At 65.1% G+C, this 110,961-nt stretch carries 110 protein-coding genes, 1 tRNA gene and 1 pseudogene (2 of these 112 running past the window's edge); 62 read left to right on the top strand and 50 right to left on the bottom strand.

The annotated features are described in order from the left end of the window. The 12 genes in view from ACZLZY_RS12115 to ACZLZY_RS12060 are tightly spaced (at most 17 nt apart) and all read left to right on the top strand, a layout consistent with a single transcriptional unit that may run on beyond the window. Positions 1–162 carry the end of a major capsid protein gene (locus tag ACZLZY_RS12115; RefSeq protein ID WP_472934161.1) on the top strand. It extends 921 nt beyond the left edge of the window, so only the last 162 of its 1,083 coding nucleotides appear in the window; its start codon lies off the left edge, out of view; it ends in the stop codon at positions 160–162. Positions 163–179: 17 nt separating this feature from the next. Next, positions 180–497, top strand: coding sequence for a head-tail joining protein (locus tag ACZLZY_RS12110; protein WP_472934160.1), 318 nt, complete (start codon positions 180–182; stop codon positions 495–497). Next, complete coding sequence (locus tag ACZLZY_RS12105; RefSeq protein WP_472934159.1) at positions 497–1,099, top strand: hypothetical protein; 603 nt, start codon at positions 497–499, stop codon at positions 1,097–1,099. Before ACZLZY_RS12110 ends, ACZLZY_RS12105 begins: the two co-directional genes overlap by 1 nt. After that, positions 1,096–1,572 (top strand): phage baseplate assembly protein V, encoded by a 477-nt coding sequence (locus tag ACZLZY_RS12100; RefSeq protein ID WP_472934158.1) that lies wholly within the window; start codon positions 1,096–1,098, stop codon positions 1,570–1,572. Before ACZLZY_RS12105 ends, ACZLZY_RS12100 begins: the two co-directional genes overlap by 4 nt. Next, a complete protein-coding gene (locus tag ACZLZY_RS12095) occupies positions 1,569–1,841 on the top strand; it encodes a PAAR domain-containing protein (protein WP_472934157.1) in 273 nt (90 codons plus the stop codon). Before ACZLZY_RS12100 ends, ACZLZY_RS12095 begins: the two co-directional genes overlap by 4 nt. A 16-nt stretch (positions 1,842–1,857) precedes the next feature. Next, a complete protein-coding gene (locus tag ACZLZY_RS12090) occupies positions 1,858–2,199 on the top strand; it encodes a GPW/gp25 family protein (protein ID WP_472934156.1) in 342 nt (113 codons plus the stop codon). Next, a complete protein-coding gene (locus tag ACZLZY_RS12085; RefSeq protein ID WP_472934155.1) occupies positions 2,196–3,080 on the top strand; it encodes a baseplate assembly protein in 885 nt (294 codons plus the stop codon). The genes ACZLZY_RS12090 and ACZLZY_RS12085 overlap by 4 nt, the downstream gene beginning before the upstream one ends. Continuing rightward, positions 3,077–3,712 (top strand): phage tail protein I, encoded by a 636-nt coding sequence (locus ACZLZY_RS12080; protein WP_472934154.1) that lies wholly within the window; start codon positions 3,077–3,079, stop codon positions 3,710–3,712. The genes ACZLZY_RS12085 and ACZLZY_RS12080 overlap by 4 nt, the downstream gene beginning before the upstream one ends. Continuing rightward, on the top strand, positions 3,709–6,024 hold the full coding sequence (locus tag ACZLZY_RS12075; RefSeq protein ID WP_472934153.1) for a hypothetical protein: 2,316 nt from the start codon (positions 3,709–3,711) through the stop codon (positions 6,022–6,024). The genes ACZLZY_RS12080 and ACZLZY_RS12075 overlap by 4 nt, the downstream gene beginning before the upstream one ends. A 12-nt stretch (positions 6,025–6,036) precedes the next feature. Further along, positions 6,037–6,222, top strand: coding sequence for a hypothetical protein (locus tag ACZLZY_RS12070; RefSeq protein WP_472934152.1), 186 nt, complete (start codon positions 6,037–6,039; stop codon positions 6,220–6,222). Further along, positions 6,194–8,020: a hypothetical protein gene (locus tag ACZLZY_RS12065; protein ID WP_472934151.1), complete on the top strand. Its 1,827-nt coding sequence runs from the start codon at positions 6,194–6,196 to the stop codon at positions 8,018–8,020. Before ACZLZY_RS12070 ends, ACZLZY_RS12065 begins: the two co-directional genes overlap by 29 nt. After that, positions 8,020–8,631, top strand: a complete 612-nt coding sequence (locus ACZLZY_RS12060; protein ID WP_472934150.1) for a DUF4376 domain-containing protein — start codon at positions 8,020–8,022, stop codon at positions 8,629–8,631. Before ACZLZY_RS12065 ends, ACZLZY_RS12060 begins: the two co-directional genes overlap by 1 nt. A 30-nt stretch (positions 8,632–8,661) precedes the next feature. On the opposite strand, the gene ACZLZY_RS12055 is transcribed toward ACZLZY_RS12060, so the two are convergent. Continuing rightward, entirely contained in the window at positions 8,662–9,135 is a 474-nt protein-coding gene (locus tag ACZLZY_RS12055; RefSeq protein WP_472934149.1) for a MarR family winged helix-turn-helix transcriptional regulator, read from the bottom strand. 368 nt (positions 9,136–9,503) lie between these two features. On the opposite strand from ACZLZY_RS12055, the gene ACZLZY_RS12050 reads away from it, so the two are divergent. The 13 genes from ACZLZY_RS12050 to ACZLZY_RS11990 all read left to right on the top strand — a co-directional run bounded on the left by ACZLZY_RS12050 (position 9,504) and on the right by ACZLZY_RS11990 (position 18,156). Beyond that, positions 9,504–10,724: a phage tail sheath C-terminal domain-containing protein gene (locus ACZLZY_RS12050; RefSeq protein ID WP_472934148.1), complete on the top strand. Its 1,221-nt coding sequence runs from the start codon at positions 9,504–9,506 to the stop codon at positions 10,722–10,724. Continuing rightward, positions 10,724–11,227 (top strand): phage major tail tube protein, encoded by a 504-nt coding sequence (locus ACZLZY_RS12045; protein WP_472934147.1) that lies wholly within the window; start codon positions 10,724–10,726, stop codon positions 11,225–11,227. The genes ACZLZY_RS12050 and ACZLZY_RS12045 overlap by 1 nt, the downstream gene beginning before the upstream one ends. Positions 11,228–11,251: 24 nt before the next feature. Next, positions 11,252–11,515 carry a phage tail assembly protein gene (locus ACZLZY_RS12040; RefSeq protein ID WP_472934146.1) on the top strand — a complete coding sequence of 88 codons (264 nt, stop codon included), beginning with the start codon at positions 11,252–11,254 and terminating at the stop codon, positions 11,513–11,515. Between the two features lie 14 nt (positions 11,516–11,529). Next, positions 11,530–11,658 carry a GpE family phage tail protein gene (locus ACZLZY_RS12035; RefSeq protein ID WP_472934145.1) on the top strand — a complete coding sequence of 43 codons (129 nt, stop codon included), beginning with the start codon at positions 11,530–11,532 and terminating at the stop codon, positions 11,656–11,658. Continuing rightward, positions 11,659–13,569 carry a tape measure protein gene (locus ACZLZY_RS12030; protein WP_472934144.1) on the top strand — a complete coding sequence of 637 codons (1,911 nt, stop codon included), beginning with the start codon at positions 11,659–11,661 and terminating at the stop codon, positions 13,567–13,569. Beyond that, on the top strand, positions 13,470–13,889 hold the full coding sequence (locus ACZLZY_RS12025) for a hypothetical protein (protein ID WP_472934143.1): 420 nt from the start codon (positions 13,470–13,472) through the stop codon (positions 13,887–13,889). The genes ACZLZY_RS12030 and ACZLZY_RS12025 overlap by 100 nt, the downstream gene beginning before the upstream one ends. 9 nt (positions 13,890–13,898) lie before the next feature. Next, positions 13,899–14,294 (top strand): phage tail protein, encoded by a 396-nt coding sequence (locus ACZLZY_RS12020; RefSeq protein WP_472934142.1) that lies wholly within the window; start codon positions 13,899–13,901, stop codon positions 14,292–14,294. Then, positions 14,294–14,509: a tail protein X gene (locus ACZLZY_RS12015; protein WP_472934141.1), complete on the top strand. Its 216-nt coding sequence runs from the start codon at positions 14,294–14,296 to the stop codon at positions 14,507–14,509. Before ACZLZY_RS12020 ends, ACZLZY_RS12015 begins: the two co-directional genes overlap by 1 nt. After that, positions 14,506–15,783, top strand: coding sequence for a contractile injection system protein, VgrG/Pvc8 family (locus ACZLZY_RS12010; protein ID WP_472934140.1), 1,278 nt, complete (start codon positions 14,506–14,508; stop codon positions 15,781–15,783). The genes ACZLZY_RS12015 and ACZLZY_RS12010 overlap by 4 nt, the downstream gene beginning before the upstream one ends. Before the next feature lie 94 nt (positions 15,784–15,877). Then, the gene (locus ACZLZY_RS12005; protein ID WP_472934139.1) at positions 15,878–16,954 is read left to right on the top strand and encodes an N-acetylmuramidase domain-containing protein; all 1,077 of its coding nucleotides are present in this window, start codon (positions 15,878–15,880) and stop codon (positions 16,952–16,954) included. Beyond that, the gene (locus tag ACZLZY_RS12000) at positions 16,954–17,232 is read left to right on the top strand and encodes a hypothetical protein (protein WP_472934138.1); all 279 of its coding nucleotides are present in this window, start codon (positions 16,954–16,956) and stop codon (positions 17,230–17,232) included. The genes ACZLZY_RS12005 and ACZLZY_RS12000 overlap by 1 nt, the downstream gene beginning before the upstream one ends. Positions 17,233–17,404: 172 nt before the next feature. Continuing rightward, positions 17,405–17,722: a hypothetical protein gene (locus tag ACZLZY_RS11995; protein ID WP_472934137.1), complete on the top strand. Its 318-nt coding sequence runs from the start codon at positions 17,405–17,407 to the stop codon at positions 17,720–17,722. Next, positions 17,719–18,156: a hypothetical protein gene (locus ACZLZY_RS11990; RefSeq protein ID WP_472934136.1), complete on the top strand. Its 438-nt coding sequence runs from the start codon at positions 17,719–17,721 to the stop codon at positions 18,154–18,156. The genes ACZLZY_RS11995 and ACZLZY_RS11990 overlap by 4 nt, the downstream gene beginning before the upstream one ends. 5 nt (positions 18,157–18,161) lie before the next feature. Here the strand turns inward: ACZLZY_RS11990 and ACZLZY_RS11985 are convergent, their stop codons facing one another. The 4 genes from ACZLZY_RS11985 to ACZLZY_RS11970 form a co-directional block, all read right to left on the bottom strand. Then, entirely contained in the window at positions 18,162–18,731 is a 570-nt protein-coding gene (locus ACZLZY_RS11985; RefSeq protein WP_472934134.1) for a hypothetical protein, read from the bottom strand. A 98-nt stretch (positions 18,732–18,829) separates the two neighbouring features. After that, positions 18,830–19,228 carry an LbetaH domain-containing protein gene (locus tag ACZLZY_RS11980; RefSeq protein ID WP_472934133.1) on the bottom strand — a complete coding sequence of 133 codons (399 nt, stop codon included), beginning with the start codon at positions 19,226–19,228 and terminating at the stop codon, positions 18,830–18,832. A 69-nt stretch (positions 19,229–19,297) separates the two neighbouring features. Further along, complete coding sequence (locus ACZLZY_RS11975) at positions 19,298–19,858, bottom strand: class I SAM-dependent methyltransferase (protein WP_472934132.1); 561 nt, start codon at positions 19,856–19,858, stop codon at positions 19,298–19,300. Between the two features lie 117 nt (positions 19,859–19,975). Beyond that, complete coding sequence (locus ACZLZY_RS11970) at positions 19,976–22,162, bottom strand: beta strand repeat-containing protein (protein WP_472934131.1); 2,187 nt, start codon at positions 22,160–22,162, stop codon at positions 19,976–19,978. Between the two features lie 288 nt (positions 22,163–22,450). Between ACZLZY_RS11970 and ACZLZY_RS11965 the strand changes: the two genes are divergently transcribed. Then, positions 22,451–22,642, top strand: a complete 192-nt coding sequence (locus ACZLZY_RS11965) for a hypothetical protein (RefSeq protein ID WP_472934130.1) — start codon at positions 22,451–22,453, stop codon at positions 22,640–22,642. 707 nt (positions 22,643–23,349) lie between these two features. Here ACZLZY_RS11965 and ACZLZY_RS11960 read toward each other — a convergent pair. The 3 genes from ACZLZY_RS11960 to ACZLZY_RS11950 form a co-directional block, all read right to left on the bottom strand. Continuing rightward, positions 23,350–23,643: a hypothetical protein gene (locus tag ACZLZY_RS11960; RefSeq protein ID WP_472934129.1), complete on the bottom strand. Its 294-nt coding sequence runs from the start codon at positions 23,641–23,643 to the stop codon at positions 23,350–23,352. Positions 23,644–23,708: 65 nt separating this feature from the next. Further along, positions 23,709–24,968: a tyrosine-type recombinase/integrase gene (locus tag ACZLZY_RS11955; protein WP_472934128.1), complete on the bottom strand. Its 1,260-nt coding sequence runs from the start codon at positions 24,966–24,968 to the stop codon at positions 23,709–23,711. Positions 24,969–25,054: 86 nt separating this feature from the next. Further along, a tRNA-Lys gene (locus tag ACZLZY_RS11950) sits at positions 25,055–25,130 on the bottom strand. 228 nt (positions 25,131–25,358) lie between these two features. Here ACZLZY_RS11950 and ACZLZY_RS11945 point away from each other — a divergent pair. The 6 genes from ACZLZY_RS11945 to ACZLZY_RS11920 all read left to right on the top strand — a co-directional run bounded on the left by ACZLZY_RS11945 (position 25,359) and on the right by ACZLZY_RS11920 (position 32,745). Further along, positions 25,359–26,603, top strand: coding sequence for a CaiB/BaiF CoA transferase family protein (locus tag ACZLZY_RS11945; RefSeq protein ID WP_472934127.1), 1,245 nt, complete (start codon positions 25,359–25,361; stop codon positions 26,601–26,603). A gap of 232 nt (positions 26,604–26,835) precedes the next feature. After that, the gene (locus ACZLZY_RS11940) at positions 26,836–28,272 is read left to right on the top strand and encodes a UbiA family prenyltransferase (protein WP_472934125.1); all 1,437 of its coding nucleotides are present in this window, start codon (positions 26,836–26,838) and stop codon (positions 28,270–28,272) included. Next, the gene (locus tag ACZLZY_RS11935) at positions 28,265–29,581 is read left to right on the top strand and encodes an FAD-binding oxidoreductase (protein WP_472934124.1); all 1,317 of its coding nucleotides are present in this window, start codon (positions 28,265–28,267) and stop codon (positions 29,579–29,581) included. The genes ACZLZY_RS11940 and ACZLZY_RS11935 overlap by 8 nt, the downstream gene beginning before the upstream one ends. A 238-nt stretch (positions 29,582–29,819) precedes the next feature. Next, positions 29,820–30,248 carry a DMT family transporter gene (locus ACZLZY_RS11930; RefSeq protein ID WP_472934122.1) on the top strand — a complete coding sequence of 143 codons (429 nt, stop codon included), beginning with the start codon at positions 29,820–29,822 and terminating at the stop codon, positions 30,246–30,248. After that, positions 30,245–31,252 (top strand): NAD-dependent epimerase/dehydratase family protein, encoded by a 1,008-nt coding sequence (locus ACZLZY_RS11925; RefSeq protein WP_472934121.1) that lies wholly within the window; start codon positions 30,245–30,247, stop codon positions 31,250–31,252. Before ACZLZY_RS11930 ends, ACZLZY_RS11925 begins: the two co-directional genes overlap by 4 nt. Positions 31,253–31,299: 47 nt before the next feature. Next, positions 31,300–32,745 carry an aspartate aminotransferase family protein gene (locus ACZLZY_RS11920; RefSeq protein ID WP_472934213.1) on the top strand — a complete coding sequence of 482 codons (1,446 nt, stop codon included), beginning with the start codon at positions 31,300–31,302 and terminating at the stop codon, positions 32,743–32,745. 76 nt (positions 32,746–32,821) lie between these two features. On the opposite strand, the gene ACZLZY_RS11915 is transcribed toward ACZLZY_RS11920, so the two are convergent. Further along, positions 32,822–34,546: a hypothetical protein gene (locus tag ACZLZY_RS11915; RefSeq protein WP_472934120.1), complete on the bottom strand. Its 1,725-nt coding sequence runs from the start codon at positions 34,544–34,546 to the stop codon at positions 32,822–32,824. Positions 34,547–34,857: 311 nt separating this feature from the next. Between ACZLZY_RS11915 and ACZLZY_RS11910 the strand changes: the two genes are divergently transcribed. Next, a complete protein-coding gene (locus tag ACZLZY_RS11910; protein WP_472934119.1) occupies positions 34,858–35,646 on the top strand; it encodes a DUF1194 domain-containing protein in 789 nt (262 codons plus the stop codon). Between the two features lie 56 nt (positions 35,647–35,702). Here ACZLZY_RS11910 and ACZLZY_RS11905 read toward each other — a convergent pair whose 3' ends face one another. Both ACZLZY_RS11905 and ACZLZY_RS11900 read right to left on the bottom strand, forming a co-directional pair. Then, positions 35,703–36,737 (bottom strand): GlxA family transcriptional regulator, encoded by a 1,035-nt coding sequence (locus ACZLZY_RS11905; RefSeq protein WP_472934118.1) that lies wholly within the window; start codon positions 36,735–36,737, stop codon positions 35,703–35,705. Positions 36,738–36,898: 161 nt separating this feature from the next. Further along, entirely contained in the window at positions 36,899–37,255 is a 357-nt protein-coding gene (locus tag ACZLZY_RS11900) for a hypothetical protein (protein WP_472934117.1), read from the bottom strand. A 192-nt stretch (positions 37,256–37,447) separates the two neighbouring features. Between ACZLZY_RS11900 and ACZLZY_RS11895 the strand changes: the two genes are divergently transcribed. Further along, complete coding sequence (locus tag ACZLZY_RS11895; RefSeq protein WP_472934116.1) at positions 37,448–37,594, top strand: entericidin domain-containing protein; 147 nt, start codon at positions 37,448–37,450, stop codon at positions 37,592–37,594. 170 nt (positions 37,595–37,764) lie between these two features. On the opposite strand, the gene ACZLZY_RS11890 is transcribed toward ACZLZY_RS11895, so the two are convergent. From ACZLZY_RS11890 to ACZLZY_RS11875, 4 genes are all read right to left on the bottom strand, one after another. After that, positions 37,765–38,814 carry a quaternary amine ABC transporter ATP-binding protein gene (locus tag ACZLZY_RS11890; RefSeq protein ID WP_472934115.1) on the bottom strand — a complete coding sequence of 350 codons (1,050 nt, stop codon included), beginning with the start codon at positions 38,812–38,814 and terminating at the stop codon, positions 37,765–37,767. Continuing rightward, the gene (locus ACZLZY_RS11885; protein ID WP_472934114.1) at positions 38,807–39,709 is read right to left on the bottom strand and encodes an ABC transporter permease; all 903 of its coding nucleotides are present in this window, start codon (positions 39,707–39,709) and stop codon (positions 38,807–38,809) included. The genes ACZLZY_RS11890 and ACZLZY_RS11885 overlap by 8 nt, the downstream gene beginning before the upstream one ends. A gap of 370 nt (positions 39,710–40,079) precedes the next feature. Continuing rightward, a complete protein-coding gene (locus ACZLZY_RS11880; RefSeq protein WP_472934113.1) occupies positions 40,080–41,081 on the bottom strand; it encodes an ABC transporter substrate-binding protein in 1,002 nt (333 codons plus the stop codon). A gap of 651 nt (positions 41,082–41,732) precedes the next feature. Beyond that, complete coding sequence (locus ACZLZY_RS11875) at positions 41,733–43,736, bottom strand: putative bifunctional diguanylate cyclase/phosphodiesterase (protein ID WP_472934112.1); 2,004 nt, start codon at positions 43,734–43,736, stop codon at positions 41,733–41,735. A gap of 320 nt (positions 43,737–44,056) precedes the next feature. On the opposite strand from ACZLZY_RS11875, the gene ACZLZY_RS11870 reads away from it, so the two are divergent. Continuing rightward, positions 44,057–44,431 (top strand): L,D-transpeptidase, encoded by a 375-nt coding sequence (locus tag ACZLZY_RS11870; RefSeq protein WP_472934111.1) that lies wholly within the window; start codon positions 44,057–44,059, stop codon positions 44,429–44,431. Between the two features lie 186 nt (positions 44,432–44,617). Here ACZLZY_RS11870 and ACZLZY_RS11865 read toward each other — a convergent pair whose 3' ends face one another. The 5 genes from ACZLZY_RS11865 to ACZLZY_RS11845 form a co-directional block, all read right to left on the bottom strand. Next, positions 44,618–45,535 (bottom strand): lipid A biosynthesis lauroyl acyltransferase, encoded by a 918-nt coding sequence (locus ACZLZY_RS11865; RefSeq protein WP_472934110.1) that lies wholly within the window; start codon positions 45,533–45,535, stop codon positions 44,618–44,620. Then, positions 45,532–46,575, bottom strand: coding sequence for a zinc-binding dehydrogenase (locus ACZLZY_RS11860; protein ID WP_472934109.1), 1,044 nt, complete (start codon positions 46,573–46,575; stop codon positions 45,532–45,534). Before ACZLZY_RS11860 ends, ACZLZY_RS11865 begins: the two co-directional genes overlap by 4 nt. Positions 46,576–46,655: 80 nt before the next feature. Beyond that, complete coding sequence (locus tag ACZLZY_RS11855; RefSeq protein ID WP_472934108.1) at positions 46,656–47,936, bottom strand: beta-ketoacyl-ACP synthase; 1,281 nt, start codon at positions 47,934–47,936, stop codon at positions 46,656–46,658. Between the two features lie 13 nt (positions 47,937–47,949). Next, a complete protein-coding gene (locus ACZLZY_RS11850) occupies positions 47,950–49,149 on the bottom strand; it encodes a beta-ketoacyl-ACP synthase (RefSeq protein ID WP_472934107.1) in 1,200 nt (399 codons plus the stop codon). Between the two features lie 209 nt (positions 49,150–49,358). After that, positions 49,359–49,640 carry an acyl carrier protein gene (locus ACZLZY_RS11845; protein ID WP_472934212.1) on the bottom strand — a complete coding sequence of 94 codons (282 nt, stop codon included), beginning with the start codon at positions 49,638–49,640 and terminating at the stop codon, positions 49,359–49,361. 230 nt (positions 49,641–49,870) lie between these two features. Between ACZLZY_RS11845 and ACZLZY_RS11840 the strand changes: the two genes are divergently transcribed. Then, positions 49,871–50,197 carry a hypothetical protein gene (locus ACZLZY_RS11840; RefSeq protein ID WP_472934106.1) on the top strand — a complete coding sequence of 109 codons (327 nt, stop codon included), beginning with the start codon at positions 49,871–49,873 and terminating at the stop codon, positions 50,195–50,197. Positions 50,198–50,378: 181 nt separating this feature from the next. On the opposite strand, the gene ACZLZY_RS11835 is transcribed toward ACZLZY_RS11840, so the two are convergent. Beyond that, positions 50,379–52,940 carry a GcvT family protein gene (locus ACZLZY_RS11835; RefSeq protein ID WP_472934105.1) on the bottom strand — a complete coding sequence of 854 codons (2,562 nt, stop codon included), beginning with the start codon at positions 52,938–52,940 and terminating at the stop codon, positions 50,379–50,381. Positions 52,941–53,331: 391 nt separating this feature from the next. Between ACZLZY_RS11835 and ACZLZY_RS11830 the strand changes: the two genes are divergently transcribed. Together ACZLZY_RS11830 and dusA are read left to right on the top strand one after the other, a co-directional pair. Next, entirely contained in the window at positions 53,332–55,746 is a 2,415-nt protein-coding gene (locus ACZLZY_RS11830) for a bifunctional diguanylate cyclase/phosphodiesterase (protein ID WP_472934104.1), read from the top strand. A gap of 20 nt (positions 55,747–55,766) precedes the next feature. Then, positions 55,767–56,810, top strand: a complete 1,044-nt coding sequence (gene dusA, locus ACZLZY_RS11825) for a tRNA dihydrouridine(20/20a) synthase DusA (protein ID WP_472934103.1) — start codon at positions 55,767–55,769, stop codon at positions 56,808–56,810. A 35-nt stretch (positions 56,811–56,845) separates the two neighbouring features. On the opposite strand, the gene ACZLZY_RS11820 is transcribed toward dusA, so the two are convergent. The 3 genes from ACZLZY_RS11820 to ACZLZY_RS11810 all read right to left on the bottom strand — a co-directional run bounded on the left by ACZLZY_RS11820 (position 56,846) and on the right by ACZLZY_RS11810 (position 59,345). After that, positions 56,846–57,550: a retropepsin-like aspartic protease family protein gene (locus ACZLZY_RS11820; protein WP_472934102.1), complete on the bottom strand. Its 705-nt coding sequence runs from the start codon at positions 57,548–57,550 to the stop codon at positions 56,846–56,848. 3 nt (positions 57,551–57,553) lie between these two features. Next, positions 57,554–57,769: a DUF1289 domain-containing protein gene (locus ACZLZY_RS11815; protein ID WP_472934101.1), complete on the bottom strand. Its 216-nt coding sequence runs from the start codon at positions 57,767–57,769 to the stop codon at positions 57,554–57,556. A 76-nt stretch (positions 57,770–57,845) separates the two neighbouring features. Then, positions 57,846–59,345: a sensor histidine kinase gene (locus ACZLZY_RS11810; protein WP_472934100.1), complete on the bottom strand. Its 1,500-nt coding sequence runs from the start codon at positions 59,343–59,345 to the stop codon at positions 57,846–57,848. A 213-nt stretch (positions 59,346–59,558) separates the two neighbouring features. Here ACZLZY_RS11810 and ACZLZY_RS11805 point away from each other — a divergent pair, with 213 nt between their 5' ends. After that, the gene (locus ACZLZY_RS11805; protein WP_472934099.1) at positions 59,559–60,044 is read left to right on the top strand and encodes an Lrp/AsnC family transcriptional regulator; all 486 of its coding nucleotides are present in this window, start codon (positions 59,559–59,561) and stop codon (positions 60,042–60,044) included. A 487-nt stretch (positions 60,045–60,531) separates the two neighbouring features. Here ACZLZY_RS11805 and ACZLZY_RS11800 read toward each other — a convergent pair whose 3' ends face one another. The 8 genes from ACZLZY_RS11800 to ACZLZY_RS11765 all read right to left on the bottom strand — a co-directional run bounded on the left by ACZLZY_RS11800 (position 60,532) and on the right by ACZLZY_RS11765 (position 66,255). Then, positions 60,532–61,401, bottom strand: coding sequence for an NAD(P)-dependent oxidoreductase (locus ACZLZY_RS11800; RefSeq protein ID WP_472934098.1), 870 nt, complete (start codon positions 61,399–61,401; stop codon positions 60,532–60,534). 57 nt (positions 61,402–61,458) lie between these two features. Next, positions 61,459–61,782, bottom strand: coding sequence for a type II toxin-antitoxin system RelB family anti-toxin (locus ACZLZY_RS11795; protein ID WP_472934097.1), 324 nt, complete (start codon positions 61,780–61,782; stop codon positions 61,459–61,461). Continuing rightward, positions 61,779–62,006 (bottom strand): type II toxin-antitoxin system RelE/ParE family toxin, encoded by a 228-nt coding sequence (locus ACZLZY_RS11790; protein ID WP_472934096.1) that lies wholly within the window; start codon positions 62,004–62,006, stop codon positions 61,779–61,781. The genes ACZLZY_RS11795 and ACZLZY_RS11790 overlap by 4 nt, the downstream gene beginning before the upstream one ends. A gap of 144 nt (positions 62,007–62,150) precedes the next feature. Next, positions 62,151–62,948, bottom strand: a complete 798-nt coding sequence (locus tag ACZLZY_RS11785) for an ABC transporter permease (protein WP_472934095.1) — start codon at positions 62,946–62,948, stop codon at positions 62,151–62,153. Continuing rightward, positions 62,945–63,655: an ABC transporter permease gene (locus ACZLZY_RS11780; RefSeq protein ID WP_472934094.1), complete on the bottom strand. Its 711-nt coding sequence runs from the start codon at positions 63,653–63,655 to the stop codon at positions 62,945–62,947. The genes ACZLZY_RS11785 and ACZLZY_RS11780 overlap by 4 nt, the downstream gene beginning before the upstream one ends. Positions 63,656–63,780: 125 nt before the next feature. After that, on the bottom strand, positions 63,781–64,587 hold the full coding sequence (locus ACZLZY_RS11775; RefSeq protein ID WP_472934093.1) for an ABC transporter substrate-binding protein: 807 nt from the start codon (positions 64,585–64,587) through the stop codon (positions 63,781–63,783). A gap of 121 nt (positions 64,588–64,708) precedes the next feature. Further along, the gene (gene mobA / locus ACZLZY_RS11770) at positions 64,709–65,347 is read right to left on the bottom strand and encodes a molybdenum cofactor guanylyltransferase (protein WP_472934092.1); all 639 of its coding nucleotides are present in this window, start codon (positions 65,345–65,347) and stop codon (positions 64,709–64,711) included. Continuing rightward, positions 65,344–66,255, bottom strand: coding sequence for a DMT family transporter (locus ACZLZY_RS11765; RefSeq protein ID WP_472934091.1), 912 nt, complete (start codon positions 66,253–66,255; stop codon positions 65,344–65,346). The genes mobA and ACZLZY_RS11765 overlap by 4 nt, the downstream gene beginning before the upstream one ends. A gap of 289 nt (positions 66,256–66,544) precedes the next feature. Here ACZLZY_RS11765 and ACZLZY_RS11760 point away from each other — a divergent pair, with 289 nt between their 5' ends. Then, a complete protein-coding gene (locus ACZLZY_RS11760; protein ID WP_472934089.1) occupies positions 66,545–68,335 on the top strand; it encodes a putative bifunctional diguanylate cyclase/phosphodiesterase in 1,791 nt (596 codons plus the stop codon). A gap of 142 nt (positions 68,336–68,477) precedes the next feature. Beyond that, complete coding sequence (locus ACZLZY_RS11755; RefSeq protein ID WP_472934088.1) at positions 68,478–69,050, top strand: hypothetical protein; 573 nt, start codon at positions 68,478–68,480, stop codon at positions 69,048–69,050. Between the two features lie 40 nt (positions 69,051–69,090). Here the strand turns inward: ACZLZY_RS11755 and moaA are convergent, their stop codons facing one another. After that, positions 69,091–70,080: a GTP 3',8-cyclase MoaA gene (gene moaA, locus ACZLZY_RS11750; protein WP_472934211.1), complete on the bottom strand. Its 990-nt coding sequence runs from the start codon at positions 70,078–70,080 to the stop codon at positions 69,091–69,093. Between the two features lie 197 nt (positions 70,081–70,277). Between moaA and ACZLZY_RS11745 the strand changes: the two genes are divergently transcribed. Further along, complete coding sequence (locus ACZLZY_RS11745) at positions 70,278–70,643, top strand: gamma-butyrobetaine hydroxylase family protein (RefSeq protein WP_472934087.1); 366 nt, start codon at positions 70,278–70,280, stop codon at positions 70,641–70,643. Between the two features lie 15 nt (positions 70,644–70,658). Here ACZLZY_RS11745 and ACZLZY_RS11740 read toward each other — a convergent pair whose 3' ends face one another. The 4 genes from ACZLZY_RS11740 to ACZLZY_RS11725 form a co-directional block, all read right to left on the bottom strand. Further along, positions 70,659–71,438: a GGDEF domain-containing protein gene (locus tag ACZLZY_RS11740; RefSeq protein ID WP_472934085.1), complete on the bottom strand. Its 780-nt coding sequence runs from the start codon at positions 71,436–71,438 to the stop codon at positions 70,659–70,661. Between the two features lie 127 nt (positions 71,439–71,565). Continuing rightward, positions 71,566–72,315, bottom strand: coding sequence for a proteasome-type protease (locus tag ACZLZY_RS11735; RefSeq protein WP_472934084.1), 750 nt, complete (start codon positions 72,313–72,315; stop codon positions 71,566–71,568). Between the two features lie 416 nt (positions 72,316–72,731). After that, a complete protein-coding gene (locus tag ACZLZY_RS11730) occupies positions 72,732–73,679 on the bottom strand; it encodes an alpha-E domain-containing protein (RefSeq protein WP_472934083.1) in 948 nt (315 codons plus the stop codon). Positions 73,680–73,685: 6 nt separating this feature from the next. Further along, on the bottom strand, positions 73,686–75,080 hold the full coding sequence (locus ACZLZY_RS11725; protein WP_472934210.1) for a circularly permuted type 2 ATP-grasp protein: 1,395 nt from the start codon (positions 75,078–75,080) through the stop codon (positions 73,686–73,688). A 346-nt stretch (positions 75,081–75,426) separates the two neighbouring features. Here ACZLZY_RS11725 and ACZLZY_RS11720 point away from each other — a divergent pair, with 346 nt between their 5' ends. The 8 genes from ACZLZY_RS11720 (at position 75,427) to ACZLZY_RS11685 (ending at position 85,048) form a co-directional block, all read left to right on the top strand. Then, entirely contained in the window at positions 75,427–76,383 is a 957-nt protein-coding gene (locus ACZLZY_RS11720; protein WP_472934081.1) for a sugar-binding transcriptional regulator, read from the top strand. Positions 76,384–76,575: 192 nt separating this feature from the next. Continuing rightward, complete coding sequence (locus ACZLZY_RS11715) at positions 76,576–77,883, top strand: ABC transporter substrate-binding protein (RefSeq protein ID WP_472934209.1); 1,308 nt, start codon at positions 76,576–76,578, stop codon at positions 77,881–77,883. A 208-nt stretch (positions 77,884–78,091) separates the two neighbouring features. Beyond that, the gene (locus tag ACZLZY_RS11710) at positions 78,092–78,955 is read left to right on the top strand and encodes a carbohydrate ABC transporter permease (protein ID WP_472934080.1); all 864 of its coding nucleotides are present in this window, start codon (positions 78,092–78,094) and stop codon (positions 78,953–78,955) included. A 3-nt stretch (positions 78,956–78,958) separates the two neighbouring features. Further along, positions 78,959–79,789 (top strand): carbohydrate ABC transporter permease, encoded by an 831-nt coding sequence (locus tag ACZLZY_RS11705; RefSeq protein ID WP_472934078.1) that lies wholly within the window; start codon positions 78,959–78,961, stop codon positions 79,787–79,789. Positions 79,790–79,803: 14 nt separating this feature from the next. Continuing rightward, positions 79,804–80,811, top strand: a complete 1,008-nt coding sequence (locus ACZLZY_RS11700) for an ABC transporter ATP-binding protein (RefSeq protein WP_472934076.1) — start codon at positions 79,804–79,806, stop codon at positions 80,809–80,811. Between the two features lie 153 nt (positions 80,812–80,964). Then, the gene (locus ACZLZY_RS11695) at positions 80,965–82,431 is read left to right on the top strand and encodes a mannitol dehydrogenase family protein (RefSeq protein ID WP_472934075.1); all 1,467 of its coding nucleotides are present in this window, start codon (positions 80,965–80,967) and stop codon (positions 82,429–82,431) included. Positions 82,432–82,637: 206 nt separating this feature from the next. Then, on the top strand, positions 82,638–83,228 hold the full coding sequence (locus tag ACZLZY_RS11690; RefSeq protein ID WP_472934074.1) for a MarR family winged helix-turn-helix transcriptional regulator: 591 nt from the start codon (positions 82,638–82,640) through the stop codon (positions 83,226–83,228). A gap of 170 nt (positions 83,229–83,398) precedes the next feature. Beyond that, positions 83,399–85,048 carry an FGGY-family carbohydrate kinase gene (locus ACZLZY_RS11685; RefSeq protein ID WP_472934073.1) on the top strand — a complete coding sequence of 550 codons (1,650 nt, stop codon included), beginning with the start codon at positions 83,399–83,401 and terminating at the stop codon, positions 85,046–85,048. A gap of 111 nt (positions 85,049–85,159) precedes the next feature. On the opposite strand, the gene ACZLZY_RS11680 is transcribed toward ACZLZY_RS11685, so the two are convergent. Then, positions 85,160–85,717, bottom strand: coding sequence for a hypothetical protein (locus ACZLZY_RS11680; RefSeq protein ID WP_472934072.1), 558 nt, complete (start codon positions 85,715–85,717; stop codon positions 85,160–85,162). 348 nt (positions 85,718–86,065) lie between these two features. On the opposite strand from ACZLZY_RS11680, the gene ACZLZY_RS11675 reads away from it, so the two are divergent. Beyond that, a complete protein-coding gene (locus ACZLZY_RS11675; protein WP_472934071.1) occupies positions 86,066–87,793 on the top strand; it encodes a peptidoglycan D,D-transpeptidase FtsI family protein in 1,728 nt (575 codons plus the stop codon). A gap of 149 nt (positions 87,794–87,942) precedes the next feature. Here ACZLZY_RS11675 and ACZLZY_RS11670 read toward each other — a convergent pair whose 3' ends face one another. Continuing rightward, positions 87,943–89,082, bottom strand: a complete 1,140-nt coding sequence (locus ACZLZY_RS11670; RefSeq protein WP_472934070.1) for a glycosyltransferase family 4 protein — start codon at positions 89,080–89,082, stop codon at positions 87,943–87,945. Positions 89,083–89,358: 276 nt separating this feature from the next. On the opposite strand from ACZLZY_RS11670, the gene ACZLZY_RS11665 reads away from it, so the two are divergent. Then, positions 89,359–90,120: an SDR family NAD(P)-dependent oxidoreductase gene (locus ACZLZY_RS11665; protein WP_472934069.1), complete on the top strand. Its 762-nt coding sequence runs from the start codon at positions 89,359–89,361 to the stop codon at positions 90,118–90,120. A gap of 37 nt (positions 90,121–90,157) precedes the next feature. Here the strand turns inward: ACZLZY_RS11665 and ACZLZY_RS11660 are convergent, their stop codons facing one another. Continuing rightward, a complete protein-coding gene (locus ACZLZY_RS11660) occupies positions 90,158–90,655 on the bottom strand; it encodes a GNAT family N-acetyltransferase (RefSeq protein WP_472934068.1) in 498 nt (165 codons plus the stop codon). 172 nt (positions 90,656–90,827) lie between these two features. Here ACZLZY_RS11660 and ACZLZY_RS11655 point away from each other — a divergent pair, with 172 nt between their 5' ends. Genes ACZLZY_RS11655 through ACZLZY_RS11645 form a run of 3 tightly spaced genes read left to right on the top strand, consistent with a single transcriptional unit; the run spans position 90,828 to position 93,183 of the window. Then, positions 90,828–91,184 (top strand): S-adenosylmethionine decarboxylase family protein, encoded by a 357-nt coding sequence (locus tag ACZLZY_RS11655; protein ID WP_472934067.1) that lies wholly within the window; start codon positions 90,828–90,830, stop codon positions 91,182–91,184. Continuing rightward, entirely contained in the window at positions 91,184–92,941 is a 1,758-nt protein-coding gene (locus ACZLZY_RS11650) for an HAD-IIIC family phosphatase (RefSeq protein WP_472934066.1), read from the top strand. Before ACZLZY_RS11655 ends, ACZLZY_RS11650 begins: the two co-directional genes overlap by 1 nt. Next, positions 92,938–93,183, top strand: a complete 246-nt coding sequence (locus tag ACZLZY_RS11645) for an acyl carrier protein (protein WP_472934065.1) — start codon at positions 92,938–92,940, stop codon at positions 93,181–93,183. Before ACZLZY_RS11650 ends, ACZLZY_RS11645 begins: the two co-directional genes overlap by 4 nt. 144 nt (positions 93,184–93,327) lie before the next feature. Here the strand turns inward: ACZLZY_RS11645 and ACZLZY_RS11640 are convergent, their stop codons facing one another. Then, positions 93,328–94,497: a bis-aminopropyl spermidine synthase family protein gene (locus ACZLZY_RS11640; protein ID WP_472934064.1), complete on the bottom strand. Its 1,170-nt coding sequence runs from the start codon at positions 94,495–94,497 to the stop codon at positions 93,328–93,330. Positions 94,498–94,551: 54 nt separating this feature from the next. Continuing rightward, positions 94,552–95,304, bottom strand: a complete 753-nt coding sequence (locus tag ACZLZY_RS11635; protein ID WP_472934063.1) for a Crp/Fnr family transcriptional regulator — start codon at positions 95,302–95,304, stop codon at positions 94,552–94,554. A 445-nt stretch (positions 95,305–95,749) separates the two neighbouring features. Here ACZLZY_RS11635 and ACZLZY_RS11630 point away from each other — a divergent pair, with 445 nt between their 5' ends. Beyond that, complete coding sequence (locus ACZLZY_RS11630) at positions 95,750–95,992, top strand: DUF6894 family protein (protein ID WP_472934062.1); 243 nt, start codon at positions 95,750–95,752, stop codon at positions 95,990–95,992. A gap of 202 nt (positions 95,993–96,194) precedes the next feature. Here ACZLZY_RS11630 and ACZLZY_RS11625 read toward each other — a convergent pair whose 3' ends face one another. Then, the gene (locus tag ACZLZY_RS11625; protein ID WP_472934061.1) at positions 96,195–98,528 is read right to left on the bottom strand and encodes a DUF3772 domain-containing protein; all 2,334 of its coding nucleotides are present in this window, start codon (positions 98,526–98,528) and stop codon (positions 96,195–96,197) included. Positions 98,529–98,902: 374 nt separating this feature from the next. Between ACZLZY_RS11625 and speB the strand changes: the two genes are divergently transcribed. The 3 genes from speB to ACZLZY_RS11610 all read left to right on the top strand — a co-directional run bounded on the left by speB (position 98,903) and on the right by ACZLZY_RS11610 (position 101,751). Next, a complete protein-coding gene (gene speB / locus ACZLZY_RS11620) occupies positions 98,903–99,793 on the top strand; it encodes an agmatinase (RefSeq protein ID WP_472934208.1) in 891 nt (296 codons plus the stop codon). 134 nt (positions 99,794–99,927) lie between these two features. Next, positions 99,928–101,307, top strand: coding sequence for a sensor histidine kinase (locus ACZLZY_RS11615; RefSeq protein ID WP_472934060.1), 1,380 nt, complete (start codon positions 99,928–99,930; stop codon positions 101,305–101,307). Positions 101,308–101,361: 54 nt separating this feature from the next. Then, the gene (locus ACZLZY_RS11610; RefSeq protein ID WP_472934059.1) at positions 101,362–101,751 is read left to right on the top strand and encodes a response regulator; all 390 of its coding nucleotides are present in this window, start codon (positions 101,362–101,364) and stop codon (positions 101,749–101,751) included. 138 nt (positions 101,752–101,889) lie between these two features. Here ACZLZY_RS11610 and ACZLZY_RS11605 read toward each other — a convergent pair whose 3' ends face one another. The 3 genes and pseudogenes from ACZLZY_RS11605 to ACZLZY_RS11595 all read right to left on the bottom strand — a co-directional run bounded on the left by ACZLZY_RS11605 (position 101,890) and on the right by ACZLZY_RS11595 (position 104,086). Next, a complete protein-coding gene (locus ACZLZY_RS11605; protein WP_472934058.1) occupies positions 101,890–102,543 on the bottom strand; it encodes an amino acid ABC transporter permease in 654 nt (217 codons plus the stop codon). A gap of 74 nt (positions 102,544–102,617) precedes the next feature. Next, positions 102,618–103,277, bottom strand: a pseudogene (locus ACZLZY_RS11600) (amino acid ABC transporter permease); the annotation flags it as partial. Between the two features lie 5 nt (positions 103,278–103,282). Next, positions 103,283–104,086 carry a transporter substrate-binding domain-containing protein gene (locus tag ACZLZY_RS11595; RefSeq protein ID WP_472934057.1) on the bottom strand — a complete coding sequence of 268 codons (804 nt, stop codon included), beginning with the start codon at positions 104,084–104,086 and terminating at the stop codon, positions 103,283–103,285. 679 nt (positions 104,087–104,765) lie between these two features. On the opposite strand from ACZLZY_RS11595, the gene ACZLZY_RS11590 reads away from it, so the two are divergent. Then, positions 104,766–105,899 (top strand): GGDEF domain-containing protein, encoded by a 1,134-nt coding sequence (locus ACZLZY_RS11590; protein ID WP_472934056.1) that lies wholly within the window; start codon positions 104,766–104,768, stop codon positions 105,897–105,899. Between the two features lie 133 nt (positions 105,900–106,032). On the opposite strand, the gene ACZLZY_RS11585 is transcribed toward ACZLZY_RS11590, so the two are convergent. The 3 genes from ACZLZY_RS11585 to ACZLZY_RS11575 all read right to left on the bottom strand — a co-directional run bounded on the left by ACZLZY_RS11585 (position 106,033) and on the right by ACZLZY_RS11575 (position 108,168). Continuing rightward, a complete protein-coding gene (locus ACZLZY_RS11585) occupies positions 106,033–106,752 on the bottom strand; it encodes a Bax inhibitor-1/YccA family protein (protein ID WP_472934055.1) in 720 nt (239 codons plus the stop codon). Between the two features lie 62 nt (positions 106,753–106,814). Further along, positions 106,815–107,585: an anti-sigma factor family protein gene (locus ACZLZY_RS11580; protein ID WP_472934054.1), complete on the bottom strand. Its 771-nt coding sequence runs from the start codon at positions 107,583–107,585 to the stop codon at positions 106,815–106,817. Next, positions 107,572–108,168: a sigma-70 family RNA polymerase sigma factor gene (locus ACZLZY_RS11575; protein WP_472934207.1), complete on the bottom strand. Its 597-nt coding sequence runs from the start codon at positions 108,166–108,168 to the stop codon at positions 107,572–107,574. Before ACZLZY_RS11575 ends, ACZLZY_RS11580 begins: the two co-directional genes overlap by 14 nt. Before the next feature lie 221 nt (positions 108,169–108,389). On the opposite strand from ACZLZY_RS11575, the gene ACZLZY_RS11570 reads away from it, so the two are divergent. Further along, positions 108,390–109,814 carry an MFS transporter gene (locus tag ACZLZY_RS11570; protein WP_472934053.1) on the top strand — a complete coding sequence of 475 codons (1,425 nt, stop codon included), beginning with the start codon at positions 108,390–108,392 and terminating at the stop codon, positions 109,812–109,814. Next, positions 109,811–110,566 carry an IclR family transcriptional regulator gene (locus ACZLZY_RS11565; protein ID WP_472934052.1) on the top strand — a complete coding sequence of 252 codons (756 nt, stop codon included), beginning with the start codon at positions 109,811–109,813 and terminating at the stop codon, positions 110,564–110,566. Before ACZLZY_RS11570 ends, ACZLZY_RS11565 begins: the two co-directional genes overlap by 4 nt. 4 nt (positions 110,567–110,570) lie before the next feature. On the opposite strand, the gene ACZLZY_RS11560 is transcribed toward ACZLZY_RS11565, so the two are convergent. Next, positions 110,571–110,961 carry the 3' end of a site-2 protease family protein gene (locus tag ACZLZY_RS11560; RefSeq protein ID WP_472934051.1) on the bottom strand. It continues 1,778 nt past the right edge of the window, so 391 of the gene's 2,169 nt are visible here — the last part of the coding sequence; the start codon falls outside the window, past its right edge; the stop codon is at positions 110,571–110,573.

Raw genomic sequence — 110,961 nt, 5'->3', positions numbered from 1 at the left:
CCGGGCGAAGCCTGGGATTACGTCAACACCATTGGCAAGCCGCTCTACTCGCTGATGATCCGCGACGAGAAGCGGAACTTCTGGGTCCGACCCGAGGTGTACAGCTACCCGCTCTACATTTGCAGCCGTCCCGAGATCCTCTACACGGCGCGCGCCGCCTAACCGCAAGGCCTCATCTGATGGACTGGAACGGGCTTCTCGACGGTATGACCGCAATCGTGGGGGATACCTTCGGGGAGCCCGTTTCCTATTGGATCGAGGCCACTGGCGAGACGCGCGACATCACCGGCATCTTCGATCCCGACTTCAAGGAAGTCGCGGCCGGCGGGACGATGCCGACCTTGTCGAAGGTGCCGATGCTGGAAGTCCGTGTCGATGACATTGGGGTCGACCCGGTGCAAGGCGACAAGGTCACCGTGCAGGGCAAGCGTTACCTCGTCTCGGCGCCATGGCCGTCGTCGTCCGGCATGGTCAAGCTGCAGCTCCGGAAAATCTGATGCGACATCCTCGAGAGATCATCCGCGACCGGTTCGCGGCGCTTTTGTCGACGCCCACCGACAGCCCGACGCCTGTTTACCCGACTGCCGCGAAACGGCGCGTCTACAACAGCCGCGATCTTCCGCTCGATGCCGCTTCAGCGACGCCGGCGATTCTCATCTACACCCTTAGCGAGACGCTCGACCCGGTTGAGGCGATGGACGGCGGCATCCGCCGGCGAACAATGGATCTGGCCGTCCAGATTTATGAGACGGGCCTTTCACGCGATGGCGACCCGGCGGAGATGGACCTCGGCGCGCTCCGGGTCGATGAGATCGCATGGACGGTCGAGAACCTCGTCTACGCCGATCCCACTTTTGGCGGACTGGTCGAGCGGTGCACGCTGAAGGAGACAAGCATTCAGGTCGCCGGTGACGCCGAGGAAACCGCCTTGTGGGTGGCCGGCATGGCGTTTGAGGTCGTCTACGTGACCCACATGCGCGAGATCGAAGGCAAGACGCCGACGCAGATCCTTCTCGGCTTCGACCCCGAGGTCGGCCTTGGCAACGAGGGGGCTTACGTCGAGGTCTACAATGCGCCCACCATCGGCGACCTTCCATGACCGCCAGGCGTGACCCGGAACTTACCGAATTGAACCGCCGGGTTGCCGGCATGGTGACAGTCGGCACCGTCTCGCAAGTTGATCCCAAGCTCGCGCGCTACCGCGTGAAGGCAGGCGCTCTTGAAAGCGACTGGATCCCAATGTCGCAGCGGCGGAGCGGCAACACCAAGACCTATGAGTCCCTCGATGTCGGCGAGCAGGTCGTCATTGCGGCGCCTTCTGGCGACCTCTCGCAGGGAGTTATCATCGGCAGCATCCCGACCGAAGAGCGGGAGATTGGTGAGGACGCCAAGGAGCATCGAACCAAGTTCGCCGATGGCGCAATCGTCGAGTACGACGACAAGTCGCACACCTACAACATCGCAATTCCAGCCGGCGGTAAGCTGATCATTTCGGTCGGCAGCACGAAGCTCGAGATGTCGTCGGACGGGGTGAAGCTCTACACGCCTGATTTCGAGGCGATCAAGGTATGAGCTACGGGGCAGCAGCCCGGCCCATCGATACCGCCGGGGCGCCGCATATGTCCGGCGCCATGGATTGGTTCAAGATCGAAGGCAATGAGGTCGTCGTCCTTGGTGATCTGGTCACGCCGCACCTGACCGCCGTGCACGCGAAACCGCCGGCGATGGCGCAGGCCAGCCCGTGGTTCCGCGTCGGAGGGATACCGGTCTGCCGCGCCGGCCACCTTGCGGAATGCGGCCATGCCACGACGGGCCGGATGTGGTTTAAACTCAGTGAGTGAGGGAAGGAGGGGAACGATGGCGCTTGGCATAAATCGAGAGACCGGGCGCCCCCTCGACGGCTTCCCCCATCTCCTTCAGTCCGTCCGCGATATCCTTACGACCCGCAAGGGATCGCGAGTGATGCGTCGTGACTACGGGTCGAACATTCCGAACCTTGTTGATCGTCCGATCGACGACGAGCTACGCGTCGACCTCTACATCGAAACGGCGCAGGCCCTATTCGACTACGAGCCGCGCTTGCGTGTTCTAGGCGTTGACGTTTTGTCACGATCTTCAGGCAGAATTGAGCTTTCGATGACGGCGGAATACCTGCCGGACGGCAAGGTCGTGTCGTTGGAAGGGATCATCATCCGATGAGCCTGACGACGACCATTGATCTGTCGCAGCTTCCTCCGCCGGACGCCGTCGAGGCGCTCGACGTCGAGATCATCTACGCCGAGACACTCGCGGATTTCCGTCTTCGCTACCCCGCATTCACGGCGGTGCTTGAAAGCGACATGGTCCTGAAGCTGATCGAGGCTGTGGACTATCGCGAGTTTCTGATGCGCGGCCGCGTGAACGATGCCGTGCGCGCGGTCCTGGCGCCGCTCGCCAGCGGCCTCGATCTCGACAACGTCGCGGTTCGCCAAGGCGTCACACGCCTTACTCTGGTGCCTGCCACCGAAACTGCGCCCGCAGTGATGGAGAGCGATGCGAACTTGCTGCGTCGCTACCTCCTATCCTTCGACAAGGCTGCTGCAGGCTCGGTTGGCCGTTACCTTTTCGAGGTATACAGCGCATTTCCGGAAGCCGGCCACGCCGCGGTTGTTGGACGGGCAGTTCACGGGCGGCGAGGGGACACCGACATCGTCGTTTCGGGTCCTGCGGGCCGAAATCCTACCTCTGAAGAGATGGCGGCGGTCCGGGCAGCCGTTTTGGCGCCAGATGTGCAGCCGGAAGCTGTCAGCGTGAGCGTCCTGGCCGCAGTCCGCCGTGAATACACGGTTGATCTCGTCATTGAGGTCCCGCCCGGGCCTGACGCGGCGCTCGTTCGCGTCGATAGCGGTAATCGGGTGCGGGCTGCGGCGAATGCCAGGACGAAAATCGGTGCTGAGGTGCCGGTTGGGTTTCTCGCCGGGGCTGCGTACGGCCCGAACGTCATAAAGGTTCGCGATGTTGCTCCCGTCGACATTCCCGCTGACCCTTATGCGGTGCCGGTATGCATCGCCATCGTCGTAACGGTCGAGGTGCGGCAATGATCTCTGCTGACAAGCTTTTGCCGTCGAACTCGACGCCTACCGAGTTCGCACTTGCCGATGTTATGAGCGCCGACGTCGGTTTGCCGCTTCGCCAGATCGTCGATCCGGTTGCCTCGCCTGCCGTCTGGCTCCCATTCCTGGCGGCTCATGAAAGCGTCGACCTTTGGTACGAAGACTGGTCGGAGGCGCGAAAGCGCCTGATGATCTCAATGGCGGCGCGCCTCGCCTCTATTAAGGGGACGCGAGCCGCGGCGACCTCATTTTTGCAGTTCGTCGACACCGTTGTCGTTCACAAGCGCAGCTATCCGGCCCGCTTCCCGGTGGGGAAAATCGCGGCCGGCATTACGCCGATCCAGCACCCCAACTTTACGGCGCGCTTGCTGCTGAAGGCGGGTCTTCGTCGTTCGTCGCGTGCGCTTCTAGTTGGGCACTCGATCGCAGGCCGGTCGGCCATCCGCACCTTCAATCGCGAGCCGATCCGTCGCGCGAAGCACGCTCTCGTCGTCTCCAAAGCGCCCGAGACCGCTTACACCGTGACGTTCGCGCATCGCATCCCGATCACGCTGGACGATGGCATCGACCTCGATGCCGGGCACCCCCTCGGCGCCTTCCGAGACAGGATCAGAATATGAGCAAGCGACTTCTCGTCGGCGAAGCAGAGTACCTCGAGCCGATTGACTACGAGCGCGCTGGCCTTTTTCCTCAGGCCGCGCTCGACGCCGTCGTTGGCGACGTCATCGCTTATCCCGCTCATTGGGCAGGGTTCACGGTCGCTCGCAAAAGCGCGCAGGAGATCACGGTCTCGCCTGGCCGGTACTTCGCCGGGTCGATGGTCTTCGACTCCGAACTCGAAAAGACGATCAACCTCACGATCTATCTGCCCTTGGCGGCGAGCGACGAGAAGTGGGTGGCGCTTATTGCGCGCGACATCCTGCGCACCGTGCAGGAAGACCGCGCCTTTGAGACAAGTGAGGATCCGGAACTCAGCATCCCGGTCTCCATCCCGACGCCGACCATCGAGGTTCGCGCCGTCGAGATGACCGTGCAGCAGGGCGTTGCGGCGCCGGGTCCCACGTTCCGCCCGACGATCGCCGCCACCGACGCCTGCATTGCCTTCGTCCGGCTGACGACGCAGGGCGTACAGGAGATCGAGCCGGGCGAGCAATGGCGGGCGAAGAGCCTCTTCGAGGTTGAGGGCCGGGTGACGGCGCTCGAGCTTAGTTTCTCGGGTATCGTCGTCCGGACGGAAGTCCTCGAGACGGGCATGACCAACGTCAACGGGGCTATTGCCGAACTACGAAACGGCATGATCCGCCCGGAAATCTTCCGGCAGGTCCGGCGCGATGTGGCAGCGATCCGCCGGCAGGTAAACGTGCCCGAAGGCGCACGTTCCGACTGGTACGATCCCGGCCTCCTCCTCGACCAGTGGGACACCACACACGCGAGCTGGCTGGCCCGGATCGACGAGGGCATCCAGATGCCCTTCTCGACCATTCGGGAAGCACGGCTGGAAATCCAGAATGAAGACGACCCGCGGATCATGCTCGCCGGTCGCCGGATGGTTCCGGCTTGGGACAAGGTAAAGCGGATCGCCAACGAAGGCGGCCGCGCGACGCGGTTGATCTCGCAGCTCGTGCACAGCGACGTCATCGCCACAAAGCGCCAAGTCAGCCGGACCAAGACGACCTACGGCCCGACCGTCAACATCTGCGAAAATGCGGCTGAGTGGTCGAAATACGCTGCGCAACTGAATGCGAACGCTTCGTTCTCCAAGGACGGGGAAACGCTTCAGTCTCTCGGTGCCATCGCCGACAACGGCAACACGGCTAACGGCTACGTGCCGGGTCACAAAATCTATGCCGTGCGCTCGGTTAAGACCGAGAGCTTCACCGAGACCTACTGGGACTACAGCACCATCACGGTGGGCCTCAACGGCTCGGTCTACGGCCAGACGTTCCTCGTCGACCAGCCGCTCATCTGCCCTTCCGTCGAGCTTGAGTTCGCCAAGATCGGCACTGACGGCGACGTCCACGTCCTGTTCTGTGGGACCGATCCCACTGGCGCGCCGATCATCACAGACGTCATCGCGCAGGCGACGCTGACCCGGACGCAGCTGAAGGTAGGTTGGAATGAGTTTGTCGCCGATGTGACGTTCTTTGCGCCCGGCAAACGGTATGCCTGGTTCGTGGTGACGACCGGCAACCACACCCTCTATGGATCCGACGCCAACGCCTTCAGCGGCGGCACGTCGTTCCGTTTCACGGACGGCGCCTGGGCGCAGGGCGACCTGACGTTCGACTTCAACTTCCGGGTCAACGGCTGCCGGTTCCGCAACGCTCGGACCGTGATCGACTTCAAGTCGATGACGCTCGCTGAGGGCATGACGCAGTTCCATCTGCTCTACCCGAATTGGGAGCCAGACGGCACGGTCATCTCGTGGGAGTTCCAGCCTGTCTACGGCGGGCAGAGCGTCCCTTGGTACAAGATCGAGGCGACCGCCGGCGCAAGTCCGCTGGTCGGCTTGCCAGGCATGGTCAATCTGCGTTGCACGCTCCTGACCACGCCCGACCTTGCGCCGATGATCGAGCTGTCGGCCGATGCGGTTTACAAGACGGCGCGAGTGCGCAACGCCTTCCTGGCCGTTTCAAAGGCGATCAACCTTGGCCTCACGACGACGATCATCGAGACGCTGACGGTTATCGACGACTTCGACCCCGCGGTGCACACGTTCACGCCGCGGATCATGGTCGGCAACGGCCCCGCGCTCATAGTGCCGGACAGCTCCACCACCGTCGTCGATGCCGACAAGCCGTCGCGGCGCGCCATCCTGTCCCGGTACACCGTGCCGGCAGGCACCTCGATCGTGCGCAACGCTCCGGGCGGTAGCACGACGAACATCGTGAACGTCTTCTTCGTCCAGAACAGCGCGTTGTTCGCCCTCTAGGGAGCCTGACCTATGCCAGCACAGATGACCCCCGACTACGCGGATGATGAAGCCTACGAGGTGAAGTTCGTCCGCCCGCTCGAGTTTCGGCGCTCGAAGTTCCTGCCGCTGCCGGTGCACGAGATGAGCGGCCGCACCCTCAAGGCCATCATCGAACAGGAGGGCGCAGATGTCGTCGACAGTGCCGAGCCGCGATAACGACTACAAGTTCCCGCCGGCGCCCGCCAAGGCGGTCCTGACGCGCGAGGTATGGGACGGCGTAATGGCCGACCTGTCTGCGCGGCTGGCCGCCGTAGAAGCGCAGCGGACGGAGCTGGTTGACCTCATCAACGACCTGTCGTTCAACGGCCAGGCCCGCATCGACGAGGCCATCACGCCTCTCATCGAGCAGACGCAAGCGCAGCTCGCAACGCTTCAAGCCGACGCGGAAGCGCTGCGTGACCAGATCGACCTTATCCTGGCGGGCGGCATCCCGGCGGCTGATGTGGCCGAAAGCTCGACGCGGGTGTTCGTCTCGGCAGCACAGAAGGCCGCCCTGGTCGACGCGCTGCAGGACATCGTCGAGCTGCAGCTCGCTACGGCAGAGTTGAGTATCGCCGTTGCTGGCGTAACAGATGTCAATCTAACGCAGGGCAACCGGCTGACGGCGCTGGAGAATGCGGCTCCTCCTATAATCTACCCCATCAGCCTCATCAGCCCGGTGGCGGGCGAGACAAACGTCGGGTTCGGTTCGACCTACACTTTTGCCGCCACCGAATACGCGTCGGATTACGGCTTCCCGCAGGTTAGCCGCACCGTCAATATTTACGCGGCCTCTGCGCCTACCGTAGTGGTGAAAGCCTACGTCGAGGCGGGAGCGGGAACGACAGTCACGCGGGACCTTTCGCTAGATCTCACCATCTCGACCAACTACCTCGCGGAGATGGTCTACGCAGACGGCAAGGGGAACATCACAAAGTCCCCGAAGGTGGCCTTCAGGACGACCACTCGGTTTGCCTATGGGAAGTACTTGGCGGTTGCGCATTCAACCTCGCCAAGCCTTACGATCTACGGGCGAGATGTGGACACATCGATAAAGCTTCCCACTCCGGCGTCGACCCCTCCGGGATTTGGACAAGACGCGGCCTTCTCGGCTGATGGCAACTATCTCGCCGTTCCCGCCTCTCCCGGCTCCGGAACGCCGACCCTCTATATTTACAAGCGAAACGGCGACACGTTCGAGAAGCTGCCCGATCCCGCGACATTGCCCAGCGGCGTAGGGCAGTGCGCTGCGTTCTCTGCGGATGGCACTTACCTAGCCGTTGGCTGTTCCGTGTCCCCTTACCTCCTCATCTACAAACGAAGCGGCGACGTTTTCACGAAGCTGTCTGACCCGGCAACTCTGCCCGGCGGCGGTATAGTCGGAGTCGCCATCTCGCCGGATGGGACCTATCTTGCGTGCACCAACGCGAATTCGTCCCCGTTCATCTACATCTACAAGCGTTCGGGTGACACGCTCACGAGGCTGGGAAACCCTTCGACGCTGCCGCCCTCTGCAACTGGCGCAGCCTTCTCGCCGGATGGTCTTTACCTGACGGTCACTCACAGCGGTTCCCCGTTCGTGACGATCTACAAGCGTTCGGGCGACACGTTCACGAAGCTTACCAACCCTTCGACGCTACCCGGCGTTGACACGAACGGTGCCGCGTTCTCGCCAGACGGAACTTACCTTGCGCTGGCGCTCACATCCTCCCCGTTCATCGCGATCTACAAGCGATCCGGGGACGTGTTTACGAAGCTCACGGACCCGTCAGTTTTGCCAACGGGGAAGGGGAACCGGCTGGCTTTCTCGTCGGATGGTCTTTACTTGGCGGTCGCTCATGCGAACTCCCCGTTCGTGACGATCTACAAGCGATCCGGCGATGTGTTTACAAAGCTTGCCGATCCCGCCGTTTTGCCAACCGGCGTAGGTAACGGAGTGGCGTTCTACCCCCGTGCATTTGAAGGTGTGATCTGATGATCGCGAACTATGCTGTCATCAACCCGGACGGGGCGTTCGAAGGTCCGCTGACGATGCGGTCGAACTGGCGCGGTCAGTCGGGCTGGCATCTCCGTACTGACGAGGAGCGACGCGAGTTCGGGTGGTATCCGTGCGCCGTTGTCGGGGAGGGGTTTGACCCCAATACAGAGGCGCGAGCCGGCCCTGTCCTTACCCTTGGTGAAGAGGGGATCGTGACGGCCAGCTACACCGTGACGCCGCTCCCCGCGCCCGGCTCAGTCGATGTCAATGCCGAGCGTGACCGTCGCATCCGCTCGGGTTTCATCTTCAACGGCACGCCCTTCGATTACGACGACGCCTCGCAGAAGCGGATCACAGGCGCTGCGACTCTTGCCGGCTTCGCTGCCGCCGCAGGTGCCCAGCTTGGGGACCTCCGCTGGCACGGTGGAGCCGAGGACTTCGTCTGGATCGCGCAGGACAACACCCTTGTGCCGATGGACGCACCGACGTGCTTCGCCTTCGGCCAGGCCGCCGCAGCCTGGGAGAGCGCCAACGTCTTCGCTGCGAAGGCGATCAAAAACGCTGGCATTCTAGGGAACTATACGGATGATAAACTGTGGCCGGTTTAGCGATTCAAGCTTAATATATTCAGAATTATACTAATTTCTTATTCTATGCCTCAGAGATGTTAAAACTCTGTCAATAGAATCAATTTTTTCATCTATAGATGCCTTTTCGGACATTGTTATCTTGCTGAAAACCTCGCGCTCAACTTCTACCTGAATTCTGGATACCTTACTTCTGGCGAGAGCTCCTGAGGGCGTTATTTCAATCAAAGATTTTCGCGAGTCGAGCGGATCTGCGAATCTTCGGATGAAACCTTTTTCGACCAAACGGTCAATTAATTTTGACGCACTAGAGGGACGAATGTTTAAGCGTTTTGCTGACTCGGAAACAGCTATTATTTCTCCTTCTGCGAGGGACGTCAGTAAATCACCCTGCCCAATATGAAGCCCAATCTCTGCGAGTTTAATGGACATAAGCCACCTAACAGAGCGAGATATAGATAGAATACTCTGTAATAGCGGGTATTTATATTTTTTACTGTAAACGAAACCGAATGGAGAATGCACTGAAGTCTCCTTCGCCTATCATTTTACAATTATAGCCGGCCTAAACTAATCTTTTTTGGATGAATATTATAGGTTTTTGCCGATACAGATTGCCTTCCATGGAATTAATCAGGATAGCATGCAAAATTTTATCGTCGTCTTAAAATCACCGAGGTGTTCAAGGCGCTCTACGAAGCTTACGAAGCATTAAATTAGCATCAGAATCAAGAGGAAGCTATTTCCGCAAAGATGCTCGTTATTTAGGCCGCCATATGGGTAAGGGAGAGGGTGGTTGCGCCACACGTCAACGATCATAACCCGACATCCGGCAATGACGATTTGCAAACCCGCAGTTATACCGTGTCAACGCGAGTAAACCGGGGGCCGACATGGCGGGCACTGACTTTCTGCATGGCGTCGAGGTCATCGAGATTGATGACGGTCCGCGCCCCATCCGAACGGTTCGCTCGGCCATCATCGGCATCGTCGGAACCGCTCCCGATGCTGACCCTGTTGCCTTCCCGCTGAATACCCCGGTGCTGATCGCCGGCTCCCGCCTCGAGGCGTCGAAGCTCGACGTGTCGGTTGGCGCCACGCGCGCTGGCACGCTTCCGAACGCTGTCGACCTCATTCTCGATCAGATCGGCGCAGCCATCGTCGTCGTCCGTGTTGCAGAAGGCGCGGCTGGCGTAGGGCAGGCGGCTGGCACGCTATCCAACATCCTCGGCGGCGCTGTGAACGGGACCTACCAGGGTGTCCATGCGCTGCTCGGTGCTCAGTCGAAGCTCGGCGTAGCGCCTCGTATTCTGCTGGTTCCCGGCTTTACCGGCGACCGCCCCGTCGACCCCGACAATGCCAGCACCTACCTCGCCAACCCGGTCGTGTCCGAACTCGTCGGCATCGCCGAGCGGCTTCGCGCCATCATCGTGGCGGACGGCCCGAACTCCAATGACGCCGCGGCCATCGCATATACCGGCGATTGGGGATCCAAGCGGGTCTATGTCGTGGACCCGTTCGTCAAGGTTCAGCGCGGCCCCGCCATCGTCAACGAACCGGCCTCGTCCGCGGTCGCCGGCCTCATCGCCAAGATTGACAACGACCGCGGCTTCTGGTGGAGCCCGTCGAACCAGAACATCAACGGCATCCTCGGCACCGCGCGTCCGATCGACTTCGCACTCGGCGACATCAACAGCCGGGCGAACTTCCTGAACGAGGCCAACGTCACCACGATCATCCGTGAGGACGGGTATCGGCTTTGGGGCAATCACACCTGTTCGTCCGATGAGAAATACACGTTCCTGAACGTCGTCCGGACGGCTGATATCATCAACGACAGCATCCTGCGGGCGCACCTGTGGGCCGTCGATCGCCACATCACCAAGACGTACATCGACGACGTCGAGGAGTCGGTTAACGCCTACATCCGCACGCTGGTCGCCATGGGCGCGATTGCTGGCGGCCGCTGCTACGCCGACCCGGATCTGAACAGCCCGGCCAGCATCGCCGAGGGCAAGGTTTGGTTCAACGTCGAGTTCACGCCGTACTACCCGGCGGAGCACGTCATTTTCCGTTCGCGCATCACAAACGACTACCTTGAGGACATCGTCTGATGGCTCGTCTTCCCCGTCTTCTCAAGCACTTCAACCTCTACGCCGATGGCGAGGACTATGCGGGGCGTGTCGACGCCCTGACGCTGCCCGCGCTGGCATTCACCATGGAGGACCATCGCGCGGGCGGCATGGACGGCGTCATGGCGCTGGAAATGGGCATGGAGAAGATGACGATGACGTTCATCGTCTCCGACGCCACCCCCGCACTGATTGCGATGATGGGTCGGTCGTCTGTCCCCCTCGTCGCTCGCGGCTCCGTCCAGGCGCAGGGTGTGCTCAAGCCCGAGCCCGTCGTCATCAACACGCGCGGGTTTTTCTCCGGGCTCGAGTTCGGCGAATGGCGCGGCGCGAACAAGACGGTTCAGACGATGACGGCCGAGCTGGAATACTTCCGCTACCGCCAGTCGGACGTCGAGCACTGCGAAATCGATGTGGTCAACATGATCCGAAAGTTCGGCGGCATCGACCAGCTCGCCGAGCATCGCGCCAACATCGGCGTCTAAGCGCCTCTCACAAGGAATTCCGACGTGTCGACAAAGACCCCGTACACCCTGAAAGAGCCTGTCATCGTAGAAGGCGTCGAGCGCAAGACGATCGAAATCCGCCGTCTTAAGGGCAAGGATTTGCGAGCGGTCGGCGACGACAGCGGCAGCGGCATCGAGAAGACGCTGAACATCATCCAGCGCCTTTCCGGCTGGCCGCCCGAGGCCATGGACGATCTCGACGCCGCCGACATCGAAGCTATCGGGGGCATCATCGAGGGTTTTATGGGTCGGAAGCGGCGAGCCTAGAAGTCGCCGAAGAGATGATGGCGAACATCGCCGTCATCTTTCACTGGCCGCCTTCCGAGATGTACGAAATGGACATCGCCGACCTCAAGCGATGGCATGAACGGGCGAAGGCGAGGGCGCCGCAGGCCCGCAAGAGGTCCTAGATGGCGAGCACGACCGTTGACGTCATCCTCAGCGCTGTTGATCGCATCACGGCGCCTATCAACGCTATCCAGCGTCGCATTGACCGCCTTACCGCCCCGTTCCGCCGGGTGTCGAAGGCTATGGGCGACATCGGCCGCGCCGCCGGCATCGAGAAGCTGGCAAGCCGCCTTTCCAATCTTGGATCATCGGTCGCCAGTGTCGGCCGACACGTCTCGTCGGTTGCCCTCGGTTTCGGCGGCCTCTTCGCGCTAGGTGCGGGGGCAGGGCTGTCCCAATTCATCAGCGTCAATTCCGAGTTTCAGAAGTTCGGCACGGTGCTCGAGACAGTGCTCGGCAGCGCGGAGAAGGCAGAGGCCTCCCTCGCATGGATCTCGGACTTCGCCGCCAAGACGCCCTATGACCTGGCGGGCGTCACCGACTCTTTCGTCAAGCTGACGTCCTACGGGATCAAGCCTATCGACGGTGCTCTGTTGTCTGCGGGTAACGCCGCGGCGGCCATGGGCAAACCGCTTAACCAGGCCGTCGAAGCGCTCGCCGATGCCATGACAGGCGAGAACGAGCGGCTGAAAGAGTTCGGCATCACGACCGAAAAGACCGGCAAAAAGATCAAGTACAACTGGGTCGAGAACGGCAAGCAGATGACTGCCTTCGCGGAAAAGAACTCCCGCAAGCAGATCGAGGCCGTCATCACCGGCATCTGGAACCGTCAGTATTCTGGCGCAATGGATAAGCTGTCGCGGACTTGGGAGGGCATGACGTCCAACCTCGGCGATCAGTGGGCGCGGTTCATGCTGAAGATCGGCGATGCCGGCGCTTTCGAGAACCTGTCCGGCATCCTCGAGGATGTCCTCAAGTGGTTTGATCGCATGGCGCAAACCGGCGACCTCGACGTGTGGGCGAAGAGCATCTCCGATAGCATCTCTGGCGTGGCGGATGAGTTGCGGAAGTTCCTGCTCGGCTATGACGTCGTTGGCGACAGCTTGAAGGACAGCTTCCATGTGCCGGGCTTCCTCGACGAGTTCCCGACCCATCTCAAAGACCTGACGACGAAACTCGGCGAGGTCGCAACAGGGTTCGGGAATTTCTACACGGCCATGAAGCCGGTCATCGACTTCGTCGGCGGGCCGGGCAACGCCGCCTTGCTAACCCTTGGCGCCATCACCTTCGGCCCTCTCATCGCGTCGCTCGCATCTGTCGGCATTGCCTTCGCGGGACTGCTGGTGGCCATCAGCGTCCCCGTATGGGCGGTGCTCGGCGTCATCGCTCTTCTCGGCGGCGCCGTTTACGCGCTCTACCAGAAATGGGACGAGTTCTCGGCCTACTGGACTGGGCTATGGGGCCGCGTCGGCGACGCGTTTAATCAGTCGTGGTCGAGCGGCGTTCTGGCAGTGCTGCAGGAGTTTAACCCGCTCAAGCATGTCATGGTCGGCATGAATGCTCTCATCGAGTACTTCACCGGCATCGACCTTCTCGCGGCCGGTGACAGGATCATCGGCAGCTTCATCGACGGCCTGGCGCAGGGTCTATCCGATGGGATCGATAAGCTGACGGCGGCAATGCCCGACTGGCTGAAGGATAGCCTCGGCATTGAGGTCAAGGCGCCGGCGACCGTCAACTATGGCGACAGCCTGCTGGGGTCCGCAGGCGTGGCGCCAAGCCAGTATGGCGCATCGGGATCGTGGGACGAGCCGCGCGAACCGCAGCGCGTTTCGCTGCCGGCAACGCCAGACATGCCCGCATTCGATCAGACGCAGATGTTCATCGACGCGCGCAGGTGGCATACCCGCCGGCGCCGTCGCTCGATCTGCGGATGCCTGACGTCAACCCGGCAAGCATTTCGGCACCGGGGCGCGACACGCCGACAATCGTCATCTACGAGATCAAAATTCCGCCTATCGAGGCGCCGGTAGTCCAGCCGGCAGCATCCAACTACAGCGGCAGCCTGCTCGGCAGCCAGGGCGTTCCCATGTCCGGTCTCCCGGCGCAGGGCGGGGGCGATATGCAGACAGGCCAGATAGCGGCCTCGACGGTCACGATTGGCACTGCGGCCTTCCCCGAGCCGATCATCGCCAACCAGCCGCAGAATGTCAGCGCGCCGTTCAATGTCGGCGGCGTGAGCATCACCGGCACCGGCCTCAGTGCTCCCGAGGTGCAGGCCGCCATCAGCAATGCCATGGCGAGTGCGTCCGCACGGCACGCCGCCGAGGTTCGCGCGGCTCTTAATGACTAGGGGCCATCCATGCTTGTGATGATGGGGCTCGGCCCTTTCCGGTTTGGCCTCAACTCCGCGGCCTATCAGACGCTCACCCGGCAGACGGAATATCGCTGGGAAAGCCAGGAGCGCATTGGCCGGCATCCGGCCATGCAGTTCATCGGCGAGGGGCATACGACGATCGATTTCGACGGTGTCATCCTGCCTCTCTTTCGTGGCGGGCTCTCGCAGGTTGATCGGATGAGAACGATTGCAGGCACAGGGACGCCGCAGTTTCTGGCGTCCGGGCGCGGGAAGATTTTCGGGCAGTTCGTCATCATGAGCGTCACCGAGACGCAAACGATCTTCCTCCCGAACGGTGACGCTCGGAAGCTGGAGTTTTCAATGCAGCTGAAGTCCTACGGGCCGGACCGGGGGTTCTGATGGCCGACGTTTACATCGCGAGCGACGGCGACATGGTCGACGCCATTTGCTGGAAGCACTATGCGAAAGGGCAGCAGCCTCTGGCCGTCGAGCGCGTCTATGAGGCCAACCGCGGGCTCGCTGACCTCGGGCCAATCCTAGCGGCGGGCACCGTCATCATCCTTCCGGATCTGCCGGCGCCGGCGACCACCCCCATCGTGAGGATTTGGGGATGACGCCATTCTGTCGCATCACGGCCGGCGGCGTCGACATCACCGGCTCTCTCACTGACAGATTAATGGCGATCGAGGTTCACGACGAGGCAGAGGACAAATCCGACCGCGTGACCATTACCCTCGACGATCGCCCGCGGTTCGCGGACAACGCGGTCGTTGCCATGCCCGCCTTCGGGCTGACTGTCTCCATTGTGATGGGCTACCGCGAGGGTGCCAGCAGGGACATGGGATCATACCTCATCGACAGCATCGACGTGGCGTCGCCGCCAAGGACGCTGACCATTGAGGGCAAGCCTGCGAACATGCCGTCGTCCTATCGCACGCAGCGCAGCGAGTCCTACCATCAGCAGACGGTCAAAGAGATCATCGACAAGGTTGCGGGTCGAAACGGATTTTCTGCGACGGTTGATCCTGATCTCGCAGATATCGTTGTTCGACACGTCGACCAGATCGGCGAGTCCGACTTGAATTTTGCGGCTCGGATTGCAGCCGACCATGATGCCGTCGCGAAGCCCGTCGCGGGCCTCCTCGTCGTCGCCAAGCGCGGCACAGGCAAAGCTATCACTGGCGCCTCGCTGCCCGTCATCACCCTGGCTGAGGCAGATTGCTCGCAGTGGAAGTTCAGCTATTCCGCTCGCGACGAGGCTGGCGAGAGCGGCAAAGATATGGGCGCGTCGGAGTCGGTCGGGCAGCAGGCGGCCGGCGATAGCCGTTTGCCAGAAGTCGTCCAGTTCGATGCCGGAGGATTGAAGCCGCCGTCCAGCCCGGAGAGCGCCAGCGGTAAGAAGGGTGGCGTGCGCGCTTACTGGACGGATATCCGGACGGGCGAACGGAAGGAGGTCACAGTCGGCGCCGAGCCGTATCAGGACCTCCGCCACACCTACCACAACGAGGCCGAGGCCAAGGCCGCGGCGTCCGCGACCAAGAACAAAGCAGCGCGGGGCAAAGCGTCGTTCTCCTGCACGATCGGCGGACGGGTGGATGTGCAGGCCGAGGCCGTGCTCATGGTGCCGTTCCGGGCGTACATGCCGAGTAAATGGCGGATCAAGTCCGTTTCTCACCGGTTCGAACCCGGCGGCGGCTACACCACAGGAATCGACGCAGAGCTATTCGACGATGCCGCGGACGACACGTCATCGAGCGTCGGCAAGACGAAGCCGACCAAAGACGACACCGTCGACAAGGATGCCCCGAAGGCGGCGAAGAAGAGCAAGGCGAAGGCAAGCGGCACGTTCGGCGGGGCGGCGCCAGGCGAGACCGTCGTCGAGTTCTAGGCGTTGACATACGGCAATCTCTCTTGTCTGGACGTATGCTAAACGTCAACAATGATGCTGATTTCTAAGGGCTGCGGCTCTTGCGGAGACGTACATGTTCACAAACGCGCAGCGGTTTGAGGTAGGCGAGGCGGCTCGGGCTTTCGGTCTTCCCGAGGCTCACGTCCTCGCCATCACCAAGGTCGAAAGCAACGGCGTCATCTTCGCGACCGTGAGCGGCGAACAGAAACCGGTCATCCGTTTCGAAGGGCACATTTTCTATCGGCGCCTGGCGGGGAAAGAGCGCGACGTCGCCGTTGCCAAGAAGCTCGCTTCCCCGAAGGTCGGCGGGATTCCGAACCCCTCCGAGCAAGCCGATCGCTGGCGCCTATTGGCGAAGGCCATGAACATCAACCCGGCTGCCGCGCTGGAAAGCTGCTCCTACGGCGTTGGGCAGGTGATGGGCTTCCACTGGAAGGCTCTTGGTTACGCCAGCGTGCAGGCGCTCGTTGCTCGGGGGTGCGAGGGACTTGGCGGCCGAGTCGAGCTGATGCTCCGCTTCATCCGCGAGAACGGCCTTACCGATGAGCTGCAGAAAGGCCAATGGGCGCCGTTCGCCCGCGGCTACAACGGCGACGGCTACAGGGCCAACAAGTACGATATGAAGATGGCAGCTGCTGCGGCCGAGTTCGGCGGCCTTATTTCCGACAGCCCCGGCATGCTTCGCATGGGTTCGACCGGCCGCAGAGTCCGCGAGCTGCAGGCGTTGCTCATCCGCGCTGGCTACGCCGTCAAGGAGGACGGCGACTTCGGCCCGACGACGAAGAAGGCGCTGGCGGCATTCCAGACGGTGCGCGGCCTTACGCCGGACGGCATCTATGGGCCGCAAACCGAAACGGCGCTGGCGGACCTGCGCCAGGCGGCCGACGACAGTCCCGGCCACCAGTCGATTGCCAAGGTGCTCGACGTTCAGAAGGGCCTCGGCGCGGGGCTCGGCGCTGCAGTGACGCTCGCCGGCGCCAAATCCACGCTGCAGGAGGCGGCCTTGCAGGTTGCCGGCATCGGCATCCAGTCCGCCATCGTCGATTACCTGCAGACGGCGCTGACAGTCGGCCTCACGGCGTGCACCGTCGCGGGCCTTGGCTATGCCGCCTATGGCTGGCTGATGAGCAAGCGGACGGTGGAAGCCTGATGCTCGCGCTGCTGACACTTGCTGGCGGCCCTGCAGGCTTCCTTCGCATGGCCGTTTCCGCGGGCATCGCGGCAATCCTGGCCTATAGCACCGGGCACTGGGTCGGCGTATCGGCCGGTCGCGCAGCCATCCAATCCGAAATCACGTCCAAGGCTCTCGCGGCCGAGAAGGAAAGGGTGTCCGACGATGCGGCCCTATCGAAGCTGTCTGACCATGACCTTTGCGTTCGCAGCCTTCGCGCTGGCGGGATGCCAATCGACCTCTGCGCCGACATGTAGTGGCTTCCGGCTCAATGATCTTTCGCCGGCAGGAACCGTCGCGCTCATCCAGGCTGACCGGCCGGGCGCCGAGCGGGTCATTGGCAATGATGCCAACTATCGCCGGCGAGCTTGCTGACGTGCAGCAAAACCACGGCGAGAGCTGACGATGTCGAACAGCAGGATAGGTGCCATGGATAGCCAGCGCCGCCATGAGGACGCCGGCCTTCCGACTCCTCAGGCAATGACTCAGTTGCCGGAAAAGACGAAGGCGTTCCTCGGGCAGCTGAGAGAGGAGGAGGTTGAGACGCTTCAGCGTTTCTCTCGCCTCAGCAAGGAGGAACAGGAAAAGTTCTTTGCTGGCGTAAAGTTTATCACCTCGGCGATCGGCGTTGGGAAGGTGATGAAGTGGGCAATTCTGGCCCTCGTCAGCACGTTCTTCGGCTTCATGCTGCTGTGGGACCAGATCGTGAAATTTCTCGATTTTATCGGAAAGGCGAGCGGAAAATGATGAAGATTATCGCTGCTGTCGTATTCGCGGTGCCTGGCGCCATGCTCGGCATTTGGGCCTCGGACCGGGCGCCGACCACCGACACGATCCGGGTTGAGGTCATGCCGGCCATCATCGCCGCAGGCGGGGAGGGCGAGGTCGTCTACACCTACCAGCGTTTCCGACAGTGCCCTCGGCGGTCAATTCAGGAGATCATTGACGCGACGGGTCGAGTCTATCCGGTAGGCATTCAAGAGAGTCCGCCATTTGCGAACCGACTGAAGGAGCGGCCGGACACTTTCGCGCAGCCGATCAAGATACCGTTGACCGCCCGGCCGGGACCAGCACTCTACCACGTCATGATCAGGGATTTTTGCAACCCGCTGCACTACGTCTGGCCGATTTCAAAAGAGATCAATGTGCCTTTCGACATCGGGCCGCAACCGGGTCACTAAGCGGCTCATCTGACGAAGGTGATGCTCTCACCCTTAAGGGCCGCAGCTATATCGATCAAAGGTGCCTTTGAATTCAGCTTGAACCGCCTGTCCTCAGGGAGCAAATAGAAAGCCCGCATGAAGTTTATAGCGTGAAAAGGTGCAACCTTTGTGTCTTCTCGCCCTGACCGGACCCAACGATTGATGGTCACACTGTGTATTCCAAGTAGGCGGGATAGATGGCTTTGGTTGACCCGGCATACTGCCATCATTGCAACCATTTCGCGACTTTCTGCCGAAAGAAGCGCAATACCTTCTTTCGAGAAATTCGGGTCCTCTGACAAGTTAAAAAGTATAGAGTTTACGTCGATCAATGGAGACATTGTTTCGAGGCTAGTGTACGCGGCAGCAGAGAGGAGGGCGAGCGATCGAATAAAATTGATGGCGTAAAATGGAGGCTCGACAGCGGTTTTTCGTTCTGGCCTTACCCAATTATTAACGCTGTCCGGCGTCATTCCGAGCAACATCGATAGCTTTATCTGCGAGATTTGAAGGCCGGACATTATTGCGATCAGCTCGCGACGATTGTCCGACATTGTCTCATATCGCAAGTCACCGGCATTTATCCGCATTTATTGAACCTAGATTTCACGACGACTCGCGCGCTTCGACCGCTCTCGGGGAGCATTTAAAACTAAAATAGAAGCCTGTCGAAGCGGACCGGCATCTTTACTATTAGGTTAGGCGTTCGCTGCCGCGGTGCTGTTCGATCGAAAATGAACTGTTGACCGTTTTGGCGGGTGATGCGGTGAAGAGTGTCAGGGAGGAGGTTGGCCTCGCCGGCCGCGGCCTTTTCCGCGATTTGGCGGAGGGCGATGGCGGGCCGTCGCCAGTCGATCGGCGCTCCCCGCGTCCGCGCGAGGTCGTAGCGCCACCAGGGCGCGCGCTGCAGGGCGGCGATGGTCGATGCGTCGAACCGCCCGCGGATCAGCTTGGCCGGAACCCCGCCGACGATGCTGTAGGGCGCGACGTCCTTCGTCACGACGCTGCCATAGCCGACGATCGCCCCGTCGCCGATGGTCACGCCGCCCATCACCGCCACCCGCGAGCCTGACGTCGTTGCCGATGGTGAACCCGTAGCGCCTGCGCCCAGCCGTGCCGCTTAGGCGGCCGGCTTGTCGGCACGAGCCCAGAGGTCGAAGCACTGGCCCTTCGAGACACGCACCGGGCCGAAGCCGGCCTGGACCAGTTTTTGGCCGAGCGTCTGGTTGGTGTAGCCGGTCTTGTGCGCCATGAAATGATTGCCGCGGGCGATCGACGGACGGAAGCCGTAGAGGATGTCGAGCGGAGTGATCGGGCCGGCCGGCGAGACATAGGCTTCGTCCTCGAGCTTGCCGTCGGCGAGCAGTTGCCCGAGCGATTGCAGGTCGGGGCAGGTGACCACGGCAAAACCGCCGGGCTTCAGCACGCGGAAGAATTCGGCGAAGGCGAGCGGCACCTCGTGGGCGTAGAGATGCTCGACATTGTGCGAGGAATAGAGGGCGTCCATCGACGCCGTGGCGACGTCGGTCATGTCCGTCATCGTGCCGAGAATGTCGGGTGCAACGGCAGGATCAATGTCCAGCCGGATCTCCTGCCAGTCGGCGGAGCGGAAGTGTTGCGGGAGCTTTTCCGGGTTGGCGGGACCGCAGCCGACGTGGAGGACTTTGAGAGAGGTTGTCATGCTTACTTTCCTCACGCCGTGTTGGAATTAAAGATATGAGCTCCGGTTGCATCTCCTAACCTGAGCTCAAAAAAAAGGGGCGGCATCAGCCGCCCCTCTCAGAGATCTTGTAGTTTATTAGGCTACGACGAAGTCGCTTGCGTCGAGCGTACCGGTGACGCCCGTCACCTTCAGAACCAAATCATCACCAGCGGTATAGGTGGTGCTGTTTGCGCCGTTGCCATCAAACACCAAGAAAGTATCGGTGCCGATCGTAAACAGGCCAGCCTGGTTTGCCGTGAGGGCTACGAAGGCTGCATCGAGTGACGCCGCTGCTACAGCAGCACCTGCGTTTGCGACGCTGATACCCGTAACGGACGTCAGTGCGATTGTATCTGCTTGTCCGCCAACAACCGATGTTCCGAAGTTCAGATCGGTAATGACATCGGCGGTAGTTACAAGACCGGAAGAGTCATTGACCGTGCTGTAGACGAAGCTGTCGTTGCCATCGCCGCCAGAGAGAACGTCCTGACCAGCACCACCAGTAATGACGTCGTTGCCGATACCACCGTAGATGGTGTCCGCGCCAGCGCCGCCACCGATCGTGTCATTGCCGCCGTTGCCGTAAATAACATCAGCACCGTTACCGCCGGTGATCTGATCAGCGCCGTCAAGAGCGTCGGTCGCTCCGTTTCCGCCGTAGATCGTCGTGTTTCCAACGGTGCCTGTGGCGTCGATGATGTCGTTGCCCGAGTTGCCGTAGAGGACGGCGGTGGAAACGCTATCAGCACCTGACAGGTTGATGGTGTCATTGTCCTCGCCACCGAAGACGGTCAGCGAAGCGCCGCCATCGATCGAAGCATTGACGACGTCGTTGCCGGCGTTCGAGTAGATCGAGTGCACGCCGCCGGAGACGTCGAGGGTGACGTTGGTCACGAGGTCCGTGGTGTCCGTCTCGCCATTGCCGCCGTAGATCGTGGTGTTGCCACCCGTTCCCGATACGGTGATGTCGTTGTTGCCGGAGCCGCCCTGGATCAGGTTGTCACCGAGCGCATCGCCAACCGCGGCGTTGACCGTGATCGAGTCGTCGCCGACGCCGCCGTAGACGCTGTTGTCGCCTGAGCCGATGACGGAGATCGTGTCGTCACCGCCGTTGCCGAAAATCAGGTTGTTGCCATCACCGTTGATGGTGATGGTGTCAGCCAGATCGTTTGTCGCAGCGAAGGCCGAACCACCGTAGATGGTGTTGTTGCCGTTGCCGTTGATCTCGATGGTGTCGGTATCGTCGACGCCGCCAACAATCAGATTGTTACCGTCTGAGCCGGTGTCCAGCAGGATGTTATCGTTGCCGAGACCGCCGTAGACGCTGTTGGCCCCCGTGCCGGTGATGGTGATGGTGTCGTCGCCAGCATTGCCGTAGACAGCGTTGGCGCCGTCGCCCGTGATGGTGATCCCGTCGTCGCCGTCGACAGTCGAGGTGACGCCGGTTCCGCCGTAAACGGTATTGTTGCCGTTGCCAATGATTACGATCGTATCGTCATCGTCAGAACCGCCGACGACCAGGTTGTCGCCGTTTGCAGGAGCACCGGTAGCGCCGAGGGTGATCTGGTCGTCGCCGAGGCCACCGTAAACGGTGCTCGAAGCATTGGCATAGATGTTGATGGTGTCGCCACCGGCATTGCCGTAAGCGAGCACGCCGCCAGCCACAGCTGCAGTCGAGAGACCAGCGGTGATGGTGTCCGCACCGTCGACCGTGTCGTTCAGCGAGCCGCCGCCATACACGGTGGCAACCTGGCCAGCGGTCGGGGCAACCGTGATTTCGTCTTCGCCAAGGCCACCATAGACCAGGTCAGCACCAACGCCCGAGGTGATCGTGTCGTCGCCGGCATTGCCGTAGATGGTGTCGTTGCCGTTGGCGGTCGTGATCGAGTCGCCGCCGTCAGCCGTGTCGGTCAGACCGCTACCGCCGAAGACGAGGTTGTCGCCGCCGTTGCCAACGATCGTGTCAGCGCCGCCAAGGCCCATCAATACGTCGCCGAATGCGCTGCCGGTAACGGTGTTGGTGTTAGCATCGGCAGTGGCAGCGGTATCGCCGTCACCGAAGGTGACCGAACCGCCGCCCTGGAGGACGAAGTTCTCGGTCGCCAGGGCGGCAAGAGTGACGCCCGTGATCGTGAAGAAAGTCGAACCGGTCGCAATGACGACGTCGGCGCCCTGCTGGGTGATGTTCGTGATCGAGGAAGGCGCGATGTTCAGCGTGTAAACGTCATCGGCGGCATAGGCCGTCGTTACGCTCTCAGCGCCGGAATAGGTGGTGCTAGCCATGTGTCGTCTCTCCTGCAGTCGTTTTTGGACTGGTGCCGGTGTGCACGCCGCGCACCGCCCCTCTCAGATCTCTGCTAACCACTGGCATCCAGTGGTTACGCAAGGGCAGGTATGCACGTGAGCCGGCTTCTAATCAAGCAGTCCATAAGCCATTTTATTCCACTAGGTTAGGATGATGCTATTAGATCACACGGCTTAAGTTTGTGAGCCGATACCTAACTCAACGTAACCGAAGATTAATGCATTTATTGCGCTGCAAAATAGCCGAAGCTGCCTGAGGAGGTCGCTATGACGATGGGCGAGTTATATGCCGTGCTGCAAAACGAAGGCTGCACCTTCGACCCCAAGTTGCCGCAGAACGATCACATCGTAATTCGGCGTGGCGGTCGGAAAACCGTCTGGCCAGGGCATGACCAAAACGTGGAAGTGGGTAAGCTCTTCGCTGAGAAGGTGCGGGCGGACCTCGCACTTACATTATGATGCGATATTACGATGTAGTTGGCCGTCGCGACTCCAACGGGACTTGGCTGCTCACCCTGCCGGCATTCCCAGAGGCCGCCTCGTTCGGCGGTTTTCGGAAACGCGCATTTAAGCATTTGGAGAGAGCGCTCCTGACCACGTTTGCAGCGCGGATACAGGATAACGAGACCCTACCTGAGCCGATCGACGGTAGTCCTACGGACAACTTTGTCGAGGTTCCGCCCCTGCTCTACCTCAAAGGTGCTCTTTATATGGGTATGAGAGAGAAGGGTATTTCTCGGCTTGATTTGGCAGCAAAGCTGCAGTCCCCTGCGGATCGGGTCGACAGACTTTTGGCCGTAGAACGCAACTCTCAACTGGATCTGTTGCAAGATGCCTTAAGACAGGTTGACGTCCAGTTGGAGGTCGTCGTGTCAGGAAGTCGTTGGCTATCTAGTTAGCCGAATCCGCGCGCCCTCTGGCAGCTGGATATAGGCACGCATGAAATTTACGGCATAGAATGGCGGCACAATTGCATCTTTCCGCTCGTCGCGGACCCAGCGATTTACCGTCGTCGGCGCTGTACCCAAGAGATCGGCGAGCCGCCTCTGCGAAGTTCTGGTAGCCTCCATCAATAGGATCAGTTCGCGGCGCGCTTCCGACATCGTGCTCCCTCTCGATGTCATTGTATGCGCGACGCGTAGGAGCGGCAATGCAACATCCCGCCTTCAGTTGAACTCGACGGGCTTACCTGCAGGCTTGGGGCAGATCGCCTGGCCGAGGACTTTCCAGTCGCCACGGGCGCTGGCGGCAACGTCCATTACCCTGACAACGCGAGGGCGGTCGGGGAAGTCGATGGTGGCCAGGCAGACGTACTCGGCGAAACCGTCACGGCGACTCCCATCATCGATGATGCCGACCAGCATCGCGTCCGAGGGACCGGTGTTCCCACCGACGTTTTTAACGGTCTTCGGGCTATCCGCCTTTATGAACTCGGCCGCCGTCTCCGCATGCGCGGGCATTGAGGCGCCAAGAACGGCAGCGGCAGTTATGATCTTCCACATGCGGGCACCTGCAACCGTAACGACTAATGCGCGGCCTTACTCACCGGATCAAGATGCGCGACCTTGCCGCCGCCGGTCATGATGTTTCGCACGCTGGCGGACGCTGTTTCGGCGGCGAGCTGCGCCGCGCCGGTCAGGAGGAACGCGTACCGCTTCGTCGTTGACGCCTCCATATGGCCGAGCAACTCACCGACCTGCGACAGACTGATGCCGCTGGACAGGCCCGCGCTTGCGAAGAACCGCCGGAGATCATGGCGGCGCAGGTTTTCTGTGATGCTGGCCGACTCCATCAGCCGGGCCCAAGGCTTCGACACGTTGACAAGCGGCCGGCCAATGCGGCGGCCGGCGATGATGTACGGGTTGTTTTCGAGCCTCGGGATGCCGGCAAGAACCTCGCGCGCCAGAGACGACAGAGCTATGATCTTTTCGCCGGTCTTTGAGTCAGGCAGGTGCAGTCCGTCGTCGCGGACCCATTCCCATTTGGCAGATGCGATTTCGTCCAGGCGAGCGCCGGTGAAGCACAGCAGCTCGACCAACCCGACAAAGAACGGTTGCTCGGGACGCATTTTGTTCAAAGCGACCAGCAGCCGGACGGCCTCGTCGGCATGCGGCTTCCGCTTCCTCTTTTTCTCAGTGAAACGCTGAACCGTGACGGGGTTGCTGTTCTTCGGCCGCATCGCCCACATCTCGGCGAGCGCGAACGCCTTATGAAGCATCGCCAAAGTTCGGTTGGCTGCATACGGCGTCGACCGCCGGGAGTGATGAAGGCGGGCAATGTCGGCGTCGGTAATATCGGCGACGGCTGTCTCGGCCTTGAGGAAGGGCAGGACGACCTTGTCCCACATCGCCTCTTGATCCTTTCGCCACTTGGCCTTGTTCTTTTCGTTGGCGTGCTCGTCGAGGTGGCGGTCGCGCAGCATTTGCAGATTGGCGCGGGCGGCCAGTTCGGCTCGGTCATTGGCGGGATCTTCGCCACGGTTCACGCGCTCTAGGATGGACCGGGCGCGATCGCGTGCGGCAGTGAGCGCGAGGAAGCGCTCGTCGGCCAGCTTCATGTTGCGCTGAACGCCAGCCTTGGTGCGGTAGAACAGATACCAGACGGACTTTGTCGCCAGGCGGCGCAGTCGAAGGCCGGGCGTCTTCGGGTCGTTCCAGACGGTGCCCGGCTCGCCGCGCGTTGTCGGGCGTTCTTTTGCTGCTGCGGCCATTTTGTCTCGCTGTTCGTTGCCAGCCTTAGCCAGCGCCTGGCATCTAATATCGAACAGAATGCGGGACAGATCCACTACCAGGCCTGCTTTGCAGTGCTACCAGTGTGCTACCAGGGATCAGCGGTAGGGAAATCGTTCGGCCCGTAAGCCTTTGATTTTGATGGTGGGTGTGCACAGGTTCGAACTGTGGACCCGCTGATTAAGAGTCAGCTGCTCTACCAACTGAGCTACACACCCATCAACGCGCGAGGCGCTGCCGGCATCTCGATGCCGACGAGGGGCTCTATAGCCAAGCTGTTTGCCTCTGTCCACCCGCATGGCAGAGATAAGCGGATGTTTTTCGCCTGGCGTCGGTTTTTGCCGGCGGATGCTCTGCGTGGCCGTCCTGGCGTTGACGCTGGCGGTGACGGCAGATAGCCGTCGACGGACGGGTGGCATCCGGCAAGGCAGCAGGGGAGACGGGGCATGGCGACCAGCGAGACGGGGCCCGTCGGGGCGTTGGCGGGCTTGCGGGTCCTCGACATGTCGCGGATTCTCGCCGGCCCTTGGGTCGGCCAGACGCTCGGCGATCTCGGCGCCGAGGTGATCAAGATCGAGCGGCCGGGCGTCGGCGACGATACCCGCAGCTGGGGCCCGCCTTATGTTCGCAACGCCGCGGGCGAGGAGACCGGGGTCGCCGCCTATTATCTCTGCGCCAACCGCAACAAGAAATCCGTCACCGTCGACATCGCCGCCCCCGAGGGCCAGGCGCTGATTCGACGGCTCGCGGCCGAGGCGGACATCCTGATCGAGAACTTCAAGGTCGGCGGCCTCCGGCAGTACGGGCTCGACTATGCGGCTCTGCGCGCCCTCAATCCACGGCTGATCTACTGTTCGATCACCGGTTTCGGCCAGACCGGCCCCTATGCCGAGCGTGCGGGCTACGATTTCCTGATCCAGGCGATGGGCGGGCTGATGAGCATTACCGGCGCGCCGGACGGCAGCCCCGGCGGCGAGCCGCAGAAGGTCGGCGTCGCCATCACCGACATCGTCACCGGCCTCTACGCTTCGATCGGGATTCTGGCCGCCGTCAACGCCCGGCACCGGACGGGCGAGGGCCAGCACCTCGACATCTCGCTGCTCGACGCGCAGGTCGCGAGCCTTGCCAACCAGACGATGAACTATCTCGCCACCGGCGTCTCGCCGGTCCGGCTCGGCAATGCCCATCCCAACATTGTGCCCTATCAGAGCTTTCCGACCGAGGACGGGGCGATGATCGTCGCTGTCGGCAATGACGGCCAGTTCGCAAGGCTTGCCGCTGTCCTCGGCCATCCCGAGTGGGCGAGCGACTCGCGTTTTGTCAGCAACCGCGAGCGGGTGGGGCACCGCGCCGTGCTGGTGCCGATGATCGCCGCGGTGACGGCGACCGGCCCGACCCGCCGCTGGGTCGCCGCCTGCGAAGCGGTCGGCGTGCCTTGCGGCCCGGTCAACGCGATCGGCGACGTCTTCGCCGACCCGCACGTCGTCGAGCGGGGATTGCGGGTGGACATGCCGCACGCCGAGGCCGGCAGCGTGTCGCTGGTCGCGAGCCCGCTGCGCCTGTCAAAAACGCCGGTGCGCTACGACACGGCGCCGCCGGCGCTGGGCGCCGATACGCAAGCCGTCCTATCGGACTGGCTGGGGCTCGACGCCGGAGAGCTGGCCGATCTAGCCGCCCGCGGCGTGATTTGAGCCAAGCGGCGGCGCTTTGCTGCTGCTTCTGGCCGGCAATACCTCGGGCGGCGGGGCGCCGTGCCCTCAGCGTGCAGTCCGCCGTTCGTCCGAGGGACTTATGACTTCCTTCACCATCCCTCTGTATTAACGAGGCTTTCGGCCGGCCTTCATCTCGGTTCAACCGGTGCGGGTGCAGGCTGCGCGGCGTCGATCCGGGTTCGCCCGCCGGCCTGTTGGGGGAAGCACTGGGATGGACGCGCGCCTGATGACACGTCGGTCGATCTACGTCGATCTCGATGGCACGCTGATCAAAAGCGACCTGTTGTGGGAGACCCTCTTCACGCTGGCGCGCCAGCAGCCGGCAGCGCTGCTGCAGCTGCCGTTCTGGCTCCTGAAGGGCAAGGCCTTCCTGAAAGCCGAGATCGCCCGGCGCATCGACTTCGACGCCAGCCAGCTGCCCTATCGTCCCGAAGTTCTCGCCGCGATCACGGAGGCCCGGGATGCCGGCCACCGGGTGGTGCTGGCGACCGCCGCCAATGAGCGGCTGGCCGAGGCGGTGGCGGCGCACCTCGGGATCTTCGACGCGGTGCTGTCGAGCGACGCGACGGTCAACCTGTCCGCCGAGCGCAAGCTCGCGCGCATCCGCGCCGAGAATGACACCGACGGTTTCGGCTATATCGGCAATTCGCGCGACGACATCTGCCTGCTCGAAGCCGCCGACGAGCCGGTGGTGGTGGCGCCCGACCGGGCGGCGGCGGCCTGGCAGAAGAACACCGGCGCAAGGCTCATCGCCGGCGACGGAGCAAGCCTTGCCGGCCACTGCCTGAAGGCGATGCGCCCGCACCAGTGGACCAAGAACCTCCTCGTCTTCGTGCCGCTGGTGCTGACGCACGAATACTTCGACCTCACGATGATGATCGAGGGCATCACCGCCTTCTTCAGCTTCTCGTTTGCCGCGTCCGCCGTCTACATCCTCAACGACCTTCTCGATCTCGCCTCAGACCGGCGGCACAAGACCAAGCGGAACCGGCCCTTCGCTGCCGGCGTGGTGCCGATTCCGGCCGGACTGCTGCTGGGGCTCGGCCTGATGGCGGCGTCGGTGCTGCTTGCCCTGACGCTCAATCCCCTGTTCCAGCTGGTGCTGTTCGCCTACGTCGTCCTCACCACGCTCTACTCTTTCGCCCTGAAGCGCATGCTCCTGATCGACGTGATCACGCTCGCCTCGCTCTATACCGTGCGGATCGTCGCTGGCTCGACGGCGGCCAATGTCGACGGCTCGTTCTGGCTGATGGCGTTCTCGGTGTTCTTCTTCCTGTCGCTGGCCCTGGTGAAGAGGTTTACGGAATTGCTGGCTTTCGGGGCGGGCGCCGACCGGGCCACCACCGGCCGCGGCTATCGCGACGTCGATCTCGACACGCTGGCGCAGGCCGGCATGGCCTCGGGCTTCGCCTCGGTCATGGTGCTCGCGCTCTACATCGACTCGGTCGAGATCCGCGAGCTCTACGCGCTGCCCTGGATGCTCTGGCCGCTCTGCCCGCTGGTGCTCTACATCATCGTCCGGATCTGGATTCTGGCGCGGCGCAACGAGATGCACGAGGATCCCGTCGTCTTTATCCTGCGCGACTGGCGCAGCCAGATCATGATTGCCGCAGGTGCAGTGATGTTCGTCGTCGCCGCCTATGTCTGACTACGCGAGCTGGGGCAGAGTCTTCGCCGATCGTGGCCGCGCCGCCGTCTCGGCGGAGGAGGGCGCCGTGCTGCGCGGCGGGGCCGGCAGCCTTCTGCCCTACGGCAATGGCCGGTCCTATGGCGACAGCTGCTTCAACGATGCCGGCACGCTGATCGACAGCCGCCGGCGCCACGCGGTGCTGGCCTTCGATCCAGAGAGCGGGCTGATCGAGGCCGAGGCCGGCATTCTCCTGGCGGAGATCACGCGTCATGCCGCGCCGCACGGCTGGTTCCTGCCGGTAACGCCCGGCACCCAGTTCGTGACCCTCGGCGGCGCCATCGCCAACGACGTGCACGGCAAGAACCACCATCGCCGCGGCGCTTTCGGGCGCTGGGTGCGGCGGCTGGAGTTGCAGCGCTCGGACCGCGGACGGCTCGGCTGTAGCGCAGAGAACGAGCCCGCTCTGTTCGCTGCGACGATCGGCGGCATGGGGCTGACCGGGCTGATCAGCACCGCGACGATCCAGTTGATGCGGGTGCCGTCGCTGACCATCGCGCAGACGACCACGCGGTTCGGCGGCCTCAGCGATTATTTCGAAATCGCCGAGGCCGCGGACGAGCGGCACGAATATGCCGTCGCCTGGATCGACACGATGAGCCGCGGCGCAGATTTCGGCCGCGGCCATCTTCTCGCCGGCGACCATGCGGCGACGGGCGACCGGGAGGGCGTTGCGCGCCCGCCGGTTGCCACTGTGCCGCTGACGCCGCCGGTCAGTCCCTTGCGCGGTCTGGCGCTGAAGGCTTTTAACGAACTCGTCTATCGCAAGGCGCCGGCCGGGACGAGCCGAAGCGAAGTCCGGTTCGACAGCTTCTTCTACCCGCTCGACCGGGTCGGCCGCTGGAACCGGCTCTACGGTCCGAAAGGGCTCTTCCAGCACCAGAGCGTCGTCCCCTATGGCGATGCCGAGGCGATAGTCCGCTCCTTGCTCTCCTGCGCCCGTGCGCACGGCCAGGGCTCGTTTCTGACGGTGCTGAAGCGTTTCGGGGATCTGCCGAGTCCGGGTCTCCTGTCTTTCCCGATGCCCGGCTACACGCTGACGCTCGATTTCCCCCACCTCGGCGACAGGACGCTGAGACTGATGGCCGACCTCGACCGGCTGACCATCGCGGCCGGCGGGCGCGTCAATCCCTACAAGGATGCCCGCATGTCGGCGGAAACCTTCGCCGCCTCCTTTCCGGACTGGCGCGCCCTCGAAGCGCAGCGCGATCCGGCGATCATGTCGGACTTCTGGCGGCGGACGGCGGGACGTCTCGGCGCCTCGGGGTAGTCGGTACGACATGCTGGCGTCGGTAGGAGTTTCTTCACCGTGCCGAGGGATTGCCGTTCTTCCGCGGGCAGGGGAGGCAGCGGGTTTAACCTCCCGGACTCCCGGGCCTGCTAAGCCGAAGGGAGCAAATAGTCCCGACGGAGGCATTGATATTCCGATGGGACGTCACCGGTCCTCCCGGAAGGGGCCGACACCGCCGGCGCGACCGCCAGGATGCGACCGCCAAGACGAGGGCCGAATGACGAAGTACATCCCCTTCATCCTCTTCACGGTGCTGACCAATGCCGCGGCGCAGGTCTCGCTGAAATACGGCATGATGCAACTGGGCACGCTGAGCTTTGCCGGCACGAACCCGGTGCTGAAGCTCCTGCAGATCGTGTTCAGCCCGTTCGTCTTCATCGGCCTCTGCATCTTCGTCATCTCGATGGCCTCGCACCTCTTCGTCCTGTCGAAGGTCGAGCTCTCCTTTGCCTATCCCTTCCTGTCGCTGGCCTATGTCGTTGTTGCCGTCATCGCCTATTTCCTCTTCCATGAGGATCTCAACGCCCTGCGCATTGGCGGGATCGCGCTGATCTGCGTTGGCACCGTGCTGATCGCGCAAGGCGGCAGCACGGTGCATGGCGAGACCGACGCTGCCACCGTGTCGAACCCGGAGCTGAAACCATGAAGCATGTGATCTTCGGCGGCGACGGCTTCGTCGGTCGCCATCTAGCGGAGAAGCTGGTCGCCGACGGCGAGGAGGTCGTGGTCGCCGACATCGTGCGCAGCGACCTGCCGCATTACGCCAAGGTGCGCTACATCCAGGCGGATGTGACCGATCCCGCCGCAGTGCGAGGCGTGCCGATGCAGCCCGGCGACCAGGTCTACAACCTGTCGGCCAAGATGCTGTCGCCGATCCAGGTGCGGGCAAAACGCCACGATTTCTTCTTTCCGGTGAACTACACCGGCACGCAGCACATCATGGAGGCGATGGCGGCGGTGGGGGCGACCAAGCTCGTCCACTTCACCACCGACATGATCTACGGCCACACCAAGGTCTTCCCGATGACCGAGGATCATCCGGTCGAGCCGCTCGGCGAATACGGACTGTCGAAGTGGCGGACCGAGGAACTCGCGGTCGAATGGCGCCAGCGCGGCCTCGACATCGCGCTGTTCCGGCCGCGGCTGATCATCGGCCCCGGCCGCCTCGGCATTCTCGAAAAACTGTTCAAGCTGATTGACGCCAACCTGCCGGTGCCGATGATTGGCTCGGGCAAGAACCCCTATCAGTTCATCTCGGTGTTCGACTGCGCGGAGGCCGCCCGGCTCGCTTGGAAGGCGGGGACGCCGAACGAGGCGTACAACCTCGGCTCGCTCAACCCGCCACCGGTCAGGAAGCTGCTCGGCGACCTCGTGCGGCATGCCGGTTCGAAGTCGATCCTCCTGCCGACGCCGGCCTGGGCGGTGAAGAAGACGCTCGACTTCCTCGACCTTCTGAACATGCCGCTGATGGACCCCGAGCAGTACCTGATCGCCGACGAGAACTGCGTGCTCGACGTCGGCAAGGGGGCCCGGCAGCTCGGCTGGGTTCCACAGTACCGCGACGAGGACATGCTGATCGCCGCCTACAGCGAATACCGGGCGAAGAAGGAGGGCAGATCCGCCCCTGCCTTCGCCGAAGCCGCCGAATAAGGAGAGTGACCATGCTCGATCGTCTTTCGGTGCCTGCCCCGACCCTCATGCCCTCGGGCCTCGCCACGGCCGCGGAAGCGCCCTTGCGCCGCGGCCCCGTCAAGCCGCCGATGCTCACCGTCGCCGATGCCAAGGCACTCGACGTCGGCACCATGGCCGACCTCTTCAAGGACCACATCAACCCCGGCCAGTTCCACTTCATGAAGCTGCTGGGCTTCCACAAGGTGAAGGTCGAGCGTGCCGAGGGCATGTTCTACATTGACCAGAATGGCCGGAAGATCCTCGACTTCTTCGGCGGCTTCGGCTCGCTCGCCTTCGGCCACAACCACCCGCGCATCCTCGAAGCGCGGAAACAGTTCCAGGACGAGAAGCGGCACGAGATCGCCATCGCCTTCCTGTCGCAGTATGCCGCGGCGTTGTCGAAAAACCTTGCCTCGGTCAGCCCCGGCGATCTCGACATGGTCTTCCTCGGCTCATCCGGTTCGGAGGCCATGGAGGCGGCAATAAAGGTCGCCGAGCGCGCCTCGGGCCGCAAGAACTGCAAGATCGTCCACGCCGAGAATTCCTTCCACGGCAAGACCAAGGGCGTCCTGTCGATCACCGACAGCCCGCTCTACCAAGGCGAGTTCAAGCTGGTCGACAACCGCTACAAGGTGCCTTTCGGCGATCTCGAGGCGCTGACCGCCTGTGTCGCCAGCGATCCCGACATTGGCGTCGTGGTGCTGGAGACCGTGCAGGGCGGTGGCGGCATCATCGAGGCGACCACCGACTACTGGCACGGCGTGCGCGCGCTCTGCGACAAGCACAAGGTGATGTGGGTCGCCGACGAGGTCCAGTGCGGCTACGGGCGTACCGGGCGCTTCTACGCCTTCGAGCACCACGGCGTCATCCCTGACGTCACCGCGCTCGCCAAGAGTTTTGGCGGCGGCAAGGCAGCGATGGCGGCGATGATCGCCCGGCGCGAGGTCTACATGAAGTCCTATGGCACGCCGAAGACTGCGATGATCCACGCCGCCGCGACCTTCGGCGGCATCGGCGAGGGCTGCGTCACCGCCATCGAGGCGCTGAACACGCTCTACGACGAGGACCTTATCGGCAATTCCGCGGAGGTCGGTGACTACCTCATCAAGCGCCTGCAGGTCATCCGCCAGCGCTATCCAAGCCTCATCAAGGAGGTCCGCGGCCGCGGCCTGATGGTCGGCATCGAGTTCCACGATTTTTCGCGCACGCTCCCGCTGGCGCTGCGCCCCGTCGTGGCGATCCTCGACGACAAGCTGAAGGGCTCACTCTCCGGCTTCATCGGCGCGCTGATGCTGCGCGACTACGACGTCCTCGTCGCCTTCACCGAGTACAACCGCAACGTCATCCGGCTCGAGCCGCCGCTGATCTGCACGACGGAGAACGTCGACCAGTTCTGCGATGCGCTCGACGATCTCCTCGACCGCGGCATCGTCTCGATCGTCAAGGACTTCATCAAGGCGCAGATGAGCTGAGCCCACCATTGCAAACGCAGAAGGCCGGACACGTTGTCCGGCCTTCTGCGTTTTAGGACCTTGATAAGGATGGGCGTCAGCGCGGCGGAAGCAGTCCGCCGCGGACGTAGGCGTCCCAGCACGGAGATAGCCGGATCTGGCGATGGCCCGTCAGTCCCGGCGCATAGAGCTTCAGGAGCAGTTGGTTGGCATTCGTTACCGGGCAGAGCGGATAGAGCACGATGTCCGTCGCGGCGACCGAGCCAAGCACCGCGGCATCGGGGTCCGGCACCGCGCGGAACGGGTCGGCGCCGATGGCGATGTGCCGGGGTGCCGCCCGGTCGAGCAGCCAGGGGAAAGGATTGACGAAGTTGAGGCTCATCACGGTCTCGAAGCGGACGTCGTTCGCCGCCTCATAGGCCCTCACCGCGCCGACCGCCTCGTCGACCGCCTTCAGCCAGGTGATCTGGAAGTCCGGTTCGGTGTAGAGCGCAAAGCCCGGCAGTTCGCCCGCGTTGGCGATGAAGTTCCAGGTCTCGGGGAAGCGCCGGTAGGCCTCGAGCATCGTCGAAGAGCGCTGCAGCATCTCCGGTCGTTGTGAAACGGCGCCGAGCGTTCCGAGGTACTGGTGTTGGAGGACCTCGTACTTCGCCTGCCCGATGAAGGTGCGGGCGCTGCGCTGCAGGATGTCGAGCGCCGTCGGCAGCGTGGAGGCGGCGATAAGGCCGAGCACCAGCATGCTGTAGCCTGCCTTCGAACGATCTGCGCGCAAGAGAAGGGCGAGCAGCATGGGCCAGACGAAGATGAAGGCTTGCCCCCCGGTGTTCTGCGTCTCGACGAACAGGCCAGCCAGCACCGCGACGCCCAGCCAGGCCGCGTCGTGGTCGAGGAGGGTGGCGAGCCTGGCGGGACGTGGTCGCGCGCTCAGCGCCCGGGTTGCGGCGAGCACGGCTTTGCGATTGCGCCAGGCCAGCACCGCGGTCAGCGCGACCAGCGGCGCGAACGCGATGAAGTGGATCGAGGCCGCCTGCAGGAAGCGCGGCAGCAGGCTGCCCTCGTTCTTGTCGAGGAGCTGCAGGATGTCGCTGACATAGGCGGAGACGAGCCCGAAACCGAGTTCCAGCGCTGCCAGACCGGCAAGACAGATGAGCGCCGAGATGACCGCCGTGCGCAGGGCGATCCGGCCCGCGGCAAGAGCGAAGGCGCAGAGGCCGAGCGCGGCGATGACGCCCGTTACCTTTACCAGAAACAGCGCCAGCACCGTGCCCGCCATCACCATGGCAAGAGGTGCCTGCTTCTCGCTGAAAACGAGGGCGGCGGCGAGCACATAGAGCAGCTGGCAGACCTGGCGGTTGTAGATGCCGAAGCCGTCGACGCCGGGATAGGCGTAATATTCCTCGACGTTGAACGGGAGGGTCGAGAAAGCGAGGAAAGGGACCAGCAAGGCAAGGGCCGTTTTCCGCGAGCGCCGGTCGACGTCGGCGAGCACCAGCGCCATCAGCGGCGCCGAGATCAGCAGCAGCGACCATTGCGCCAGCAGTAGCGGTTGCGCCTCGGGAAACAGCTTGATGAGGCCGGCGAACAGGTAGTAGCCGAGCGGCCCGACCGGCGTGAAAAAATCGATCGCCGGGATCTGACCGGAGAAGATCCGGTTCGCCGCGTCGAAGTAGATGAACAGGTCCCAGTAGAACGGACCGATCGGCAGCGTCAGGCGGAGCGTCAGAAGGGCGGATAGGAAAAGGCAGGCGAGGCCGAGCCAGAGCAGCGGCGAGCCAAGGCGCGATCGTGGCGAGGGGAGTTCGGCGGTAGAGAACTGCGCCAACGGATCTATCCTGCGGTGGGTGCGTCCGATCGACAATGCTTACAGAGGGTTAAGGAAGTCGTGTCTGCGGGGCCTGATCTCGGTAGCAAGGTGTCGTTCCGCCGATTGTAGCCCACCGTTCCGGTTGTTTCTTGAGAAACCCGTATACCGAGACGGAGCCACTGCACGTAAAGGACTTGCACCGCGCAGGGTTGACGGAGTTGTGAGTTGTCGGCGCAGCGCATCGCGGCGACGCTCACACTATGCGCGAACGTGCCGGCCCAGGGCTTTGCAGGTTTAGCCTCGCCATCTTGCTGGGCGGGTGGTGCGCAGTGCCGGCCACGGCGGCCGATGCCCCCGGCGAAATCCCCGTCGATGTCGAACTGGTGCTCGCGGTCGATGTGTCCTGGTCGATGGACCTCCACGAGCAGCGCATTCAGCGCGACGGCTATGTCGCCGCCTTCCGCAGCCCGGAGGTGCAGCGCGCCATCCTCGAGGGCGGCCATGGCAAGGTCGCGGTCACCTACGTCGAATGGGCCGGCGCTTTTTCACAGGCCGTCGTCGTGCCGTGGATGCTGGTTGATTCCAAGGCTGCTGCCGACGGTTTCGCCTATCGCCTTGCCAATGACGAGCCGATGCGCGAGCGGCGGACCTCGATCGCCGCGGCGATCGACTTCTCCGCGAGCCTGTTCGACGGCAACGGTTTTGCCGGCATTCGCCGGGTGATCGACATTTCCGGTGACGGCCCGAACAACCAGGGCCGCGCCGTCACCGCCTCGCGCGATGCCGCGGCCGCCCGGGGGATCACCATCAACGGCCTGCCGCTAATGACGCAAGGGGATGGCGCAGGGTCCTGGGGATCGATCCCCGATCTCGACCGCTACTACGCCGACTGCGTCATCGGCGGTCCCGGCGGCTTCGTCATCCCGGTCGATGACTGGTCGCAGTTTCCCGAGGCCCTCCGCCGAAAGCTGGTGCTGGAACTCGCCGGAGGCTGGCCACCGCCGCCGGCGGCACCGGAGCGCCTCGTCGTCCCGGTGCAGGACCGGACGGGCGCCGACTGTCTCGCCGGCGAACGGCAATGGGACATGCGGCAGCAGCGCAGTTTTGACGACCGCTGATCGGCCTGTCGGCATTGGGAAGGCGGAACGGTGATGAAACGCCCCGCCGGTAAGCGTCATGCGTGCACTGGCACGGCCGAATTGACCGCCGCTCGGGCGGCACGCTCCTGCTGGGGCGATCGGCCGTAGAGTTCGCGGTAGCATTTCGAGAAATGCGACGCCGAGACGAAGCCAGAGGCGACGGCGATCTCGACGATCGGAAGTGCTGATTGCAGCAGCAGGTGCCGCGCCCGGTCGAGCCGGATCTCGAGGTAATAGCGTGCCGGGGATCGGCCCATCTCCTTGTCGAACAGCCGTTCGACCTGACGGCGCGACAGCGAGATGCGACGGGAGATCTCGACCAGCGACAGCGGCTCGCCGAGATTGGCCTCCATGATCTCGATGATCGCCAGCACCTTCGAGTGCTGTACGCCGAGGCGGGCCCGCAGCGGCAGCCGCTGCCGGTCGTGGCTGGCGCGCACCCGGTCGGTCAGCGCTTGCTCGCAGACCCGGTTGACGAGATCGTCGCCGTGATCCTCGCCGATCAGCGCCAGCATCATGTCGAGCGCCGCCGTGCCGCCGGCGCAGGTGAAGATGTTGTGGTCGATTTCGAACAGGTCGGCATGCACGTCCGCCCGGGGAAAGGCTTCCGAAAAACCCGGGAGGTTCTCCCAGTGGATGGCGCAACGGCGTTCGGCGAGCAGGCCGGCTCTGGCGAGGATCCAGGCACCGGTGCAGAGGCCACCGACGGAAATGCCTCGCTGATGTGTCTCGCGGAGATAGGCGAAGCTTGCCTTGTCGCAGAAGTCCTCGACGAACACGCCGGAGCAGACGAAGACCATGGACGGCTTGCGGTCGTTCAGGAGCGCCCGCCGTTCCTCTTCCACCGAGCCGCTAACGGAGATCTCCACCCCGTTCGAGGCGAAGATCGCCTTGCCCGTCGGCGAGGCCAGCCGCCATCGATAGGCCTCGTGACCGAGCAGGCGGTTGGCGATCCGCAAGGGTTCGATCGCCGTGGCGAAGGCAATCATCGAGAAGTTGGGAACCAGCAGGAAAACCAGGCTGCGTTTCAGCTGTTTCTCTGGAGGAATGCGCACGGGAACCTGGAGCATTTTGTCTCGACAGGCGGCCAAGTGCCGCGGCGTCAAACTGCGCGTTTCCGGCGTCGCTTTCAAGTCAATTGCGAAGGTTTCTAAACTGCTACGCTTTGCTGCAGTGCACGCTAAATCATTGATCATTCTGCCGTTTGGGTGAGCAGTCCGTAGCCTAAGTCTCAGCGCTTCGGCATACGGCTGAGGCGCGCGTGATTGGCCTTTGCTCGCTTGGCATACGGCTTTAGTCCTTCAGAAAGGACGGTGTCGGCATCGTCCTGGTTCTGGCGTACGACGCCGGTCATCGCCGATGTCGCGGTCTCCAGAACGATGGTCGCCATCGCCATCTGCATGGCCAGCGCGCTCTCACCCATCGCCACGAATTTCTCGGTGACCATCTGGGTCGCCTCGCGGTTGGACTTTGCTGTCGGACGGCCCGCCGACCACCACATGTCTGTCAGCCGGGTGGCGATGACGAAGGGCGATGCTGCGACCAGCGTCGCTATCTCGGCGTTTGTTTTGGTGATGCTATGGGTCATGCCGCTGTGTCCTCAGACTGGCTTCCTTCGGTGTCAACGTGCCGATGACAGCCGCGTTCTATAGGTCGAAAAGTTTATTTCGACCGACGAACGATAGAGAATGACAGTTTAGCCAACAAATCGTAACGCTGGAGGAACCAAGCCGTGAGCTTGCCGTTTTTCTGCCGCATCGTTTCAATGGAGAGCGTCCCCATGTCCAACCGTCTTGCCGCCGTCGCCGTCATTCTCGCCGCCGCGCTCACCATGTCCGCTTGCGCGAACACCGTCCGCGGTGTCGGTCGCGACGTCGGAAACACGGTCGACGCGACTGGCGCAGCAGCGAACGACATCGCGCGCTAAATCTCGATCTAAGTTAAATAAAAAAGGCCCGACGACAGTCGGGCCTTTTTTGTTTGTGGGCGAAAGTTCGCATGCCCGGGCGGTGGATGGCGTTAGTTACTGTGGACGCCAGTGATGGTGGAACGGCAGTGGATCCGCCATCGCAGAATGCAAGAGAGACGTCAGGCGTCTTAGTGCGGGTGATGGGGACCGGGCGAAGACGGGTTGACCATCGCGGCCATGATCCCGCGGATGGTCAGGGCGCCCAGCGGGCTGCCCTTCGCGCAGACGACATGGGCCGTGTCGCTGCCGCTGTCGTTCATCAGCCGTGCGGCCTCCTCGATGATCGTGCCTTCGCGCACAGCCGGTCCCGTTGGCGCCGCACCGTTGCTGGCCTGCATGATGGTCTGCACCTCGATGACCCGACCGCGGTTCACCTCGCGGACGAAGGAGGTGATGTAGTCGTCGGCCGGATGGAGCACGATGTCCTCGCCGGTGCCTTGCTGGACGATCTCGCCGTCGCGCAAGATGGCGATGCGGTCGCCCAGCCGAAGCGCTTCGTCGAGGTCATGGGTGATGAAGACGATGGTCTTCTGCAGTTCTTCCTGCAGGCCGAGCAGCACCGACTGCATGTCGCCGCGGATCAGCGGGTCGAGTGCGGAAAAGGCCTCGTCCATCAGAAGGATGTCGGCGTCCGTCGCCAGCGCGCGGGCGAGGCCGACGCGCTGCTGCATGCCGCCGGACAGGGCGGCGGGGTAGCGGCTCTCATAGCCCGAAAGGCCGACACGATCGATCCAGCGGGCCGCAGCGGCCTTCTGCTTGGCCGCCGAGACGCCCTGGATGGCGAGGCCGTAAGTGACGTTGTCGAGGATCGTCTTGTGCGGGAGCAAGGCGAAGCGCTGGAACACCATCGAGATCTTGTGCCGACGGAAATCCTGCAGCCGCTTGGGCGGCATCGCCAGGACGTCTTCGCCACCGATGACGATCTCGCCCGAAGTCGGCTCGATCAGCCGGTTGATGTGGCGGATCAGCGTCGACTTGCCCGAACCCGACAGGCCCATGACCACCTGGATCCCGCCCTTCGGCATGTCGATGTTGATGTCTTTGAGGCCGAGCACGTGCTGGTGCTTCTGCATCAGCTCGGCCTTGGTCATGCCGGCCTTCACCTCTTCGACCAGACGCTTGTCGTCGGCGCCGAAGAGCTTGTAGAGCGAGCGGATGCGGATGGCGATGTCATCCATGGGCGATCTCCCGGTGGCGCTGCAGCCGCTTGCCATAGGCTTGGCTGGCGCGGTCGAAGATGATAGCGATGGCGACGATCGCGAGGCCGTTCATCACCCCTTGCGCGAAGTACTGGTTGGTGATGGCCTGCAGCACGGGCTGGCCCAGGCCGCGCACGCCGATCAGCGACGCGACGACGACCATCGCCAGCGCCATCATGATGGTCTGGTTGATGCCGGCCATGATCGTCGGCAGCGACAGCGGAAGCTGTACCCCGACAAGCCGCTGCCAGCTGGACGAGCCGAAGGCATCGGCGGCTTCCATCACCTCCTTGTCGACCAAGCGGATGCCGAGATTGGTCAGCCGGATGATCGGCGGCATGGCGTAGATCACCACGACGATGAGGCCAGGGATGAGGCCGATGCCGAGCAGCATGACGATCGGGATAAGGTAGACGAAGGACGGCATCGTCTGCATCACGTCGAGGATCGGCGAGAGAATGGCCTGCAGGCGGTCGGAGCGCGACATCGCGATGCCGATCGGCAGTCCGATGACGATCGACAGCAGCGTGCAGACGATGATGATCGAGAGGGTCCGCATCGTGTCCTCCCACATGCCGAACAGGCCGATGAGGAACATCGCGACCACGGTGCCGATGGTGATCGCAGTGGAGCGGCTGGCGAGCCAGACGATGGCGGTGAGGGCTGCAAGGACGATCCACCAGGGCGTCGACAGCAGCAGGCTTTCGAACCAGAGCAGGAAGTCCAGCAGCGGCCGGAAGAGGGCTTCGATCGAGTCCCCCCAGGTGCGCGAAAAGGCCTTGTAGCCGAGATCGATGCTCCGCGTCGCCTCGCGCAGCACGCTGCGCTTGATCTCGGGGAACTCGACGAGCCAGTTGGGCAGAAACTCCGTCAAGGGCTTACCTCTGTTTTCGGAGGGAAAGGGGGCCGCGCGGCAGGCCGCAGGGCCAGAGCAGGGCGCTGGGTCACAGCGGGGCGCAAATGGCGATCTACGAGAACCTCGTGCGTACTGTCGTCGCTACAGGTCCGGATCCGCGGAGCGTAAGTTCGACTGCACCAGGTCCGAAGGCCGTGCTTCACAGGCACGAGTTCTCACCGCGCACGGCGTGCATTCGTACGCCTAGAATTGCGTCGACCCAGCCCACCGGTGCCAATTTTCGGGGCGAGGCCGATGTGAGCCCTCCGGCCACGTGACCTCATCCCATCAGGAGAGGCACCCGGGCCGGAGGGGCGTCCCGTCTGCGCTGCATCAAACCTAGTGAGCGCTAGAGAGCGGCCTTCACCTTTTCAGCGACGTCAGCCGGGACCCACTTCGTCCAGATCTCGGGCTGCGTCTCCAGGAAGTGCGCGGCGGTGTCCTCGCCGTTCGCCTGATTTTCTTCCTTCCAGGCCAACAGCTTGTTGACGACGTCGTTGCTCCAGCCGCGCGTCTTCAGGTATTCGGCGGCGCCCGTCGATTGCTTGGCGACGGCCGGCGTCAGCATGGTGAAGACCTCGCTCTTCGTCCACGCGTTGACCTTCGGGTCCGGGCAGTCGGCGACGGAGGTGCAGCGCTTCCATTCGGCCTCGTCGAACTTGGTGTCGAAGCCGAGCTGGGTCATGTCGTACTTGCCGAGGATGGCGGTCGGGGCCCAGTAGTAGCCGAGCCAGGGCTTCTGGCCCTCGTAGGCCTTGGCGATCGAGCCGTCGAGACCGGCGCCCGAGCCGGTGTCGACCAGCGTGAAGCCCTTCTTGTCGCCCTCATAGGCCTTGTAGAACTGGGTCGTGGTCACCTGGCAGCCCCAGCCCGACGGGCAGTTGATGACGGCGCCCTTGGACGGGTCCTCGGCCGAGGGGAACAGTTCGGGATGAGCCATCGCGTCCTGGATCGTCTTGATCTCGGGGTGTGCCTTGGCGAAATAGGTCGGGACCCACCAGCCCTCGACGCCGCCATCGGTCAGCGCTTCGCCGCCGTAGACGACCCGGCCTTCCTTCACCGCGGCGTCGATCTGGTCGCGGAACTGGTTGACCCACATTTCCGGCGCGACGTCGGGTTGGCCCTTTTCGGTCATCGACGAGAAGGTCGGCATGGTGTCGCCCGGAACCTGCTCGGCATCGCAGCCATAGCCTTTTTCGAGGATAAACTGGTCGATCGCGGCGAGAACCTCGGCAGAGGCCCAGTTCATCAGCGAAATCGTGATCTTGCCGCAGCTCTCCTGCGCGGAGGCGGTGCCGGCGCCGCCGAAGAGGGCGGCAGCCAGAATGGTCGAGGCGAGCAGCTTTTTCATATCGTACCCTTTGCAAGTCGTGAAACAGTAATCGATGCACAGCGAAGGTCATCGAAACCCCATCTACAAATAGACGGTGGCTTCCGAAGGAGGGCGAAACGCGCAGAGACTGCCGCAATTTAGCTGCATTCAAGGCTAGCGCGTTGTTGAAACGATTCCAAACGCTTTTTTCGGTCGGCGGCGAGGGGCTCAACCTATGGCGCGATCGCCATCCGGCAACCATTACGGATCACGACTGTACGCCATCTGGCCGGATGGCGTCAGGATTGTCCTCCTCATCCACAGAAGATGGGCTTTTTAGCCGAGCAGGCGGTCAGGCCGCGCCGTCCTGCGGCGCAAATCGGCCACTGGAAAGCCATCATCGGCATCCGGCCGTTAGCGCCACGGTAACGAGTGTAGGCCCATAAGGAGGGCGCGACGGCGTCGCCCAAGCCCCGGAACTGGTACCGCGTACCGGGGCGGACGATGCCGATGACCTCCAGTCGTGTCGCCCGATAGAAAAGCCGCGTCGCCCTTAGAGCGACGCGGCTTTTCCGTTTGGAGCGACCGCCATGGCGTCTGATGCGCGGGGTGGCGGCGGAGCGCAGCACCACGCCTCGCGTCACTCGACAAGCGCTGCGTTCTGCGGGTCGGCGCGGCCTGACCTCGTGCTCAGAGGCCGGCCGTCAGCGACGGCGCCGGGGCACCAGGACGCACGGCGGCGATGTCCTCGACGGCGCGCGTCTTGTACTGGCTGAGGAGTTCTGCCGCGACGCGATCGGCCGGCATCGGCTTGCCGTAGTAGTAGCCCTGGATCTGGTCGCAGCCGAGTTCGTCGAGCAGCGCGACCTGGGCTTCGGTCTCCACGCCCTCGGCGGTGACCTTCATCTGCATGTGATGGGCCAGCGAGACGATGGTGCCGAGGATGGCGCGCACGTTGAGCTCGCCGGACTCGAAGGCGACCATGAAGGACTGGTCGATCTTCAGCTTGTCGAAGGGGAAGCGCCAGAGATAGCCGAGCGAGGAATAGCCGGTTCCAAAATCGTCCATGTCGATGGAGATGCCGAGCGCCTTCAGTTCCATCAACTGCTTCAGGATGTCGTCCGAACGCTCGAGCAGCAAGGATTCAACCACCTCGATCTCCATCCGACGGCCATCGACGCCGGCTGCCTTCAGCGCGTCGCCGATGATGCCGACGAGGTCGCCGTCGCGGAATTGCACGGCGGAGAGGTTGACCGAGACGAAGAGGTGCTCGGGCCAGAGCGCGATCTGCTGAGCCGCCTTGCGGATCACCCAGGTGCCGATTTCCTTGATGAAGCCGCGGCTTTCGGCGATCGGCACGAAGACCGACGGTGAAATGTAGCCCCCCGCCGGATCCGGCATGCGTAGGAGGGCCTCGAACCCCAGCAGCGCGGCCCCGCGTCCGCTGACGATCGGCTGGTAGAAGAGCTCGAAGCCGTCGTTCGCCACGGCCGCGCGGACCATCGCCTCGATCTGCCGGCGGCGGTGCACGTCCTCGTCCATGTGCGGCTCGAACAGCGTGAAGTCGCCCGTCTGCGCAGTCTTATGATGCAGAAGGGCGAGCTCGGCGTGCTTGGTCAGGTCGCCGAAATTGCGCCCGTCGGCGGGCATCATCGCCACGCCGATCGAGATGCTCGGACGGATGATCTGGCCCTTCAACTCGATCGGCTCGGCCACCGCCAGCTTGATCTTGTGCGCCAGCGCGGCGACGTCCTCGGCGCTGACGATCCGGCGCCGCAAGAGGACGAAGTCGTCGGCGCCAATTCTCGCGAGAAGGTCGATCCGGTCGACGACGGTCTTCAGCCGGTTGGCGACGACCCTCAGCAACTCGTCGCCCTGCGCCTGTCCGAGTCCGTCATTGATATCGGCGAGCCCGTCTATGTCGATGAACAGGAACGCCATGTGCTCGCGCGTCGCCCGCGCCGTTGACAGCACCCGCTCCGTCTCTTCCTGCATCCGCGTGCGGTTGAAGAGATGCGTCAGCGGGTCGTGGTTGGCCAGAAAGGCGATGCGGTCGTCGGCCTGGATGATCTTGCGGTGGCGGCGGAGGTAGATGAGCGTGGGGATGCCGGTTGCGATCAGGAGCAGAAGCAGCAAGGCCAGCGATGCGTCGGTGAGCGTCGTCGTGTAGTTGGAGCGGTCGTCGATCATGTCGGCGACGACCGAGAGATAGCCAATGGTCGCCCCGCCGCGCTGCAGCGGCGTCAGGACGGATGGATTGGTCTGCCCGTCATCGTAGACGATCTGCCAGTCGCCGGTGCGCTGCAGGACAGGATCGGACAGACGGTCGCCGGTGCTGATGCCGCCCGCACGATCCCGCATCAACCATTTGTAGCGTTCGGACCGGGTCCGGAAGATCTCCGCCCCTGACCGGTCGAAGATCGCGAAGCTATCGATGTCCGCAAGGTTGGCCACCGTGCGTATTTTTGTCTCGGCGTCCGGATCGCGCGAGATGCCGGTGAGGAAGGCGTTGAGATTGCCCTGATCGGACATCAGAAGTTCGGCGAACCTTTGTCCCTTCGCCTTCATCTCCAATTCGACGAGGCTGCCGATCGTGCCGCCGCCAATAGACAGCACGCCGAAGACCACGACGCCGGCAAAAATCATGCCGCCCGCTATCGTCGCCCAGTATCGTCTTACGGTGATCAGCATCATATGTTCGATCGTTGCATCGGCGGGCAATCTATAAGCCGAAGGTAAAGAATTAGGCAGATGGCTCGCGCACTTTCTCAGCTTCTTTCATGCCGGGCTGGCGTGCAGCCTTCGCCGGTAAAAGAGTTCGGTGGACATCGATGAACCGGATGGTTGACTAACGCCGTCATTAAAGATGCAATGAGCTATCCGCGTCTTTTGATCGCTGCAACGCCAGGCTGTCCCGGCGGCACGGGAGAATGCGACCGAGCTCTCTGGGAGGCACGATGAAACGTCTGAGGGCATGCATCCTGGCGGCATTCACGCTTCTGGCGCCGGGATAGATGGCGGCGGCTCGCCCTCTCATCGTCGCCAAAATCGACATTTCGGCGCAGACGATGACGGTCACGCGCAACGGCGCGGTTGTCGACCGGTGGCAGGTTTCGACGGCGGGGAATGGCTACACGACGCCGACGGGCAGCTACCGCCCGACCCGGCTTCACCGGATGTGGTACTCGAAGAAATACCACAACTCGCCGATGCCGTTTTCGATCTTCTTCCGCGGCGGCTATGCCATCCATGGCACCGGCTCGGTCAGGCGGCTCGGCAGCCCGGCCTCGCACGGGTGCATCCGGCTGCATCCGCGCAATGCCGCCAAGCTCTATGCGATGGTGCAGCAGGCAGGGGTGCGCAACACCTCGATCGTCATCAGCCGGTAGAGTGTCGTTCTTCGGAGAGGAGGCACGCAGGCGGCCCTGTTTCGGCGCGGCATCGGCCTTCCCCTAAGCAACCCTGGCTCGATCGCGGGCTGCGGGCCAGAGAGGACTGCAGACTGTCAGCGACACGCTGAAGGTTGCAGGCTGCGGGCAGCCGTGCCGTTCCTGTCCTTGGGAAAGCTGCGCTCGTCAGCCCCAGCGGCGGTGGAACCACATCCACTGTTCGGGATGCTCGCGCACCCAGCCCTCGACGATATCGTTCAGCGTCTGGCAGCTGGCCGGGATGTCGATTGCGCCCTCGGCATTGCGCGGCAGGTCGAGCCGCGGCTTCAGCTCCAGCCGGTAGCGCCCGCCGGGCAAGCGGATGACGCGGGCCGGATAGACCTCGCAGTCGAACTGCCGGACGAGTTTCGGCACCAGCGGATTGGTCTTGCAGGCCCTGCCGAAGAACGTCGTCGGGGCGCCCTTGGTAAACTTCTGGTCGACCAGCATGCCGACCGATCCCTGGCGGTCGAGCGTGCCGGCCAGCGCCCAGGCCGCGCCCGCCTTGGAGGGCACGAGATGGCCGCCGCGGGTGCGCCGGGCCGAGAGGATTTCGCGGGCAATGTAACGGTTGTTCGGCTGACGGAAGAGGGCGGTGACCTCGAGGCCGAAAGTTGCGGCACAGATCGGCAGGAGCTCGAAGCAGCCGAGATGGCCGGTGAAGAACACGAAGGGACCGCCGCGCTTCTGCAGCTCTTCGAAGATCTCGGCGCCCTCGACCTCGATCAGCCCTTCGCCGGGCTTGGCGGGGTCGAAGTCGAAGATCTCATCGAGGAAGACGTATTCCGCCGCCAGCCGCGCCATGTGCTCCCAGTTGGCGCGGGCGGTGGCATCGATCCAGGCCGCATCCTTTTCGGGATAGGCGAGGCGGAGGTTCTCCTTGGCCAGTCGGTGGCGCGGGGTGAGGGGGCCCACCCAGCGGCCGAGCGCGGCCGCGGTGGCGAGCCCGGCGCGCGGCGGCAACTGGCGCAGGATCCACAGCAGCGAGAAGATCAGCCGGGCCGATGTCCAGTCGCGGGTGATCCGCCAGCGCTTCCAGGCCTTCTTGGCAAACAGGCTGCTCATGCCGCCGGCAGGCGCTCGAGGTTGAGGATGATCTTGCCGAACACCTGACGCCCCGCCATGCGCTGCAGGGCGACGTCGATCTCGTCGAGGCCAATCTCGGTGTCGATCACCGGCTTCACCAGCCCGCGCGCCATCTTCTGCATGGCGTCGGCCATGTTCTCCATGCGGCAGCCGAACGAGCCGATGAGCCGGAGCTGCTGCTGGAACAGCATCATGAGGTTGGTCGGCGCCGAGACGCCGGAGGTCGAGCCGCAGGTGACCAGCCGTCCGCCGCGCTTCAGGCACAGCATCGAGCCGGCCCAGGTGTCGACGCCGACATGCTCGAAGACGACGTCGACGCCCTTCTTCTTCGTCAGCTTGCGCACCACGCCCTCGAAGCGGTCCGAGCGGTAGTTGATCACATGGTCGGCGCCGAGCGCCTTCGCGCCCTCGATCTTCTCGTCGGAGCCGACGGTGGTGATCACTGTCGCGCCGTGTTTCTTGGCGAGCTGGATCGCCGCCGTGCCGATGCCGGAGCCGCCGGCATGGACGAGGATGGTTTCGCCCGGCTCGAGCTTGGCATTGTCGAAGAGCATGTGCTCGACGGTGCCGAAGGTCACCGGCGCCAGCGCCGCGCCGATGGCGTCGCAGCCGGGCGGGGCGGCGACGAGCAGCCGCACCGGCAGGTTCACCACCTCCTGCGCGAAACCGTCGAGGTGGAAGCCGTGCACGCCCGAGACGTGTTCGCAGAGGTTGTCGCGCTTCTCGCGGCAAGCCTTGCAGAGGCCGCAGGTGCGCGCGCCGTAGATCGAGACCAGCTGCCCCGGCAGCACGCCGGCGGCGCCCGGCCCCAGCGCCTCGACGACGCCCGAGGCCTCCGCGCCGATCACCAGGGGCAGGTTGCGCTTGGCGAAAGCCATGCCGCGCCAGCCCCAGACGTCGATGTGGTTCAGCGCCACGGCGGAGATCCGCACCCGCGCCTCGCCGGGACCCGGCGCCCCCGGTTCGGGAATGTCGGTGACCCGGAGATCCTTGTCGCCGAAAAGCTGCAATGCACGCATGGAAAACCTCGAAACTACCGGGCGCCGGGCGTCCAGAGGGACGCGCCGCGGCGCCTCATATCATTGTGCGGGCGCGCCCGTCAGCCGCGGGGTTCGCGGCCGAGGACGAGGCTGACATTCTGGCCGCCGAAGCCGAACGAGTTCGACAGCACCGCCGAGACGTCCGCCGATCGTTTCACGTTGGGCACCACGTCGAGCGCAATCGCCGGATCGGGAATGTCGTAGTTGATCGTCGGCGGCAGCACGCCGTGGCGCATGGTCAGGATCGAGAACACCGCCTCGATCGCGCCGGCGGCGGTGAGCGTATGGCCGATCATCGATTTGTTCGACGACAGCGGCACGTCAGCGATCCGCTCGCCGAAGACAGCCGCAAGGCCCCCGGCCTCCATGCGGTCGTTCTCCGGCGTCGAGGTGCCGTGCGCGTTGATGTAGCCGATGTCCTTCGGCGTCAGGCCGGCATCGGCAAGGCCGTCGCGGATGGTCGCGATGATCGGCGAGCCGTCGGGCTTGGAGCGGGTGCGGTGGAAGTCGTCGGCCTTTTCACCGCAGCCATGCACAACGCCGAGGATTTTCGCCCCGCGGGCCTTCGCCGATTCCAGCGATTCCAGCACCAGCGCGCCGGCGCCTTCCGCCATCACGAAGCCGTCGCGGTCCTTCGAGAAGGGCTTCGACGCGCGTGCGGGCACGGCATTGTTGGTCGAGAGCGCCGAGAGCAGCGAGAAGCGGATCAGCGCCTCCGCGCCGACCGAGCCATCGGTGCCGATCGAGATCGCGCGGTCGGTCTCGCCGCGGCGGATCGCCTCGACGCCGAGCTGGATCGCCGAGGCGCCCGAGGCGCAGGCCGTGGACAGCGTTACCGGCAGGCCGCGTGTGCCGAGGATGTCGGCGAGGCGCTCGGAGATGCCGGAGAACAGCGTCTGCCGGTACATCGCCGGGTCGCGGTTCTGTCGCACCAGCTCCATCAGCCGGTCGTAGCCGGCCTCCTCGCGCGCCTCGCCGGGCAGGGCGTCGAGCAGAAAACGGTGCTGCCACTCCAGCTCGATCGGCGGCGCGGCGAGGAACAGCGGGCCGGCGAAGGCGCCGTCATAGCCGGCCATCCGCACCGCCTCGAGCCCAGCCGAGCGGGCGAGCGCGAAGGAGAGGTCGATGCCGGTGACCGGGGAGACGTCCATGAAGTCGACCGTGCCGGCGATCGTCGTGCGCAGATGGTCGGTCGGAAACCGCGTGATCGTATGGATGCCCGAGCGGCCTTCCGTCAGCGCCGTCCAGTTGGCGTCGACGCCTTCGCCGAGCGAGGAGACGACGCCGATACCGGTGACGACGACGACGGGACGACCGCGGGAATCGAGAGTGCTGTTCATCGCCAGGCTCCGCTCAATGGCCGTTGAGGGCATGCAGGACGCAGACGCCTTCGGCCTGCACATGGCCGATCGTCGTCACCAGCGCCTGCGCCGGGGTGAAGAGGACCTGGTTTTCCACCCGTCCGTCGAAAGGCGGCAGGCCCGTGCGCCGGGCGAGCGCCGCAGCCGCCAGGGCAATGCCGGCCGAGAACTGCGCTTCGAAGGATTGACCGAGCAGCGTGCCGTAGCTGCGCAGCGCCGCCTGCGGGAAGCGGGCGCGGAGCGCGGCGCGCTCGGGCTGCGACAAAGCGGCGATGCCGGTGGCGCCGGAGAGGATCAGGAGCTCGTCGTCGGAAAGGCCGGTCTGCTCCAGGAGGCCATCGAACCGCTGCGTCAGCGACGCTTCGTCGCGCGGTCCGCGGTCGGCGAAGATCTTCTCGATCCGCGCATAACCGGTGCCGCCGCGCGACGCCGCATGTTCGGCCGATTCCAGCACCAGGAAGGCGCCGACGCTGCCGATGGTCAGGCCATCATGGCCTGGGGTCCGGCCGAAGACCGGGCTCCATTCATCCTTCAGGAGATAGCCGCCCATCTCGTAATTGGTGAGGAGGTCCTTGCGCTCGGCCGAGAAGGCGCCGCCGACAAGGCAGATGCGGCTCTGGCCGGAGGCGATGCGGGCCGCGGCGACCGAGATCGCCGAAATGCCCGCGCCTTCCTCGCCCATGAAGGTGCGCGAGGATCCTGTGACCTTATGGACGATCGAGATGTTGCCGGCGAGGAGGTTCGACAGCTGGGCAAGGAACAGCGTCGGCCGCAGCTCCGAGGACAGGACCTCGTTTGCCCGCGCCTGCTTGTCTTCGGCGCCGCGCGCCCGCTCCATCACCAGCGCGTCGACGGCGACGTCCCGCTCGCCGCCACCAGCCGCCACGATCATGTCGATGCGCGAGCGCACGTCCTCGTCGGCTGGGATGCCGGCGTCGGCCAGCGCAATGCCGGCGGCATAGGTGCCGAGCTTCTGCCAGGTCTCCATCTGCCGCTGGTCCCCCTTCTTGGGGATTTGCTGCGTCCAGTCGATCGGCGGCAAAGGGTGGACGAAATACGGCGCGTAGCGCTCGGTCTCGATCTCGGGATGCGGCGCCGCGTCGGCGGTGAGCCGGTCGAGATGCGCCTCGATGCCTTCGCCGAGCGAGGAGACGAGGCCAATGCCGGTGATCAGGACGTCCTGGTGGGTCATACAGCTTCCATCTGTTGCGCGCCGGCCCGATGAGGCTGGCGACCGGCGTTCCCCCCACCGGCGGGCGCTAAGCGCCCAAAGCATGCCGGCATCGCCACCAAAGCCCTGATGGGCTGGTCGCGATGCCACTGGTCAAATCGGCGAGGCGCCGCAGACGTCCCGCAGTACGCGCCTAGGCGACGGACGTCTCCGTCGGCGGCGCGACGGTCTCAGGCGGTCTTGGCGGCGCGAAGCTCGTCGATCTTGGCGCAGAGGTTCTTCAGGACGAAGTACTCCTCGGTCGCCGCCTCGCCTTCGTTCACCCGCTGGGTCCACTGTTCCAGCGGTATCTTGATGCCGAATTCCTTGTCGATGGCGAAGACGATGTCGAGGAAATCCAGCGAATCGATGCCGAGATCGTCGATCGTATGGCTCTCCGGCGTGATCTGCGCGCGGTCGATCTCGCTGGTCTCGGCGATGATGTCGGCGACCCGGTCGAAGGTTGAGGACAAAGGACTACCCCGTGTTTTCGTCGCGGTCATCGGACCGCGGTTTTCAGTGCACTGCGAATTCGCGAGCTATAGGCTGTCGCGTGGAAAAAGCAAAGTTGCGGCTTCAGCCCGGCCTCGACTGGTCCGGCAGTCGACTTGACCGCAAGCTGACCGACGGCCCATCAGTCACCGCGACGATCGAAAGTGATAAAGCCTGCTGCCGGCTTACGGTGGTGGGCAGGAGCGATGAGATGGCACGGAAAATTCGGGATGCGGGCTGGCTGGTGGACGAGACAGCGGCAGACATGCCGGCGGAAGAGTGCTGGCTCTGCGGGCGACTGGTCGGCACGAGGGTGGATCGCTTCCACCCAATCCCGAAGAGCCGGGGCGGCCGCGACTCGGTGCCGGTCCATCCTATCTGCCGCGAAGCCATCGACGCTAATTTCTCCGCTAGTGAACTCGTCCGCCACGCGGAAGGCGGCATACCCCTTACCGACAACGAGACTGTCGCCCGCTTCATCCGCTGGGTCGGCAACAAGCCTGCAGATTTCCACTCGGCGACGAAGGGTGGACGCTAGCGGCGCAGAACGCTCGAGGACGACCGGCGCCGTCTGACGACCGACGATTTGGAATTGATCCCGGATCAAGCCCGGGATGACGAAGCGGGCCTGTCGCGGACAGCGCGCTACCTAAGGGCAGGAGAACTGGTCCGGCTCGGGCCGTTCTCTTAACCCCCGAAGCTTTCTGCCAACGACTGATTCAGCTCCGCGGCTTGAAGTTTTCCGGATCATACAGAGGCTTGTACCCGACGGCCGCCACCTCGACCGGAAAAGTCTCGGCAAAATACTCGACGCTGAGCTTGCGGCCGAGCTGGCAGTGCGACCAGGGGAGGTAGGCGAGGGCGATATTCTTGCCGACGGTCGGGCCGTAGGCGATCGAGGTGGTGTAGGAGCGCCGGCCGAGCTCGTCGACCAGCACCGCACCGGTGGCCGGATCGATTACCGGCAGCGAGCCGACGGGATAGCGGGCGACGCCCGCGGCATCGACATTGTCGGTCATCACCAGCGTGCAGAGCTTCGCAGGCTGGTGGTCGCGCGCCTTGTATTCGAGGTGTTTGGCCTTGCCGCGGAAGTCGGCCTCCTTGACCTTGGGGCGCGCCAGGTCCGCTTCGATCAGATTGTACTGGGTGTGGAGGTCGGCGTTCTGCAGGCGCAGGCTCTTCTCCATGCGGCGGGAATTGGCGTAGGTCTCGATGCCGAAGGCCATGACGCCGGTGGCACGCAGCGCATCCCAGACGGCGAGGCCGTCCTCGTAGGCCATGTGCAGCTCCCAGCCTTGCTCGCCGACATAGGAGATGCGGAAGGCCGAGACCGCCTTGCCCGCGATCTCGATCGGGCGGATGGCCGCGAACGGGAAGCTTGCGGCGTCCAGCGCATTCGGCTCAGCGACGACTTTCTTCAACGTCTCGCGGGCGTTCGGGCCCCAGATGCCGATGGTGACGTTGGCTTCCGAGACGTCGGTGATCACGACGTCGAAGCCTTTGTCCTCGGCGATGCGCCGGAGATAGAGAAGGTCGCGCGGGCCGGCATCGGCGCCGTCCACGATGCGGCAGCGGTCGGCCATGCGCAGGATGGTGAAGTCGGCGCGGACCATGCCCTCGTCGTCGAGGAAGTGGGTGTAGATGCCCTTGCCGATATTGCCGTCGCCGCCGATCTTGGCCGCCGAAACCCATTCGAGCAGCGCGACGTGGTCCGGTCCCTCGACGTCGATCATGTAGAAATGGCTGAGGTTGACGATGCCGCAATCGTCGGACATCGCCAGCTGCTCGGCGTTCGAGACCCGCCAGAAATGCCGGTTGTCCCACTCGTTCTCGCGCAACGGCACCTGGTTGCCGTACTTCTCCAGGAGATGCTCGTTCGCGGCATAGCCGTGCGCGCGCTCCCAGCCGCCCAGCTCCATGAAATGCCCGCCGAGCTCGACCTCGCGCGCGTAGAAGGGCGAGCGCTTGGCGCCGCGCCCCGTCGCATAGGGCTCGCGCGGGTGGATCGCCGGGAAATAGATCTTTTGCGCCGCCTCATAGGTGCGGCCCTCGATAAATTCCTCGGTCAGCTGGTGGCCGTAGAAGCGGGCGTAGTCGACCGAGTTGTGGTCGATCTCGGTGCGCCCGTCGGTCATCCAGTCGGCGATCAGCTTGCCGTAGGCGGGGCCGTCCTTCACCCAGATGGCGATACAGTACCAGAGGCCGCGCACCTTCTGGCTCTCGCCGCAGGAGGCACCGCCGCCGGCCGAGACTTGCAGGAGCCCGTTGAAGGAATGGCCCTCGTTGTAGCCGAGCTCGCCAAGGATCGGCGTCAGCTCCATCGCGCGCTCGAGCGGCTCGAGGATCTGCTCCATGTCGAGATCGCGCTGCGAGGGCGAGAGACGGGCCTGGTGCTTTTCCAGAATGTCGCGGGGATGGCAGAGGCGCGGGTTCGTCGCCTCGTAATAACCCCACTCGATCTGCCCACCCTCGGTGGTCTTCGGGTCGCCGGTATCGCGCATGTAGGCCGAGTTGCCTTGGTCGCGCAGCAGGGGATAGCCGATCTCCTTGCCGGTGCCCTCGAACTCGGTGTAAGGGCCGAAGAAGGTGAGGGGGTGGTCGACCGGCATCACCGGCAGGTCCTCGCCCGCCATCTCGGCGATCAGCCGTCCCCAGATGCCGGCGGAGACGACGACATGGTCGGCCATGATCGTGCCGCGGTGGGTGACGACGCCCTTGATCCGGCCGTTCTCGATGATCAGCGACTGCGCGGCGGTGTTGGCGAAGGCCTTGAGCTTCCCGGTCTTCTCGGCGGCATCCACCAGCTTGCCGGCGACGGTCTGCGAGCGCGGGATGACGAGGCCTGCATCGGGATCGAACAGGCCGCCCTGGACTTGGTCCTCCTCGATCAGCGGGAACATCGCCTTGATCTCGGCCGGACTGACATAGTGCGCGCGGGTGCCGAAGGCTTTCGCCGAGGTCAGCTTGCGCTTGATCTCCTCCATCCAGGCGTCGTCGCCGGTGCGCGCCACTTCCAGGCCGCCGATGCGGGCGTAGTGGCCCATCTTCTCGAAGAAATCGATCGAGTACTGGGTTGTCCAGACCGAGAGATAGTCGTGGCTGGTGGTGTAGCAGAAGTCCGACGCATGGGCCGTCGAGCCGATGTCGGTCGGGATGCCGGACTTGTCGATGCCGACGATATCGTCCCAGCCGCGCTCGATCAGGTGATGCGCAATCGAGGCGCCGACGATGCCGCCGAGCCCGATGATGACGACCTTCGCCTTATCCGGAAATTCTGCCATGTCCTGCCCCGTCCAACCGATGTGGCGCGATGTTAGGCGCAGTAACCGGCAAGGCCGCTTCCAAAAGCGACACGCAGGATTGCCGCCGCGCCACGCCGCGGCGTGGTCCGGCCGGCGCGGGCTTGCCCGAGCGTCAGGCAAAGCTGCGCGGCGTTGGGCGTGCGCGGACGCCGGTCGGACCACGCCGTTCGCTTGCTTTCGCAAGCCATCGTAGCGGGTCGGCCGTTTCTGGCGACCGGCAGTCTCGGGGGCCTCCACGGCCGCCCCCGCCGAGCTCTTAGGAAAACCTTCATCGAGCATTTACCCCACCGCGGAATGTTTCGGGGGGAGGGCGCTGAAGGCCTTGGGAATGTTCAGACTCTTCGCCGACGGTGTCGGCGCGGAGAATCCCATGCATGCCATTCTGACTTGCCTCAGGGTCGAGAACGACCCGACACTGCTTCTTCTGGCCGCCCTTGTCTGTGTCATCGGTGTCTACGGCTCTTTCTCGGTCGCGCGCCATGCCGGCCGCTCCGAGGGCAAGGCGCGCCGCCGCTGGGGGGCAACCGCCATTCTCGCCGCCGGCTCGACGGCCTGGGCCACCCACATGGTGGCCTTGCTGGCGTTTCGTCCAGGGATGCCGTCCGGCTTCGAGCCTTTCCTCACCGCGTTGTCGTTGCTTCTGGCGGTCGCGGGCATCGCTGCCGGCGTCGGCATGGCGCTCGGCAGCCGAAGCCGCCGCCGGCGGTTCCTCGGCGGTCTTGTCATCGGCGCCGGCGTCGCCGCCCTGCATTATGTCGGCCAGGCCGCCTACTTCGTCCGCGGCGAAGCCCGCTGGGATTACGCGCTGGTGGCCTTCTCGATCCTTGCAGGCCTGCCGCTCTTCGGCCTTTCGCTAATGGTCTCCGGCGAGCGCAACAAGACCGTCCGGCTCCTCGGCGCGCCGTTCCTCGTCCTGTCGATCGCCGTCCTGCACCTTGGCGGCATGACCGCGCTGCAGCTGCAATATGATCCGCGCATCCAGCTGCCGCGCCTCGCCATCGCGCCCGAGACGCTCGCCCCCATCGTGGCGACGGTGTGCTTGGCGCTTCTGACCGTCGCGGTCGTTGGCCTTCGTCTGACGCTGAGCGCCAAGGCGGCCCTCCTGCGGGAACGCAAGCAGCTGGGAGAACTCGCCAATCTAGCGCTCGAGGGTCTGGCGATCTGCGAGGACGATAGGGTTGTCACCGCCAATGACAGTCTGGCGCGCCTCTGCGGTGTCCCGCGCGGCGCGCTGACCGGTCGGACGGTGGCGTCCTTGGTGCGCGGGGTCGACGTGCTCGCGCTGTCCCAGTCGGAGGAAGCGGATGCCGATCTCCTGACGTCCGCCGGGGCTGCTTTGCCGGTGCGGGTCATCCGCAGCGACGTCAGGCTGGGCGGGCGCCCGCAAATGGTCATCGCCTTCCGCGACCAGCGCGAACGACTGAAGAGCGAGGAGCGGATCCGCAAGCTCGCCTTCTCCGACCCGCTGACCGGGCTTGCCAACCGGACCCGCTTCCACGACGCGCTTGCCGAGCAGGTGGCCCGGCAGGCGGAGACCGACGTGCCGTTCACCTTGCTGATGCTCGATCTCGACGGCTTCAAGGCGGTGAACGATTCGCTCGGCCATTCCGGCGGCGACGATGTCCTGCGCATTGCCGCCGACCGGTTGCGCGCCGCGGTCGACGAGCGTCATCTGGTCGCACGGCTCGGCGGCGACGAGTTCGCCATCCTGATGCGCGACAGTGCCGATCCGCTGCAGGCCGGAGAGATCGGCCGCCGGGTGATCGCCTCGCTGGAAATGCCTATCCGCGTGCAGCAGCAGATGGTGCATGTCTCCGCCAGCATCGGCGTCATGCCGTCGCATTGGCCGCCGCTCTCGGCCGGCGACATGCTCACCGCCGCCGACCTCGCCCTCTACGACGCCAAGGCCAACGGCCGTGCGACGGTCCGGCTGTTCACGCCGGAGCTGCGCCGCGTCTCCATGGCGCGCAGCGGTCTTGCCAACGACCTCCAGGCGGCGTGGACCGAGAACCAGTTCGAGCTCTATTATCAGCCCCAGGTCGATCTGTTCAGCGGCGAAGTCCTCGGTGCGGAGGCGCTGATCCGATGGAACCATGCCAAGACCGGGCTGGTCGCCCCGGGAGCGTTTCTGCCGGTTCTGGAGAGCAGTCATCTGGCCGTGCCGGTCGGCGACTGGATCCTGCAGACGGCGTGCCGGCAGGCGCGCAGTTTCCGCGCCGCGGGTCTCGGCGACGTCCGGATCGGCATCAATCTCTTCGCCGCCCAGCTGCGCTCTCCCGATTTCGTCGAACGGGTCGAGGAGGCGCTGCGCGCGAGCGGGCTCGCCGCGTCGCAGCTGGAGCTCGAGATCACCGAGAACATCGTCCTCCTCAACGAGCGCCTGATCGCCAATCACCTCAGGCGCATTCGGGCGATGGGCATCGGCATCGCCTTCGACGATTTCGGCACGGGCTATGCTTCGTTGACGATGCTGAAGAAACTCGACATCACCCGGCTGAAGATCGACCGCTCCTTCGTCAGCGAGATCGAGACCTCCCGCAAGGATCAGGGCATCGTCGATGCCGTCATCCGGATGGCCGAGGGCTGCGACCTCTCGGTCATCGCCGAAGGCATCGAGAAACAGTCCCAGGCGGATTTCCTGAGAGGCAAGGTCGGGGAGGGGCAAGGCTACCTCTTCGGCAAGCCGAAGCCAGCCGACCGCTTCGTCCAGACCTTCGGCCATGCGCCCCTTTCGCCCGAGCGGGCTATGACGCCGGAACAGGGCGTGCGAAAACGAGCGGGATAGACGGCCCGAACGGAGCCGGAATGAGACAATACCGGATTGCCGACGTGACGACGATCAACGCCCTGACCCAAGATTACCGCCGCTTCCGCTTCGCCACCGCGCCGATGATCGACTGGACGGACCGCCATTGCCGGTTCTTCTTCCGCCAGCTTTCGAAGCATGCGCTGCTCTATACTGAGATGGTCGTCGCCGACGCGGTGATCCACGGCGATCTCGAGCGGCTGCTCGGCTTCGATGCGGCGGAGCATCCGGTTGCGCTGCAGCTGGGCGGGTCGGATCCGGAGAAGCTGGCGAAGGCTGCGGGGATCGCCGAGGGCTTTGGCTATGACGAGCTGAATCTCAATGTCGGCTGCCCCTCCGACCGCGTCCAGTCCGGCGCTTTCGGCGCATGCCTGATGCGCGAGCCGCAGCTCGTCGGCGAGTGCCTGCAGGCGATGCGCGAGGCCGTGAGGATCCCGGTCACCGTGAAATGCAGGCTGGGCGTCGACGACCAGGACACTGAGCCGGCGCTCGACGCGCTGGCCGATGCCGCGGTGGCCGCCGGCGTCTCCGCCATCTGGGTGCACGCGCGAAAAGCCTGGCTGCAGGGGCTGAGCCCAAAGGAGAACCGCGACGTCCCGCCGCTCGACTACGCCCGCGTCCACCGGCTGAAGCAGCGGCTGCCCGATATGTTCGTCGGCATCAACGGCGGCCTGTCGACGCTGGAACTGGCGGAGGCGGAGCTGGCGCATGTCGACGGCGTAATGATGGGCCGCGGCGCCTATCAGGATCCCGGCCAGCTCGCCGAGGTCGATGCCCTGTTCTTTGGGGCGACGCCTGCGCCGGTCGACTATCTCGCGGTGGTCGCCGAGATGGCCGACTATTCTGCCCGGCACATCGCCGCCGGCGGCCGGCTGGTCCATGTCACCCGGCACATGACGGGGCTCTTCACGGGTCTCCCCGGCGCCCGCCGCTGGCGCCAGACGCTGTCCGATGCCGGCGCCCGCCGGGATGCCGGGCCGGAACTCTTCGCCGAGGCGCTGAGCCATGTCGACCTCGACGCCCCGGCTCGCGCGGCGGCCTGAAGCGGCCGCCTTGGCGCGCAGGTGTCCGCGGGCGCTCAGTCCGTCAGCGTCAGCCGCTCGCCGCGAAAGTCGAATGAAGAGAGCGTGCCGAGAAAGCTCATGCCGAGGAGGCTGAGCCCGTCGCCGTCGCGGTCCATCACCGCCGCCTCGACGTTTTCGCGGACGATGCCGCCGATCTTGACGTAGCTGAGCCGGACCGGCGCGGCGCGGGCCGGGCCGTTCGCGGTCATCACGCGGCTGGTGTAGCCGAGCCCGGCGACGTCGATGCCGATGGCGGCCGCCGTGCCGCGGTCGAGCGCCACCAGCGAGGCACCGGTGTCGACGAGGAAGTTGACCTTCTGGCCGTTCACGACCGCGTCGACGTGGAAATGCGCATCATCCGCCCGCAGCACACGCACTTGGGTACCGTCTCCAGCGACGGTGATGACATGGCCGGGCATCAGCTCGGCCAGCATCCGGTCGCCGACTTCGCGCAGTTCCAGGCGATAGCTGTAGAGGCCGATCAGCAGCACGAAGGCGAGCGCCCAGGCGAGCAGGCTCTTTGCGGCACCTGCCAGATTGGTCCTGAGGACGCCGAAGAGGCTGGCCGCGATCACCAGGGCCCAGATGCCGGCATAGGCGCTCTGGCCGAAGTCGTCGTCGCTGAGCCCGCCGATCCGGCCGCCATCGTTCAGCACGAGGAGGAGGACGACGCCGGCGATGAGGGCGAGGACGAGGATCAGGAAGCCGTTACCGCGCACGCCTCAGCCCTCGCGGGGCAGTCGGGCGGGCGGGATGGGCGTCTTTGACGAGGACAGCGCAGACAGCCGCGCCGGAAGTGCCGCTATTACCGCGCGCCGCTCTGCCGCAGACGCCGCCGACCAACCGCCGATCTCGGTGCCGCTGCGGCCGCAGCCGAGACAGAACCCGCTGCCGGGGTCGAGCACGCAGACCCGGGTGCAGGGGCTTTCGATGGTCATCGGGTTCCGTTCGCGAGTGGGGCGGATCATGCGGCTGCGGCTGCCATGTAGGCATACCCGCGCCAGTCGCCAAGCCTCAGGCCATGTCCTGGAACGCCGGCATGACTTCCAGCACCCGCGCATGCGGGAAGATGGCGATCGCCTCGGTACCGACGCGCAGCTGCGACTTCAGCACGAACTCGCCATCGTGCATGTGGCAGAGCGCCTGGACGATGGGCAGGCCGAGGCCGGTGCCTTGCTCGGCGTTCTTGATCGCGCCGGAGCCCTGGCCGAAGGAGGAAAGAACGACCGGGATCTCGTCCTCGGGAATGCCCGGCCCGTCGTCGCGCACCGAGACATACTGGCCGCCGCCCGCCGTCCAGCCGACGCGCACGGTGATCAGCCCGCCGCGCGGGGTAAATTTTACCGCATTGGAGAGGAGGTTGATGATGATCTGGCGCAGCGAGCGCTCGTCGGCCCAGAGCTGCGGCAGCTCCGGCTCGAACTGCACCTCGACGGCGATCCCCTTGGACTGCGCCTTCAACTGCAGGAAGGCAAGCGAGTCGCGGGCGATCTGCGTCAGCTCCACCGCCTCCTCGTTTAGCGCGTAGCGCCCGGCCTCGACACGCGACAGATCGAGGATCTCGTTGATGAGGTCGAGGAGGTGCTGGCCGGAGACGTGAATGTCCTTGACGTAGTCCTTGTACGTCTCGTTGCCGAGCGGCCCGAGGATCTCCTTGGAAATCACTTCGGAGAAGCCGAGGATGGCGTTGAGCGGCGTGCGCAGCTCGTGGCTCATGGTGGCGAGGAAGCGCGATTTGGCAAGGTTTGCCTCCTCCGCGCGCCGCCGGGCCTCGTCGGAATTGATCCTTGCGGTCTCGAGCTCGGCGATCAGCTCGTCCTTTTCCGCCTGGTGCTTCATCCGCTCGATGGTGTTGCGGCGCAGGTGCTCGGCGACGACGGTGAACATCGGCACGGCGCCAATGACCATGGCGTGCATGGCCAACGCCACCGGCTCGGTCCCGGTCACCAGCTTGACGACCAGGGTCAGGATCAGCGGCGCGAAGGCGACGGTGACGACGGAGCGCAGCGTGGAGGAGACCATGGCGGTCAGCGCCACCGCCAGCAGCAGGATTGCGAACTGGAAGATGTCGAAGCGCAGCGGGGCACAGGTGTTGCAGTCGAGGCTGGCGAGATAGGCCCAGCCGGAGCCGGCGGCGGCATGGCCGGCAAGCAGCAGCCGGCCCCAGCGGACCGCATCGAGGCTCTCCGGGCTTTGCCGGGCGAACCGCCGGGTGATGGCGTAGAGGACGAGGTACCCGGCCAGTGCCACCAGGCCCCAGACCAGGGCGCCAACGGCGCCGATGAACACCGACAGGCCGAAGCCGGTCAGAAGGATCGGCAGCGGCATCGCCACCGCAGCGGTTTTGAGCGTGTGCGCGTGATGCTGCAGCAGCTCGCGGTCGAAACCCGGCGTCAGCCGTCCGGCCAGCCGCGCACGCGCTGCCCGCAGCGTCTTGGACAGGTCCGCCTCGGACGCGCCGCGGCGGCGGCGGCCAAGACTTTTGCCATAACTGGGAGGGGCTGCGACAGACATGGGTGGGGGTTCGAAGGCTCCGCGTCGTACGATTCGTCGCGGCCCATCATCTTTCCCAAAGCTTAAAAAACTGCCTTAAGCAAATGCGAAACTTTGTGTCGACTGACGCTTTCGGCGGCCTTTCCAAGGCCGTGGCGTTCCACACGATGCCCTGCCGACATGGCAGCGGAACTCCTGCTATAACGGTCGGGACACTGACATGAGGCAGCGACGATGGACCGGCTCGACAAGAAGATTCTGAAGCTCCTGCAGGAGGACGCGACGCTTGCAGTGGCCGATGTTGCCAAGCGGGTCGGCCTGTCAACGACGCCGTGCTGGCGCCGGATTCAGAAGCTTGAGGAAGAGGGGATCATCCGCCGCCGCGTCGCCGTGGTCGATCCGGCCAAGGTGAATCTGCGCGTCACCGTCTTCGTCTCGATCCGCACCAACTCGCATTCCAACGAATGGCTGAAGCGCTTTTCCGAAGTGGTCGGGGATTTCCCGGAAGTGGTCGAGTTCTACCGCATGAGCGGCGACGTCGACTATCTCCTGCGCGTCGTCGTGCCCGACATCGCCGCCTACGACGCTTTCTACAAACGCCTGATCGCCCGCATCGAAATCCGCGACGTCTCCTCGTCCTTCGCGATGGAGCAGATCAAGTACACGACGGAAATGCCGCTGGATTACATCCAGCTGGAGAAGGAGCCGAAGGAGGCGTGAAGCCGCTCGACGGAGGGCTGCGGCGTGCATCTACTCGTCAGCTTCGTCATCCCGGGCTTGATCCGGGGACCGTATCGGGAAAATCGCAAACCCTTCAGCGTGGCTATCCTGGGCCCGCGCCGGAAACGGAATCGACAGCCGCAAACCTTTCCGTATCGTCATCCCGGACTTGATCCGGGATCCATTCCAAACCGCTGAACGAGGTCAGTCCGGCTGACTGTGCCCGCATTTTGTACCGGACCGAAAGCCTACACTTCGAGGAATGGATCCCGGCTCAAGGCCGGGATGACGAAGCTCAAAGGTTTGCGGCCCGTCGATTTCGACTGGCGGCTCAAGGCCGGAATGACGAACGCTGGACGTCTGAACCTCGGCAAGAAAAGCCGAATCCTCTGAATCGCTTGGCGTCAGCCTTTCACGCGGTGATTCACTCTCTTCATCTGACGAATCAACGCCTTCACACGCCAATTCATTACCTTCGCCTGACGTCTCAGCGCTGCAGGCGCGCGAGCAGCGAGGACGTATCCCAGCGCTTGCCGCCCATGCCCTCGACCTCGGCGTAGAACTGGTCGATCAGCGCGGTCGCCGGCAGCTTCGCGCCGTTGCGCTTGGCCTCTGCCAAGCAAATGCCCAGGTCCTTGCGCATCCACTCCACCGCGAAGCCGAAATCGTATTTGCCGGCGTCCATGGTCTTGTGACGGTTCTCCATCTGCCAGGAGCCGGCGGCGCCCTTGGAGATCACGTCGACGACCGTCTCGATGTCGAGTCCGGCCTGCTTGCCGAAGTGGATGGCTTCGGAGAGGCCCTGGACGAGGCCCGCGATGCAGATCTGGTTCATCATCTTGGCGAGCTGGCCGGAGCCGGCGGGGCCCATCAGACCGACCATCTTGGCATAGGCGGAGATGACGGGCTTGGCCGCCTCGAAGTCGGCTGCGTCGCCGCCGACCATCACCGTCAGCGCGCCGTTCTCGGCGCCGGCCTGGCCGCCGGAGACCGGCGCGTCGAGGAACTTCAGACCCTTTTCACGGGCGGCGGCGTCGAGTTCACGGGCGAGTTCCGCCGACGCCGTGGTGTTGTCGACGAGAATGGCGCCCGACTTCATCCCGGCGAAGGCGCCGTCTTCGCCCAGCACCACCGAGCGAACGTCGTCGTCATTGCCGACGCAGACGAACACCACGTCCGCACCCTCGGCTGCCTGTCGCGGCGTTGCCGCCGCGTTGCCGCCGAACTTTTCCGCCCAGGCTTTCGCCTTTTCCGGCGAGCGGTTGAAGACGGTGACGTCGTGGCCGCCCTTGGTCTTGAGGTGGCCGGCCATGGGAAAGCCCATGACGCCCAATCCGATGAAGCTTACCTTGGCCATGCCAGCTGTTTCCCGCGAGAGACGATGCCTAACGGGGTAGCAGACGGCGGCGTCGGGTCAACCCGGAAGGGGCTGTCGCTCTTCGCCTGCCGTGCGTTCCGGGTGGATTTCAAACCGGATCGTCCGGCCGACGGCAGTCGCGTATTTGACGATCGACGTCATCGACGGGGCATGCCGTCCGCTTTCCATGCGCGCGACGGCAGATTGCGTCGTCTTCATTCTGTCGGCGACGTCCTGCTGGGACAGCTTGGCTTCGGCCCGCGCCCTCGTCAGGGCTCGGGCGAGAGCGAACTCGTTTTCGAGGGCGTCGAACGCTGCCTTGACCGCTGGATCGGCCAGGAGCTCGGCGCGAAACTCTGCGTAGGGGATCGTTTTTGTCATCGAAAGCCTCTCATCCGCTTCAGTGCCATATCGATCTCTCGCCTCGGAGCCTTCTCGGTTTTCTTTACGAAGGCACGGACGACCACCAGTCGTTGCCGGGAAGCGGCGAAGTACAGCGCCCGGGCAATGCCGTCCTTGCCCTTAAGCCGCATTTCCCAGAGACCGCTTTCGAGCGGCCGGACATAGGGCATGCCGATCTCGGCCGGGCCTTTCTCGATCAGCATATCGACGATTCATGCGAAATGCGCGCGCACGTCAGACGGAAGAGCGAGGATTTCCCTCCGCGCTTCGTAGATCAGTTCCAGCGTCCAGACCATAATATCTCATTCCTGATATATGTCCAACCAACGCCAACTGAGTTTCCGGCTCTACCGCTTCAAATGCCGGATCAGCCGCTTCTCGACCGCCGCCGTCGCGTGCCGGAGCGCCTCGACGATGGCGAGGTAGAACAGCGCCGCCCAGATGTAGGTCTGGAAGTCGAAGGTCCTGGAATAGGCGCGCCGCGTCTCGCCAAAGAGGTCGTAGACGGTGATAATGGCGACGATCGCCGAGGCCTTGATCATCAGAATGATCTCGTTGGCATAGGGCCGCAACGCGACGATCATCGCCTGCGGCAGCACGATCTTCCAAAAGATCAGGATCGGCGACAGGCCGAGCGAGCGCGCGCCTTCCCACTGGCCGCGCGGCACGCTCTCGATCGCCCCGCGCAGGATCTCCGCCTGGTAGGCGGCGGTGTTCAGCGATATCGCGAAGATCGCGCAGTACCAGGCGTCGCGGAAGAACCACCAGAGGCCGAGGCTCTCGAACGTGCCGCGGAACTCGCCGAAGCCGTAATAGACGAGAAAGATCTGCGCGATCAGCGGCGTGCCGCGGAAGAAGTAGACGAAGACGAAGGCAAGGCCGCGCGCGACAGGGTTCTTCGCCATTCGCCCGAAAGCGATGGGAATGGAGACGAGCGCGCCGACGACGAAGCAGATCAGCACCAGCGAGATCGTCGTCCACAGCCCCTGGAGATAGAGCGGGCCGTAGCGCGCCATCAGCTCGGGGTCGTAGGCGGAGACGAGGTAGTAGAAGATGCCAAGGCCGGCGAGACAGATGAGGCCGAGGATGATCTTGCCGGCCAGACCGCTGCGCTTCTGGATCACGGGGGGCGCCGGGACGGTCATCGCGACGCTCCGCTGCGCTTGGTCCAGTGGTCGATCCGGCCGATCACCACCGAGGACAGCATGGTGAGGACGAGGAAGATCGCGCAGGCGATGCCGAAGAACAGGAAGGGCTCGCGTGTGACGCGGGAGGCGATGCCGGCCTGGCGCATGGTGTCGGCCAGGCCGACCACCGAGACCAGCGCGGTGTCCTTCAAGAGGTTCATCCAGAGATTGGCAAGGCCCGGCAGAGCGATCTTGATGAGCTGCGGCAGGATGACGGAGATCATGATCCGCATGCGGGACAGGCCGAGCGCCTTGGCGCCTTCCGTCTGCCCGATCGGGATCGCCCGGAAAGCCGACAGGAAGACCTCGCTGGCGAAGGCGGAGAAGACGAGGCCGAGCGCGATCATGCCGGCGAGGAAGGATGAGACGGTCAGCGCCGGCAGGCCGGTGGCACCGGTCAGCGCGTTGATCGCGCTCTGTCCGCCAAAATAGACCAGGAACAGCGTCAGCAATTCCGGCAGGCCGCGGAAGACCGTGGTGTAGATGTCGGCGGACAGGCGCATCGCTCTGTCCTCGGACTGCTTGCCGAGCGCCAGGGCGAAGCCCGCGCCGAGCCCGAGCGGCAGCGTCGCCAGCGCCAGCGTGACGGTGACGACGACGCCCGCGAGGATGTCGTCGCCCCAGCCCTCGGGGCCAAAGCCGATCATCGCCCAGTCAGTCTGCATGCGCGCTCCGCGATCGTCGTGGTTCTGGTGTACCGGGTGGGGAGCCGACGCCTGGGGGATGCCGGCCGTCGGTCGGCACGTTGCAGCGCGGCAGCAGGCCGCCGCGCCGCGGTCTCATGCGGGGCCTACTTGGTCTCGGCGCCGTAGACGTCGAACTTGAAGTACTTGTCCTGGACGGTCTTGTAGGTGCCGTCCTTGCGGATCGCGACGATCGCGTCGTTGAACATCTTCTTCAGCTTCTCGTCGCCCTTGCGCAGGCCGATGCCGGCGCCGACGCCGTAGATCTTCGGATCGGCCGGCAGCGTGCCGAGGATCTTGCAGCAGCTGCCTTCCGGGCTGTCGATCCACTGTGACAGGACGACGACGTCGTCCATCACCGCGTCGAGGCGGCCATTGCCGATGTCGAGCTTGTACTCTTCCGAGGTCGGGTAGACCTTGATGTCGCTGTCGGGGAACAGCGCCTCGGCGGCCTGGCTGTGGGTGGTCGAGCCTTGCGCGCCAATCGCCTTGCCGGAAAGCGCTGCGGCCGTCGCCTCGGTGATCGGGCTGTCCTTTGCCACGGCGATCGCCGGCGGGGTGTTGTAGTACTTGTTGGTGAAGTCGATCTGCTTCTGGCGCTCCGGCGTGATCGACATGGAGGCGATGATCGCGTCGAACTTGTTGTTCTGCAGCGCCGGGATCATGCCGTCCCAATCCTGCGCGACGAACTCGCACTCGGCCTTCATCTGGGTGCAAAGGGCTTTCGCGATGTCGATGTCGAAGCCGGTCAGCTCGCCGCCGGCGGTGAGGAAGTTGAACGGCGGATAGGCGCCCTCGGTGCCGATCTTGATCGTCTTGTAATCCTTCGCCGAATCGTCTGCCTGTGCGGCGTTGAAGCTTGCGGCCAAAGCGAGCACCGCGACGGCGGCGGTGAGGGTACGGGCAAAACGCATGGACTTCTCCGGTGGTGAGCAGGCGTCACGGGCCTCGACATTGGGCATGCCTGTTATAGCGGCGATACTTCCATGGCTGTCGTAAAAAGTGCAACAGCTGTCATCGTAGCCTCACGCCTTTTCAACGGCTGGGTTCGAAGGATCTTGCCGCTCCAAGATCTTCCGGCGTGTTGACGTTGAAGAACGGGTCGCCGCCGGGTGCGCCGTCATCATCGGGGAAGTCGATCGCCGCAAAACCAATGAGGTCGAGGAACCCGCGGATCGCATGCTTGCCCGGCGCGCTCAGGAAACCCGGCAGGGCGTCGAGCGAGGCTGTCGGCCAGACTGCCACCGTCGGCTGCAGGGCGCCGGCACGGCGGGCAACGCAGGCAAGGCCGGCCGGTCCGGCCATCAGGCGGGAAACGAGGTCGCCCGGCAGGAACGGCGTGTCGCCCGGTACGGTCAGGAGATGCGTCACGCCCGGATGGTGCGCCCCAAGATAGGCAGCGGCCGCGTCCAGCCCCGCCAGCGGGCCTGCGAAACCGCCGATCCGGTCGGGGATCAGCGTCAGCCCGGTCCCGGCGAAGGCATCGGCATCGTTGGCGCTGAGCAGCACGGGCGCGGTCTCGGCGCCAAGCCTCGCCAGCACATGATCGAGGAGGGTCAGACTGCCGAGGCGCAGCAGGGGCTTCGGCACCGCGGCACCCATGCGCGCGCCCCGCCCGCCGGCCAAGATCAGCGCGGCGACCTTTACTGGCGCAGAAGCGGGGGCAGCGATCATACGACTTCGGTCTCCGGCAGCGGCGCAATCCCTTTCACCCGCTCGCGATAGAAGGTGTAGGCGCCGCTGAGCATGATGATGAGGGTGCCGAGCAGCACCCAGCGATCCGGTATTTCCTCGAACCAGAACACGCCGATGAGCAGCGCGAACAGCAGCACCGAATAACGAAACGGCGCGACGAAGCCCATGTCGCCGATCCGCATGGCGGAGACGATGAAGATGTAGCCGACGCCGATCATCACCGCTGCGACCGCCAGCATGGCCATGTGCGTCCCGGTCAGCGGCACCCAGCCGGTGGCCGGGATCATCAGGCCGCCGACCAGCGTCACCACGAGGGCGGTGACCACCGAAACCTGCAGCGAGGGCACGGTCTCGGGCAGGCGCCGTGTCGCGAGGTCCCTGACCGCAGCCGAGACCACCGAGGCAAGGACGTAAAGCGAGGAGGCGGTAAAACCCTCGAGCCCCGGCCGCACGATGATCAGCACGCCGACGAAGCCGGCGCCGATGGCGCTCCACCGCCGCCAGCCGACCGGCTCGCGCAGAAACAGCGCAGCGCCGAGCGTCACAGTCAGCGGCAGTGCCTGAAAGATCGCGGTGGCGTTGGCGAGGGGCAGGTGGCCGAGCGCGGTGATATAGAACAGCGTACAGCCGACGTCGCCGGCGGTGCGCAGCATCACCAAGGGCTGGCGCAGGATCCTGAGCGAGAACGGCACCTTTCGCGTCCAGGCGATAGCGATCAGCAGCAGCGTCGCCATCAGCCCGCGCACGGCGATCAGCTGCGGTACGGCAAGGTCCGCGGTCAAAAGCTTGACCAGGCTGTCATTGATCACGAAGGCCGCCATCGCGAGAAGCATGAAGAAGCTCGCGCGGACGTTGTCGGAGAAGGCGAGGCGCGGCAGGAGGGACACGGCGGACTGCTGGCGAGAGGGCGATGGCCTGCTTTACGCGAGCCTTGCCTTGTTGGCGACGGTCTTCGCCGGATCTCGCGACACCCCCGGTGTTCCATCCCCGATCCTTCGATACGGGCTTGCCGCCCGGCCGCTGCGGGCGTTCAGCCGGCGGTTCCGTTGGCTCGGGAACCGGCCGGAACGTTGATTCAAGTCTGACGAATGAAAATTTATCTTCTGTCCTTAGAATTCACTCGACCGGCGCCTCCCGATGCGTCGCACGCTCCTCTGACGGTGCCAGATGATCTCCATGCCTGAGACGCCGTTTCCATCGCCGTCCGAAGAGCCTGAAACGGCCGGGGGGGCTGTCTCGCGCCCGACCGACGTCACAGGTTCTCTCTCCAGCCTCGACATGACCGAGGGTGCGCTGCTCCGCCAGTTGATCGACCAGGCGCCCGATATGATCTTTGTCAAGGATCAGGACAGTCGCTTTGTCCTCGTCAACTCGGCGGTGCTCGACGTCACCGGCCATACAGATGCGGCGAGCCTGATCGGCCGCACCGACTTCGACTTGACCGAACCCGGCTCTGCCGAGCGCACGCGCGCGCTGGAGCAGCACATTATGGCCTCGGGTGAGGCGGTCCTCAACCTCGAGGAGCCGGTGGTCAATACGGGCGGCGTCCAGACGACGCTCTCGACCTCGCGCGTGCCGCTCCGCAACGGCGAGGGTGAGATCGTCGGGCTGATCGGCGTGGCGCGCGACATCACGGAGTGGAAGGCCGCCGAGGAGCAGCTCCGCCACCTCACGCAATACGACCTCCTGACAGGGCTTCCCAACCGGGCGCTGATGAAGGACCGCCTCGCTCAGAACCTGATCCAGGCCGAAATCCACCGCTCTAAGCTGATGGTCGTGGCGCTGAATGTCGATCAGTTCAAGCGGGTGAACGACAGTCTCGGCTATGAGAAGGCTAACGGGCTGCTGATCATGATTGCCGAGCGGCTCGGCGGCCTCCTGCATTCCGCCGACACCGTCGCCCGCATCGGCGGCGACGAGTTCGTGCTGCTGCTTGGCGAGCATCCCGCCACCGACATGCCCATCCTCGAGGCGCTGGCGAAGCTGAGGACGCTGATCGCCGAGCCGTTTTTATGCGCGGGGCAGCCGCTGCACATGACCTGCAGCATGGGCATCGCCGCGTTTCCGGACGACGGGACCGATGCGGAGACCTTGCTGCGCAATGCCGACGCGGCGATGTACCGCGCCAAGCAGTCCGGGCGCGACACCTTCCGCTTCTATGCCGCGGAGATGAACAGCGCGGTGGTGGAGAAGCTGTCGCTCCAGGAGGACATGCGGGCGGGCCTTTCGCGCGGCGAATTTCACCTTCTCTACCAGCCTCAGGTTGATCTCGCTTCCGGCCGCATCTTTGGCGTCGAGGCGTTGCTGCGCTGGCATCATCCGACGCGCGGCCCGATTGCGCCGACGGTCTTCATTCCGATCGCCGAGGAGTCCGGCATGATCGCCGACCTCGGAGAATGGGTACTGCGCCAGGCATGCCGGCAGAACCGCGCCTGGCAGGAGGCCGGACTCCCGAACGTCACCGTCGCGGTCAACGTCTCGCCGCGCCAGATCCGCGAGAAGGATTTTCTCGCCAAGATCGGCAGCGCCCTGGAGAGCAGCAGGCTGGACAGCTGCTGGCTCGAGCTGGAGATCACCGAGGGCGTCATCATCGAGGATATCGAACGGGCGATCGCCACCTTGTCCGAGATCAAGGCCATGGGCGTGCAATTGTCGATCGACGATTTCGGCACCGGTTATTCGAGCCTCAGCGTCCTCAAACGTCTGCCGCTGTCGCGGCTGAAGATCGACCGCTCCTTCGTCAGCAATCTCGAACACGACGGCAGCGACCGCGCCATCGCCACCGCGGTGATCTCTCTCGGACGCGAGTTGCAGCTGAAGGTGATCGCCGAGGGCGTCGAGACGGAGGAGCAGATGCGCATCCTCAAGGAGAATCGCTGCGACGAGATGCAAGGCTATTATTTCAGCCGTCCCGTCGATGCGCCGGCGATCGCCGCCCTTCTCGCACAAGAGACCCGTCCCGCCTGACCGGCAGTCCAACGCAGTTGCAAAACTTGCCAACTTCTTTCCAAGAAACTGCCGCGTTCAGACAATCCTAACGTCTGCGGTAACGGGACATCCTGGTTCGGGTGGATAATGGGCCTCGATCTTTTTTCGAGGATGAGCCCCCATGTCCGACCCCGTCTCGCTCGTGTCGCCGCCGGCGCTCCGGCCGGAGCTCGACAAGGCGATCCTCCAGCCTGCCGAACTCGGGCAGTTCTACAACCTGCAAGAACAGCGGATGATTCTGCCGATCCACTACCGCGACGACTGGACCCGCCACACGGCCGAGGAGGCGGCGCTATCCTTTCCGGTTGCGCCGGTAGTCGCTTACGGCGCACCGTCGGTGTCGGTACGTGTGGATCGGCCGGTGGCCGCCGATCGTCCGGTTGCGCCTGCCATCTACCCGGCGCTTCGCATGCCCTCCGCACCAGAGCTGCCAAGCGCCGGCGAGCGGGCGACGGTGCCGGGGACGGAGGCGTGTAACCGCCCGGGTACAGCTTCGCCTGCCGCCGAGCCACTGACTTATGGCGGCGACGTCGCGAGAGTGCGTCAGCTCACAGCTGAAATCCTGGCCAACGGCGAATTCGTCCCGCTCGTCTTCCAGTATCGCCAGGCCGGCGACCTTCTGCCGGTCACCGACACGGTTCAGACGACGACCGTCGCTGCGCGGCGCGTGGCATCGGTCTACAAGGCGTTTTGAACGGGCTTGAAGCGGATCGGACGGCGGAGCGGCACGCTCTTCAACCGCCGGTCACGCTCATATGGCGCGACACGGCCGGGCGGCGCGTCGTCCGGTCGATGATGAAGTCGTGGCCTTTCGGCTTGCGTCCGATAGCCTCGTCTATCGCCTGCGACAGCAGCTCGTCGCCCTCGGAGGCGCGGAGCGGCGCCCGCAAATCCGCCGCGTCGTCTTGGCCAAGGCACATGAACAGCGTGCCCGTGCAGGTGATCCGCACGCGGTTGCAGCTTTCGCAGAAATTATGCGTCATCGGCGTGATGAAGCCGAGCCGGCCGCCGGTCTCGGCGACATCGACGTAGCGGGCCGGTCCGCCCGTGGCATAGCCGCTTTCCCGCAGCGTAAAGCGGCTTTCGAGATCGGCTCGGACTTCGCTCAGCGGCAGGTACTGGTCGGTGCGGTCCTCGTCGATCTCGCCCATCGGCATGGTCTCGATCAGCGTCAGGTCCATGCCCTCGCCATGCGCCCAGCGCAGCATGTCGGGAATTTCGAGGACGTTGAAACCCTTCAGCGCCACAGCGTTGAGCTTGACCTTGATGCCCGCCGCCTGCGCCGCCTTGATGCCGTCGAACACCCGATCGAGCGCGCCCCAGCGGGTGATCGCCTTGAACTTATCGGGATCGAGCGTGTCGAGCGAGACGTTCAGCCGCTTCACGCCGCAATCGGCGAGTTCTGCCGAGAAACGCTGCAGCTGCGAACCATTGGTCGTGAGCGTCAGCTCATCGAGCGCCCCTGTTTCGAGGTGACGCGACAGGCCGCGGATGAGGTGCATGACATTCTTGCGCACCAGCGGCTCGCCGCCGGTCAGCCGCAGACGCTTCACGCCCTTGGCGACGAAGGCGCTCGCCAGCCGGTCGAGTTCCTCGAGCGTCAGGAGATCGCGCTTCGGCAGAAAGGTCATGTCCTCCGCCATGCAATAGACGCAGCGGAAGTCGCAGCGGTCGGTCACGGAGATCCGGAGATAGCTGATCGCGCGACCGAAAGGGTCGATCATCTCGGTCCCGTTCGCGCGAGCAGGCGCGCTGCCGGATGGCGACGGGCTATCGTTGGGGAACGCGATGGTGCTGTTCAGCCCGAGAAGATTGCGGAGGGGAGGGGCTTGGTTCATAGCATCGCTCATCCGACCTATGTGGAAGCTGGCTGCAGGGAGGTCAACCCGACCGTAAGCCGGAGCGGCAGAAAGGCAGACACATGTCCGAGACGACCATCGCACCCGAGGAAATCCGGGTTTCGAAAGACCGCCGTACCTTGACCGTCCAGCTCGCCGGCGGCGGCACGGACGCCTTTTCGGCCGAGATGCTGCGGGTGCTCTCGCCCTCGGCGGAGGTGCAGGGCCATTCCAAGGCGCAGCGGATCACCGTCGGCGGCAAGCGCGAGGTGGGGATTCGCGACATCGTCCCGATCGGCCATTATGCCATCCGAATCGTCTTCGACGACGGCCACGACACCGGGATTTTCACCTGGTCCTACCTGTCCGAACTCGGCCGAAACCGCGATGCGCGCTGGAACGCCTATCTCGCGGAACTCAGCGAAAAGGGCCTGCGGCGCGAGCGATAAGAAGGTTTGCCGGCCTTAGGCTAATGCTGCGCTCAGCGGGAACGAGGTCCTGAATTCGGTGAACTCAACGCGGTTCCGGCCGTTCGCCTTCGCCTCGTAGAGCTTTGCGTCGGTCCGGCGGAACAGCGTTTCGAAGCTAATGGCATTGCGGAAGAAGATGCCGCCGACGCTGATGGACAGGGCGACGGGCTCGCCGTTGCGGCCTATCAGCGGCATTGTCTCCGTGGCATGCCGGAGCCGCTCGGCCGTCGCCTCCGCAGACAGCATGCCAGCGCCCGGCAAGAACAGCCCGAATTCTTCGCCGCCGAGCCGTCCGATCACATCGCCGGCCCGTGTGACGTTGCGCAAGTGCTCGGCGATGCGGCAGAGGGCCTGGTCACCCATCGCGTGGCCGTAACGGTCGTTGACCTGCTTGAAGTGGTCGGCATCGATGATGAGGAGGGCGCCGCGCCCGCCTTCGGACGCCGCGATCTCGTCGAGCTCAGCCCGGACCCGGTTCGCAAACGCACCGCGGTTGAGGAGCCGTGTGAGGCCGTCATGGCTGGCCGCGTGGCGCAGCTCGGCATTGCGCTGCGCCATCTCGCGCAGGCGGAGGCGGATGTAGCCGATCAGCGGGGCGCCGAGCATGACCGGCAGCACGACCGCCGACAGCACCGCGCGGCCGAGGTCAGTCGGCTCGATCCAGAGGGCAAGCGCGAGGTTGAACACCAGCGCCGCGGCCATCCAGATGACGATGCCGATCGCGGTCGGCAGCGCCGCGGCGCCGGCGCGCCATCTGTGGAAAAAGCTCAGCATTCTGCAAGTGCCGTGATCGGAGGGTATGGGCCGGAATGGCATTGTCCGCGTCGAACGATGAAGGTCCGCGCGCTCAGTTGCTTCTTGCGCTTGCGAAAGTCCGCCGTTGGCGGCGCTCGCTGAGCGGTCAACCGGTGGAGGTGGTCTCGGCGACGAAGGGCGGCAACTGGTCGAAGGCCGTCTTCAGCGCGTCCGACCAGCCCTCGGAAATCTTCTGGTAGTAGGGGTCGCGCTGATCGAAGCGGCGGCGGTAGCCGGTCGCCAGGCTATCGGACTCGTAGAACTGCATGTCGATCGGCAGGCCGACGGACAGGTTCGACTTGATCGTGGAATCGAATGAGACGAGCAGCAGCTTCGCGACATCCTCGAGCGCCATGCCCGGCTCGTAGGTGCGGATGATGATCGGGCGGCCATATTTGTGCTCGCCGATCTGGAAGAATGGATTGTCGGCACCGGCCTCGATGAAGTTGCCCTCGGGATAGATCATGAACAGCCGCGGACGCCCGCCCTTGATCTGGCCGCCGAGCAGGAAGGACGCGCCGAACCGGCTGTCGGCCCGCTGACCGGACGGGCTGGTATAGCTGATCACCTCGCGCAGCGTGTCGCCGACGAGCTTGGCCGTCTGGAACATCGAGGGCTGGTTGAGGATCGCCGGCTCGCGGTCCACGGGGGCAAGACTGCGCTCTTCCAGCAGCGACACCGTCGACTGCGTGGTGGCGAGGTTGCCGGCGCTCAAAAGGCACAGGAAGCGCTCGCCCGGCACACACCAGGTCTTCATCTTGGAGACGACCGAGATGTTGTCGATGCCCGCATTGGTGCGGGTATCCGACATGAACACCAAGCCGCGATCGACAAGAAGGCCGACGCAATATGTCATTGCTTGCACATCCCCTAGAGCGTCCAGCGTCCTGTAGGACGCCCGTGGGACGCTCTTTTCCGTTGACCCCAGCACAACTTATGCCGATCGGACGAGTCCACCCGAATGCCGCTTAAACCAGCTGGTCGACCCGCCGCCCTGCCGCTGCCGAACGCAGCGGCCGATCCGGTCCGGTAGAGCGCAGTACAGTCGAACTACCGTCGTCTGCAAGCGCCGAGCGGCACTCGTTACCTCGTCGATCCCGATTAGTATGGTTCCCAAAGGGACTGAAAGCCCTTCTCAGTCGCCACTCCAGGGGCAAATGAGCGCCGCTCCCGAAAGTTCATCGATTCTCGCGTCCGTATCCGAAGCATTGTGGAAAGGTGTGGATGTTAGCCTGCTACCTTCCCCTTGCGTCAGACTGCCCTGCCGCTGCCTCAAGCGTAAAAGCGATAGGTCTGCGCGATCTCCACAGCGAGGCGGTTGTGGTCGATCATGAAGCCGGTCAGGAACTCATGCAGGCCACCGTTGATGACCTGGTTCACGTCGCAGGTGCGGAAGTGGCCGTAGGTCTTGACCGCCGTTGTCTGACAGTCGTTCGGCGCATCGAGATTGCGGGCGAGCGAGCCGAGGCTCTCCTTGATCGAGTTGTAGCAGTGCGCCAGCGAGCGCGGCATCCGCTCGTTGAAGATCAGGAAATCGATGATGTCGGAGGCGCGGTAGTCGGTATCGTATTCCCAGGTGTAGGAGCGGTGCGCCGAGACCGAGCGCAGGATCGAGCCCCACTGGAAGTTATCCAGCGATGAGCCGACCGAGGAGTGCGTCGGCAACAGCACCCAGTATTTGACGTCGAGGATGCGCGCGGTGTTGTCGGCGCGCTCCACGAAGGTGCCGAGGTTGCAGAAGTCGAAGATCTCGTTGCGCAGCATGGTGCCGTAGAAAGCGCCGCGCATGTAGGCGCACTGCTTCTTGACCATGTCGAGGACGGCCGGCAGCTGCCCGTCGCGCAGCGGCATCTGCAGCCGGCGCTTGAGCAGGATCCAGCTCTCGTTCAGCGCCTCCCAGCTTTCGCGGGTCAGGGCCGTGCGCACCATGCGCCCGTTCATCCGCGCCGTCTCGATCGAGGAGAGGACACTCGACGGGTTGTCGTAGTCGCTGAGCAGGAAGTCGACCATCTGCCGTGGCTCGAAGTCGGGATATTTCGCCTTGTAGGCGACCTCGACGCCGGCGGTGACCAGTACGGAGTGCCACTCGTCCTGCTCTGAAGAGAGGTTGGTGAGCGAGAGCCTGAGGCCCGCATCGATCAACCGCGCCATGTTCTCGGCACGTTCGATATAGCGGTGCATCCAGAAGAGGCCTTGGGCGGTGCGTCCGAGAAGCGCCATGCGGGATCAGTCCTCCAGAACCCAGGTGTCTTTGGTGCCGCCGCCCTGGCTGGAATTGACCACCAGCGAGCCCTCCTTCAGCGCCACGCGCGTCAGCCCGCCCGGAATGATCTTGATCTTGTCGGAGACGAGGACGAATGGCCTGAGATCGACATGGCGGGAGGCGAGGCCCTGTTCGAGCAGGATCGGCACGGTCGACAGCGCGAGGGTCGGCTGGGCGATGTAGTTGCTGGGCCTTGCCCGCAGCTTGGCGGCGAAGAGCTCCCGCTCCTCGGCCGTCGAGGTCGGGCCGACCAGCATGCCGTAGCCGCCGGAGCCGTGCACTTCCTTGACCACCAGCTCGGCCAGATGGTCGAGCACGTAGGCGAGGCTGTCCGCCTCGGCGCAGCGCCAGGTCGGCACGTTTTCGAGGAGCGCCGGCTGGCCGGTGTAGAACTCGACGATCTCCGGCATGTAGGAGTAGATCGCCTTGTCGTCGGAGATGCCGGTGCCCGGGGCGTTGGCGATGGTGATGCCGCCGGCCTTGTAGACTTCCATGATGCCGGCGACGCCCAGCACCGATTCCTTGTTGAACACCAGCGGGTCGAGATAGTCGTCGTCGACGCGGCGGTAGAGGATGTCGATGATCTTGTAGCCCTCGGTGGTGCGCATCTGGATGCGCCCGTCGACGAGCTTCAGATCCGCGCCCTCGACCAGCTCGACGCCCATCTGGTCGGCGAGGAAGGCGTGCTCGTAATAGGCGGAGTTGTGGATGCCGGGCGTCAGCACGGCAATCGTCGGTGCGCCCTTGCAGGCCGGCGGCGCGACCGCGGCGAGCGAACGGCGGAGGTGATGGGGATAGGTCTCGACCGGCCGCACGCGGTTCTGCACGAACAGCTCCGGGAACATCTGCATCATCGTCTCGCGGTTCTCGATCATGTACGAGACGCCGGACGGGGTGCGGGCATTGTCCTCAAGAACGTAGAACTGGTCCTCGCCGACGCGCACGATGTCGGTGCCGATGATGTGGGTGTAGACGCCGCCGGGCGGCGTGAAGCCGATCATCTCCGGCAGGAAGGCCGCATTGCCCTCGATCAGCCGGGCCGGAATCTTGCCGGCTTTCACGATTTCCTGGTCGTGGTAGATGTCGTGCAGGAACATGTTCAGCGCGCGGACGCGCTGCTCGATGCCCTCGGCGAGCCGCTGCCATTCACGGTTGTTGATGATGCGCGGCACGAGATCGAACGGAATGAGGCGCTCGGCCGCCTCGGCCTCGCCGTAGACGGCGAAGGTGATGCCGGTGCGGCGGAAGAAGTTCTCCGCCTCGCTGGCCTTCTCGACCAGCAGTTCCGGATCCTGCTGGCGATACCAGGCATGGAACCGCTCATATGGCTGTCGAACCCCAGTTTCGCCCTTCAGCATCTCGTCAAACGGCGTCACGGCGTCCCTCCAAATCAACCGTGCTTAAAAGAGAAGCCAAAAGCCGGAAAATCAAGGCGTCCGGCGAGATTTAGGGAAACTGCCGATAGTTTGATCGAACTGCTGCGTTTCTCACCCGATGCCGCTCATCGAATGGGCGTCGGGAGCCGCATTGGGTGGCAATTTGCTGTGCGTGGCGGCGTCGGGGCCTGCGGCGCATTCACTGTGGCGGTCGAGCGGACCGGCTTGCATCGGCGGCGCGCGCGGCCCTACACAGGGCAAGAGGATCGGCACGCCGTGCTCTCGGACGCAACGTCCGGGGCGCCGCAGAGCCGGCAGAGGAGGGGACGTGGCCAAGACGCGGGAGGATGATGCGACGCGACTGGACGACGCCGCCCGCGCCGGCTGGCTCTATTACGTCGCCGGCAACACGCAGGAGGAGATCGCCGCCAAGCTCGGCACGTCCCGCCAGTCGGCGCAGCGTCTCGTCTCGCTCTCGGTCTCCTCCGGCCTCGTCAAGGTCCGCATCGACCATCCCATCGCCGCTTGCCTCGAGCATTCGCGAGCGCTGACCGGAAAGTACGGTCTATCGTTCTGCGAGGTGGTGCCGTCCGATCCCGGCTCGGCGTCGACGACCCTTGGCATTGCGGAAGCCTGTGCGGCCGAGATGCAGCGCAGGCTTTCCCAGGTTAAGCCGCTGGTGATGGCGATCGGCACGGGGCGCACGCTGAAAGCGGCGGTCGAGCGGTTGCCGGCGATGACTTGCCCGCAGCACCGGATCGTCTCGCTCACCGGCAACATCGCGCTCGACGGCTCGGCCTCGATCTACAACGTCATTTTCACCATGGCCGATGCCGTGCAGGCCCGGCACTATCCGATGCCGCTGCCGGTGGTGGTGTCGAGCCCCGAGGAGAGGGCGCTGCTGCACGAGCAGAAGGTAGTCCAGAGCACGCTGGCGCTGGCCGCGATTGCCAGCGTCACTTTCCTCGGCGTTGGCGAGCTCGGCGCCCAGGCGCCGCTCGTGGTCGACGGCTTCATCACCGCGGAAGACCGCGACCAACTCGCCGCCCTCGACGCGGTCGGCGAGATCGTCGGCTGGGCGTTCGATGCACAAGGCCGGATCATCGACTGTCCCTTCAACGACCGGGTCGCCAGCGCGCCGATTCCCGCGACGGCGACCGGCGACGTGATTGTCGTCGCGATGGGCAGCGCCAAGACCGCGCCGGTCCACGCTGCGCTCTGCGGGGCCATCGCCAACGGCCTGATCACCGACGAGACGACCGCCCGTGCCCTGCTTGAGCGGTGATGGAGGTCCGCCCGAAACCGCGGTGCCGGCATCGCCGGTCGATGCCTTGCGAAACTCCTGTGTACTAAGCGCTCACGCGATCGAATTGCTGCGCTGCCGCAGCAGATTGATTTGACACCCGACGCATCTAGTGGGAATTTGCCCGTCCATTGGTCAATTGCTCATGAAGCTGGGAGGCTCTTAATGACGCTGATGAAAATTCTCGCGGGCGCCGTGTCGCTGATGGCCTTCACGGCCGGGGCAAATGCCCAAACCACACTGACGATCGGCACGGTCAACAATTCCGACATGGTCCGCATGCAGGGCCTCACCGAAGACTTCACCAAGAAGCATCCGGACATCGCCCTCAACTGGGTGACGCTGGAAGAGAACATCCTGCGCCAGCGCGTCACCACCGACATCGCCACCAAGGGTGGCCAGTTCGACGTGATGACCATCGGCACCTACGAGGTTCCGATCTGGTCCAAGCAGCAGTGGCTCGCACCTCTCGACAAGCTCGGCGCCGATTACGACGCCGACGACCTGATCCCGGCGATCCGCAATGCCCTTTCGACCGACGGCACGCTCTACGCCGCGCCGTTCTATGCCGAGAGCACGCTGACGCTCTACCGCAAGGACCTGTTCGAGGCTGCCGGCCTCACGATGCCGGAAAAGCCGACCTGGAACTTCATCGCGGAAGCCGCTGAGAAGATCACCAACAAGGACACCGGCGTTTACGGCATCTGCCTGCGTGGCAAGCCGGGCTGGGGCGAAAACATGGCCTTCCTCGGCAACATGGCCCGCGACTTCGGCGCCAACTACTTCGACGCCAACTGGAAGCCGCAGTTCGAAAGCGAAGGCTGGAAGAAGGCCGTCACCCTCTACGTTGACCTGATGATTAAGTACGGCCCTCCAGGTGCCGCTGCCAACGGCTTCAACGAGAACCTCTCGCTGTTCGGCCAGGGCAAGTGCGGCATGTGGATGGATGCGAGCGTCGCGGCGTCCTTCGTGACCGACCCGAAGCAGAGCCAGGTTGCCGACAAGGTTGGTTTCGCGCCGGGTCCTTGCGGCATCGAGAACTGCCCGAACGAGGGTGCGAACTGGCTCTGGGCCTGGTCGCTGGCCGTCCCGGCAAGCTCCGAGAAGAAGGAGGCCGCGCAGACCTTCATCTCCTGGGCAACGTCCAAGGCCTATCTCGACCTCGTCGCCTCCAAGGAAGGCTGGGCGAACGTTCCTCCGGGCACGCGTACCTCGCTCTACAAGAACCCGGAATACGTGAAGGCCGCCCCGTTCGCCGAGGCGACGCTCGCCGCGATCAACAAGGCTGATCCGTCGATGGGCGAGGGCAAGCCCTATGTCGGCCTGCAGTTCGCCGCAATCCCTGAGTTCCAGGGTCTCGGCACCGCAATCGGCCAGCAGATGGCGGCCGCACTCTCGGGCTCGACCACGGTGGATGCGGCGCTCGCCGCTGCCCAGGCCCAGGCGACCCGCGAACTGACCCGCGGCGGCTACATCAAGTAGATCGGCGGTCGAGGGCCGGTTCGCGCCGGCCCTCAGATTGTCCGAGCTTTCGATGCCCGCTGGCGCCACGGCGACGGGCATCTGACTGCAGAACCATCCTTCGTCCGCACGCCAGTCTCCGGCCATCGCTGGCCGGAGACCTTTTGCCCCTCAGACGGGTTTCGGCCGCCCCCGGCGCTCGTGCGCGGCCCCTTGTCGGAACCGGATCATGGCGACAACCCAAACCAAGTCGGTCGCACGCCTGATGATGGCGCCTTCCGTCATCGTCCTCTTTCTCTGGATGCTGGTCCCGCTCGGGCTGACGCTCTGGTTCTCGACGCTGCGCTACGGGTTCTACAACCCGGAGATGCCGTTCGTCTGGTTCGAGAACTATTCCTATTTCCTCTCCGACCCGCGCTTCATCAGCGCCTTCCAGAACACGCTGCTCCTGGTGTTCGGCGTCCTCTGCGTCACCATCCTCGGCGGCATCCTGATCGCCCTCCTGCTGGACCAGGAGTTCTACGGCCAGACCGTCGTCCGTCTTCTCGTGATCGCGCCCTTCTTCGTCATGCCGACGGTGGCCGCGCTGGTCTGGAAGAACATGATGATGAACCCGGTCTACGGCGTGATCGGGCAGTTATTGAACGCCGTCGGCATCGGGTCGATCGACTGGCTGACCAATTGGCCGCTGACGTCGATCATCATCATCGTCGCCTGGCAGTGGCTGCCCTTCTCCGTGCTTATCCTTCTGACCGCGCTGCAGTCGCTGTCGCAGGACCAGAAGGAAGCCGCCGAGATGGACGGCGCCGGGGCGCTCTCGATCTTCTGGTACATCACGCTGCCGCACATGAAGCGGGCGATCACCGTGGTGATCCTCATCCAGACGATCTTCCTTCTCTCCGTCTACGCCGAGATCGCGGTGACGACGGGTGGCGGCGAGGCGTCGTCGAACCTCCCATTCTTGATCGCCTCGATCATCTCGCTGGAAGGTGATGTCGGAACGGCCTCGGCCGGCGGTATCGTCGCCGTCATCGTCGCCAACATCGTCGCGTTCTTCCTCGTCCGCATCGTCGGCAAGAACCTGGAGGCCTGAGCCATGGCCCGCGCCATCACCACGCGCCGCAAGATCGGCATGACGGTCCTCGCCTGGATCGTCGGGTTCCTGATCTTCTTCCCGATCCTCTGGACGATCCTGACCTCGTTCAAGTCGGAACTCGACGCGATCTCGATCCCGCCGAAATTCTTGTTCTTCAACTGGACGACCGAGAACTACGTCGCGATCCAGGAGCAGCGGAACTACTTCGCCTTCCTGTGGAACTCGGTGGTCCTGGCGCTTGGCTCCACAGCGCTCGGCCTTTGCTTCGCCATTCCCGCCGCCTGGGCGATGGCCTTCTCGCCGACCAAGCGCACCAAGGACGTGCTGCTCTGGATGCTGTCGACAAAGATGATGCCGGCGGTCGGCGCCTTGGTGCCGATCACCATCCTGTTTCGCTATTTTGGCCTGCTCGACAGCCGCATCGGCCTGATCGTCATCCTGTTCCTGATCAACCTGCCGATCATCGTCTGGATGCTCTACACCTACTTCAAGGAAATCCCGGTCGACATCCTGGAGGCTGCGCGCATGGACGGCGCGAACCTTCGCAAGGAGTTGACGCAGGTGCTGGCGCCGATGGCGATCCCCGGCATCGCCTCGACCGTTCTCCTCAACGTCATTCTCGCCTGGAACGAGGCGTTCTGGACGCTGCTGCTGACCACCACGAACGCGGCACCGCTCAGCGCCTTCATCGCATCGTTTTCCAGCCCGCAGGGTAATTTCTACGCCAAGCTCTCCGCCGCCTCGACGCTCTCGATAGCCCCGATCCTCATCATCGGTTGGCTAGCACAGAAGCAATTGGTGCGCGGTCTGACCTTCGGCGCCGTCAAGTAACGGAAGGGATCGGCATGGCTTCCATCACTCTCAAGCAGGTCTCCAAGCGCTTCGGCGATGCGGTGATCATTCCCGGTCTCGACCTCGACATTCAGCATGGCGAGTTCGTGGTCTTCGTCGGGCCGTCCGGCTGCGGCAAGTCCACGCTGCTGCGCCTGATCGCCGGGCTCGAGGACGTCTCGGGCGGCGTCATCTCGATCGACGGCAAGGACGTGACCAACGTCTCGCCCGCCGGTCGCCAGCTCGCCATGGTGTTCCAGTCCTACGCGCTTTACCCGCACATGACGGTTGGCCAGAACATCGGCTTCCCGCTGAAGATGGCCGGCGAGAGCAAGGACGCGATCCAGGCGAAGGTGCGCACTGCCGCCGCCACGCTGAACCTTACCGACTATCTCGAGCGCAAGCCAAAGGACCTCTCCGGCGGCCAGCGCCAGCGCGTCGCCATCGGCCGCGCCATCGTGCGCTCGCCGAAGGGCTTCCTGTTTGATGAGCCGCTGTCGAACCTAGACGCGGCGCTGCGCGTCAACATGCGCCTTGAGATCTCCGAGCTGCACCAGGAGCTCAAGACGACGATGATCTACGTCACCCACGACCAGGTCGAGGCGATGACCATGGCGGACAAGATCGTCGTCCTCAACCGCGGCAATATCGAGCAGGTCGGCTCTCCCCTCGACCTCTACGAGAACCCGAAGAACCTTTTCGTCGCCGGCTTCATCGGCTCGCCGAAGATGAACTTCTTCACCGGCGAATACGCCAAGGCCCGCGGCGCCCCGACCGTCGGCGTCCGCCCCGAGCACTTGAAGATCTCGAAGGACTCCGGCGACCTCAGGGGCATTGCCGGCGTCTCCGAGCACCTGGGCTCCGACACCTTCATTCACATCAAGATGGACAATGGCGATCAGGTGACCGCGCGCGGCCTTGGCGACTATCGCGTCAGCCACGGCGACCCGGTCTGGCTGACGCCAGAGCCGAACCGCACCCACCGCTTCGATGCCGCCGGCCTGACGCTCGGCAAGGCCTGAACCGTCTTCTCCGATGGCCCGGGCTCGGGCCAAGCGGCGACAGCATGGGAGGGGCCCGGCGGCCTCTCCGCGACGAATGACAACCCATTTATCTCTCCGCCGCTTGGCCGATCCACGCCGGGCGGCCACGATGCCATTTCAGGAGCTGAAACCATGAGCGTCAGGCTGTCCTCCGCGACCCTTCCGGCGATCGCCGCCACCGCTTCCGTGCCGAGCTACGACCGCGCGACGCTGTCGGCCGGCATCCTGCATTTCGGCATTGGCAATTTCCATCGCGCCCACCAGGCGGTCTACCTCGACGATCTGTTCAATACGGGCGAGGGCCACGACTTTGCCATCGTCGGCGCCGGCATGCTCTCCTTCGAGACGGCGATGCGCGACAAGCTTGGTGAGCAGGACTATCTCACCACCGTCGTCGAGCAGGACAACAACCGCACCGCCGCCCGCGTGACTGGCCCGATGATCGACTACCTGCCGATCGGCGATGGCGCGGCGATCGTCGCCCGGCTTGCCGATCCCGCGATCCGCATCGTGTCGATGACCATAACCGAGGGTGGCTATTTCGTCGACGCATCCGGCCATTTCGATCCCGCCCATCCCGCGATCGTCGCGGACGGCGCGAATCCTGCGGCACCGAAGACCGTCTTCGGCCTCATCGCAGCCGGCTTGAAAGCCCGCCGCGACGCCGGCACTGCGCCGTTCACGGTGATGTCCTGCGACAACATTCCGCACAACGGCGTCGTCGCGAAGGACGCCGTCGCCGGCACCGCCGCGCTCTCGGACCCCGCGCTCGCCGACTGGATCCGCGCCAACGTCGCCTTCCCGAACTCGATGGTCGACCGCATCACCCCTGCCACCAGCCCGCGCGAGATCGAGAACCTCACCGCCGAGTTCGGCATCGACGACAACTGGCCGGTCTACTGCGAGGAGTTCAAGCAGTGGGTGATGGAGGATAACTTCCCCGCCGGGCGCCCGGCGCTGGAGAAGGTCGGCGTCACCTTCGTCGACGACGTCGCTCCATGGGAACTGATGAAGATCCGCATCCTCAACGGCGGCCATGCGGCGATCGCCTATCCCGGCATCCTCCTCGATATCCAGTTCGTACACGAGGCGATGCAGCATCCCCTGATCGCGGCCTTCCTCGAGAAGCTCACCAAGGACGAGATCATCCCGGTCGTGCCGCCGGTGCCCGACACCTCGCTCGAGGACTACCGCAAGCTCATCGAGCACCGCTTCCTCAACCCGAAGATCGCCGACACCGTCGCGCGCCTGGCCCTCGACGGTTCGAACCGCCAGCCGAAGTTCATCGTGCCGACGATCCGCGACCGGCTCGGCTCCGGGCAGGGGATCGATGGCCTCGCGCTCGTCTCCGCGCTTTGGTGCCGGGCGCTGGGCGGCCCGTCTGAGGCCGGCAAGGACATGCCGCTGGTCGACCCGAACCTCGACCGTATCCGCGCCGCCGCCGTCGCCGCCAAGACCGATCCCGACGCCTTCCTCGCCTTGAAGGATGTCTACGGCGACCTCGCCGGCAACGCCGTCTTCCGCGAACGCTTTGCTTTCATGCTGCGCTCGCTGTGGGACAAGGGCGTCGTCGAAACGCTGACGGCCTACCTCCGCTAGGAGGCGTCACGGTGTCGCCTCGAAAGCGCGGCGCCGGTGCCGACGCCTCGTCATTCCGGACTCGATCTCGGCGAAACCTACGGTTTCGCCGAGATTCATTCCTCTCCGCCGCAGAGGCGGCTGGCGATGAAGCAGGGCCGTGGCAGTAAACTGGCATGGGCTGGCAAAAACCCTAGTGTAACGCGTCGAACCAAAGCGCAGACGATATGATCGGCGAGAGCCCGTCGATTTCTGTCGCCAGCGCAATCCCCAAATCGCGGGGCACTGTTCGTGCCTCCAGCCTCGCGCCAGCATGGACCTCGACAACTGTATCCCAGGCAATGGCCACAAAGGGATACGATATGTCCGCGACTGTTTTCGAAGAAAGCCTGACGGAAGACGCCGAGAAGGAACGCCTGGCGACGTCGATGATCGAGGTCTCCAAGCTGACGCGTGACCTCCTCGCGCTTCATCTGGCGACGATCGCGCTGTCACCCGGCGAAGACGACTACATGCTCGCACTGAACCCCCGTGCGCCGACCGACCTCGGCGAAGCCGCGGAAGAACTCGGTGTTCATCCGACCGCTGTGACCGCTGCGTATGATCGGTTGCGCGTCCGCAATCTCGTCAACGTCGACGGCAACGTGATCACGCTGACGGAGTCCGGCAAGGAAACCCGGTCGTGTATCTCCACCATCTACCGAATGGTCGGCGAAGACATCGCCAGCCGTCTCAGCGTCGACCGGCTTGAAGTGGTCAGAAGCGTGCTCGACGACGTGAAGAAGAACATGAAGCAGGCGCTCCGGAAAGCGCGCTGATTTTAGCTGTGGGTTGTTTGACCTGGCCCGCGCAGCGCTTCGGAAGCTCTCTCCGGGCCAGGCCGGGAAGACCGTTCTCAGAAGCGGAGCCACGCAAGTCGTGGCGGCAGCCGCTTCCGATTTCCCGCCCGATGTTCTAACCCGTTTCCCGAAAGACTTCGGGAGCGACCATGCAGAATCTCTTCATCGGCGTTGATGTAGGCACCGGCAGCGCACGCGCCGGCGTTTTCGATGAGACCGGCCGGCTGCTCGGCGCCGCTAAGCGGCCGATCCGGATCTGGACCGAGGAGGGCGGGCTGGTCGAGCAGTCCTCCGCCGACATCTGGGCAGCCGTGGTCGCTTCCGTGCGCGAGGCCATGGAGCGCGCCAGCGCCGATCCCGCCGCCGTGCGCGGCCTTGGCTTCGACGCGACCTGCTCGCTCGTGGTGCTGGACGGCGAGGGCCGCTCGCTCGCCGTCGGACCGTCCGAGGATCCGCAGCGCGACATCATCGTCTGGATGGACCACCGCGCCATGGACCAGACCCGGCGCATCAACGAGACCCACCATGCGGTGCTGACCTATGTCGGCGGCGTCATCTCGCCGGAGATGGAGACGCCGAAACTGCTGTGGCTGAAGGAGAACCGTCCGGCGGTCTTCGCCCGCGCCGGGCACTTCTTCGACCTCGCGGATTTCCTCTCCTTCCGCGCTACCGGCAGCCTGGCGCGGTCGGTCTGCACGGTCACCTGCAAGTGGACCTATCTCGCGCATGATTCGCGATGGGACGCCGACTATTTCCACGCGATCGGCCTCGGCGAACTCGCGGACGAGGGTTTTCAGCGCATCGGAACGGAGATCGTCGACATCGCCTCGCCGCTCGGCCAGGGCCTCACCGCCGCCGCCGCGGCTGAACTCGGCCTCGTCGCCGGCACGCCGGTCGGCGCACCGCTGATCGACGCGCATGCCGGCGGCGTCGGCACGCTCGGCGGCAAGAGTGGCGGCAAGGGTGGCGTCGGTGCCGAGTCGGCCGACCCGGCGGCGCAGATGGCGATGATCATGGGAACGTCGTCCTGCGCGATGATGCTCACCACCCAGCCGGCCTTCGTCGACGGTGTCTGGGGGCCCTATTACGGCGCGCTGCTGCCGGGCTACTGGCTGCTGGAGGGCGGCCAGTCGGCCTATGGCGCCGGGCTAGATTACCTCGTCGGCTTGCATCCGGCGACGCCGGCAGCCCGGGAGGCCGCGGCTTTGAAGGGGGTCGGCCTGCTCGACTTCCTGGAGCAGCGGGCGATCGCGCTGGCCGGCTCGATCGAGGCGGCCGCGCGGCTGGCGAATGGGATCCATGTCGTGCCGGAATTCCTCGGCAACCGGTCGCCGGAAGCCGATCCGAAGGCGACGGCGGTGATCGCTGGCCTTGGCCTCGACACCAGCCTCGACAGCCTCGTCCGTCTGTTCGTCGCGGGCCTCTGCGGCCTCTGCTACGGAACCCGCCAGATCGTCGAGGCAACGCGCGCCCGCAAGGTCGATATCGGCACCATCGTCGCCAGCGGCGGCGCCGCCCGCAGCCCGCTGCTGCGCCGCATTCTCGCGGATGCCGCCGATCTGAAGGTCGCGCTGCCGGAAACCGCCGAGCCCGTTCTCCTGGGGTCGGCGATGCTCGGCGCCGTGGCCGCCGGCACCTATCCCGATCTCCGGCAGGCAGCCGCCGCCATGTGCCGGACGGGTGACGAGATCACGCCCGCTGGCGGCGAGATCGCCGCCTTCCACCAGGCGAAGTTTGCGGTCTACGGCATTCTCCAGACGGCCGAGCGCGCCTCGCGACGGCACATGCTCGGCGTCTGAAAAGGGGGCCCGAGCTCCCTTTTCCCTGCACCCTCTGGCTGCCGGCAAGAACCAGGTTCTAGGACTGGCAGTCTTGCATTCGGCATTCGGGGGTCGCTGGCGGGCCTCCCGCTATTCCGCCTGCGACACCACGAAATCCTGGTCGAAGCTCGAGACTTCTTCGCTCGACGTGTCGTGCAGCGTGTAGGTGACGGTGTAGTTGCCGGGCGGGGCGCTTTCGAGGGTCAGCGTCATGTCGATGGAATATTCCTGGTTCTGCTCGTGGCTCTCCTGCTTGACCGACATGAAGCCCTTCTGGTCGCTGACGAGGGTGCCGTCCGAGGTCTTCAGGGCGAGGTCGATGACGAAGCCGATCTCGTACTTGCCGCCATCCACAGGCTTCCAGCCGAAGCCGATCGGCTCGACATAGGAGATGATCGGCTCGCCGGGCTTGAAGATGTTGTTGTCGCGGGCGTCGTACATGCCGTAGCCGGTCGAGCTCGCCTTGACGAAGGTTACCTTCTTCTCGGTCAGCGGCAGCTGTTCCCAGGCCGCTTTGCTGGCGGTTTCAGCCGTCTGCAGCGCCTCGATCGTCTGCGCCGACGCCATCGTCGCCAAGGCCGGCATTGCCAGACCCGCCGTCACAAGGGCCAGCATGGTCGCCGCAGCCCGTCCCGAAACCAGTGTCATCTCATTCTCCTGAGAAACGGGCTCCTCCCGCCCCGAATCAAGCCGTAGCACGGCCCTTGCCGCGGCGTCACGGCGCCCTGCGCTCTCCACCGCGTGCCCACGCGGAAATGATCGCGGCGGGCAGCGTCACGCGTGCGCAGGTCGCATCCGCGCTGGGCTGCTGCCGTGTCCCGGTCGCGCCGAGCCCTTGATGATCGGTGAAATTGTTCCGCGGACATTTACCAAGTCTTTAGGATGAATGTGGGACCAATAGGGATCGAAAACGGGCCGGGCTCGCACTCTCAGGCGGGCTGCTGGCGCGAGCGGGGGTCGAGCCCGTCCCGCGCCGGCTTGCGACAGGATATCTCCATGCGTCTTCCCAAGCTTCCGGCCCTTCCGATCCGCCTCCCGAAGGTCGCCGCCGCGCCTGGTCCGACGGCGGACGGCTGGACCGTCCAGCCGCGCAATGCCCGCCGGAGCAAGAGCCGTTTTCTGTTGGCCGTCGGGCTGTTCTGCGGCGTCTACGCCGTCATCGGCGGCCGGCTGGCGATGATCGGCATCGCCGGCGATCCGACCGGCGCATACCAGGCCGGCGCACAGCGCGGCCCGATCACCCGCCCGGACCTCCTCGACCGCAATGGCGAGGTGCTGGCGACCGACATCAAGATGGCGTCGCTGTTCGCCGAGCCGAAGCGCATCGTCGATGTCGACGAGGCAACCGAAGCGCTGCTCAGCGTGCTCCCGGACCTCGACCCGAAGAGCCTGCATGCGAAACTGTCCTCCGAGCAGGGCTTTGCCTGGCTGCGGCGCGAGTTGACCCCGCGCCAGCAGCAGCAGGTTTTTGCCCTAGGCTTGCCCGGCATCGGCTTCCGCACCGAGAAGCGCCGCTTCTATCCCGGTGGCAACACCGCAGCCCATGTCCTCGGCCTCACCAACATCGACAACCAAGGCATCTCCGGCATGGAGAAGTATGTCGACGACAGCGGCTTCCGCGACCTGCAGGCCAGCGGCTTTGCCGGCAACGGCAAGCTCGAGCCGGTCAAGCTCGCGCTCGACCTGCGCGTCCAGCACGTGCTGCGCGACGAGTTGACGACGGCGATGAAGAAGTACCGCGCGATCGCCGCGGGCGGCCTGGTGATGGACGTCGAGACCGGCGAGATCGTCGCCATGGGCTCGGTGCCCGACTACGACCCGAACAACCCGGTCGACGCGCAGAAGAAGGAGAACCTCAACCGCATCTCCGCCGGCGTGTTCGAAATGGGCTCGACCTTCAAGATCTTCACCACCGGCATGGCGCTGGACTCGGGCAAGGTGAACATCAACAGCTCGATCGACACGACGCCGTTCCGCGTCTCCGGCCACACGATCAAGGAGTTCCACAACAAGGGCTCGTCGCTGACCGTGCCGGAGATCTTCAAGTACTCCTCGAACGTCGGCTCGGCGCGCGAGGCGGACATGGTGGGCATCGAGGGGCACCAGGCCTTCCTCACCCGCCTTGGCCTCCTCAGCCGCATCAAGACCGAGCTGCCGGAGGTCGCGACGCCGACCCAGCCGAAGGTCTGGAAGAAGATCAACTCGATGACCATCGCCTTCGGCCACGGCGTCTCGACGACGCCGCTGAACACCGCGGTTGCCGCCGCGGCGCTGGTCAATGGCGGCTTCTACATCCCGCCGACTTTCCTGCCGCGGACCAAGGCCGAGGCCGACGCGATCAAGGTGCGGGTCGTCGAGGACCGGACCTCGAAGGACATGCGCACGATCTTCCGCATCAACGGCGAGGAAGGCTCGGGCCGCAACGCCAACATTCCCGGCTACCACGTCGGCGGCAAGACCGGCACGGCCGAGAAGGTCGAGCACGGCAAGTACAACCACAACAAGATCTTCAACGCTTTCGTTGGCGCCTTCCCGATCGAGAAGCCGCGCTATCTCGTCCTCGCCATCATCGACGAGCCGAAGACCGAGCCGGGCAAGCCCAACGCCCAGGCCGGCTGGAACGCCGCGCCCATGGTCGGCGAGATCGTCCGCCGCTCGGCCACCTTCCTCGGCGTGAAGCCCGACTTCGGCGACATCGGCCGCACGCTGATGGTAAAGTACTAAGCCAGCGCTGCTAGACGGACGCCCTCAGCAGACGGCTTCGTGCCATCACAGAGATGGGGGAAGCCCCGCCTGCGACGTCGGCTTTCACGATGCCACTGCCGCCGGCACCGCCTGCCGTGGGCCGGCTACAACGATACCTGGCCCGGTTGTCAGGACGCCAGCAGCGCGGTGTAGAGCGCCTTGACGCCGTCCATCACCTGCCGCTCGGTATGACCGGCTAGCACCCTGACGCGGGCGGCATGGCCCATGGCGGCGACGGTCTGCGGCTCTCTCGCGAGGCGCACGAGTGCCGCCGCCAGGGCTGGCGCATCGCCGGGCGGCACCACGATCCCGCTGATGCCGTCCTCGACGAAACTGCGGCAGCCCGGCACGTCGGTGGTGACCATCGCCCGCCCGCAGGCCGCCGCCTCCAGCAGCGTCCGCGGCAAGCCCTCGCCGCCGCGTGAGGGCAGGCAAGCGACATGATGCGCCCGCCACACCGCGGCGACGTCGCCCGCATGGCCGTGCCAGCCGATGCCGTCCTCACGTGCCCAGGCCTCGAGCGTCGCTTGCGGCACCGCCTTGGGGTTCGACGGATCCGGCGCGCCGTAGAGCGAGAGCTCGACGTCGGCGCCCGCTTGCCGCGCCAGCCGCACCGCCTCGACGGCGATGTCGACGCCCTTCGACCACAGCATCCGGGCGACCAGCGCCACCCGGAGCGGTGGCTGGCCGGGCAGCGGCAGCTCGGGAAGAGCGACGGGATCGACGCCGGCGCCGCCGACGATCGTCACGTTTGGCGCGCCGGGATCGAGCCCGAGAAGCCCGGGATCGTCGGCATTCTCGAACAGATAGCGGGTGAGCGGCGTCGACAGCGGCCCGCGGATCGCCGCCTTCACCACTGCGCGCGCGCCCCTGCCGACGCGGTCCTGCTTGGCGCCGATCAGGCCGAGACCGGTGAGCGCGAAGATCCGCCGGTCGATCCCGGCAAGGCGGGCGGCCAAGCCCCCGAGGAGGATCGGCTTCAGCGCGATGCAGTGAACGATGTCCGGCCGCTCCGCCCGCATCACCTGCGCCAGCCGGCGGACGACGCTGATCGCCGCCAGCGGGTTGAGGCTCCGCCGTTCGGCCTCGAGCGCGATCGGCACGGCCCCCGTCGCCGCGATCGCTGCGGCATGCCCGCGGATTCGGCAGACGACGCGCACCTCCAGCCCCAACTCCCGCGCCGCCCGTGCCATCGGCAGGAAGTGCGAGGCGAAGAACCAGTCCTCGGTGACGACGAACAGGACTTTGGGGGGTGGGGCGGCAGGCATGGCGGGTCCGGGCAGGGCTCCCCGCGGCGGGGAAGGATGCCGCTCCCTTACCGCATCGCACCGCGTCCGCAAAACCGCGGGCGAGGAGGAGGTGCGCAGCCTTCCCAGCGGCGCCTCGACGGCTTTGGGCTCCGCTCGCCTTCGCACCTCTGACACGGCACGAGACCACGCCCCGCTTGCCTGCAGTAGGGCTTGACCGGCCGCGGCGGCGGTGGTGGATGCTCGCGGGGTCCGGCGCGAGTGCGGACGAGAGACTGAGGCTGCTGGAGCGCACCGATGACCTACGCCACCTATCCCAGCCTCGAGGGCGTTGCCGTCATCGTCACCGGCGGCGCCTCCGGCATCGGCGCCGAGACCGTGCGCGCCTTCGCGGGTCAGGGCGCGCGGGTCGGCTTCATCGACATCGACGCGGCCCGCGGCGCGGCGCTTGCCGCCGAGCTCTCGGCATCCGGCGGCCGGGTCCGCTTCGAGGCTTGCGACCTTCGCGACATCGACGCGCTGCGCACCGTGATGGCTGCGCTGGAGGCCGCGCACGGGCCTTGCGGCGTCCTCGTCAACAATGCCGCGCGCGACGACCGGCATGGGTTTGCCGAGGTGACGCCGGACTATTACGACGAGCGCATGGCGACGAACCTTCGCCACCAGTTCTTCGCTATCCAGGCCGTCGCGCCTGGCATGATCGCCGCGAACAAGGGCTCGATCATCAATCTCGGCTCGGTTTCCTGGATGCAGGCCATGGGCGGCATGCCGGTTTACGCCTCGGCCAAGGCGGCGGTTCACGGCCTCACCCGTTCGTTTGCGCGCGATCTCGGCGCGCACCGCATCCGCGTCAACACCGTGGTGCCGGGCTGGGTGATGACCGAGCGCCAGAAGGAGCTCTGGGCGACGCCCGAGGGGGTCGCGGCACATCTGCAGCGCCAGTGCATCCCGGTGGAGATCGAGCCGGTCTACCTTGCGCAGATGATCCTTTTCCTCGCTTCGGACGACGCCGCCATGTGCACCGGGCAGGATTTCTTCGTCGACGCCGGCTCGACCTGAGCGCTTCCGGCCCCGCGCCGTCGAGCGTGCTCGCGCCTCACTCGGTCCGGCGTCGCGGAGCGTCGGGGCTGATGTCGAGTTCGTAGACGACGTGCCGCTCGGCGAAGCCGGCGAGCTTATAGAGCGAGCGCATCGCCGCATTGCTGGTGGCGGTGCGCCCGACGATGCGGGTAAAACCCTTTGCCTCGGCATGCGCCATCACCGCGCGCAGGAGCGCCACCGCCGCCGCCGGCCCGGCGCGGGCGCCGTCGACATAGAGGCTGCGGAAGTCGGCATAGCTGTCGCCGGTGATAAAATTCTGCCGCGCCGCGACCCAGGCCCAGCCGATCACCGCGCCGTCCGCCGCGACCAGGACCTTGGTCCAGTCGTCGCCGTATTTCAGCAGCTTGCCGAGCTTCTTGCGGTAGTGGTCGAGGTCCGTCACCGCCTCGTCGGCGAAGGAGCGCACGGCGATCTCGGCCTCGAAGCCGGCGACCGTATCGATGTCCGCGGGGCGGAAATCGCGCAAGGTGAAGCGGGGGGTATCGGCCGGCATCGCGCCCTTTCCAAGGAGAAGCGGGCCTCGAAAGTCCGCTGTGCTTGCCGCTCGGCGGCGCAATCATTATAGAACCGGCTTCGTGGAACCGGCCAAGGCGAGCGATCGCCGCCGCCCGTCCTGACGCCGTTTCCCGGCGCGGCCTGAATACAGCTTGCAGAATGGTGACGCCATGAGAATCCGGCAGGTCCTTGCGGACATGCGCAATTGCAACGCGCTCATGGAAGACGAGACCGCGCTGCGCGAAGCGGCTGTCGCCGCCGCGACCGCCGCGGGCGCCACGGTGATCGGCGAGCACGCGCAGCGCTACGTGCCGCACGGCGTGACCTTCGTGCTGTTCCTCGCCGAAAGCCACATCATGCTGACAACATGGCCGGAATACCGGCTGGTGATGGCCGACATCCTCCTCTGCAATCCCGACATGTCGGAGGATGCGGCCATCGACGAGATCGCCCGGCGTATCTGCCCGGACGGTGTCGTCGAGCGCAGCTACGTCACTCGCCACATCGAGTCGCTCGGAACCGTCTGATGCGCCCCGCCGGCTGGCATTTCCTGCCCTCCGGCGGCGAACGGCCGACGCGCGGCAGCCTTCTTGCCGCCGCCGAGACCGGGCCGGCCGCGCTGGCGCGGGAGCTCCGCGCAGCGCGGGCCATCCTCGGCGCTACCCGTGCGGCCGCCCTTTTGCAGGCGGCGGAGGTCGAGGCCGGGCACCGTTTCGGCCGGCCGATGCCGGTTCTCCTTGCTACCACCCAGCAGCCGCGCTCGCTCGCCGACGCGCTGACCCTCGGCTTTGCTATCGCCGGCTTCGCGCTGACGCTGCGCAGCGTCGAGGGCATCCTTGCCCTGCGCGCACTGCTGGCGGAGGGGGCGGACGTGCCGGCCGGTCCGTGGGAAAAGCTTGCCGCCGACGACGATCCCGCTGCGGGCGTGCGGATGACCTTGCTGTCCATGCCGGACGGTGGCGCTGTACCCGAGAGCGCCGCTGCGCTTCGCGATCTCGCAGCACAGTTGGCGGTGCGGACCATGGCGCCGGTTGCGCTGGCACGGTTCAAGCTGCCCGGCATGCCGGCGGACGACATCGCCGCGGAGGGCGCCGATGTCGTGTCGCTCGACATCCCGGTCAACACGGTGTTCGACCAGCGCTTTGCCGCGACCTTCGGCGCGATCCTGACCAGCGAGGCTGCCGATCGCCTCTCCGATGCTGCCGCTGGCCTTGCCGCCCGGCTCGAGGGCACGGCACCGAAACTGGTGATCACCGACCTCGACGGGACGCTCTGGCAGGGAGTGCTCGGCGAAGGCGCCCAAATCGAAACGGGCGAGGGGGTGCCAGCGGTGCACCGCGCCTATGCCGAAGCGCTGGCTGGCCTCGGCGACCGCGGCCTGGTGCTGGCCATCGCCAGCCGCAACGATCCCGCCGACGTCGAGACCGCGCTGCGGACCGCGCCGCTTGAGCCCGACACCTTTGCCGCCCGCGCCGTCGGCTGGGCCGACAAGGCGTCGCTCGTCGCCGACATTCTCGACCGGCTCGGCCTCGCGCCCGAGCATGCGGTGTTCATCGACGACGACCCGGTGAACTGCGCGGCCGTCGCCGCGCGCTTTCCGGCAATGGATGTCCGCCTCTTTGCCGGGGATGCCGATGTCTTCGCCGCAGCCCTTCTCGCCGATCCGCTGCTGGCGGGCGGGCCTGCCGGGCCCGAACGCGCGGCACAGTACCGGCGCCGGGCGGCGGTGGAACACCTGCGCGATACGGCGGCGGATGAGGCGGCCTTCCTGCGGGGGCTCAACACCCGCGTCACGCTGCTGCCGCTCAATGCCCCGCTGCGCCCGCGTGCGGCCGAGCTGGCAAGCCGGGTCAACCAGTTCCTGTTCACCGCCTACCGGCCGAACGGACCGCAGCTCGGCGCCCGCCCGGACGGGCTCGACACCATGGCGCGTCTTGACGACGCCTTTGGCGCGCACGGGCTGGTCGGGCTGATGCTGGCGCACCGGGAAGGCGAGGAGGCCGTCATCGACAACCTTTTCCTCAGCTGCCGCGCGCTGCAGCGCGGCGTCGAAGGCAGCCTGCTGCATGGTCTCGCCCGTCAGGCGAAGGCCGTCGGGCTCCGGCGCATCCGCGCCGCGATCCAGCATCTGCCGCGCAACGAACCTGCCCGCGAAGCGCTTGCTCGTCTCGGCTTCGTCGCGGCGGATGGGATGTGGATCTACGATCTCGGCCTTGCGGGCGGGCCGCTCGAGGGCGTACCCGAGGGGATCGATCTCATCCTCACGCCGGGAGCGCCGACTTGACCACCCTTGCCGAGGCGATCATCGCCACCGCCGCCGACGTGCTCGATCTCTCGCCCGACCAACTCTCGCCCGATACCAAGGCCGCCGATGTCGGCGCCTGGGACAGCTTTGGCCATGTCCGCATCGTCCTCGCCCTCGAGGCCGAGTTCGGCGTCGAGCTGACCATGGCCGAAATCGAGCGCTCCGACAGCGTGGCCGGCCTCGTCGCCGCGGTCGAGGCGGCGCAGAAGCGGGCGGCCTGAGCCAGGCGCGCCTGCTTGCTCACAGGCTCTGCCATCTTCGACTGAGCCTACCGCGCGGGGCGCAAGTGAGCTCGATCGGCGGGTAGCGCTGGTTTTTGCGCGTCGAACGTAGAGGCCTCCCGAGTAAGGAGGCCTTGGGCAGCGTCAGTACGCGGTCTTGGCGTGCAGCCGTTTGAACACCGTCGCGCCGCAATGCGGACAGCCGGCCGCTTTCAGCGCCTCGACGGTGGTGAAAATCTCCTTCGGGCCGACCGGCGTTATGGTGCTGCAGGCGCGGCACTGGTAGCGGCGGTCGCGCGGGCGGACCTCGGCCGTGTAGATCGGCGCGGTGAAGGAACCGTCAGCCGCTGTCAGCGGCCGAGTCCGGCTGGTGGTCCTGAGATCGATCAGCTGGCCGACGGAGCCGAGGATCGAGGCCCCCTGATAGGCGTTGAACGAGGGCCGGATGCGGGTGGCGACGAGACCCATCTCGGTCAGCCGCGCCTGCAGGTCCAGGAGATCGTCGGGCGCGAGGTCGCCATAGGAGAGAAAGCCGGGCAGGCCGGGCTCCTCGCGGAGCCCTTCGAGCCCACGGGAGACGAACAGCGCCATGCCGTCGACGGTATAGGGCGGGTCGGTCTCGAACACGTCGAACTGGCGGCGTAGCACCTCGGGCAGCGGCTCCCGCAGGTCCTGGGCGACGATCTCGATGGCGAGGCCGTGCTGTTCGGCGGCCTCTGTGATGTGGGCGATGCGGGCGGCATCGAGTTCCAGCACGGTCAGGCGGCGCGGCCGGGCGCCGATTGCGCGGGCGAGCAGCAGCAAGGCGACCGACATCGAATCGTCGTCGCCGAGAATGAGGATCGAGCGCCCATCGAGCGCGCCGGCCTCGTGCATCGCGAGCGCCCGCCGCATCGCCGTCTCCGGCGTGCAAGGCGCCTGGTCGAGCGTCACGTCCACCGCCGGTCCGCGGGCGACATGTTCTTCCATCAGCCGGACGAGATCGGCGAGATCGGGCGCCACCACGACGCCATGGCCGTGGCAGCAGGAGCAGCGCGCATCGTGCCGGGCGGAGATGCCGAGAATCTCCGTGCAGAAGGCCTTGCCGGCTTCGCTGAGTTCGACGCCCTGGCCCCGGTCGAGGAGGCCGGCGAGCTCCAGTTCCCGCCGCACTGCGCCTACCACGGGCAAGGGCATCCGCACTTGCCGCGCCAGATCGCGCAACAGCAGCGGACCGTCGCGAAAGGCGGTCCGCAGGATCAGCGCGACCCCCTCTGCGCCTTCGCGCAGGGAGGTCGACGCGGCGATGGTGGCGAGAAGCTGGGCGTCGGTCATCGCCGGATTAAGCGCGATGGCGGCCGGATGTCCACTCTGACGGGGCGCACAGGGTCAGTCGACGGTCGCCAGCGACCGGCGATCGGCGTGGCAAGGCGGCTGGATCAGGCGTTCGTATTCGGCTTCGGGGATCCCATAGCTGCCGGCGGTAATGGCGATCAGCCTGCTGCGGTCGAGGATGCGGACATTGCCGCGCATCGCCCGCACCGCGCCGAGGCCTTCGAGCATCTGGATCTCCTGCGTCACGCTGGCGCGCCGGACGCTCAGCATTCGTGCGAGGATGTCGTGCGTCAGCGGCAGGTCGTTGCTGTCGACGCGGTCGTGGCACATCAGCAACCAGCGCGCCAGGCGCTGGTGGACGTTGAAGCGCGTCACCGCGAGCATGGAGTGGGCCAGTTGGATGTCGACACTCTGGAGGTAGCGCAGCAGCAGTCCGCGCAGGCTGGCGCTCCGATCGAGGGCGCGGGTCAGCGGCGCGGCGTCGATCCGCAGCGCCGACCCGGGAACCTGGACCATCATCTGGCTCGAGGGCAAGGGTGCGCAGTGGAGGATGTGGCGGCCGGACATGCCCTCCCGGCCGATGTGGCCGACCTCCGACAGATCGCCTTCCTGACCGACGACGACCGACGAGCAGATGCCGCTTTCGAAGAACATCGCGCCGTCGTTCGGGCTGTCGGGGCCCTCGACGATGCTGCGAAGGGGCAAGGGACGGTATGTCAGATGCGGCGCCAGCAGCGAGAAATCCGCCGGTGCAAGCGCCTGCAGCAGGCGGTTGCGAACGTTGGACTGCAGGATTGGCACGGACATCTACGACCCTTACGCCCTCGCTCTCGGGCCAGTTGGACAGTATGCGGCATCAGCGAACTGCCGTCTAAGTGTTCATTGCATATTTAGTTCCTGAACGGCATCCGCTAGGCGCCTACTGTTTGTCAACAGCGTTAAGGTCGCTCGGTTGTCCTGCCGATCCGCCCCGAGAGTTCTGGCGGATGCCAGCCTCCCGCCGATAGATTTGCCAAGAGATAGGCGGTACGATCGCTGACGCTCGGGTGCTGTATTGCAGTGCAAGAAAAGCCACGCACAGCAACATCCGAGTTTAGGCATCCGCCTATCGCTGCGGGGCTATTGTATTCCGCTTCACTCACCATGCCTAAATGAATAGCGAGGTTACCCGCATGGACATCGTTCCTGAAAATTCCGAAGATACGGGCATGATGGAGCCAGGTGGATTGCATTCGACATAGGAAGTCGGGATATGCCGCACTACTATTTCCACCTTCGGGATGGAAACGACGTCATCGAGGATCCGGAGGGCAGCGCCTTTCTCAACCTTCAGGCGGCACGGCAAGAAGCGCTGGCCACCGCACGGGAGATCCTCGCCGAGCGAGTCCGGACCGGCCAGATGGTCGGCGGACAACAAATCGACATCTGCGATTCGCAAGGGCACAGGCTCTCGACCGTGCCATTTTGCGAGGCGTTTCGGCTCTGGACTCACTGATGCGGCGGCGGCCGGTGACAGAAGGTGGAGAGAAGCGTCTGCCGTAAAGGCCCCAGGCGTCGCCAGACGGGGTACCTCTTCCGCCGCGAGTGCGGTCATCTTTTCCACGCAGCAGCGCTAAGCTCTTATGCACTGCCGCTAGGGCCCTCCGAGGCCCGAGAGATGCTCTTACTCCTCGGACCAGGCTTTTCGGGCGAGACGCTTACGCCGGTGCGGTCAACTGGATGTCGTCGGCACGGAATTTCTCGAGGACGGAGAAGAGCAGCGCGCTGCGGGTGGAGTAGACCTGGCGCGGGCCAGCGACGAAGGCGAGCGCATTGAAGCTGATCTTGCCGTCGGAGATCGCGTCGATGAAAACGTTCGGCTTTGGGTCATCGAGCACGGCGGGGTGCTTGTCGAAGATCTGCAGCAGCGTCTCGCGCACCGCGATGGCATCGATGGTGATCGGCGCGGTGAACATGATCTGGACGCGGCCGATGGGGTCGGCGAGGGTCATGTTGCGGATCGACTTGGTGATCAGCTCCGAGTTCGGCACGATCAGCGTCGAGCGGTCGGCGATCTGAATCTCGGTCGAGCGCACGTTGATGCGCTTGACGTCGCCCTCGTCGGTGCCGATGCGCACGATGTCGCCGATCTTGACCGGCCGCTCAGCCAGCAGGATCAGCCCGGAGATGAAGTTCTGGGTGATCGCCTGGAGGCCGAAACCGATGCCGACCGACAATGCGGAGACGACGAGGGCGATGCGCTCGACGCCTATGCCGAGCGAGGTCAGCGCCCAGAAGCTGGCGAAGATGATGCCGGCATAGCTGACGATCATGCTGGCGGAGTTGCGCGCGCCGGCGTCGAGCTCGGTCGTCGGCAGGTAGGTCTCGTCGAGCCAGCGGCGGACGAGGCGCATCGCGGCAAGGCCGAGGGCGAGTGCCAGGAGCGCCTTCAGGATGGCGCCCGGTGCCAGCGTGAAGCCGCCGAGATTGATCGAGGAGAGGTCGCCGAACTGCGAGAACAGCGCGCCGGTGCCCGGCCCGAAAGGCGCGAAGATCAGCGCGACGGCGAGGAGGACGATGGCGATCCGCAGGAAGGCGGAGACGACGACACCGGCCTGGCTGACCCGGCTCTTGCGGATGCCGAGGCCGGCATTGGCGGCGCGCCCGAGCCAGCCGTCGCCGGACAGAAGCATGGTGGCGAAGTCGTCGGTGACGGTCAGGAGCAGGTAGGCGGCTGCCACGATGATCGCGACCCAGAAGGTCTGACGACCGATGAAGAGCGAGAAGTTGATGTAGCCTTGCAGCGCTGCGACGAGGCTGACGACGAGCGCGACCCAGGCCAGCATCGAGGCAAGCGTCACCAGCGAGCGCGTCGCCGAGGGCTGCGCGGCTTCTTCCGCATCGGGGTCCTGCCGGCGCAGCTTGCGGACGGTGAGGAGGGTGGCAAGCGTCAAGCCGGCATAGCCGAGCGCGATGACGAGATTGGCGACCGCGGTGGAAGGCGGGCTGGCGGCGATGGTGCTGTTCAGCTGGATCAGGCCGATGCCAAAGGCGCCGAGCAAAGCGGTGACCAGCGGATAGGGCCGCAGCTTTTGCGCCGCCGCATCGCCGATCGGCAGCAGCCGCCACGACGCCTGGTCGACCAGCAGAAGGCCTGCGCCGAGCGAGACGATAAAGGCGCCGATCGAGCCGCTGAGCACCATGCTGGACAGCACCGCGTCGACGTCCGGCGTGAGTGCATTCGCCCAGCGCAGGCCCTGGATGATGATGAACAGGGCGATGATGGCACTGAGCGTGCCGACGAGAACGAACCAGAGGGCGAGACCCGAACGCCGGGCCCGCGAGCCAGGGGCATGGTCGATCGCGAACTGCCGGCCGATCCTGCGCAGGCGGCGGCGCACCGGCAGCCAGACCACGCTGGCCAGAAGGACGGACAGTCCGATGATGATCGGGTTGGAGCCGCTGAGCCCCTCCCAGAACCCGTCGACGAGGTGGTAGCCGAAGGTTTTCAACCGGACGACGTCGGCCGGCCAGGCGACGAGGATAGGCTTCCAGAAGTTGGCGCTGAGCGGCGACGCCGTCTTCTCGAAGGTGTTGCGGTTGAACTCCTCGGCCAGCGACCGGTTGATCGTGTCGACCGCATCATTGGCGTCGGTGGAGAGGAGACGGCCGCGCTTGATGGCGGAATCGATATCGCTGCGCTCTTGGCCGAGCTGCTCGCGCAAGGTCTTGATGTCCGCAGATTCCGCTTCGGCCGGTTCGCCGAGCTCCTTCAGGCGCGAGTCGAGGCTTTCGAGCTGCGGCACCAGCGCCGTGGCGGCGGCCGCGGCGCGCGACTGCACGGCACTTGCCCGGTCGCGCAGCGAGATGCGCTGTGCCGAGGCCATATCGTTGCCGAGCGCCTTGCTGATGTTGTCGAACTCGGCGCTCTGGGCGTCGATCACCTGCACCGGGTTCGGCTCGCCTTGCGCCGATGCCGTCGGGGCGAAGGCACCTGCGGCGGCGATGAAGAGGAGGGTCGCGAGGGCGAGGAGACGAAGGAATTTGATCATTATGGTCGGGGCCGCGGCGGCCGCAGGTCCTTGCTGAAGGGGAGAAGGCGAGAGCCACCTGAGTTCTCGCATGCTTTATCCCGCGGAGCATCCCGCAGGCGTGGCGCCGGTCGATGGGGCGGGCGGCTGCTTGCCGGTCCCGGTGGTGTGATGAATGCAGCGCGGTGCCAGCCTGCACGCGCCTAAAAGACGTCCTCACTGTGTGAATCGACGCGGTCGAACCACCGTCGACCAGTTCCGATTTCCGCGTCGATGTTGTAGGCCGGAATGCTGCCGGCGCGGTGGTGCCTAGAACCAGAATGGAGCAAGACTTGGACCGCTTCCAGCCGATCGATGCCGCCCTCGTTCCGCGATTCGCCGGGATCGCGAGTTTCATGCGCCTGCCGGTCGTTGCGAGCGCCGAAGGTCTCGATATCGCCCTTTACGGCATTCCTTGGGACGGCGGCACCACCAACCGTACCGGTGCCCGGCACGGCCCGCGCGAAATCCGCAACCAGTCGAGCCTGATGCGGCGAGTGCACCATGTTTCGGGTATCGAGCCATTCAGCCTCGCCAATGTCGCCGATATAGGGGACCTAGCGGTCAATCCTGTCGACCTGCAGACCAATCTCGAGATCATTCGGGCCGGCGTCGCGGCGATCGTCGCCGCCGGCGCCCGGCCGCTTGGCGCCGGGGGGGACCACCTGACCACGCTGCCGGTGTTGCGCGCGGTCGCGGCCGATCGTCCGGTCGGGATGATCCAGTTTGATGCCCATTCCGACACCAACGACCGCTATTTCGGTGACAACCTCTACACCCACGGTACGCCCTTCCGGCGCGCGGTCGAGGAGGGGCTGCTCGACCCGCGACGGGTAGTGCAGATCGGCATTCGCGGCTCCGTCTACGAGGTCGGCGAGCACGACTGGGCTCGGGCGGAGGGCATGCGGGTGATCTATATGGAGGAAGTCGTGCGGCGCGGCGTCGTGGACGTGATGGCCGAGGCGCAGGCGATCGTCGGCACGGGCCCGACCTACGTCACCTTCGACATCGACTGCATCGACCCGTCGATGGCGCCCGGCACGGGGACGCCGGAGGTCGGCGGCTTCACGACGCGCGAGGCGCAGGAGATGCTGCGTCTGCTCGAAGGGGTCGACATCGTCGGCGCTGATGTGGTGGAGGTTTCGCCCCCCTTCGATCTCGGCGGGATGACGGCGCTGGCCGGCGCGACCATGCTGTTCGAGCTGCTCTGCGTCATGGCGCGGGCGAACCAGCAGAGCCGCGGCTGAAAGGATCTGCCCGGTAGCGACGCTAGCGAAAGGAATAAGAGTTCGTAACCTCGAATTCGGGCGAGAGTTGATTTCGGACCCTTGCATCGTATAGCTGGCTTCAGTGGCGATGGATGCCGCTCGGATTTTTTTGCGTGATCACCTCTCCCATCCTGACCCCCGCAGAGCTTGCCGATCCTGCCTTTCTCGCCCGGATTCTCGCTTCTTCAAACGATTGCATCAAGGTGATGGATCTCGACGCGCGGCTGGTCTTCATGAGCGTCGGCGGGCAGCGGGTGATGGAGGTCGACGACTTCGAGGCGATCCGCGGCTGTTTCTGGCCAGATTTCTGGATCGAGCAAGGCAACATCGATGCGCTGGCCGCCGTGGAGGCGGCGCGGGCCGGACGTGTGGGTCATTTCCAGGGGATGGCGGACACGCTGAAGGGGCGCGCCCGGTACTGGGACGTCAAGGTGACTCCGATCCTCGGGGACGACGGCAAGCCAGAGGCCTTGCTGTCGGTCTCGCGCGACATCACCAACACGCGGATCGCGCGCAGCGAGGAGCGGCTGAACCTTGCCCTCGGGGCGTCCGGGATGGTCGGCGTCTGGGACTGGGACCTGCAGACCGACCTGATCTATTCAGACCCGAACTTCGCCCGCATCTACACCGTCGATCCCGCTTGGGCGAATGCCGGGGCGCCGCTCAGCGAGTACATCAAGAACTTCCACCCCGACGACATGCCCGAGTTCCAGGCCGAGCTCGAACGGCTGTTCGACGGTGCTCCCGAGTTTTCGTGCGAGTACCGGGTGCTCCAGCCGGATGGTTCGGTGCGCTGGGTGCTGGCGCGCGGCAAGCTGGTGCGCGATGGCGACGGCGTGCCGCTGCGGTTCCCTGGCGCGTCCGTGGATATTACCGAGCGCAAGCTTGCCGAGGAGCGCCGCAACGACCTTGCGCACGAGATGGCGCACCGGGTGAAGAACATTCTCGCCATGGTGCAGGCGATTGCGTCGCAAACCTTCCGGCAGGTGAAGACGGTCGAGGAGGGACGCACGGCGATCAATGCGCGGCTGAACGCGCTTGCCCGCGCGCAGGACATCCTGATCCAGCCCGACCGGCCGGATGCAGGCATTCTCAGCATCGTCGAGGGGGCGCTGGAGGCGCACCGGACCGGCCAGCGCATCAGCATCGCCGGGCCGGACCTGCCGCTGCGGTCGCAGCAGGGCCTCGGCCTGTCGCTCGCCTTGCACGAACTGGCGACGAATGCAGCCAAGTATGGCGCTCTCTCGACCGAGCACGGGCGTGTCGACGTGTCCTGGAGGGTGACGCCGGAAGATGAGTTCGTCTTCGACTGGGTGGAAAGCGAAGGGCCGCGCGTGGTGTTGCCGGAGCGGACAGGGTTCGGAACCAAACTCGTGGAACGTGTTGTGGCGCCGTACTTCAACGGCAAGGCGGCGCTCGACTTCGATCCATCCGGCGTGCGTTTCCGGCTTGTCAGCGGCATCAACGAACTCGCTGGCAAAACAAAATCATGATTTTGTTTCAACGCATTGCAGGAACTCTTTCGTTCGGGATGATGTTCTGGCTGCATGGGTGAATCGTTAGACTACCGGCAGTATGCAGTTCTCGTGGTCGAAGATGACCCCATTCTTCTGATGGATGCGATGGAGCTGGTCGAGGATGCCGGCCTCACGGCCTACGGCGCCCGCGACGCCGATGCGGCAATCGGTCTTCTGGAGCGTCACCCCGATATCCGCATCCTGTTCATCGACGTCGAGATGCCGGGCTCGATGGACGGGCTGAAGCTCGCCCGCGCTGTCCGCGATCGCTGGCCACCGGTGACGATCATCATGACCTCCGGGCGGGTCAAGGTCGGCGCCGAGGACATGCCGGAGAACGGGATGTTCTTCGCCAAGCCCTATCCGCCAGCCGAGATCGTCAGCACGCTTAACCGCATCGCCGGCGAAATCCTCAATTAACGGTCACTTTTCATTCTGTTGATGGCACTGTCGGGCGGGCGGCTCAGAGACGCATTTCCAAGTCCAGCGTCTGCGTGCGATCGCCGCAGAGCCAACATGTAAGCGATGCCATGCGCCGCCGGTTCATACGACGCCCCTTTAGCGCCGCGCGACCGCGGCTTGCTGCTCCAGCGCTTTGGCATAGCGGGTGAGCGGAAAGCACATCGCGAAGTAGATCAGCGCCACGAGCCCGTAGACGGTGAACGGGGCGAAAGTGGCGTTGTTGATGGCGTTGGAGGTCTTGACCAACTCGTCGAAGCCGATGATCGAGGTCAGCGCCGTGCTCTTCACCAGCTGAACCAGGAAGCCCACGGTGGGCGCGCGGGTGATGGCGAAGGCCTGCGGCAGGATAATCAGCCGGAGCTGGGTCACCGTGTGCAAGCCGAGGCTCCGCGCGGCATCCCACTGCCCCTCCGGGATCGCCTCGACGCCGCTGCGCCAGATCTCTGCGAGATAGGCGCTGGCAAACAGCGTCAGCGCGAGTACGGCGGCTGTCCACGCCTCGATCCGAAGTCCGAGCAGCGGCAGTCCGAAGAACACCAGGAACAGCTGCATCAGCAAGGGCGTGCCCTGGAACAGCGCGATGTAGCCTTGCGCGGCACGACGCAAGAGTTTCCCTCGGCTGGTCCGCGCGAGCAGCACGAGAAGGCCGACGGTGCCGCCGCAGACGAAGGCGGCGACCGACAGGAGAACGGTCCAGCGCGCCGCGAGGAGCAGGTTTCGCAGGATGTCCCAGAGGGTGAACTCGATCATGCGCCGCCCCTTGGCGTCGGCGCCAGTGCAGTCGCAGCTTGGGCGGCGCGGGAGGTCTTCCCTTCGGGCGCGGGTCCGCGGGCGATGAAGCGGGTCCCGATCAGGTTCATCAACCGCCGCAGCGCCATCGACAGACCGAGATAGACGGCGGTGACGACGAGATAGGTCTCGAAGGCGCGGAAAGTGCGGGCCTGCAGGAGGTCGGCTTCGTAGGTGAGGTCGCGAACCGCGATCTGCGAGACGACGGCCGATTCCAACATCATGATAACGAGCTGGCTGGTGAGGGCGGGAAAGATCACCTTCAGCGCCTGCGGCAGCACGATGGTGACGAAGACGCGGTAGCGCTTGAGGCCGAGCGCCAGCGCCGCCTCGCTCTGCCCCTCCGGCACGGCATCTAGCCCCGCGCCAACAATCTCCGTGCCGTAGGCGCCGAGATTGATGGTCATGGCGAGGATCGCCGCGGTCATGCCGTCGAGCCGGAGGCCGATCGCGGGGAGGCCGAAGAAGATGAAGAACAGCTGTACCAGGAACGGCGTGTTGCGGATCAGCTCGACATAGAAGCTGACCAGCCAGCGCACCGGCTTCAGCCGGCTGCGGCGGCCGCTGGCGCCGAGGATGCTGATGAGGATGCCGAGCGGCGCGGCCACGGCGATCAGGAGGATCGTCGTGACGGCGCCGTCCGCCAGAATCGTGGCAGCCTCGGCCAGCCAGCTGAAGTCGAGGCTGTAATGCATGCGATTCAGAGGTCCTTGGGATCCAGCGGCTTGCCCAGCCACTTCACCGAGATCTCGTTCAGCGTGCCGTCGGCCAGAAGCTTGTCGATCGTCTCCTCGAGCATCGCCTTCAGCTTCGGCTCACCCTTGGCCAGCGCGATGTGATCGGGAGAGCTCATCAGCTGGAACTTCTGCTCCGGTGCGAGGTCGGTCTGCTTGGCCAGCACCTGCGCGCCGACGTCGTTGCCGACTGCCATCATGTCGGCCTGGCCGGACAGGAAGGCCTGGATCACCGAGTTGTAGTTGTCGAAACGCTTGATCTCGGCATCCTTCGGCGCCGCCTCGGTCAGCGAGGTGTCTTCCAGCGTGCCGCGGTTGACCGCGATGGAGTGGCCGGAAAGGCCGGCCTTGTCGGTCACGGCAAGCGCCTTCGGGCCGATGACGCCGATGTAGTAGGGCGCATAGGCCTTGGTGAAGTCGATAACCTTCTCGCGCTCGGCGCTGTGGCCGACGCTGAGGAGGATGTCGACGCGCTTCTCGGTGAGGAACGGGATGCGGTTCTGGCCGGTGACGCTGACGAGGTTCAGCTTGACGCCCATGGTCTTGGCGAGGATCTCGGCGACGTCGATGTCGTAGCCCTTGAGGCTCATGTCGGAAGACACCGAGGAAAAGGGCGGGAAGTCGGAGAAGACACCGACATTGAGGACACCGGCCGACTTGATGGTGTCGACGCCATCCGCACGGGCGGCCGTTGCCCCGAGGCTGAAGCCAAGGACGACCGCGGCACAGGCGGCACGGAGCGCCAGCGCGCGGCGGGTGAGGTTCGGCATGGGCATGTCCTTATCGAGGGGCTGGAACTGGATCGAGGGAATAGGACCGACGCGGATGCGGCGGATTCGCAAAGGCGAGGCGTCGCGACAGGTGATAGGGTCCCCGGATCTTCGAGGCTGGCGGCTGCGTCACGGTGCCACAGCGTCGGCATGTGTCAGCGTTGCTTTGATCACGCCGGGCTATACTTCAGGTTTCATCCCGGCAGCCCTTCGTCCAAGGGCGGCACGGTTAGGGCTTGTCGAAAATGACGATATCGGGAAGCCTCGTGTGAATCCACGTTGAAACGGCGGCACGAGCGGATTTCCAAGATGAAGTTTTGAGCAGTGCGCCTCATAAGGCGGCAACCTTTGAAAGGGCTTCTGCAAAGGCTCTGCGGCGCGGCACTGCCGCCGCGCGCGGCCTGTTACCACGCTCCCGTCCCGGCGCATTACCGGCCATCTGTCCGGCAGGCAGTTTGTCCCGCGACTCATTCTCGCAGGAACACCGCTCAATGCTTCCCTTCAAAGGTGCAGCTTGTCGACTTTGCCAAGGCGGTATAAGCGACAGTTTGCTTAGCCTCGACTGAAAAAGACAAGCTTACGTGAATATGAGCTGGCTATCCCGCTGCCGGCTAGCAACTATCCGCAGTAAATTAATAATCGTGTGCTAGCTTTCAGGCAGTGTTCGAGTGGGGCAAGCATGATCGGCAGTATTATCCGTCGGGTCCGGGGCGACGACGTAGACGGCCGGGTCTTCGGCGAGATGCTGGACCAGATGTATGCCTCCGCCAAGGCGATCTGCTTCAGTACGGCCATGCTGATGGTCGCGGCGGTTTACTGTTCGCTGCGGACCGGAGATGGCGTCTTCATCGCCCTCAGCGTGGCGGCGGCCATAGCGGGCACGCTGCGGATCGCCAACAGCGTGGCCTATCTGTCGCGTCGGCGCCGTGGCGAGACTCGCGCCGAGCTGCAGGCCTGGCAGTTGCGGTATGCGCTCGCCGCCTTTCTCTACTCCGCCGCCTTCGGCGGGATGATGTTCCGCTCCGCTGTCCTCGGCGACGTGCCGACCTTTGCGTGGTGCTACGGTCTCGGCTGCGGCTATGCGGCCGGGCTGGTCGGGTATGTCGCGATGCGCCCGGCGATCGCCAGCGTGCAGAGCTTCATCGTCATGGCACTCGGCATCCTCGGCTGCCTGACGACGGGCGACCCCATGTACCAGATGATGGCCCTGACGCTGCTGCTCGGCTGGGTGGCGATCCTCAGCAACATCCAGGTCCAGTACGACAGCGTGCGCGAGATGCTGGAGAGCCGCCGGGAACTCGATCGGATCGCCCGGACCGATCTCCTGACAGGTCTCTGGAACCGCCGGCATTTCGAGGAGAAGTTCATGCCGCTCGTTGCCGAGGCCGAGGGCCATGCGACGCTGCTGGCGATCGACCTCGACCATTTCAAGCCGATCAACGACACGCATGGACACGAGACCGGCGATGAGGTGCTGCGCGAGGTGAGCCGGCGGCTGGTGGACGGCGCGCCGGCGGGGCAGCTGATGGCGCGGACCGGCGGCGATGAGTTCTCGATGCTCTTGACCGGCACAGCCGCCGGCAGTGCTGCCGCGGTGGCGGACGCGCTGGTCGCCGCGCTCGCCCAGCCGATCATGATCTCCCGTGGCAGCGTCAGTCTCGGCGGCAGCGTCGGTCTGGCGCGGGTGCAGGACGGCGACAGCTACGAGGCGGTCGCGCGGCGCGCGGACATCGCGCTTTATGCCGCCAAGATCGCCGGGCGCAACGCGGTGCGCATCTTCGACCAGCCGACGTCAGCCACTTTGGTCGCCTGAAACCGGCCCGTGCCGGCGGTCTGTTGTCCCTGACGACAAATGCTCGCGCTATCGGCGCGATGCATGCCTTTCAAACGAAGATGGCCCCGGCAAACGCCGGGGCCATCCTTGTCGGTCGATGAAGGCTGAAGGGCTATTCGCGCTCGCCCGTGAAGTTCAGCAAGAGCTGGAAGATGTTGACGAAGTTGAGGAACAGCGAGAAGGCGCCGAACACCGCCATCTTCTGCCGGGACTCCTCGGAGAAGTTCTCGGCATACTGCTCCTTGATGTTCTGGGTGTCCCAAGCGGTGAGGCCGGTGAAGACGATGATGCCGATCACCGAAACGGCGAACTGCAGCGCCGACGAGCCGATGAAGATGTTGACGACGCTGGCGATGACGACGCCGATGAGGCCCATCATCAGCAGCGAGCCCATCTTCGTCAGGTCGTGCTTGGTCGTGTAGCCGTAGAGGCTGGTGGCACCGAACATCGCCGCGGCGATGAAGAAGGTGTTGGCGATGCTGGCGCCGGTAAAGACCAGGAACACCGAGGCGAGCGACAGGCCCATGACGGCACAGAAGGCCCAGAAGGCGAACTGGGCGGTGGCGGCCGACATGGTCTGGATCTTGAACGAGAAGACCAGGACGAAGGCGAGCGGCGCCAGCATCACCACCCACTTCAGCGGCGAGGAGAAGATCGGCACGTAGAGCGCCGGCGTCGTGCCGACGACGTAGGCCACCAAGCCGGTGACCACGAGGCCGAGGCCCATATAGTTGAAGACGCGCAGCATATGCTGGCGCAGGCCCTCGTCGAAGATGACGCCGGACTGCTGGGCGGTTTGTGCGCCCCAGCCGGATTGAGTGGGTGTGTTCATCAGGAAGCTCCTTGGTGGGTGGGGGGAGATCGACCGAAAGCTTGGCCCGAGGGCCGCGGCCTTCAGTAGAGGGTGCGGGCGAGCGCTGCGGCGGCGCGGCCGAGCGCTTCGCGCGGGGCGGCGTCGGCGACCAGCGCGTAGCCGACCTCGCCGACCTGCCAGTAGGCCGCCGTGACGCCGTCATCGGTGGTGGTGAGGGGTTCCACCACGTCGAACCGGCCGGGCCGCACGGCGAAGACCGATAGCGATCCGAGCTCGGTCTCGACCGCCATCTCGACGCTCGGGCCGAACGGCGAGGGGAAGAGTTGCACGTCCGTCACCGTCCAGTCGGCCGGCAGTTTCGGCATGGCGATGGCGGTGGCGGCGAGGATTTCGGCCGGCGCGTAGTGGCTGGTGCCGCCGTGTGACGGCATTTTCGCGCTGACGGCGGCAGTGCGGTGGGCGAGAACGGCGTCGCCGACGAAGGCTGGAGGCTGCGCCGATGCGGAAACCTCGCGAACGCCGAGCGGGCCCATCTTGGCGTGCGCCAGCCAGCCGACGGCGATGAAGAGGCCGACGGCCGCGACGCGGCGCAGGCTGGCGCCGACCCGGCGGCGGCCGAGCGTGCGCTCCAGCCGGCGCGCGGCCTCGGCAGTGGCAAGGCTTCCAGGCAGCGGCGGCTCGGCCAGCGCCAGCTTCAGTTCGTGCCGGCCACGCAGGTCCGCCATGATCCGGGCGGCAAGGGCGGGTTGGCTCGCCAGATGCGCCTCAACCGCGATCTGCCGTTCCGGCGACAGCTGGCCGTCGACATAGGAAACGAGGTCGGTCTCGATGATCGGGTCAGGCGTTGTCATCGACACCTCCAAGGGCAAGCGGGGTTTGCCGCGGCGACACTCGCGGGGACGATTCTCGCGGGGACTCGGGGGCACGCAGCGGAATGACGTTGGCTCCCGCGGCGGTGCCGTCTTCGATCGCCCGCAGCCGGGCGCGCGCGCGCGAGATGCGCGAGACGACGGTGCCGACGGGCACGCCGAGCGCTGCGGCGGCGTCCTCGTAGGACAGCCCGTCGATCGAAACGAGGTGCAGCGCGGCGCGCTGGTCGTCCGGCAGCGACAGGAAGGCGTCGCGCACGTCGGCAAGGCGGGCCGAATGCTCCTGGCCTGCGGGTGCGGCTAGCTCGGTGTTGCGACCGAACTCGGCGCTGCGCAGCGTTTCCGCGCGGCGCGCCCGCTTCTGGTCGACGAAGGCGTTGTGCAGGATGGACAGGAGCCACGTCCGGAGGTTGTGGCCACGCCGGAACTGCGCCTGCCGCTCGATCGCCTTGACCAGCGTGTCGTGCACCAGATCCTCGGCATCGGCGGAATGCCGCGTCAGCGACAGCGCATAGCGCCGCAGCGGTCCGAGCTGTCCTGTGACGTCGAGGTTTTCGTCCTTCATGACCGGGTATACGGCGCCCACCGGATTTCCATCCACCGGCGGCCAGATTTTTTTACCGTGTCGCCGAGGAGGGCTGCATTCACCCCGTGGCGGGTCTCTCGGGCATGGGTCTGGATTCTGCGGAGATGAACAGTTTTGGCCTTTCCTTCAAATGCAGCGAGGAGTATTTCGCTAGACGAAACGACGTTCTATTTCGGGAGCGTTCGGCAACGGGTGATGGCATGCACACGGACGGACTGGAATCGCCGCGGCGGCAATGGGCGTTGGCGACGGTGATCATCGGCATCAGCCTGGCCGTCATCGACAGCTCGGTGGCGAACGTCGCGCTGCCGGCGATCGCGGCGGACTTCGGCGTCACGCCGGCGAGCTCGATCTGGATCGTCAACGGCTACCAGATGGCGCTGGTGATCTCGCTGCTGCCCTTCGCCGCCCTCGGCGAGATCTACGGCTATCGCCGGGTCTACAGCGCCGGGCTCGCCGTGTTCACTCTGGCCTCGCTCGCCTGCGCGCTGTCGCCGTCGCTGCCGGTGCTGACGCTCTCGCGGATCGCGCAAGGGTTCGGCGCGGCCGGTCTGATGAGCATTAACACCGCGGTGATCCGCTACATCGTCCCCAAGGCGCGGCTCGGCACGGCGATCGGCATGAACGCGATGGTGGTGGCCGTCGCCTCGACGATCGGGCCGACCCTGGCCGGCTTCGTGCTGCACTGGGCGTCCTGGCCCTGGCTGTTCGCCATCAACGTGCCTTTCGGCGCGCTGGCCGCCGTGCTGGCAGTGCGGGCGCTGCCGGACAGCGACCTGTCGCCACGCCGCTTCGACGTCACGGCGGCGCTCCTCAGCGCGGCGATGTTCGGCCTCTTGATCACCAGCGTCGACAGCATCGGTCATGGCGTCGACCTCACGCTCGTCGCCTTGCAGATCGGCGTCGGCCTCGTGGCCGCGGTCCTCCTGGTGCGGCGCGAACTGCCGAACCCGCTGCCGCTGCTCCCGCTGGATCTCCTGGCCAAGCCGATCTTCGCCCTCTCAATCGGCACCTCGATCGCTTCCTTTGCCGCGCATATGATGGCGCAGGTAGCGCTGCCTTTCCTCCTGTTCAGCCGCTATGGCTTCCCGCCGGTGACCGTCGGGCTGCTGATGGCGCCTTGGCCAATCGCGGTGGCAATCGCGGCGCCGATCGCCGGACGGCTGTCCGACCGACACGCCCCCGGCCTTCTCGGCGGCATTGGGCTTGTCCTCCTGGCGGGGGGCCTTGTTGCGCTCGGCCTGTTGCCGGCGCAGCCGGAAATCGCCGACATCGTCTGGCGGATGGCGCTCTGCGGCGTGGGTTTCGGCCTGTTCCAGTCGCCCAACAACCGCACGATGATCGGCGCCGCGCCGAAATCGCGCAGCGGCGCGGCCAGCGGCATGCTCAGCACCGCCCGGCTGTCCGGCCAGGCGACCGGGACGGCGATCGTCGGCCTTCTCCTCGCGCGCTACGGCATGGACGGGGCTGAGATCTCGCTTTTCGTCGCCGCCGGGACGGCGATGCTGGGGGCATGTGTCAGCCTCTTGCGGCTCGGCCATGTCGGCCCCAATCTCTCGCGCAATGCCGCGTCGGACGAGGATCTGGCTGCCGTTCCGGCGCCGGGAGGGGGGCTTTCACGGTGAGCGACACGGGCAAGCCCGAGAGCCCCGAGGGCGGCGTCCAGGCGGTGGAGCGGGCGCTCGGCCTGCTCGAAGCCTTCTCTATGGACGACGGCCCGCTGACGCTGGCGACGCTCGCCGACCGAACCGGCCTGCACAAGAGCACGCTGCTGCGGCTGGCGGAGACGCTGCTGCGGCGCCGCTATCTCGAGCGCCTGCCGGACGGCCGCTACCGCATGGGCGCCTCGGCCTTCCGGCTCGGCGCCGTCTACCGCAACAGCCAGGTGCCGGGCGACGTGCTGCTGCCGGAGATGCGGGCGCTGACGGCGATCGTCAACGAGAGCGCCGGGTTCTACGTCGCCGACGGCGACCAGCGGGTCTGCCTCTACCGGGTCAATGTCGACCGCTCGCTCGGCTACCGCGTGCGGGTGGGCGATACGCATCCCTTGCCGGGCGGCGCCACGGGGCGGGTACTCGCCGCCTTCCTCGGCACTGAGGGCGAAGACTATCCGGCTATCCGCGCCCGCGGCAGCTGGTCGACGGCGGGCGAGCGCGATCCCGACCTCGCCAGCGTTTCGGCGCCGGTATTCGGCGTCGGCCAGGTGCTGATCGGCGCGCTCACCGTCGGCGGGCCACGCCGCCGGATCGAGGAAGCACGGGCATCGATCGAGGAAGCGCTGCGCGCGGCGGCGGCGCGCTGCAGCGTGCTGCTCGGCGGCGACGCGGCGCTGCTGATCGCACCGGTCGCGCCACTCGGCGGCTTGCCCGAGGCCTGAAGCCTCAGGCGCCGGCCTCGCGCACCAGAACACGCAGGATCTGTTGGACGGCACGGCTCGCCATGCTCTGCGGTGCGGCGTCGAGAATCAGGATGCCGCTGACCGTCTGGGTTTCCGGCAGGATCGGGCCGCGAACGCGGGCGGCGACGTCGTAGGCGGGATCGACAGGGGTCAGGCGGCCGCCGGCGAGTTCGTGCACGGCGAACTTGCCGCCATGCTTCGAGGCGAGCTGTGCGATGCCGACGTCCGCCAGCCCCGCAATGCCGAGGTTCTCGACGGCGACGTCGACCGCCGGCCGGCTGACGTCGTCCGGGACGAAGCGTCCGGCCCCCCCGACGTCGAGGCGCGCCCGCGCACCCGCGGCGACGTAGCCGCGGACCATGAAGCCGTCCTGG

Source organism: Mesocryomonas lacus, assembly GCF_055730135.2.
Note: the sequence above shows the minus strand (reverse complement) of the source record. Positions and strands in the feature narration are given on the sequence as shown.

Bases quoted from the DNA above. Each gene is read 5' to 3' on its own strand.
- ACZLZY_RS11745 (WP_472934087.1), top strand. From the start codon at position 70,278: ATGTCCGAGACGACCATCGCACCCGAGGAAATCCGGGTTTCGAAAGAC.
- ACZLZY_RS12020 (WP_472934142.1), top strand. From the start codon at position 13,899: ATGCTTGTGATGATGGGGCTCGGCCCTTTCCGGTTTGGCCTCAACTCC.
- ACZLZY_RS11920 (WP_472934213.1), top strand. From the start codon at position 31,300: ATGCCCTCGGGCCTCGCCACGGCCGCGGAAGCGCCCTTGCGCCGCGGC.
- ACZLZY_RS11625 (WP_472934061.1), bottom strand. From the start codon at position 98,528: ATGATCAAATTCCTTCGTCTCCTCGCCCTCGCGACCCTCCTCTTCATC.
- ACZLZY_RS11680 (WP_472934072.1), bottom strand. From the start codon at position 85,717: ATGACACTGGTTTCGGGACGGGCTGCGGCGACCATGCTGGCCCTTGTG.
- ACZLZY_RS11815 (WP_472934101.1), bottom strand. From the start codon at position 57,769: ATGACCATCGAAAGCCCCTGCACCCGGGTCTGCGTGCTCGACCCCGGC.
- ACZLZY_RS11990 (WP_472934136.1), top strand. From the start codon at position 17,719: ATGATGAAGATTATCGCTGCTGTCGTATTCGCGGTGCCTGGCGCCATG.
- ACZLZY_RS11655 (WP_472934067.1), top strand. From the start codon at position 90,828: ATGAGAATCCGGCAGGTCCTTGCGGACATGCGCAATTGCAACGCGCTC.
- ACZLZY_RS11775 (WP_472934093.1), bottom strand. From the start codon at position 64,587: ATGCGTTTTGCCCGTACCCTCACCGCCGCCGTCGCGGTGCTCGCTTTG.
- ACZLZY_RS11930 (WP_472934122.1), top strand. From the start codon at position 29,820: ATGACGAAGTACATCCCCTTCATCCTCTTCACGGTGCTGACCAATGCC.
- ACZLZY_RS12085 (WP_472934155.1), top strand. From the start codon at position 2,196: ATGAGCCTGACGACGACCATTGATCTGTCGCAGCTTCCTCCGCCGGAC.
- ACZLZY_RS11715 (WP_472934209.1), top strand. From the start codon at position 76,576: ATGAAAATTCTCGCGGGCGCCGTGTCGCTGATGGCCTTCACGGCCGGG.
- ACZLZY_RS11870 (WP_472934111.1), top strand. From the start codon at position 44,057: ATGGCGGCGGCTCGCCCTCTCATCGTCGCCAAAATCGACATTTCGGCG.
- ACZLZY_RS11575 (WP_472934207.1), bottom strand. From the start codon at position 108,168: ATGAAGGACGAAAACCTCGACGTCACAGGACAGCTCGGACCGCTGCGG.
- ACZLZY_RS12080 (WP_472934154.1), top strand. From the start codon at position 3,077: ATGATCTCTGCTGACAAGCTTTTGCCGTCGAACTCGACGCCTACCGAG.
- ACZLZY_RS11890 (WP_472934115.1), bottom strand. From the start codon at position 38,814: ATGGATGACATCGCCATCCGCATCCGCTCGCTCTACAAGCTCTTCGGC.
- ACZLZY_RS11840 (WP_472934106.1), top strand. From the start codon at position 49,871: ATGGCACGGAAAATTCGGGATGCGGGCTGGCTGGTGGACGAGACAGCG.
- ACZLZY_RS12070 (WP_472934152.1), top strand. From the start codon at position 6,037: ATGCCAGCACAGATGACCCCCGACTACGCGGATGATGAAGCCTACGAG.
- ACZLZY_RS11605 (WP_472934058.1), bottom strand. From the start codon at position 102,543: ATGATCGAGTTCACCCTCTGGGACATCCTGCGAAACCTGCTCCTCGCG.
- ACZLZY_RS11695 (WP_472934075.1), top strand. From the start codon at position 80,965: ATGAGCGTCAGGCTGTCCTCCGCGACCCTTCCGGCGATCGCCGCCACC.
- ACZLZY_RS11585 (WP_472934055.1), bottom strand. From the start codon at position 106,752: ATGAACACACCCACTCAATCCGGCTGGGGCGCACAAACCGCCCAGCAG.
- ACZLZY_RS11790 (WP_472934096.1), bottom strand. From the start codon at position 62,006: ATGCTGATCGAGAAAGGCCCGGCCGAGATCGGCATGCCCTATGTCCGG.
- ACZLZY_RS11660 (WP_472934068.1), bottom strand. From the start codon at position 90,655: ATGCCGGCCGATACCCCCCGCTTCACCTTGCGCGATTTCCGCCCCGCG.
- ACZLZY_RS12110 (WP_472934160.1), top strand. From the start codon at position 180: ATGGACTGGAACGGGCTTCTCGACGGTATGACCGCAATCGTGGGGGAT.
- ACZLZY_RS12000 (WP_472934138.1), top strand. From the start codon at position 16,954: ATGCTCGCGCTGCTGACACTTGCTGGCGGCCCTGCAGGCTTCCTTCGC.
- ACZLZY_RS11780 (WP_472934094.1), bottom strand. From the start codon at position 63,655: ATGCAGACTGACTGGGCGATGATCGGCTTTGGCCCCGAGGGCTGGGGC.
- ACZLZY_RS11975 (WP_472934132.1), bottom strand. From the start codon at position 19,858: ATGACAACCTCTCTCAAAGTCCTCCACGTCGGCTGCGGTCCCGCCAAC.
- ACZLZY_RS11785 (WP_472934095.1), bottom strand. From the start codon at position 62,948: ATGACCGTCCCGGCGCCCCCCGTGATCCAGAAGCGCAGCGGTCTGGCC.
- ACZLZY_RS11630 (WP_472934062.1), top strand. From the start codon at position 95,750: ATGCCGCACTACTATTTCCACCTTCGGGATGGAAACGACGTCATCGAG.
- ACZLZY_RS12060 (WP_472934150.1), top strand. From the start codon at position 8,020: ATGATCGCGAACTATGCTGTCATCAACCCGGACGGGGCGTTCGAAGGT.
- ACZLZY_RS11980 (WP_472934133.1), bottom strand. From the start codon at position 19,228: ATGGGCGGCGTGACCATCGGCGACGGGGCGATCGTCGGCTATGGCAGC.
- ACZLZY_RS11860 (WP_472934109.1), bottom strand. From the start codon at position 46,575: ATGCGTGCATTGCAGCTTTTCGGCGACAAGGATCTCCGGGTCACCGAC.
- ACZLZY_RS11730 (WP_472934083.1), bottom strand. From the start codon at position 73,679: ATGGCGCTTCTCGGACGCACCGCCCAAGGCCTCTTCTGGATGCACCGC.
- ACZLZY_RS11760 (WP_472934089.1), top strand. From the start codon at position 66,545: ATGCCTGAGACGCCGTTTCCATCGCCGTCCGAAGAGCCTGAAACGGCC.
- ACZLZY_RS11855 (WP_472934108.1), bottom strand. From the start codon at position 47,936: ATGAACAGCACTCTCGATTCCCGCGGTCGTCCCGTCGTCGTCGTCACC.
- ACZLZY_RS11805 (WP_472934099.1), top strand. From the start codon at position 59,559: ATGGACCGGCTCGACAAGAAGATTCTGAAGCTCCTGCAGGAGGACGCG.
- ACZLZY_RS11755 (WP_472934088.1), top strand. From the start codon at position 68,478: ATGTCCGACCCCGTCTCGCTCGTGTCGCCGCCGGCGCTCCGGCCGGAG.
- ACZLZY_RS12030 (WP_472934144.1), top strand. From the start codon at position 11,659: ATGGCGAGCACGACCGTTGACGTCATCCTCAGCGCTGTTGATCGCATC.
- ACZLZY_RS11970 (WP_472934131.1), bottom strand. From the start codon at position 22,162: ATGGCTAGCACCACCTATTCCGGCGCTGAGAGCGTAACGACGGCCTAT.
- ACZLZY_RS11795 (WP_472934097.1), bottom strand. From the start codon at position 61,782: ATGACAAAAACGATCCCCTACGCAGAGTTTCGCGCCGAGCTCCTGGCC.
- ACZLZY_RS11690 (WP_472934074.1), top strand. From the start codon at position 82,638: ATGATCGGCGAGAGCCCGTCGATTTCTGTCGCCAGCGCAATCCCCAAA.
- ACZLZY_RS12075 (WP_472934153.1), top strand. From the start codon at position 3,709: ATGAGCAAGCGACTTCTCGTCGGCGAAGCAGAGTACCTCGAGCCGATT.
- ACZLZY_RS11850 (WP_472934107.1), bottom strand. From the start codon at position 49,149: ATGACCCACCAGGACGTCCTGATCACCGGCATTGGCCTCGTCTCCTCG.
- ACZLZY_RS11725 (WP_472934210.1), bottom strand. From the start codon at position 75,080: ATGCTGAAGGGCGAAACTGGGGTTCGACAGCCATATGAGCGGTTCCAT.
- ACZLZY_RS12090 (WP_472934156.1), top strand. From the start codon at position 1,858: ATGGCGCTTGGCATAAATCGAGAGACCGGGCGCCCCCTCGACGGCTTC.
- ACZLZY_RS11935 (WP_472934124.1), top strand. From the start codon at position 28,265: ATGTCTGACTACGCGAGCTGGGGCAGAGTCTTCGCCGATCGTGGCCGC.
- ACZLZY_RS11685 (WP_472934073.1), top strand. From the start codon at position 83,399: ATGCAGAATCTCTTCATCGGCGTTGATGTAGGCACCGGCAGCGCACGC.
- ACZLZY_RS12025 (WP_472934143.1), top strand. From the start codon at position 13,470: ATGCCTGACGTCAACCCGGCAAGCATTTCGGCACCGGGGCGCGACACG.
- mobA (WP_472934092.1), bottom strand. From the start codon at position 65,347: ATGATCGCTGCCCCCGCTTCTGCGCCAGTAAAGGTCGCCGCGCTGATC.
- speB (WP_472934208.1), top strand. From the start codon at position 98,903: ATGCGCCTGCCGGTCGTTGCGAGCGCCGAAGGTCTCGATATCGCCCTT.
- ACZLZY_RS11875 (WP_472934112.1), bottom strand. From the start codon at position 43,736: ATGATGCTGATCACCGTAAGACGATACTGGGCGACGATAGCGGGCGGC.
- ACZLZY_RS11995 (WP_472934137.1), top strand. From the start codon at position 17,405: ATGGATAGCCAGCGCCGCCATGAGGACGCCGGCCTTCCGACTCCTCAG.
- ACZLZY_RS12015 (WP_472934141.1), top strand. From the start codon at position 14,294: ATGGCCGACGTTTACATCGCGAGCGACGGCGACATGGTCGACGCCATT.
- ACZLZY_RS11640 (WP_472934064.1), bottom strand. From the start codon at position 94,497: ATGACCGACGCCCAGCTTCTCGCCACCATCGCCGCGTCGACCTCCCTG.
- moaA (WP_472934211.1), bottom strand. From the start codon at position 70,080: ATGATCGACCCTTTCGGTCGCGCGATCAGCTATCTCCGGATCTCCGTG.
- ACZLZY_RS11595 (WP_472934057.1), bottom strand. From the start codon at position 104,086: ATGCCGAACCTCACCCGCCGCGCGCTGGCGCTCCGTGCCGCCTGTGCC.
- ACZLZY_RS12045 (WP_472934147.1), top strand. From the start codon at position 10,724: ATGGCTCGTCTTCCCCGTCTTCTCAAGCACTTCAACCTCTACGCCGAT.
- dusA (WP_472934103.1), top strand. From the start codon at position 55,767: ATGAGACAATACCGGATTGCCGACGTGACGACGATCAACGCCCTGACC.
- ACZLZY_RS12005 (WP_472934139.1), top strand. From the start codon at position 15,878: ATGTTCACAAACGCGCAGCGGTTTGAGGTAGGCGAGGCGGCTCGGGCT.
- ACZLZY_RS11905 (WP_472934118.1), bottom strand. From the start codon at position 36,737: ATGCTCCAGGTTCCCGTGCGCATTCCTCCAGAGAAACAGCTGAAACGC.
- ACZLZY_RS11925 (WP_472934121.1), top strand. From the start codon at position 30,245: ATGAAGCATGTGATCTTCGGCGGCGACGGCTTCGTCGGTCGCCATCTA.
- ACZLZY_RS12010 (WP_472934140.1), top strand. From the start codon at position 14,506: ATGACGCCATTCTGTCGCATCACGGCCGGCGGCGTCGACATCACCGGC.
- ACZLZY_RS11705 (WP_472934078.1), top strand. From the start codon at position 78,959: ATGGCCCGCGCCATCACCACGCGCCGCAAGATCGGCATGACGGTCCTC.
- ACZLZY_RS11945 (WP_472934127.1), top strand. From the start codon at position 25,359: ATGGCGACCAGCGAGACGGGGCCCGTCGGGGCGTTGGCGGGCTTGCGG.
- ACZLZY_RS11580 (WP_472934054.1), bottom strand. From the start codon at position 107,585: ATGACAACGCCTGACCCGATCATCGAGACCGACCTCGTTTCCTATGTC.
- ACZLZY_RS12095 (WP_472934157.1), top strand. From the start codon at position 1,569: ATGAGCTACGGGGCAGCAGCCCGGCCCATCGATACCGCCGGGGCGCCG.
- ACZLZY_RS11800 (WP_472934098.1), bottom strand. From the start codon at position 61,401: ATGGCCAAGGTAAGCTTCATCGGATTGGGCGTCATGGGCTTTCCCATG.
- ACZLZY_RS11710 (WP_472934080.1), top strand. From the start codon at position 78,092: ATGGCGACAACCCAAACCAAGTCGGTCGCACGCCTGATGATGGCGCCT.
- ACZLZY_RS11635 (WP_472934063.1), bottom strand. From the start codon at position 95,304: ATGTCCGTGCCAATCCTGCAGTCCAACGTTCGCAACCGCCTGCTGCAG.
- ACZLZY_RS12100 (WP_472934158.1), top strand. From the start codon at position 1,096: ATGACCGCCAGGCGTGACCCGGAACTTACCGAATTGAACCGCCGGGTT.
- ACZLZY_RS11810 (WP_472934100.1), bottom strand. From the start codon at position 59,345: ATGTCTGTCGCAGCCCCTCCCAGTTATGGCAAAAGTCTTGGCCGCCGC.
- ACZLZY_RS11700 (WP_472934076.1), top strand. From the start codon at position 79,804: ATGGCTTCCATCACTCTCAAGCAGGTCTCCAAGCGCTTCGGCGATGCG.
- ACZLZY_RS11670 (WP_472934070.1), bottom strand. From the start codon at position 89,082: ATGCCTGCCGCCCCACCCCCCAAAGTCCTGTTCGTCGTCACCGAGGAC.
- ACZLZY_RS12065 (WP_472934151.1), top strand. From the start codon at position 6,194: ATGTCGTCGACAGTGCCGAGCCGCGATAACGACTACAAGTTCCCGCCG.
- ACZLZY_RS11985 (WP_472934134.1), bottom strand. From the start codon at position 18,731: ATGTCGGACAATCGTCGCGAGCTGATCGCAATAATGTCCGGCCTTCAA.
- ACZLZY_RS12105 (WP_472934159.1), top strand. From the start codon at position 497: ATGCGACATCCTCGAGAGATCATCCGCGACCGGTTCGCGGCGCTTTTG.
- ACZLZY_RS11960 (WP_472934129.1), bottom strand. From the start codon at position 23,643: ATGCCCGCGCATGCGGAGACGGCGGCCGAGTTCATAAAGGCGGATAGC.
- ACZLZY_RS11940 (WP_472934125.1), top strand. From the start codon at position 26,836: ATGGACGCGCGCCTGATGACACGTCGGTCGATCTACGTCGATCTCGAT.
- ACZLZY_RS11735 (WP_472934084.1), bottom strand. From the start codon at position 72,315: ATGACATATTGCGTCGGCCTTCTTGTCGATCGCGGCTTGGTGTTCATG.
- ACZLZY_RS11675 (WP_472934071.1), top strand. From the start codon at position 86,066: ATGCGTCTTCCCAAGCTTCCGGCCCTTCCGATCCGCCTCCCGAAGGTC.
- ACZLZY_RS11830 (WP_472934104.1), top strand. From the start codon at position 53,332: ATGCATGCCATTCTGACTTGCCTCAGGGTCGAGAACGACCCGACACTG.
- ACZLZY_RS11740 (WP_472934085.1), bottom strand. From the start codon at position 71,438: ATGCTGAGCTTTTTCCACAGATGGCGCGCCGGCGCCGCGGCGCTGCCG.
- ACZLZY_RS11895 (WP_472934116.1), top strand. From the start codon at position 37,448: ATGTCCAACCGTCTTGCCGCCGTCGCCGTCATTCTCGCCGCCGCGCTC.
- ACZLZY_RS11965 (WP_472934130.1), top strand. From the start codon at position 22,451: ATGACGATGGGCGAGTTATATGCCGTGCTGCAAAACGAAGGCTGCACC.
- ACZLZY_RS11835 (WP_472934105.1), bottom strand. From the start codon at position 52,940: ATGGCAGAATTTCCGGATAAGGCGAAGGTCGTCATCATCGGGCTCGGC.
- ACZLZY_RS12035 (WP_472934145.1), top strand. From the start codon at position 11,530: ATGATGGCGAACATCGCCGTCATCTTTCACTGGCCGCCTTCCGAGATG.
- ACZLZY_RS11610 (WP_472934059.1), top strand. From the start codon at position 101,362: ATGGGTGAATCGTTAGACTACCGGCAGTATGCAGTTCTCGTGGTCGAA.
- ACZLZY_RS11570 (WP_472934053.1), top strand. From the start codon at position 108,390: ATGCACACGGACGGACTGGAATCGCCGCGGCGGCAATGGGCGTTGGCG.
- ACZLZY_RS11590 (WP_472934056.1), top strand. From the start codon at position 104,766: ATGATCGGCAGTATTATCCGTCGGGTCCGGGGCGACGACGTAGACGGC.
- ACZLZY_RS11650 (WP_472934066.1), top strand. From the start codon at position 91,184: ATGCGCCCCGCCGGCTGGCATTTCCTGCCCTCCGGCGGCGAACGGCCG.
- ACZLZY_RS11665 (WP_472934069.1), top strand. From the start codon at position 89,359: ATGACCTACGCCACCTATCCCAGCCTCGAGGGCGTTGCCGTCATCGTC.
- ACZLZY_RS11880 (WP_472934113.1), bottom strand. From the start codon at position 41,081: ATGAAAAAGCTGCTCGCCTCGACCATTCTGGCTGCCGCCCTCTTCGGC.
- ACZLZY_RS11900 (WP_472934117.1), bottom strand. From the start codon at position 37,255: ATGACCCATAGCATCACCAAAACAAACGCCGAGATAGCGACGCTGGTC.
- ACZLZY_RS11865 (WP_472934110.1), bottom strand. From the start codon at position 45,535: ATGAGCAGCCTGTTTGCCAAGAAGGCCTGGAAGCGCTGGCGGATCACC.
- ACZLZY_RS12050 (WP_472934148.1), top strand. From the start codon at position 9,504: ATGGCGGGCACTGACTTTCTGCATGGCGTCGAGGTCATCGAGATTGAT.